At 71.9% G+C, this 115,343-nt stretch carries 41 protein-coding genes and 2 pseudogenes (1 of these 43 running past the window's edge); 34 read left to right on the top strand and 9 right to left on the bottom strand.

Features of this window, described 5'->3' with window-relative positions; all coding sequences use genetic code 11:
• The 20 genes from ACIOJD_RS24070 to htpG all read left to right on the top strand — a co-directional run.
• Nucleotides 1-975, top strand: partial view of an AbfB domain-containing protein gene (locus ACIOJD_RS24070; protein ID WP_401917251.1) — the 3' portion only. The gene continues 429 nt to the left of window position 1, outside the view; the window shows 975 of its 1,404 coding nt (coding positions 430-1,404); its start codon lies beyond the left edge, outside the window; the stop codon is at nucleotides 973-975.
• Between the two features lie 884 nt (nucleotides 976-1,859).
• The gene (locus tag ACIOJD_RS24065) at nucleotides 1,860-3,326 is read left to right on the top strand and encodes a 3-phosphoshikimate 1-carboxyvinyltransferase (protein WP_401917248.1); all 1,467 of its coding nucleotides are present in this window, start codon (nucleotides 1,860-1,862) and stop codon (nucleotides 3,324-3,326) included.
• Nucleotides 3,323-4,684 (top strand): aminotransferase class III-fold pyridoxal phosphate-dependent enzyme, encoded by a 1,362-nt coding sequence (locus ACIOJD_RS24060; protein WP_401917245.1) that lies wholly within the window; start codon nucleotides 3,323-3,325, stop codon nucleotides 4,682-4,684. The genes ACIOJD_RS24065 and ACIOJD_RS24060 overlap by 4 nt, the downstream gene beginning before the upstream one ends.
• Nucleotides 4,681-5,898, top strand: coding sequence for a Coenzyme F420 hydrogenase/dehydrogenase, beta subunit C-terminal domain (locus ACIOJD_RS24055; protein WP_401917242.1), 1,218 nt, complete (start codon nucleotides 4,681-4,683; stop codon nucleotides 5,896-5,898). The genes ACIOJD_RS24060 and ACIOJD_RS24055 overlap by 4 nt, the downstream gene beginning before the upstream one ends.
• Nucleotides 5,895-7,013: a zinc-binding alcohol dehydrogenase gene (locus ACIOJD_RS24050; RefSeq protein ID WP_401917239.1), complete on the top strand. Its 1,119-nt coding sequence runs from the start codon at nucleotides 5,895-5,897 to the stop codon at nucleotides 7,011-7,013. The genes ACIOJD_RS24055 and ACIOJD_RS24050 overlap by 4 nt, the downstream gene beginning before the upstream one ends.
• Nucleotides 7,010-8,992: a non-ribosomal peptide synthetase gene (locus tag ACIOJD_RS24045; protein WP_401917236.1), complete on the top strand. Its 1,983-nt coding sequence runs from the start codon at nucleotides 7,010-7,012 to the stop codon at nucleotides 8,990-8,992. Before ACIOJD_RS24050 ends, ACIOJD_RS24045 begins: the two co-directional genes overlap by 4 nt.
• Nucleotides 8,985-13,898, top strand: a complete 4,914-nt coding sequence (locus tag ACIOJD_RS24040; RefSeq protein WP_401917233.1) for an SDR family oxidoreductase — start codon at nucleotides 8,985-8,987, stop codon at nucleotides 13,896-13,898. The genes ACIOJD_RS24045 and ACIOJD_RS24040 overlap by 8 nt, the downstream gene beginning before the upstream one ends.
• A gap of 2 nt (nucleotides 13,899-13,900) precedes the next feature.
• Nucleotides 13,901-14,932 (top strand): MupA/Atu3671 family FMN-dependent luciferase-like monooxygenase, encoded by a 1,032-nt coding sequence (locus tag ACIOJD_RS24035; protein WP_401917231.1) that lies wholly within the window; start codon nucleotides 13,901-13,903, stop codon nucleotides 14,930-14,932.
• Entirely contained in the window at nucleotides 14,929-16,350 is a 1,422-nt protein-coding gene (locus tag ACIOJD_RS24030; protein WP_401917229.1) for a condensation domain-containing protein, read from the top strand. Before ACIOJD_RS24035 ends, ACIOJD_RS24030 begins: the two co-directional genes overlap by 4 nt.
• Entirely contained in the window at nucleotides 16,347-17,324 is a 978-nt protein-coding gene (locus ACIOJD_RS24025; protein WP_401917226.1) for an acyl carrier protein, read from the top strand. The genes ACIOJD_RS24030 and ACIOJD_RS24025 overlap by 4 nt, the downstream gene beginning before the upstream one ends.
• The gene (locus ACIOJD_RS24020; protein ID WP_401918027.1) at nucleotides 17,321-17,893 is read left to right on the top strand and encodes a flavin reductase family protein; all 573 of its coding nucleotides are present in this window, start codon (nucleotides 17,321-17,323) and stop codon (nucleotides 17,891-17,893) included. Before ACIOJD_RS24025 ends, ACIOJD_RS24020 begins: the two co-directional genes overlap by 4 nt.
• Nucleotides 17,890-18,807: an acyl carrier protein gene (locus ACIOJD_RS24015; protein WP_401917223.1), complete on the top strand. Its 918-nt coding sequence runs from the start codon at nucleotides 17,890-17,892 to the stop codon at nucleotides 18,805-18,807. Before ACIOJD_RS24020 ends, ACIOJD_RS24015 begins: the two co-directional genes overlap by 4 nt.
• A gap of 6 nt (nucleotides 18,808-18,813) precedes the next feature.
• On the top strand, nucleotides 18,814-19,125 hold the full coding sequence (locus ACIOJD_RS24010) for a phosphopantetheine-binding protein (RefSeq protein WP_401917220.1): 312 nt from the start codon (nucleotides 18,814-18,816) through the stop codon (nucleotides 19,123-19,125).
• Nucleotides 19,122-20,501, top strand: coding sequence for an MFS transporter (locus tag ACIOJD_RS24005; RefSeq protein WP_401917218.1), 1,380 nt, complete (start codon nucleotides 19,122-19,124; stop codon nucleotides 20,499-20,501). The genes ACIOJD_RS24010 and ACIOJD_RS24005 overlap by 4 nt, the downstream gene beginning before the upstream one ends.
• Nucleotides 20,498-23,614: an amino acid adenylation domain-containing protein gene (locus ACIOJD_RS24000; RefSeq protein WP_401917215.1), complete on the top strand. Its 3,117-nt coding sequence runs from the start codon at nucleotides 20,498-20,500 to the stop codon at nucleotides 23,612-23,614. Before ACIOJD_RS24005 ends, ACIOJD_RS24000 begins: the two co-directional genes overlap by 4 nt.
• Nucleotides 23,611-23,931 (top strand): hypothetical protein, encoded by a 321-nt coding sequence (locus ACIOJD_RS23995; protein WP_401917212.1) that lies wholly within the window; start codon nucleotides 23,611-23,613, stop codon nucleotides 23,929-23,931. Before ACIOJD_RS24000 ends, ACIOJD_RS23995 begins: the two co-directional genes overlap by 4 nt.
• 59 nt (nucleotides 23,932-23,990) lie before the next feature.
• Nucleotides 23,991-25,208 (top strand): lactate 2-monooxygenase, encoded by a 1,218-nt coding sequence (locus ACIOJD_RS23990; protein ID WP_401917209.1) that lies wholly within the window; start codon nucleotides 23,991-23,993, stop codon nucleotides 25,206-25,208.
• Nucleotides 25,205-27,175 carry a CocE/NonD family hydrolase gene (locus ACIOJD_RS23985; RefSeq protein ID WP_401917207.1) on the top strand — a complete coding sequence of 657 codons (1,971 nt, stop codon included), beginning with the start codon at nucleotides 25,205-25,207 and terminating at the stop codon, nucleotides 27,173-27,175. Before ACIOJD_RS23990 ends, ACIOJD_RS23985 begins: the two co-directional genes overlap by 4 nt.
• A gap of 82 nt (nucleotides 27,176-27,257) precedes the next feature.
• Entirely contained in the window at nucleotides 27,258-28,220 is a 963-nt protein-coding gene (locus ACIOJD_RS23980; protein ID WP_401917204.1) for a GNAT family N-acetyltransferase, read from the top strand.
• 167 nt (nucleotides 28,221-28,387) lie between these two features.
• Nucleotides 28,388-30,313, top strand: a complete 1,926-nt coding sequence (htpG, locus tag ACIOJD_RS23975) for a molecular chaperone HtpG (protein WP_401917202.1) — start codon at nucleotides 28,388-28,390, stop codon at nucleotides 30,311-30,313.
• A gap of 123 nt (nucleotides 30,314-30,436) precedes the next feature.
• Here htpG and ACIOJD_RS23970 read toward each other — a convergent pair whose 3' ends face one another.
• Both ACIOJD_RS23970 and ACIOJD_RS23965 read right to left on the bottom strand, forming a co-directional pair.
• Nucleotides 30,437-31,195 carry a dienelactone hydrolase family protein gene (locus tag ACIOJD_RS23970; protein ID WP_401917200.1) on the bottom strand — a complete coding sequence of 253 codons (759 nt, stop codon included), beginning with the start codon at nucleotides 31,193-31,195 and terminating at the stop codon, nucleotides 30,437-30,439.
• Nucleotides 31,196-31,303: 108 nt separating this feature from the next.
• Entirely contained in the window at nucleotides 31,304-32,068 is a 765-nt protein-coding gene (locus tag ACIOJD_RS23965) for an NADPH-dependent F420 reductase (RefSeq protein WP_401917197.1), read from the bottom strand.
• A 158-nt stretch (nucleotides 32,069-32,226) separates the two neighbouring features.
• Here ACIOJD_RS23965 and ACIOJD_RS23960 point away from each other — a divergent pair, with 158 nt between their 5' ends.
• Nucleotides 32,227-32,850, top strand: coding sequence for a TetR/AcrR family transcriptional regulator (locus ACIOJD_RS23960; RefSeq protein WP_401917194.1), 624 nt, complete (start codon nucleotides 32,227-32,229; stop codon nucleotides 32,848-32,850).
• A gap of 123 nt (nucleotides 32,851-32,973) precedes the next feature.
• Here ACIOJD_RS23960 and ACIOJD_RS23955 read toward each other — a convergent pair whose 3' ends face one another.
• Both ACIOJD_RS23955 and ACIOJD_RS23950 read right to left on the bottom strand, forming a co-directional pair.
• Nucleotides 32,974-33,645, bottom strand: coding sequence for a restriction endonuclease (locus ACIOJD_RS23955; protein WP_401917191.1), 672 nt, complete (start codon nucleotides 33,643-33,645; stop codon nucleotides 32,974-32,976).
• A gap of 50 nt (nucleotides 33,646-33,695) precedes the next feature.
• Nucleotides 33,696-33,830 (bottom strand): hypothetical protein, encoded by a 135-nt coding sequence (locus ACIOJD_RS23950; RefSeq protein WP_401917188.1) that lies wholly within the window; start codon nucleotides 33,828-33,830, stop codon nucleotides 33,696-33,698.
• Nucleotides 33,831-34,094: 264 nt separating this feature from the next.
• Here ACIOJD_RS23950 and ACIOJD_RS23945 point away from each other — a divergent pair, with 264 nt between their 5' ends.
• Complete coding sequence (locus ACIOJD_RS23945) at nucleotides 34,095-35,660, top strand: discoidin domain-containing protein (RefSeq protein ID WP_401917185.1); 1,566 nt, start codon at nucleotides 34,095-34,097, stop codon at nucleotides 35,658-35,660.
• Between the two features lie 153 nt (nucleotides 35,661-35,813).
• Here the strand turns inward: ACIOJD_RS23945 and ACIOJD_RS23940 are convergent, their stop codons facing one another.
• From ACIOJD_RS23940 to ACIOJD_RS23930, 3 genes are all read right to left on the bottom strand, one after another.
• Nucleotides 35,814-36,971, bottom strand: coding sequence for a diaminopropionate ammonia-lyase (locus ACIOJD_RS23940; RefSeq protein WP_401917182.1), 1,158 nt, complete (start codon nucleotides 36,969-36,971; stop codon nucleotides 35,814-35,816).
• A gap of 59 nt (nucleotides 36,972-37,030) precedes the next feature.
• Nucleotides 37,031-38,011, bottom strand: coding sequence for a D-cysteine desulfhydrase family protein (locus tag ACIOJD_RS23935; protein ID WP_401917180.1), 981 nt, complete (start codon nucleotides 38,009-38,011; stop codon nucleotides 37,031-37,033).
• Between the two features lie 162 nt (nucleotides 38,012-38,173).
• On the bottom strand, nucleotides 38,174-38,539 hold the full coding sequence (locus tag ACIOJD_RS23930) for a YybH family protein (RefSeq protein WP_401917177.1): 366 nt from the start codon (nucleotides 38,537-38,539) through the stop codon (nucleotides 38,174-38,176).
• 105 nt (nucleotides 38,540-38,644) lie between these two features.
• Between ACIOJD_RS23930 and ACIOJD_RS23925 the strand changes: the two genes are divergently transcribed.
• Entirely contained in the window at nucleotides 38,645-39,256 is a 612-nt protein-coding gene (locus ACIOJD_RS23925) for a TetR/AcrR family transcriptional regulator (RefSeq protein ID WP_401917175.1), read from the top strand.
• 45 nt (nucleotides 39,257-39,301) lie between these two features.
• On the opposite strand, the gene ACIOJD_RS23920 is transcribed toward ACIOJD_RS23925, so the two are convergent.
• Both ACIOJD_RS23920 and ACIOJD_RS23915 read right to left on the bottom strand, forming a co-directional pair.
• Nucleotides 39,302-40,330 (bottom strand): methyltransferase, encoded by a 1,029-nt coding sequence (locus ACIOJD_RS23920; RefSeq protein WP_401917173.1) that lies wholly within the window; start codon nucleotides 40,328-40,330, stop codon nucleotides 39,302-39,304.
• 144 nt (nucleotides 40,331-40,474) lie between these two features.
• Nucleotides 40,475-40,891, bottom strand: a complete 417-nt coding sequence (locus ACIOJD_RS23915) for an organic hydroperoxide resistance protein (protein WP_401917170.1) — start codon at nucleotides 40,889-40,891, stop codon at nucleotides 40,475-40,477.
• A 326-nt stretch (nucleotides 40,892-41,217) separates the two neighbouring features.
• Here ACIOJD_RS23915 and ACIOJD_RS23910 point away from each other — a divergent pair, with 326 nt between their 5' ends.
• The 11 genes and pseudogenes from ACIOJD_RS23910 to ACIOJD_RS23860 form a co-directional block, all read left to right on the top strand.
• Nucleotides 41,218-42,174, top strand: a complete 957-nt coding sequence (locus ACIOJD_RS23910; RefSeq protein WP_401917168.1) for a GlxA family transcriptional regulator — start codon at nucleotides 41,218-41,220, stop codon at nucleotides 42,172-42,174.
• Between the two features lie 1,335 nt (nucleotides 42,175-43,509).
• Complete coding sequence (locus ACIOJD_RS23905) at nucleotides 43,510-62,031, top strand: type I polyketide synthase (protein WP_401917165.1); 18,522 nt, start codon at nucleotides 43,510-43,512, stop codon at nucleotides 62,029-62,031.
• A gap of 54 nt (nucleotides 62,032-62,085) precedes the next feature.
• Entirely contained in the window at nucleotides 62,086-69,876 is a 7,791-nt protein-coding gene (locus tag ACIOJD_RS23900) for a type I polyketide synthase (RefSeq protein WP_401918025.1), read from the top strand.
• 121 nt (nucleotides 69,877-69,997) lie between these two features.
• Nucleotides 69,998-81,637: pseudogene (locus ACIOJD_RS23895) on the top strand (SDR family NAD(P)-dependent oxidoreductase); the annotation flags it as partial.
• 109 nt (nucleotides 81,638-81,746) lie between these two features.
• Nucleotides 81,747-87,833 (top strand): type I polyketide synthase, encoded by a 6,087-nt coding sequence (locus ACIOJD_RS23890; RefSeq protein WP_401917162.1) that lies wholly within the window; start codon nucleotides 81,747-81,749, stop codon nucleotides 87,831-87,833.
• A 708-nt stretch (nucleotides 87,834-88,541) separates the two neighbouring features.
• Entirely contained in the window at nucleotides 88,542-95,318 is a 6,777-nt protein-coding gene (locus ACIOJD_RS23885) for an SDR family NAD(P)-dependent oxidoreductase (RefSeq protein ID WP_401917159.1), read from the top strand.
• A gap of 205 nt (nucleotides 95,319-95,523) precedes the next feature.
• Nucleotides 95,524-103,860 (top strand): annotated as a pseudogene (locus tag ACIOJD_RS23880) (HAD-IIIC family phosphatase); the annotation flags it as partial.
• Nucleotides 103,857-106,406, top strand: a complete 2,550-nt coding sequence (locus tag ACIOJD_RS23875; protein WP_401917156.1) for a thioester reductase domain-containing protein — start codon at nucleotides 103,857-103,859, stop codon at nucleotides 106,404-106,406. The pseudogene ACIOJD_RS23880 and the gene ACIOJD_RS23875, both read left to right, overlap by 4 nt.
• Nucleotides 106,403-107,518 (top strand): alpha/beta hydrolase, encoded by a 1,116-nt coding sequence (locus tag ACIOJD_RS23870; protein ID WP_401917153.1) that lies wholly within the window; start codon nucleotides 106,403-106,405, stop codon nucleotides 107,516-107,518. Before ACIOJD_RS23875 ends, ACIOJD_RS23870 begins: the two co-directional genes overlap by 4 nt.
• 648 nt (nucleotides 107,519-108,166) lie before the next feature.
• Entirely contained in the window at nucleotides 108,167-109,459 is a 1,293-nt protein-coding gene (locus tag ACIOJD_RS23865) for a sulfotransferase family protein (RefSeq protein ID WP_401917150.1), read from the top strand.
• Nucleotides 109,460-109,555: 96 nt separating this feature from the next.
• A partial coding sequence (locus ACIOJD_RS23860; RefSeq protein ID WP_401917147.1) for a type I polyketide synthase occupies nucleotides 109,556-115,343 on the top strand: 5,788 nt, incomplete at its 3' end.

Raw genomic sequence — 115,343 nt, 5'->3', positions numbered from 1 at the left:
TCGTACGCCGCCACACACGCCTGGGCGCCCGAGGCGTTCTGGGACGCGGGCCGCGGCCAGTACGCCATCATCTACTCGGCCCACAACGGCACTCGCGATGTGATCATGGTCAATTACACGACCGACTTCCTCACGGTCGGCGAACCGCAGACGTACTTCGACCCGGGCTTCGGGATCATCGACGCCGACGTGGTGACCGGCGTCGGCGGCATGAACTACCTCTACTACAAGCGCGGAAACGAACTGTACGGAGCCAGATCCGCCTCCCTGGCCCCGGGCGCCTTCGACTCCGGCACCTACACCGGGCCCATCGCCCACGGCGGCACCGAGGCTCCCATCCTGGTCAAGTCGCTCACCTCGGAGACCTGGTACCTCTGGGGTGACACCTACACCCCCAACGGCGTCTTCTACGCCTGGCGGACGAACGACCTCGCAGGCGGCAACTGGACCCCGGTGGACCAGCGTTCCTACACCCAGCCGCTGAACTCCAAGCACGCCGGGATCACTGCGATCACCACCACGGAGCTCAATGCCCTCAAGGCCCGCTGGGGCGTGCCGACATGGAGCCGGCTGAAGTCCTACAACTACCCCGGCCGCTTCGTCCGGCACAGTGACTACGTGGCCCGCATCGACAGCGTCCCCTTCGACCCGTACCCGGACATGCAGTGGAAGATCGTCACCGGTCTGGCCGGCAGCGGTGTCTCCTTCGAGTCGGTGAACTACCCCGGCCAGTACCTGCGGCACAGTGATTTCGCGGTGGGTCTGGCGCAGAACACCGGCACCGCACAGTTCGCCGCCGACGCCACCTTCGTCCCGGAGGCCGGGCTGGCCGATTCGGCGGCGGTCTCCTACCGCTCGTACAACTACCCGACCCGCTGTCTGCGGCACAGCGACTATTTGCTGCGGATCGACCCGGTCTCCACCGGCTCCTCCACCACGGACAAAGAGGATGCGACCTTCCTGCTGACCAGCTGACCAGCTGACCTGCTGAGCACGCCGCCCCGCGGGATCCGGCCGGGCCCTGTCCGGCCGGACTTCGCCGGGCCCGGAACGCCGCAGCGACTTAAGCCGCCATCGCGGCGGGCGCCACCTCGCCCCGTTGCCGAAACGCCCACAGGAAACCAAGTATTTTTCCGGCGCACCAGGGTCCGGTACGGGGCTCGGTACGGAAATTCCCACGCATGTCACGAATTGCCGAGCAACTGGGGCGCGCGAAAGGCTCTTTCCCCATTCTTTACCATCGACGCTTCGGTGAATGGCGGATGGACGGCGGCCGGGCGGTGTCATGAATCAGGACCGAACACCGACCCGGCCCCCGGGCGATGGCGTCACGGAGAAGGCCGAGTCCGCGCGAACACGGGGGAAACTCGCGGTAACCCCCGTTGTTCGGGAGCGCGTCGCCGGATCCCTGCCAGCGGCTACGGCCTGGCCTCGGCGCACGACCCGCGCATGGTCGGAGCGCCTTGGAATCTTTTGCGATCTGGGGTGATTGTGGTTACTTGCCCAGGGGAACGGGTGGTTCTTTCGGTGACTGCCAGGTGCTACCGACTGTCGTGAGGCGTCCACCGTCCGTTGACATCCGCTCCACGGGAGTGGTTGAGTCGAGCGCGCCGGGGGAGGCCCCCTCGGATTCGCCGAACTACTGGGGAAGGACGCGTTGTTACCCGTTTTCATCTTGGTCGCACGCGTCAGGAAAACCTCTGACCGGGGATTTCCTCCTCCTTCTTTCCCGGTGGCGGTTTCGGTGTGTTGTTCACGCCCGCCTTTACGCAAGACGTAGCGGGGAACGATGCGGCCGGCCCAATGCCGGGACCGCGTTCGCTCACAGATCTCGGGGGATCCAGGGATGGGAGCACGGTGTGCTTGAGGCCCGGAAGGACGTTCAAGAAGTCGGCCACGGAACCGGCGACGAGGCCGTCCGGGAATTCGACAGGCCGGCCACGAAGGCACCACATCTCGTGGTGGACGGTGGCCGGGAGTTACGCGACCACGGGCCACTGACCGTCGCCGTACCCGGCGACAAGTCGGTGAGTCATCGGGCACTGCTGGCCGCCCTGCTGCCCGGCGCCCCCGCCGTCCTCACGGTGCGCAACGCCAACGTGGGCGGCGCGGTACGGGCGTTACTCCCCGCCATGCGCGCCCTGGGGTTACGGGTGGACGTCGAGTGCGACACACTCACCGTGCGGCGCGGTGCCCGGCCGGTGCCGCAGCCGGTCCGTGAACATCCTGACATCGACACCTGGCCCCACAACGCGCCGTATCTCGAGACCGGCGGCTCCAGCGCCGCGGCGCGGCTGCTGATCGGGGTGCTGGCCGGGACCGGAACCCGGGCCGTGGTGGACGGGGACGAGGTGCTGCGACACCGGCCGATGGAGTGGATCGTCGACCCACTGGCCGAACTCGGGGCCGAAATAGACTACTTGGGCGACCCGGGACGCTTACCGGTACTGGTGAGGAAACCGGTGTGCAGACCCGGAGCGGTGCGGCTGTCGGTGGGCAGCGCACAGGCACGGTCCGCGGTGCTGCTCGCCGTGGCCGCGGCGGGGCTGCCGGCGACCGTGGCCCATCCCGTCCGCTCGCGCGACCACACCGAACGGATGCTCGCCGCGTTCGGTGCGGGGCTGAGCCACACCGAACACCGGATCGTCTGGAACGGCGGGCCGTACCGGGTCCCGCCCCTCATCGACGTCCCCGCCGACCCCTCACTCGCCGCCTATCCCGTCGCGGCCCATCTGATGTGGGGCGACGGCGGGGCGTTACGGGTGCCGGGTGTCTGCCTCAACCCGACCCGGCTGGGATTCTTCGAGGTGCTGCGTCGGGCCGGCGCGGATGTCGGTTACGAGGACGAGCGGTCCACCAGCGGCGGCGAGCCGATCGGGACGGTGGTGGCCAGGGGCGGGCTGGACGGCCTGGATCCGGTACGGGTCGACGACCCCGCCGTCCTGCACTCGCTGATCGACGAGGTACCGCTGCTCGCTGTGGTCGCCGCTCTCCTGCCGGGCACGTCGTGGATCGGCTGCGCCGAGGAGCTGCGCTTCAAGGAGACGGACCGGTTGACGACGACGGCGCGCATGGTCGGCGCCTTCGGCGCCCGGGTGGAGGTCGCGGCGGACGGGCTGACGGTGTCCGGAGGCGCGGCGCTGCGCGCCGGGACCGTACCGGGCTTCGAGGACCACCGCATCGCCATGGCCGCCGCGACACTCGGGACGCGTCTTCCCGGACGCACGACGGTGCTCGGCGGAGCCTGCCACCGCACGTCGTTCCCCGACTTCGCCGACGTACAACGCGCCATCGGCGCCCGGATCGCGGAGGACAGCCGGCGATGACCGAAGCGATGACCGAGGGAGTGAGCGGCGCGGTGGGCGATGTACGAAGCGATGCGCGGAGCAAGGAGAGCGGACGACGCGGCGCGGTGGAGGCACGGTCCACCGGCAGCACCCTCGGGCCGGAGTTCAGCACCGGCAGTGGCCCCTGGCTGTACACCGAGGACGGCACCGCCTGGTTCGACGGTACGGCCGGCAGCGGGGCGGCGACCCTGGGCCATCAGCACCCGGACGTCACGGCCGCGGCGGTGGCCCAGTTGAACCGCCTCACCCACACCGGCTGCAAGCTGGGTTCGGATGCCCGCAGGCGCATGATCGAGCGGATCGGCGCACTGTCCCCGTACGCGGAGCCGGCGGTGCTGCCCACCGCGACCGGTGCCGAGGCGGTGGAGTCCGCGCTGAAGATCGCGCGGGCCGCCACCGGCCACCAGGCCGTGCTGGCCTTCCGCCACGGCTACCACGGCAAGACCGCGGGGGCGCTCGCGCTGACCTGGCGGGCGGAGTTCAAGACCTACGGCGGACCGCGACCGGACCATGTCGTCACCGCGGAACTGCCCGACCCCCGGGCCGAGGACGTGGCCGGTGCGGCCGAACACTTCGCGGCCGGGCTGTTCGCCGCGCTGGACGCCGCCGATCTGCGCGGCGGCACCGCCGCCGTGGTCGTCGAACCGGTCCAGGTGACCGAGGGCGTGCTGGCCGTACCGCCGGTGATCCTGGACGAGATCGCCCGGCAGGCGCATTCCAGGGGCGCGCTGCTGGTGCTGGACGAGATCTACACGGGACTGGGCAGGGCCGGGCGGCTGTTCACCGCCGAGCTGATGACCGAGAGGCCGGACCTGACACTGCTCGGCAAGACGCTGGGCAACGGCTTCCCGGTCGCCGCGGTGGTGGGGGAGCGCGCGGTGCTCGACGCGCTGCCGCCGAGCGTGCAGACCTCGACGTTCTCCGGCCACCCCGTCGCCTGCGCGGCGGCCGCGGCCGTCGCGGAGATCGTCGTGCGGCAGGACCTGGCGGGCCGCGCACGGGCGCTGGGCGAGCGGTTGCGTACCGATCTGCTGGTGCTGGCCGCCCGCCACCCGTGGATGCGCTCCGTCCGTACGGCCGGGGCGCTGGGCGCCTTCGACTGCGTACGCGAGGGGAGCTTCGACCCGGCACTGGCGAAGGCGGTGACCGGTGGCGCGCTACGGGGGCGGCTGCTGCTGTTCGGTGGCGGCCCGGAGGGCGCCACCGTCAAGATCGTGCCGCCCGCGCTGCTGGCGGAGAGCGACTACCGCTGGATGATGGAGGCGATCACGGCGGCGGTGGCAGGGGCCGAGTCCGCGCCGGCGGGAGACGCGGCGCACGGGGGTGGCCGAATATGACCTTCCTCCAGCTGGAGAAGGACGTACTGGCACCAGGGCTGTGCGCCGTGTGCGGAGCCTGCCAACTGGCCTGCCCGGCCGGGGTGATCGGATTCGACGGGCTTCAGCCCGTGCTCACCGCCGAGTCCTGGACCGCCTCCGACTGCGGGGAGTGCACCGACTGCCTCGACGTGTGCCCGGGATCCGACCCGGGCACCCCGGCCGCCGAGGAACGGCTGTTCGGCCGCACCCGGACCCCGCAGGAACGCTGGACCGGGGTCTTCTCCGAGGTGGTCGCCGGGCACGCGCTGGACCCCGCGGTCTACGAGGCGTCCGCGAGCGGCGGCAGCCTCACCGCCCTGCTCCAGGTCGCCCTGCGGGAGTTGGGGGTGACGGCGGTGCTCTCGATGGGGCGGGACGAGGAGGAGCCCTGGCGGGCCGCCCCCGTACTGGTGCGCCACCCCGACGAACTCGCGGAAACCGCCCAGTCCACCTACCAACTCGCCCCCTATCTGGGGGAACTGCGGCAGCTCATGCTCGACGAGCCGGACGCCCTGGTCGCCATGACCGGCGTGGCCTGCCACATCCAGGCCATGCGCAAGCTCCAGGCGATGGACACCGAGGCGGGCCGCTGGGCGCGCGACCATGTGGTGCTCCTGATCGAACCCGCCTGCTCGTCCAGTACGCGCCCCGAGGGCACCGCCGCCGTGATCCGCGAACGGGCACGGGTCCCGCTGGACTCCGTGGTGCGGCTGCGTTACCGCGAGGGCGACTATCCCGGCGAGATCGCCATCCGCACGGACGACGGCGCGGATCACCGGGTGGAGTTCTGGCGCGCGGTGCGGGACTTCGCGGGAAACAAGACACACCGCTGTCTGTCCTGCGGTGACTGGATGTCCGGGCTGGCCGACGTCAGTGTCAGCGACGGCGATCCGAACATCTTCGCCGCCAGTGTGTCCGGCTCCGAACAGACCAAGTGCGGCAGGGTGTTCATCCGTACCCGGGCCGGCGCGGAGGCGGTCGCCGCGGGGGTGGACCGAAAACTGCTCAGCCATACGCCGGTGGACCTGACCGGCCTCAACCTCGGCCTCGAGCGCAAACGCAACCGGCGGGCGTCCTACGAGCGGTCCGGCGGTCCGGTGCCGCTGGGACCGATACCGGGCTATCGGGAAGAGCTGGAGATCATACCGGACGAGCGGTGGATCGCGGCTCCGGAAGAGGAGGGCGGCAAATGACGGCGGTGCACAGTGCTCCGGCGGCGCGCACGGAATCGCGGCCGGCCGGGGAAGGGTCCGAAAAGGGCTTACCGGTACGGCAGTTGGTCGCGAACGGCGCCGCCGAGCCGATCGTGGAGGAAGTACGGCGTGAGCCGCCGGGACGCGGCGAGGTGCGGCTGCGTGCCGCGTGGAGCCTGGTCAGCCCCGGCACCGAACTGCACTATCTGGACCGCAGCGCGCGGACCGGGGAACGTTTTCCCCTCGGCTACTGCTCGGCCGGAGTGGTGGACGCGGTCGGCCCGCACGTTCCCGGATACGCGCCCGGCGACCGGGTGATCGCCATGGGCTGGGGCGAGGCCGTGCACAGCGACGCGGTGACCGTCCCCTTCCGGCTCTGCCGCCGTGTCCCCGATGCCCTGGACCTGGCGGACGCGGTGGTGGCGGGCCTGGCGGCGACGGCCGTGCACGCGGTGGACCGGGCGACGCTGGAGCCCACCGACGAGGTGGCCGTCATCGGCGCGGGCATGGTCGGGCAGCTGGTCGCGCAGACCGCCGCTGCCCACGGTGTGCCGGTCACACTGGTGGACGTGCGCCCCGAACGGCTGCGTACGGCGGCGGCACTCGGGCTGGCCACGGCCGACGGCGCGAACTTCCTGGAGGAGACCTTCGAGGAGGAGCGGCCGGTGGGCGCACGCGGCGGACGGTGCGTGTTCCTGTGCGGTACGGGGGACGCGGGCGACACCATCGCAGCGGCGGCCCGCTGGGCGGGCCGGGCACCGGGCAGGCCACGACTGGTCGGCGTGGGCCGGTTCGCCGCGCACATCGACTTCAGTGTGGATCTGGGCAACCTCGACATCCGGTACGCGGCCCGCTGCGGCGCCGGATACCGGGACGCCTCGTACGCGCGCGGACTACGCGACGTCACGGCGCCGGACGGTGAGAGCACGGTCACCGAGAACCTCCAGCGAGCCCTCGACCTGATCGACTCCGGTGCCGTCCGGCCTTCCGCGATGGGGCTGCCGCGCTTTCCGCTGGAGCGGGCGGCGCAGGCGTACGCGCAGCTGCGGGAGCGGCCCGCGCACCCCGCCGTCCTCTTCGCCTACGGCCAGCCCGAGGGGAGCCCCACCTCGTGACGGACCCTGACACGACGGCGGTCGGTTTCCGGTCGGTGGTGCCTACGGTGTCCGAAGTACCCACGGGACACCGGCCGTTCCCCACCGCGCACAGCGCGGGGACACTGGTGCGCCGCTTCCTGGAGCAGGCCGCCGCCCACCCCGGACGCGAGGCCGTGGTCACTCCCGAGGTCCGTTGGACCTACCGGGAGACCGCGCGGCGCTCGGCCGGGGTCGCCGCCGCGCTGACAGCGGCGGGCCTGCGGCCCGGCGACCGGATCGGCCTGCTCTTCTCGCACGGCGCCGAGATGATCGCCGCGCTCCTCGGGGTGCTGCGGGCAGGCATGTCCTACGTACCGCTGGACGCCGCCTACCCGGAAACCCGGCTCGGTCACATGGCCGACGACGCGGGCATACGGGCGCTGGTCGCCCTCGCGGCCCACGCGCCGGCCGCCCGGCGGATCGCCGGCGCGCGGCAGGTGCTGGCGTACGAGGACCTGGTACGCACGGCCGACGCGGTCGGCGTGGGCGGGGACGGCGCGCCGCTCCTACCGGTGGATCCCGGCAGCGAGGCGTACGTTCTCTACACCTCCGGCAGCACCGGGCGGCCCAAACCCGTCACACAGATCCACCGCAATGTGCTCCACCACACCCGGGCCTGGACCGACGGGCTGGGCATCGGCCCGCTGGACCGGGTCACCCTCCAGTCCGCGTACAGCTGGGACTCCGCGGTCCAGGACACCTTCGCCGCGCTGCTCAACGGGGCCGCGCTCTATCCGGTCGACCTGAAGTCCCTGGGGATCAGCGGTCTGCTGGACTGGATGGCCGCCGAACGCGTCACGGTCTACCACTCCACGCTCCCCGTCTTCCGGGCACTGGTACGGGCCATGGAGTCGCGCGGCACCGAACTGCCCGCGATGCGCATGCTGGCGCTCGGCGGGGACACCCTGCACCTCGCCGACCTCGACGCCGCCCGGCGGGCTTTCGGGGCACACTGCCGCGTCGCCGGCGCGTACGGCTCCACCGAATGCTCCTGCGCCCTGCTGCGGGTCGCCGACCGGGACTACCAACCGCCCACCGGCGTCTTCCCGTTGGGGTTCGCGGTCGCGGAGACGGCTGTCCGGCTGGAGGACGCCGAGGGCCGCCCGGTGCCGGGGCCGGGCGAGGGCGAGATCGTCGTCGAGAGCCCCTATCTCGCACCGGGCGCGGTCCCGGACGGCCGCACCCACCGCACCGGCGACCTCGCCCGGCGGCTGGACGACGGCACGCTGCTGCTGATCGGGCGGCGCGACTTCCAGGTGAAGATCTCCGGGATCCGGGTGGAGACCGGGGAGGTGGAGAGCGCGCTGAAGGACCTGCCCCAGGTGCGCGAGGCGGTCGTGATGCCGTTCGACGACAGGCTGGGAGAGCGGCAGTTGGCCGCGTATCTGGTGGCGGCCGACGGGGGCCCACCGGAACCGCCCGCGCTACGGGCGGCGTTACGGGCCGTGCTGCCCGACCACGCCGTACCCACCGCTTTCGTGCTGCTGGACGCATTGCCGCTGACGCCCAATCACAAGATCGACCGGGCCGCGCTGCCCGACCCGTCGGCGGTAGCGGAACCGGCGCGGGCCACCGCACAGCACGGCGACGCGGGGAGCGTCGGCGCGGGGCCACTGGAGCGGGCGGTGGCCGAGGCGTGGCGCGAGGTGCTGGACGTCGGCGCCGTCGGCCTGGACGACAACTTCTTCGACCTGGGCGGCACTTCGCTGCGGGTGGCCGCCGTACACGAGAGGCTCACCCGTACCCTCGCGCCCGCGCTGCGGATGACCGACCTGTACCGCGCGCCGACCGTCCGGGGCCTGGCGCGGCTGATCGGGAGCGGCCGGCCGGACTCCGCGGCGGGTGGCGCCCGGGGAGCACGCCGCCGCAGTGCCCACGGCGCCCGCCGCGCCGCGGCCCGTACCCGCACCGCTCCCTCGTTCCCGGACAACCGCACCTCAGGAGGCACTTGTGACTGACCGTCCCTACGGCGAGACGGACGCCACGGCGGCCCCCGTCGACGCCGCCCCCGACGGCCGGATCGCGGTCGTCGGCCTGGACTGCCGGCTGCCGGGCGCCCGCGACCAGGCCGAGTTCTGGCACAACCTGCTGGCGGGCACCGAACATGTCACCGATGTGGACGAGGAGCGGCTGCGTGCCGCGGGCGTGCCACCGGAGTCGCTCGCCAACCCCCGCTACGTCCGGCGCGCCTCGGTGGTCGAGGACGCCGATCTCTTCGACGCGTCGTTCTTCTATCTCAGCGCTCGCGAGGCCGAGCGGATGGACCCGCAGCTGCGCCTCTTCCTCCAGTCCTCCTGGTCGGCCCTGGAGCACAGCGGCCATGACTCCGAGCAGTACCCCGGCCGGATCGGTGTTTTCGCGGGCGCGCTGAGCAGCACCTATCTGCTGCACAACGTGCTGACCGGGGAGCGCGGTTTCAACGGCTCGCTGCCCCGGATGCGCGAGGACCTGTCCGCGCTGATGGGCAACGACCCCAACTACCTGACCACCAGGGCCTCTTACCACCTCAACCTCACCGGGCCGAGCCTCTCGGTGCAGACCGCCTGCTCCACCTCGCTGGTCGCCGTGCACCTCGCGATGCAGAGCCTGCTGGCGCAGGAGTGCGACGCGGCACTGGCCGGCGGGGTGGCGCTGCGCTTCCCGCAGGAGGCCGGCTACGTCCACGAGAGCGACGGGATCACCTCCGCGTCCGGAACCGTACGGCCCTTCGACGCGGAAGCCGACGGCACGGTCTTCGGCAACGGTGTCGGCGTCGTCGTGCTCAAGCGACTGGAGGACGCCGTCGCCGAGGGTGACACCGTCTGGGCGGTACTGCGCGGCTCGGCGATCGGCAACGACGGCGCCGACCGCGTCGGTTACACCGCGCCGGGCGTCGCGGGCCAGGCCGACGTACTGGCCGAGGCACTCGCCGTGGCCGATGTGGACCCCGCGAGCGTCAGCTATCTGGAGGCGCACGGCACCGGCACCAGGATGGGCGACCCCATCGAGCTGGCCGCGGCGGCGCAGTCCTACCAGGTGGCGGGCGCGCCGCCGCTGACCATCGGGTCGGTCAAGGCGAACCTCGGCCATCTGAGCACGGCGGCCGGTGTCACCGGGCTGATCAAGTGTGTCCTGATGCTGCGTCACCGCACCCTGGTGCCCACCCCGCACTTCACCGGGTGGAACCCGCAGTGCGCCGTCGAGGGCACCCGCTTCCGTGTCGGTACGCGGACCGAGCCCTGGCAGTCCCCGGACGGCGGCCCACTGCGCTGTGCGATCACCTCCACGGGCATGGGCGGCACCACCGCGCACATCATCCTGGAGGAGGCCCCGGCCGCCGGTCCCGAGGCCCGGGAAAGCGCGCCCGCCTCACCGGTGGTGCTGCTGCCGGTCTCCGCCAAGTCCCCGGCCGCGCTGGAGACCGCGCGCCGGCAACTGGCCGACCACCTGGAGAAGTCCGGGCCGCAGTCGCGGTCCGAGCTGCAGGCCGCGCCCGGTGGCGCCGCCCTCGGCGACACCGCCCTGGACGACACCGCGTACACCCTCGCCACCGGCCGCCGTACCTTCAACTACCGTGCCGTGATCACCGCCCCCGACCGGGCCACGGCCGTACGCGCCCTGCGCACCGCCGACCCGCGCTTCACCCACCAGGACTCCGGGCAGCCCGCCGACCGCCCGATGGTCCTGCTCTTCCCGGGCCAGGGCGCACAGCACCCCGGCATGGGGGAGAGCTGGTACGCCCAACTCCCCGTATTCCGCGCGGTGCTGGACGAATGCGCCGACCTGCTGCGGCCGCACCTCGGCCTGGACCTGCGAGATGTCCTGCACCCCCGGTCGCGCGGATACACGGGCGAGAGCCACGACCTGAACCGCACCCGGCTGACCCAGCCCGCGCTGTTCGCGGTCGAGTACGCGCTGGCCCGGCAATGGATGGCCTGGGGCATCCGCCCCGCCGCGCTGATCGGGCACAGCGTCGGCGAGTACGTCGCAGCCACCCTGGCGGGAGTCTTTCAACTTCCCGACGCGCTACGGGTGATCGCGGAGCGCGGCCGGCTCGTCGACGCGTTGCCGGGCGGCGTGATGGCCGCGGTGATGCTCTCGCCCGAGGAGCTGACCCCGTACCTCGAAGGCGGCGAGGTCGCGCTCGCCGCCGTGAACGAGCCCGCCGTGTGCACCGTCGCCGGCACCAAGGAAAACGTCCGCGAGCTGACCACCCGGCTGAGCGCCGACGGCGTGGCGCACCGCAAGGTCGTCACCTCCCACGCCTTCCACTCGGCGACCATGGACCCCGCCGTCGGCCCGCTCACCGAGGTGCTGCGCGGCGTCGAACTGCGCCGCCCCCGGATCCCGTTCCTCTCCAACCGCACCGGTACGTGGATACGCGACGAAGAGGCGACCGACCCGGCCTACTGGGGCGGGCATCTGCGCGAGACCGTACGGTTCGCCGACAGCCTCGCCACGGTGCTCGCCGACGGCGACCACGTCTTCCTCGAAGTGGGGCCCGGCCAGACACTGGCCACCTTCACCCGCAGGCACCCCGATCGTGAGACCGGTGTACCCGTCCTCACCTCGGCGGCCCGCGGACGGGACGCCGGCGCCGACCTGACCGCGGTGACCGCGGCGCTCGGCCGGCTGTGGGCGGCCGGGCTGAGCGTGGACTGGCAGGGCTTCCACCGGGACCGGGGGCGGGCGCGAGTGCCTCTTCCCACCTACCCCTTCGAGGGGACCCGCTACTGGGTCGAGCCCGGCAGCGGACCGCTCACCGGCGCGGGCGGCGGCACGGCCGTACAGAAGCTGCCCGTGGACGAGTGGTTCTCCGCCCCGGTGTGGCGCCAGGCCGTCGGCACACTCGACGCGACCGCCGAGCCCGTCGCCGATCCCGTACTGCTGTTCGCGGACGCGCGGGGAACCGCCGCGCGGCTGGCCGGGCACGCCTTCGCGGGCGAGGTGCTCACCGTGACCGTGGGCACCGCCTACGGACGCGACGGCGACACCTGGACGCTACGGCCGGACTCCGAGGAGGACCACACCCGGCTCATCGGGGACCTGCTCGCCGAGGACCGGCTGCCGGACCGCGTGGTGCACGCCTGGTCCACCGAACCGCTGCCCGACGGGCGCGGAAAGGAACGCTTCGAACTGGCCCAGCGAAACGGCCTCTACAGCCTGATCGCACTGGTCAAGGCGGTCAGCGAGCACGGTGTCACCCGACCGCTGTACCTCGACATCGTCAGCGCGGGCGCCTACGCCATCAGCCCGGCCGAGCCCGAGCCGGCCGCCGAACTGGTCTCCCTCGCCGTCGCCGCCCGGGTCATCGGCCAGGAACACGGCAACATCGGCTCCCGGCACTTCGACCTCCCCGCGACCCCGGACGACCGGTCGCTGCGCACCCAGGCCACCGAACTGGCCGGGGTGCGCCGCCCCGAGATCGCCACCACGCTGCGCGGCGCCACCCGCTGGATCTCCGACATGGAACCCGTACGCGCCGACTGGACCGCCAAGGCCGCCTCCCGCCTGCGCGACGGGGGCGTCTACCTGATCACCGGCGGACTGGGCGAGATCGGCTCCACCGTCGCCCGCTGGCTGCGCCGCGAGTGCCCCGGCGCCCGGCTGGCGCTGCTCACCCGCGATCCGCTGCCGCCGCGTGAGAGCTGGGACGCGTGGCTGGCCGAGCACGAGGAGGACGACGGGACGTCGCTGCGTATCAACCGGCTGCGGGCCCTGGCGGCCGACGGCGCCGAGCCGTTCCTCGTGCACGCCGATGTGGCCGACGAGGACGCGCTGCGAGCGGCGGTGGAGCGGGTCACCGCGCATTTCGGCGCGCTGGACGGTGTGGTGCACGCGGCCGGACTGCCCAGCGAGCAGTGGGACCGGGCGATCACCGCGGCCAGTGTCGAGCAGTGCCAGTGGCACTTCGCGCCCAAGGCACACGGCCAGATCGCGCTGGAGCGGGTCCTCGCCGACAACCCGGTGGACTTCTGCCTGCTGCTTTCCTCGCTGGCCGGAGTGCTCGGCGGACTGCGCCTCCTCGGATACGGCGCCGCCAACCACTTCATGGACGCCGCCGCCGAACGCGCCAACCGCGGCCTGGACCGTACGGTGTGGATCAGCGCGGCCTGGGATGTCTGGCAGCACCACCAGGACGAGAAGCGGGCGATCTCCGCGATCGGCCGGAGCATGGACGACAAGGCGATCCAGCCCGAGGAGGGCCTGGAGGCCATCCGCCGGCTGCTGACGCTGCGGGACGTCTCTCATGTGGCGGTCTCCACCTGGGACATCGGGCACCGGCTCGACCAGTGGGTGCGCGACGAGCGGATCGCGCGGCCGACGACGGGCGTCACGGCGGCCGGGGACACCGGTGACGGTACGGGGGACGACGGGGCGGGTGAGCTGACCGACCAGATCCTGCGGCTGGTGCGCGGGGCGCTGGGCAGCGACGAAATCCCCCTGGACGGTGACATCTTCGAGTTCGGTGGCGACTCGCTGCTGATCGTGCGGCTGCTGTCGAGTCTCCGCGAGCAGTTCTCGGCCGAGGTGCCGCTCGCCGACGTACTCGGGGCGCCGACGCCACGGGCGCTGGCCGGTTTCGTACAGGAGCGGATCGACTCCCGTACGCGGGCCGGGGCGGCGGCGGTCGGCGCCGCGACCGGAACCGGGGCGCTTGCGGACGCGGAGTCCGGCGGCGACGACGACATCGAGTCCCTGGCCGCCGAGTTGTCCGGGCTCGGACCGCAAGAGATCGAACGGCTGCTGGCCGAGGCCCAACAGGCGACGGACCGACGCGGAAGTGACCGGGGCACAACGGACCGGCAGACGACGGACCGGCAAGGAACCGTCAAGCGGGCAACAGCCCAACAGGCAACAGACCGGCAGGAACAGGAGCGCTGACCGTGGACTTCAGCCTGATCTTCTTCTCCGGCGACGAGAAGAACAAGTACCGGTTCGTGCTCGACGCGGCCCGCTACGCGGACGAGAACGGCTTCACCGCGATCTGGACCCCGGAACGGCACTTCCACCGTTTCGGCGGTCTCTACCCCAACCCCTCGGTGCTGGGCGCCGGTCTGGCGATGGCGACCCAGCGCCTGCAGATCCGGGCGGGCAGTGTCATCCTGCCGCTGCACAGCCCGATCCGGGTGGCCGAGGAATGGGCGGTGGTCGACAACCTCTCGCGCGGCCGCGCCGGTATCGCGCTCGCCACCGGCTTCAGCCCGCTGGACTTCGCCATCAAACCGGACGGCTGGCAGGACCGCAGACAGCGCACCTTCGAGGCGGTCACCACCATCCGCGAGCTGTGGGAGGGCGCTCCGGTCTACGTCCAGGACGGCCTGGGCAACCACGTCGAGGTGGAGCTGCACCCGCAGCCCGTACAGCCCGAACTCCCCATCTGGCTCACCTGCACCAAGAGCCCGGAGACCTTCGAGACGGCCGGGCGGCTCGGCTGCAATGTGCTGACCGCGCTCATCGACATGACCAACGAGGAACTGGGGGAGAAGCTCGCCCTCTACTACAAGACCCTCGAGGAGTACGGGCACGACCCCGAGAACACCACGGTCACGCTGATGCTGCACACCTTCATCGGCACGGACCTTCAGGAGGTACGGGAGACCGTCCAGGCCCCCTTCAGCGACTATCTGCGGTCCTTCTTCACCGTCATCGACTCGCAGAAGAAGAACCTCGCGCCGGGCGCCGGAGTACGGGACATCTCGGCCGGCGACCAGGACGAGCTGATCAAGTTCGCCTTCGACAAGTACTTCGAGAAAGGGGCACTGCTCGGTACCCCGGACTCCTGCGTGAAGGTCGTCGACCGGTTCAAGGGCATGGGGGTCGACGAGATCGCCTGCCTGATCGACTTCGGCGTCGACGAAGACCTCGTCGTACAGAGTCTCAGCCACCTCAACGAACTCCGGAGGCGCTACGCGTGACCGCCGACCTCGTGGCCCGTCTCGCCGCGCTCACCCCCGAGCAGCGGGCCCTGATACGTGAACGCATTCCGCGAGTGCCGGGTGGACAAGGCCGACTGACGCCTGGTCAGCTACGGCTGTGGGAGACACGCCGGTGGGTGGCCGACCGCCCGGTGGACGTGGTCTGCCAGGTGGTCCGCCTCACCGGCGCTCCCGTCGACCTCGACCTGCTCGCCGAACGGGTACTCGGCTTCGTACAGGCGCATGAGGCGTTGCGGACGACCTTCGAGAGCGACGGAGACAGGACCGGGGACGGGACCGGGGCTGTGGCCGGTGTCCGCCCGGTGGTGCACGCGCAGCTGCCGCCCCGGGTGGTGCGCACCCGCTGCGCGGGGGCCGACGAGGCACACGCCCTCGCCCGCGAACTGGCCGCCGAACCGTTCGATCTGGCGAACGGCCCGCTCCTGCGGGTCGGGCTCGCGGAGGGAACGGCGGCCGGCGGAGCGCCGGAGGGTGGCGCGGCCGGCGAGGCGTGGCTGCTGGTCGTGGTGCACAACCTCGTCTTCGACGCCTGGTCGTTCGAGTTGCTGCTGGACGAGCTGGCCCGGCCCGCGGACACCGGGCCGGTCGCCGCGCCCGCCTTCGGCGGCTTCGCGCACGAACAGCGGCGTTGGCTGGAGAGCGATGCGGGCCGGGCGGCGGCCGCGTACTGGACGTCCGAGGTCGCCGAGGCCCCGCCGCCCCTGCCCACCGACCGGCCGCGCGGTTCCGGTACCGGCCGCAGGGGCGCCCGGGTGGAGTTCACACTCTCCCGCGCGGTCGCCGACGGGATCGCCGCCGCCGCGCAGCGCGAGGCGGCCACCGCGTACACCGGCTGGCTGGCCGTCGCCTGGGCCGCGCTCGCCGAGTACGGAGGCCGCGACGACGTGCTGCTCGGCACGTTCACGGCGGGCCGGGACCGGCCCGGCACCACCGATGTCGTCGGCTATCTCCTCAACGTGCTGCCGGTGCGGCTGCGCGACGCGGGCGACGGTTCGCACGCCGCGCGTACCCGGGCGGCCCGCACGGTGACCAGGGCCGGGCTCGCCCACGCCTCCTACCCCGGCGAGCTGATCGCCGGGCGGCGCCGGGTGCCGGGCACCCATCCGCTGCTGGACGCCGTCTTCGTATTCGACAACCTGGGGGAGGGCGGCCGGGAGATCCAGGGCGCCCGCGCGCACACCGACGACCTGGACAAGGGCACCGCGCGCTACGACCTGACGCTGGCCGTCTATCCGGGTCCGGACGGTGCCCAGGGCTGGCTGGAGTACGACACGGACCTGTACGACGAGGCCACCGTACGGCGGATCGCCGAGCGGTTCACCGCGCTCGCCGGGAAGGCCGCGGAAGCCGGAACGACAGCGGAAGCCGGGAAGGCCGTGGAAGGGGGACAGGGATGATCACCGCGCGGCTCTGCGCCCCGGCCTACGAGCTGGGCGAGTACACCGACTCCGTGGCCGAGCTGCCGGAACTCCTGGCCGACCCCGCGATCGCCGCCGAACTGACCTCCCCGGCGGCCGGGTTCGACACCTACCGCTGGTCGGACGCGCCGGTCGTGGAGCTGATGACCGTCGCCGTCCAGCGCACCCTGGGCGACGCGGGAGTCACGGGTGACGAGGTCGACCTGGTGCTGCTGGCCACCGACTCGCTGCCGCGCGACCGCTCGGCGCACCGCGATGTCGCCGAACTCCTCACCGAGGCGGGGCTGACCCGGGCCACGGCGAGCACCCTCGGCCTGATGGACTGCGCCACCGCCATGGCGGCCGTGGGCACCGCGGCCTCCCTCGTCAGGGACGGCAGCGCACGCCATGTGCTGGTGGTCTCCGGCGATCTGGCCGACCACGCCACCGGCGGCGAGCGCGTCGTCGCGGGCGGCGCGGCCATCGCCAGTGACGCGGCGGCCGCCGCGCTGGTGTCGGCCACGGCGGCCGGCCTGCCGGTGCTGGGCATGGCCCACCACAGCTCGCCCGGGATCGGCAACGGGGGCGGTGCGAGGCGGGAGTTGGCCTCACGGGTCGACGCGCACCGCGAGCTGTTCGCCCGCCTCGCGGCGCACCACCCGTTCCGGCCCGAGGACGTACACGCGGTACTGCCCAGCAACTTCGCCCGCAACGTGCTGGAGATCTATCTCTCCGACGTCGGCTACGGCGGTGACAAGCTCGCGCTGGGCAATGTGGGGCGGATCGCGCACTGCCTGGGCAGCGATCCGCTGATCAACCTCGCCGACCGGCTCGCCGAGGCGAAGTCCGCCGGTACGTCCACGCAGGACGCGGCCGACGGCCACCTGGTGCTGCTCGGCGCGGGGATCTCCCATCTCGCGGCCGTACTGCTGGGCGCGAGGGCCCTGCCCGAGGTGCCGGAGGGAGCCTTCTGAGCGCCGGGGCCGCAGCCGGAACCGCGGCCGGGGCCGCTGCCGAGGCCACTGCCGGTCCGGTCACCGCCGACGCGCTCCGCGCCGTCGCCCGCTGCCTGCCCACCGGCGTCACCGTCGTCACCGGCGGACAGGGCGAGGACGTGCACGGCATGACCGTGAACTCCTTCGGCACGCTGTCGCTCGCGCCGCCCCTGGTGTCCTTCTCCTTGGGCGCGGGCGCCCGTATCAGAGCACTGATCGAGCGGTACGGCGGCTTCGTGGTCAACGTACTGGCGGCCGAACAGGCTTCGCTGGCAAGGAAGTTCGCCGACCCCGACCGTCCGGTGGGCCTCGACGGGTTCGCCGGGGTGGAGACCGGCCGGACGTCTCCGTACGGAGGGCTGCGCCTGCCCGGTTCGCTGGCCCACTTCACCTGTGATTCCGCCCGGTTCCTCGCCGTGGGTGACCATGTGATCGTGGTCGGCTCGGTGCGGGAGTGCGCGACGATGCGGCAGGCGCCGCCCCTGGTCTTCGAGGGCGGCGCGTTCCGTACGACCGTGGAGCCGGCGCCGACGGAGAGGGCGCGATGAGCACCGCCTACCTGAACGGCTGCGGCGCGGCCCTGGGAGCCCGGCGCCTGAAGGTGGCCGAACTGCCGGAGTACACACAGGAATTGCCCCGCCCCGGGGCCTCCTTCGACGAGTACCGTCTCGCCGAAGGCGACATCCTGGACCTGCTGCGCCCGGCCATGGAAGCCGCGCTGGACGCCGCCGGTACCGACCCGGCGGCGGTCGACATCGTGCTGTTCGCCACCGAGTCGCTGCCCAGGGGTGAGGCGTCCCAGGCCGCCGTCGCGGGGCTGCTCGGTGACCTGGGGATGCGCGGCGCCTACCCGATGACGCTCGGCTTCGCCGACTGCTCCACTGCCACCACCGCCCTGAACACGGCTGCCTCGTTGGTGAGTTCGGGATCGGCCGGGGTGGTGGCCGTGGTCTCGGGTGACCTGGTGAGTACGGCGCAGCCGGGCAGCCGGGTCATCCTCGGCGGCTCGGCGATCGCGAGTGACGGAGCCGCCGCGGCCGTCGTGTCGGCGCGGCGGAGCGGGTGGGAGATTCTCGGCGGCGCCCGCCGCGTGTCGTACGACCTCTTCGGCCCCGGCCCGGCCGGCCGGCAGCTCAAGGCTCAACTGGGCCTGTATCAGGACCTGTTCGGGGATCTATGGTCGGCGACCGGACTGACGCCGGGCGAGGTGGACGCGGTGCTGCCCAGCAATCTCGCGGCCGACACCCTGCGGGTCTTCCTGGGCGAGGCCGGCTTCGCGGCCTCTCAGCTGTACCAGGACAACGTGGGGCGCGTCGCGCACTGTCTGGGCAGCGATCCGCTGATCAATCTCATCGACCGTACGGAGTCCGCGACCACGCGGTCGGCGTACCCCGTTGTCGTTCTGCTGGGATCAAGTGCGGCGCATCTCGCCGCAGTTCTGCTACATGCCGTGGAGGGCTGAGCCATCATGTCGTCGGTGGACGAGAGAGTCGCCTCGATCTGGCGGGAGATCCTGGACCTGGCCCCGGGTGCCGCTGCCCTGGAACCGGGTGCGGGCCCGGGGGCCGGTGGCGCGCTCGGCGCCGAGGACGACTTCTTCGCGCTGGGCGGTACGTCCATGCAGGCCATGGCCCTGGTGCAGCGGCTGCGCGAGGAGTTCGGGGTCTCGGTGGGGCTCGGCGCGCTGCTGGACGATGCCTCGCTGGGCGCGGTGAGCGCCGCGGTCACGGCGGCCGGAGGCGGCCCGGCGGCCGGACCCGGGGGAGCCGGCCGGTCGTGAACATCCAGTCCGTGGCCGCCCTGCGCAAGCTGCCACCGCGTACGCGAGCGGTGATGGGCGCCAACCTGATCAGCGCGGTGGGCACCGGCCTGGTGCAGCCGTTCCTCGTCCTGTACCTGACCCAGGTACGCGGGCTGTCCGTGGGCACCGCCACCGCCATCATCTCGGTGATCGCGGCGGCGTCCCTGGTCGGCGGACCGCTGGCGGGGCGGCTCGCCGACGGTTTCGGCGTACGCGGTACGGCCGCCGCCGCCATGACGAGCGCCGCCGTGGGTACGGCCGGATTCGCCCTGGTCACCGAGGTGTGGGGCGCCGTCCTGGCGGGGCTGGCCTACGGGCTGGCACATGGCGCGATGCTCTCCGTATGGAACATCGTCATCGCCGAAAGGACCGACGGCGAGACTCGCTCCACGGCCTTCGGGCTGCAATTCGTCGCGCTCAACGCCGGGGTGGGACTCGGCGGCGTGCTGGGCGGGATCTTCGCGTCGACCGCGGACCCCGGCCGTTTCCAGCTGCTGTACGTCTGCGACGGGCTGTCCTTCCTGGTGGCCGGGGCGGTGCTCGTCCTGGCGATCGGCCGGCAGCGGGATCCCGTCGCGGCGGGCAAGGGCAGCGCGCGCGCTTCCGCCACCGGTCATCGTGGCTACGGGGTGGTCCTGCGCGACCCGGGCCTGCTCAAGGTCCTCGCCCTCACCGTCGCTCTCATGGTGGTCGGGTACGGGCAGTTGGAGTCCAGCATCCCGGGGCTGGTCGCGGTACGGGGCATGGACGCCCGGATCATGGCATGGGCGTTCGTGGCCAACACCTGCTGCATCGTGCTGATCCAGTTCGCCGCGATCACCCGGATCTCCCGGGCCCGGCCCGCCGCGCTCCTCGCCGTCACGGCGGCCACCTGGGCCGGGTGCTGGCTGTTGCTCCTGCTGGCGACGGTGAGTGAGCGTACGGCGCTCGAAGCCGGCCTGGTGATCGGCGCGTTGGCGGTCTTCGCCGTCGGCGAGGCGCTGCTCGCCGTGGCGCTGCCCACGCTGGTCAACAATCTGGCGCACGACGCGGTACGCGGACGGTACAACGGCGCCTACTCCGCGGCCATGTCCGCCGGCCTGGTCATGGGCCCGCTGCTGGGCGGCCGACTGCTCGCCGACGGCCACGCCTGGCCGCTGGCGGTGGTTCTGGGCCTGGGCGCTCTGGCCTGCGTCCCCGGCGCGCTGCTGCTGGGCCGTCAGCTGCCGGAAGCGCGAAGGGTGGTGCGGGTGTCGGGGAACGGGTACGACCCTGGGCACGAAAAAGCAGCCGATGCCGGGAACGAAGAAGCATCGGGAGAATCGCCAGAGGCACACGACCAGCCGGGGCGGCTGGAGTCCGGAGGGGTGCGATGACGGATGGGTACGACCCGGAAGACGGCCGGGGTGTCATTCACGAGATCTTCCGGCGCCGGGCGACGGAGCGCCCGGACGCCCTCGCGCTGATCCACCGGGACACCGTCGTGGACTACCGGACGCTGGACCGCGCCTCGGACGCCTTCGCCGCCGAGCTGGCCCGGTCCGGCGTGCGCTCCGGTGACCTCGTGCCGGTGCTGATGCCGCGGTCACCGCGGTTCGTGGCGACCGTGCTCGCGGTGCTCAAACTGGGCGCCGCCTACGCGGCGATGGACCCGCGCTGGCCCCGCCCCAGGGTGGCCGAGCTGGCGGAGCTGACCGACGCGCCCCTGATCGCCGCCGCCCCGGAGCACGCGGCGGGCTGGTCACGACCGGTGTGGGTGCCCGAGGGCGATCTCATACGGGCGGCGGCGGCGCCCGCCACGGTCCTCGACGCCCCGCGCGTCCGGGAGGCGGACACCTGCTGTGTCTTCTTCACCTCGGGCAGCACCGGCCGCCCCAAGGGGGTGCTGTCCCCGCACGCCGGTACGGTACGGCTGTTCACCCCGGCCCGCTTCGTCGACATCGGCACCGGCACGGTCATGCCGCAGGCCGCCCCGCTGCCGTGGGACGCCGCGTCGCTGGAACTGTGGTCGGTGCTGCTGGGCGGCGGCACCAGCGTGCTGATCGACGAGCCCTACCTGACCGCGGACGGCCTGCGCACCCTGGTCCGCGAAGCGGGGGTGAACACCCTCTGGCTCACCGCCTCGGTCTTCAACCTGCTCGTGGAGGAGGACCTGGGCTGTTTCGACGGCGTACGGCAGCTGATGGCCGGAGGCGAACGGCTGTCCCCCGCGCACGTCCGCCGATTCGTCCGCGCGCACCCCGGAACCGCCCTGGTGAACGGCTACGGCCCCGTCGAGAGCACGGTCTTCACCACAACACACCGGATCACCTCCGACGACCTCACGGCCGGCGGGGAGATCCCCCTGGGCCGCCCCGTGCCCCGTACCGAAGTATTCGTCCTGGACGGGGAGTCGCGGCCGTGTCCGCCAGGTGTGACCGGCGAGATCTGTGTCGCGGGCGCCGGCCTGGCCAACGGCTATCTGGCGCATCCGGAGCAGACCGCGAAGAGCTTCACGGAGATCGATATCGGGGGCCCGCGCCGGATCTACCGCACCGGCGACCTCGGTCACCTCTCCGCCGACGGGGTGCTGCACTACGCGGGCCGCGACGACCGCCAGGTCAAGGTGCGCGGACACCGTATCGAGCCGGGCGAGGTGGAGGCCCGGGTGGCCGAGCTGCCGGGGATTCGCGGGTGCGCCGTCATCCCCCTGATGGAGGACGGCGGTTGTGTCGGGCTGGCCGCCGCGTACACCGTCGTGGACGGGGAGACGGTGAGCGAGCGGACCGTGCGCGATGCGCTGGCGAAGCGGCTGCCGGACTACCTGGTGCCCAGAGTGCTCGCCGCCGTCGACGCGTTCCCGCTGACGGACAACGGCAAGCTGGACACCGGTGCGCTGCTGGACCTGGTGAAGCGGCGGACCGGCGCACGGCACCGGACCGGTCACACCACAGAGCCCGGCACCGGGCCCGGCGCCGGCTCGGTGCTGAGCGAGGTGGCGCGCGCCTTCGCCGAGACCCTGCGCACGGATCGCACGGTTCCGTACGACACCTCCTTCTTCGAACTCGGTGGCGACTCGCTGGACGGCGCCCGCCTGTGCGTACGGATCGGCGCGCGCACCGGAGTCCCCGTCCCGGCCTCCGTGTTCGTCGCGGGCCCGACCGTGCGGAAGCTGGCGCACTGGATCGAGAGCCGGACGGCGGCGGACAGGGCCCGCGCCGCCGAGGCCGCGCCGCTGTCCGGCGAGCCGCTGCCGCTGCTGCCCACCCAGAGCGGATTCCTGTACGCACAACAGCTCGACCCCGCCGACACCTCGGCCCACTGCGAGCTGGTCTGGCGCGTGACCGGAGACTTCGTCCCGGATGCCTTCCGGGCCGCGACGCAGGATGTGCACCGCCGCCACCAGTCGCTGCACGTCCGTTACGTCTTCGACCGGCGCCCCGTCGCGCAGCTGGACGGGCGGCCCGGTCCCGTGGACGTACGGGAACTGGACCCGGCGGCCGGCCGGGACGAAGCCCTGACGGCGCTGCGTCAGGCGCTCGGACAGCCGCTGGACATCGGGTCGGGCGCCAACTGGCGTTGTGTCATCGCGCCGTTGGCATCGGGCGGCGAATGGCTGCTGGGCATCGTCGCCCACCACATCGCCTTCGACGGCAACTCGGTACGGCCGCTGGCCGAGGACCTCACCGCCGCCTACGCCGCCCGCCTCCGGGGACGGCCCACGGACGCCGGTCCCCCCGCGCCGCTGGCGGCAGTCCTCGCGGCCTGTCGCGCGCAGGTGGACGACGCCGGACTGGAGAAACACCGCGCGTTCTGGGCCGAGGAACTGACCGGCGTACCGCCGCTCACCGTGCCGGGCCCGGACGGCGGCGCGGCGTCCCCGCACGCCTTCCGGATCTCCGCCGCGGACTGGAGCGCGCTGGAGACACGCGCCCACCGCTGGGGCAGCACCCGCTTCGCGGTGACGCTGGCGGCCTACGCCGAAGCGCTCGCCGTGGTGACCGGGGACCGGGATCTGGCGATCGGCGCGCCGATCGCCAAGCGGTACCACCCGGACACCGCCGACGCCGTCGGCTGCCTCATCGACGTCGTCTGTTTCCGTACGCGCCCGGCCGGCGACGGCACGACGGATTCCCTGCCCGCGCTCCTGGACGGCGTGCACGCGGCGCTGGCCGCCCAGGACGTACCGTTCGAGGACGTCGTACGGCTCGCGGCCGACCCCGCGCGCGACCGTTCCCGACATCCGCTCTTCCAGACGCTGTTCGCGCTACAGAGCGGCCCCCCGCAACACGCCCTGGCGCTCGAAGGCTGCACGGCCGACTTCGTACGACCCTGGACAGCGCACGCCCTGCACGAACTGGAGGCGGAGATATGGCCGCGGACCGACGGCGGCGCGGAGGTCGTTCTCGGGCACCGGCCGCAGAGCACCTCCTCCTCGTTCGTGGCGGAGGTCGCCTCGGTCTATCGCCGGCTGCTGCGGGACCTGGCCGCCGGGACGGAGCTGACATGAGCGAACGCCCGGCGCAGGCACGGCGGGAAGCCGCCCACCAGGACGTGGAACAACACCGCGAACGTCTGCGGGAGCTGGACAGCGACATCATCCGGCTGATCGGGCTGCGCCTGCGCGAGGACCGGCGCCTACAGCGCGCACGGCGCGCGGCCGGTCGCGCGAGCACGGACCTGGCGCGGGAGAACGCCGTACTGCGCGGCTACCTGGACGCCCTGGGGCCGTCCGGCGCCCAGCTGGCCCTGCTCCTGATCGGTATGGCCCGCAGCCCGGATCCGGCCTCCGGCGGCCAGGACGAGCGTCCGTCGCCCGAACTCTGACATCCCGCCCCGATACCGGAACCCCCGTGTCGCGGCTCCGAGAAGACGAAGGAGAACGCATGGCAGCGCCCCGACGCAGCTTCGCGGACTACCAGTTCGAGATCTACATGAGAGGGCTTCAGGACGAGGTCCCGCCGTTCACCACGGACCTGTCGGCCCTGGAGGACGCGGCCCGCGACCGCATCGGCCCGCAGCCGTACTGGTACGTCGCGGGCGCGGCCGGCACCGGCGCCACCGCCCGCGCCAACCGCGCCGCGTTCGACGCGCACCGGATCGTCCCGCGCATGCTGCGCGACGCCACCGCCCGTGACCTGCGCACCACCGTGCTCGGCAGCGAACTGGCCGCCCCGGTGCTGCTCGCCCCCATCGGCGTGCAGTCCGTCGTCCACCCGGACGGCGAACTGGCCACCGCCCGCGCGGCCGAGGCCACCGGCGTACCGATGGTGCTGAGCACCGCGTCCTCGCACACGATCGAGGAAGTGGCCGAGGCCAACGGCGACGGGCAGCGCTGGTTCCAGCTGTACTGGCCGCACGACGACGAGGTGACCGCCAGCATCCTCGAACGGGCCCGCGCGGCCGGATACACGACCCTTGTCGTCACCCTGGACACCTGGCAGCTGGCCTGGCGACCGCACGACCTGGACCAGGCGTATCTGCCGTTCATCCGCGGCGACGGCGTCGCCATCCCGCTCTCCGACCCGGTCTTCCGCTCCCGGCTGGACCGTCCCGCCGAGGAGGATCCGCGGGCCGCCGCCATGCGGTGGCTGCCGATCTTCAGCGGAAAGGCGCACACCTGGGACGAACTGGGCTTCCTGCGGGAACACTGGGACGGCCCGATCGTGCTCAAGGGCATCGTGCACCCGCAGGACGCGCGCCGGGCCGTGGAAGCCGGCGTGGACGGCGTCGTGGTCTCCAACCACGGAGGGCGCCAGGTGGACGGAGCGGTCGCCGCCCTCGACGCGCTCGTCGACGTCGTCGCCGAGGTCGGCGACGAGACCGAGGTGCTCTTCGACTCCGGCATCCGCGGCGGCTCCGACGTGTTCAAGGCGCTGGCCCTGGGCGCCCGTGCCGTACTGCTCGGCCGCCCCTACGTCTACGGTCTGGCCCTCGGCGGCGCAGCCGGGGTGCGGCACGTCGTCCGGGGCCTGCTCGCCGACCTCGACCTGACGATGGGCCTGGTCGGCTGTACGGAAGTGGCGCAGATCGGCCCGGACACACTGCACCGGCCGCACACGCCGGTACGCGCGGCGGCACCGGGCGGGGAGGCCGGACGGTGAACCGCGATCGAGGGCGTACCGGCCGGCCGGCCGCGGCGATCACCGGCGCGCTCGCGCTGGCGCTGACCTCGGTGGTCCTCACCGGGTCCGGGGTACTGGCCGACACCGCGCCGACCGCGACCGCCCGGGGCGGCCCGGCACCGGCGGCCACCGCCGCGTGGCCCCCCGCCACCGGCCGGGGCCCCTGCGAGGTCGGTGAGACCACCGATGTCGGCGCGAAGATGCGGGACGGCACCGTACTGCGCGCGGACGTCTACCGGCCGCGCACCGAGGACAAGGTCCCGGTCATACTGATGCGGACCCAGTACGGCAAGGCGGACGCCGAGGTGCAGCCGTCGAGTTACCAGTCCCCGGAGTGGTTCGCCTCGCACTGCTATCTCGTCGTGGTGCAGGACGTACGCGGTCAGTACGCCTCCGACGGCGACTTCTACGAATTCGCGAACGAGGGCGAGGACGGCTACGACAGCGTGGAATGGGCGGCCCGGCTGCCCGGTTCCAATGGCAAGGTGGGCATGTACGGGTCCTCCTACGTCGGCGCCACCCAGTGGCTGGCCGCCCAGGAACGTCCGCCGCACCTGAAGACGATCGTGCCCGCCCTCACCTCCGACGACTACTACGACGGCTGGACCTACGAGGGCGGCGCGTTCCGGCTGAACTTCGTCGTGCCATGGGCGATGCGCAAGATCGTTCCGTCGGCCGCCGCCAACCGCGCCGACTGGAAGACGTACCACCAGGTCAACCGGGACTACCTGGACGTACAGAAATGGCTGGGCACGGCCCCGTACAACAGGTTCCGCCCGTTCCACCCCGGGGATCCGAAGGTCGCCCCGTACTTCTTCGACTGGATCAACCACCGTACGAACGACGACTACTGGCGACGGTGGGCTCCGAAGGAGCACTACGAGAAGGTCGACATCCCCGTGCTCAACTACGCGGGCTGGTACGACGCCTTCCTCGACGGCTCGGTCAAGAACTACGAGGGGATGGTGCGCAGGGCCGGTTCGCCCGGGGCGCGCGAGAACCAGCGGCTGGTCATCGGGCCCTGGGACCACACCGGCTGGGGGCGCCCGACCAGCGCCGCCGCTCCGATGCTCCAGCGGATCGGCCCGGCGGCCAACAGCCCGATCAACGAGATGATGCTCGCCTGGTGGGACCACCATCTCAAGGGCGAGGACAACGGAGTCCGGCGCGACGGCGTGGACTATTTCGTGATGGGCGCGAACAAGTGGCGCACCGCGCCCTCCTGGCCGCTGCCGGGGACCCGCTGGACCGACTACTACCTGGGCTCCACCGGCCACGCCGCGGGCAACACCCAGGACGGCACGCTCTCGACCACACCGCCCGCCAGGGGCACCGGCGCCCCGGCCGACCGCTACACCTACGACCCGCGCAACCCGGTGCCCAGCGTCGGCGGCCACTCCTGCTGTACGGCGGCGATCAGTACCCAGGGCCCGTACGACCAGCAGCAGATCGAACAGCGCCCGGACGTGGCCGTCTACACCGGTGCGCCGATGACCGAGGACACCGAGGTCACCGGACCGATCACGGTGAAGCTGTACGCCGCTTCCTCGGCGCCGGACACCGACTGGACCGCCAAGCTCGTCGACGTACACCCCGACGGTACGGCGGTGAACCTCAACAGCGGCATCGTGCGCGCCAGTTACCGCGAATCGTCGACCGATCCGAAGCCGATCGTGCCGGGCAAGGTGTACGCGTACACGATCAAGGTGTGGCCGACCAGCAACCTGTTCAAGAAGGGGCACCGGATCCGGCTGGACATCTCTTCCAGCGACTACCCGCAGTACGACCCGAACCCCAACACCGGCGGCTGGCTGGGGGAGTCAACGGCCCGGCGCGTGGCGCACCAGACCGTGCTGCACGACGCGGCACACCCGTCCAGGGTCACACTGCCGGTGATCCCGGACGGCGGCCTGTCCCAGGGCAGCGACACGCCCCCGCAGAAGTAAGGTCGGCGGCATCTGGTGCGGGAGGGGCGCCGCGCCACGGAGGACCGTGACCGTGATACCCGAACCGACGGAAAGGCAAGGCATGCACGACGTACGCCGGGCTCGTACGGCCGACTACCCCACGCTCGTGGAGTGTGTCCAGAAGTGGTGGGGGGACTCCCGCACTCCGGAAGGCGCACGAGAGCTGTCGCTGCTGCTGCCGCGGCTGTTCCTCCAGCACTTCGCCTCGACCAGTCTGGTGGTGGAGGACGAGACCGGTATCCGGGCGTTCCTGGTCGGTTTCCACTCCGCCGACAACGCGACGGAGGCGTACATCCACTTCGTCGGAGTGGACCCGCTGCTGCGCGAGCGGGGCATCGCCCGCGGGCTCTACACCACCTTCTTCGAGCACGCCGCCGCGGCGGGCCGCACCGAGGTGCACGCCATCACCTCGCCGGGGAACACCGGCTCCGTGGCTTTCCACCGCGCCATGGGCTTCGAGCTGGACGCCGGCGACCGGGAGACCGACGGCCTTCCCACGCACAGCGACTACGACGGCCCCGGCCAGGACCGGGTGGTATTCCGCAGGAAGCTCGGCGCACCGGTCATGGACACACTGGAGCCCTTCACCACGCGCCCGGCGGCGCCGGAGGACTTCGACGCCATCATCGCGGTGGTCGACGACTGGTGGGGGCGCCCCGCCTCCCGCGACCTGACCCGCCTCTTCGTCAGCCACTTCTTCGAGACCAGCCTGATCGCCGAGCGCGACGGCGAGCTGGCCGGCTTCGTCATCGGCTTCCTCTCGCCGTCCAAGCCGGAGGAGGCGTACATCCACTTCACCGGTATCGCCCCCGCCTGGCGCCGCTCCGGCCTCGGGCGCTTCCTCTACGAGCGGTTCTTCGAGCGGGCGCGCGCCGACGGTAGGACCGTCGTCAAGGCCATCACCTCACCCCAGAACTCCCGTTCCATCGCCTTCCACAACGCCATGGGCTTCACCGACTCCGCCCCGATCGCGGACTACGACGGCCCGTCGCTGGACCGGGTCACGTTCACCCGTCCCCTCTGAGACATGCGACGGCTCCCGGAACCCAGCGCGTCCGGGAGCCGTTGCATGTCAGGGGACGGGTCCGGGAACGGCCGCATCCGCGAACAGTGGTCTTTCGACCGGACTCGTTGACCTAAGGTTTTCCAGGAAGTTTTGTCACCAGGTAACCCGAGTAGGAATCCACGAATATGCCGACTGAGACATTCGAGTTCCAGGTAGAAGCGCGCCAGCTCCTCCAGATGATGATCCACTCGATCTATTCGAACAAGGACGTCTTTCTGCGTGAGCTCATCTCCAACTCTTCCGACGCGCTGGACAAGCTTCGCCTCGAAGTCCTCCGCGACGACACGCTCGGCGTGGACGTGTCCGACCTCCACATCGGCATCGAGACCGGAGAGGACCCGCGCACGCTCACGGTCCGCGACAACGGCATCGGAATGTCGTACGACGAGGTGGTCCAGCTCATCGGAACGATCGCGAACTCCGGTACCGCGAAGTTCCTGAAGGAGCTGAAGGAGTCCAAGGACGTCGACAACGAGGGACTCATCGGGCAGTTCGGGGTCGGCTTCTACGCCGGTTTCATGGTGGCCGAGGAGGTCACACTGCTGACCCGGCGGGCTGGCGAGAGCAAGGGCACCCGCTGGACGTCCACCGGCGAGGGCACCTACACCCTCGAGGCGGTCGAGGACGCGCCGCAGGGCACGGCCGTCACCCTGCGGCTCAAGCCGGCCGACGCCGAGGACCAGCTGTTCGACTACACCTCCCCCTGGAAGATCAGGGAGATCGTCAAGCGGTACTCGGACTTCATCACCTGGCCGATCCGGATGGCCGCAGCCGACCCCCAGAGCGGCGAAGGCGCCGAGGACGGCGAGGACGGCGCCCGGCCGGAACCCGAGACGATCAACTCCATGAAGGCCCTGTGGGCGCGGTCGCGCGACGAGGTGACCGACGAGGAGTACCACGAGCTCTACAAGCACATCAGCCATGACTGGGCCGACCCGCTCGAGACCGTCCGGATGCAGGCGGAGGGCACCTTCGAGTACCAGGCCCTGCTCTTCATCCCCTCGCGCGCGCCCCAGGACCTGTTCACCCAGGGACACAAGCGGGGGATACAGCTCTATGTGAAGCGCGTCTTCATCATGGACGACTGCGAGGCCCTCCTGCCGGAGTACCTCCGCTTCGTGAAGGGCGTCGTCGACGCCCAGGACCTGTCGCTCAATGTGTCCCGCGAGATCCTCCAGCAGGACCGACAGATCCAGCTGATGCACCGCCGGCTGGTCAAGAAGGTCCTGTCCACCGTCAAGGAGATGATGTCCGCCCACGCGGACCGCTACGCGACGTTCTGGAAGGAGTTCGGCAAGGTCGTCAAGGAGGGACTGCTCAGCGACTTCGAGAACCGCGACGCGATTCTCGGCGTCTCGTCGTTCGCCTCCACCCACGACAAGGACGAGCTGACCACTCTCCAGCAGTACGTGGAGCGGATGAAGGAGGGGCAGCAGCACATCTTCTACATGACGGGCGAGTCCCGGGCGGCCATGGAGAACTCGCCCCACATGGAGGCCTTCCGGGCCCGGGGCGTCGAGGTGCTGCTCCTGACCGACCCCGTCGACGAGGTCTGGGTCGAGGCCGTCCCCGAGTTCGACGGCAGGCAACTGCGCTCCATCGCCAAGGGCGAAGCCGACCTCGACACCGAGGAGGAGAAGAAGGAGGTCGAGGGCGAGCGTGAGAAGCGGCAGCAGGAGTACGCGGGCCTGCTGACCTGGATGACGGAGCAGCTCAGCGAGGACGTGAAGGAGGTACGGCTCTCCTCCCGCCTCACCGTCTCCCCGGCCTGCGTCGTTTCGGACAGCGACGACGTCACCCCGGCCCTGCGGAGCATGTACCGGGCCATGGGCCAGGAGATGCCGCAGACCAAGCGCATCCTTGAACTCAACCCCGATCACCCGCTGGTCGACGGTCTGCGGAAGGCCCAGGCCGAGCGTGACTCCGACCCGGGCCTCGCCGAGACGGCCGAACTGGTCTACGGAATGGCGCTGCTTGCCGAGGGCGGCGAACTGAGCGACCCGTCGCGCTTCACCAAACTGGTGGCGGAGCGCCTGGAGCGCACCCTGTAGGACATCCCGGCGCCCGGAGGGCGACCAGGGGAGCAACGAGGGGCGTCCGACGCGCAGGTGTGCACGTCGGACGCCCCTCGCGTACGTCCGGCGGAGCCCCGTACGTCCGGCGGAACCGCCGAATCAGAGGGCGCGGCCCAGGAGTTCCAGCAGGGCCGTCCAGTGGCGTTCCGTCGCTTCGGCGTCGTGCATGGCCGTGTCGGCCTGGGTGAAGCCGTGGTGGGCGCCGGTGTAGACCTCGGTGCGGTGGCGCACGCCCGCCGCGGTGAGCGCCTTGTCGAGGCGGTCGACCTGCTCCGGGGGCAGGGTGGAGTCCTGGTCGGCGTGGCCGAAGTAGAGCTCGGCGGTGATGCGGTCGGCGAGCAGGTGGGGGCTGTCCGGCGCCTCGGTCGCGAGATACGCGCCGTGGAAGCCCGCCGCCGCGGCCACCTGGTCCGGGTGGGTGCCGGCGGTACGCAGGGCCAGCCCGGCGCCCATGCAGTAACCGGTGATGCCCACCGGGCCGCCGGTGGTCAGCGGGGAGGCGGCCAGCCAGTCGAGGTAGGCGCCGGCGTCCCGCATGGCTGCCTCGGGGGTGAGCGTCGCCATGGCCGGGCGGATGCTCTCGAAGATCTCCGGGCGCTCGGCGGGGTTGATGAAATCGGGAAGCGGCACCAGGGGCGCCCGCCCGCTGCGGTAGACGACGTTGGGGACCAGGACCGTGTAGCCGGCCGAGGCGAGCCGGTCCGCCATCTTCTTCAGGTGGGGGCGCAGTCCGAAGGCGTCCATGTAGAAGAGGACGGCGGGGTGCGGGGCGTTGTCGTCGGGGTGGGTCAGGTACGCGTCGGCGGTTCCGTCCTGAGTGGGGATGTCTACGGACGATCCGTGTACAGCGGCGGTCATGGGTGTCTCTTTTCGTTACGGGGGGTGGATCTCGTGACGGGGGTGGATCGTGACGGCGTGCGGACACAGCGGGCGGCTGCGGGTACAGCGGGTGGGCGCGGTCCGGGCTCAGTTCCCGGAGATGGCCGCGCGGGAGCCACCCGCGGGGCCTCTGGTGGCCGTGTCGGTCAGTTCCTTGACACGGTCGGCGGGAACCGGGACGCCCAGGGCCTCGAAGAACCAGTGCCGCGCCGCCTCCTGGTTCATCTCCCCGGGCCGCTCGCCCATGTACGGATGGACGTAGACCGGGGTACCGGGCTCGCTGCGCCAACTGTCGGCAAGCGTACCGATGTCCACCGCGTCGTAGCCGAGGACGTCCAGCAGCCGGGCCACCTCCGCCTTGGCGGCCGGGTCGTCGGCGGCGATGGGAAGGGCGCTGCGGTCCGGGGCGCCTGCGGGCCGGGCGCTGGTGAACAGGCGGCGGAAGTCGATGTTGTTGAACGCCTTGACCACACGGGAGCCGGTGAGCCGCCGCTGCACCAGGCCGCTGGTGGTCAGCTCTCCCGCGTCCAGTTCGGCGATGCGGCCGTCGCGCTCGGGGTAGTAGTTCATGGTGTCTATGACGGTCCGGCCCGCCAGGGCGACGGCGGGGAGCCGGTCGTGGGCATGCAGCGGGACGGTCGCCACCACCAGGTCGCCGGCCCGCGCGGCTTCGGCGGGTGTGGCCGCTCGCGCACGCTCGCCGAGTTCGCCGACGAGACCGGCGAGGCTCTCGGGGCCACGGGAGTTGCTCAGGACGACGTCCAGGCCGGCGGCGACGGCGAGGCGGGCCAGAGTGCCGCCGATCATGCCGCTGCCGATGACTCCGAGGGTCTGCGTCCGATGCTCGGTCACGGTGCCAGGTCTCCGTTTCAGCGGGAGGGGCGTTCGGGTCTCCTCCGGGTGCCCCTCGAAGCCGACTGCGATATCTCAGGTCATATATGAAACTCGGTGTCACGTTAGTAACTGAGATGCACTCCTGCAAGTCGGTGCCAAAGAGATAGGGTCGCGGCGTGAGCGGAACAGCGCGTACGAACACGAGAGACATCGCCCGAGCCGCCGTGCGGGCCGAACTGGCCCAGGTGGCCTTCGACTTGTTCCGCCGCGAGGGCTTCCACGGGGTCACCCTCGACGACCTCGCCGCGGCCGCCGGGGTGTCCCGCAGCACCTTCCTGCGGTACTTCGGCACCAAGGAGGACGCCGTTCTCGGTGCCTTCGACGCCCACGGCGGGCAGGCCGCCGACGCCCTCCGCGCCCGCCCCGCGGCCGAGGACGACTGGACGGCGCTGCGGCGTGCTCTGGACACCGTCATCGAGCGCTACCACGAGGACCCGGCCGGCGCCCTCGCGACAACCCGTCTCGTCCGGGACACACCCGCCCTGTGCGCCCGGCAGTTGGAGAAACAGCACGGCTGGCGCCCCGCGCTGGGCCGGGCCCTCGCCGAACGGGACGGCTCGTCGAGGTCCGCGACGATCGGCCAGACGGTACGCGCCGCCGCCGCCCTGGACTGTCTGAATGTCGCCATCGACCACTGGACCGCGAGCGACGGCCGACTGGACCTCGCCGACCTCTTGGACGAAGCCTTCGCCGCGCTCGCGCCCGCGCGAGCGGTGACCTCGCCCGGCGAGCCGGGCTGACGGCGTCCTTGAGATCGCGACGACTCCCCGGCATCGGCCGGGGAGGCGTCGGCGTGCGGGGACGCGCTTCCTGCGCGGGATCCCGCTCCTCGAGAACACCGTGCTCCGGCAACGGCGTACCGGTCAGGACAGCGCGGACGGCTTCCGCGGCGGTGGCAGGCGGTTGAGGATCTCCCACAGCGGCCGGGAGCCGGCGGCCCACTCGCCCAGCAGATGCCGGTCGACCAGGTGCAGGCGCTGGGACTTCGCGTACGGGGGGCACTGCTTGCTGAAGCGGCCGTTCGTCACCAGGACGACGACGTCGCCGCCGTGCAACTGCCGGCCGGTGCCGTTCAGGACGTGAAGGTCAGGGGTACCGACCGCGGACCCGGACCAGCCGGCCCGCCTGTGCTTGCACTGGATGACCCACCGCCTGCCCAGCGGGTCGGTGGCCTTCACGTCCGCGCCGTTGTCACCGCGGCCGCCGACCTGGACCGCGTCCGTACAACCGTCCCGCCGCATCAGATCACGTACCGCGTACTCGAACTCCCGGTGGTGCAAAGCGTCCAGATGGGAGAGCTGGTAGCGCAGCCCCTGTTCCCTCACCCGCTCCCACCCCGCGCGCTGGCGCCGCCAGTGCCCCCAGGCGGCCACGGCCCCGGCCGCCAGTACGGCGAGAAGCACCAGCACCCACGGGTGCGCCGCCAGCCACTGGAACACCGCCACCACGACCGACAGCCCCACCACCGCGACGACCAGCAGACCGATGCCCTCCGCCTGCGCCGCCTGCCTTCGAGGTGTCCGGCGTCCCGTCACCCTTCTCCGCGGCGCCGCAGGACGGCGCCGGGCGGGCGGCCTGCGCCGGGTCACCGCCGCCCCCCGGTGCCGACGGCGATGCGCCCGACATCGGCCGCCGAGCCGGTCGAGACCAGGGCGTGTGGCGAAAGTCCCGCCCGGCCCAGCAGCATCCCCCCATGCTCCGTACGGACGTTGATCCCCATAGCTCTCCCCTCGGACGCAACGGCACTCCCCGAACCGATGACCATCCAAGCATCTGCACTGGCAATGAGCGACAGATCGAACGCTCTGCGTCACAGGAGGGGTTGGCGAGACCGAGGGGTTCTTCAGCAGGGCGCGAGTTCGGACAACGGAGCCGGATCGGCAGTGATTCCTGGCGATGTCAGTGGGGGCCGGTAGCTTCTTGGCATCCCGCGGACACGAGTTGTCCCGGATCGCCATCGCAGTACGACTACTGAGGGACGCTCATGGAACCGGTCTTCGCGGATTTCTCCACCACTCCGGCCCGGCTGTCGAACGCCGTTGTCGGGTACCACCGGTGCGGGATCGCACCCTCGCATCTCGCGCTGGGCTCCGACGGATACATCAAGCTGGACTTCACGACGGACGGACACGAGGAAGTCGCCGGGGCCGTCCTCACCGTGACGACCCTCGGCGCCGGCGTTCCCATGGACGTCCTCCTCAACGGCAAGGCCGTGGCGGACGGGCTCACGTTCCCCGGGACCGGCGGGCACGACGTTGCCCAGGACAGCGTCCTGTCCCTCCCGGGAGAGCTGCTGATGCCGGGCGACAACCTCCTGGAGATACGCAGCCCCGCCGGCGAGGCGGAGTTGCTCCGGCTGACCACCATCACCCTGGACCCCGCCCACGACAGCGGCCGCGCCCGGCGCGCCATGGCCGCCAGGGCGAGCGCCCGTTCGGTCTTCGCGTTCGGTACCGAGCGGCGCCCTGCCCACTCCACCGTGTGGCAGCCCGCTCCGCGGCTGCTCTTCCACATCGACCGGGGCGACCGGGCGGTTCCCGCACAGCTCTCGTGGCGCGGGACGGACGGCGCGGAAGCGGCGATAGCCTTCCGCGCGGACATGTCCGGCTTCCGTGGTCACTACCGCGCGGCCGACGGCGCGCTCGGCGAGTTCCGTGGCACGCTCGCGGACCGTTGGGCCTACCCCGACGGCACCGCGGACGCCCCACTGCACCGGTTCTCCACCGAGGAGGGGCAGGACGGTGACTGGCGTCCCTCCGGTGAACTGCGACTCCTGCTCGACGACGGCCGGGCGACGCCCGTGGAGCGGGTGTCCTGGAGCGACCGGCGCGGGAACGCGGCCTCGGTCACCCTGTCCGCCGCCGTCACCACGGCCGACGGCCCTGCCGCGACCGGCGAACTGCGCGACATCACCGACACGGTCACCGATGTCGAGGCGAGCGACGAGTTCGAGGCGGCGGGGGAGGTCGCGCGCAACCTGCTGCGCAAGTCCCGGAGCAAGTGGCTGGTACACGACGACACCGCCGACCTGGACTTCACCCTCCGGAGCCCGGCCGCGGTCGCGTCGTACAGGCTGACCTCCGCCAACGACGCCCCGGGCCGCGATCCGCGGGAGTGGCACCTCCAGGGCTCGCACGACGGCAACACGTGGACGACGCTCGACACCCGTACCGGCGAACGCTTCACCCACCGCTTCGAGACGAGGGACTTCCCCTTCACCAACACCACCTCCTACCGCCGTTACCGGCTGCGCATCACCGACAACGCCGGCGGACACGAGATCCAGCTCAGCCAGGTCGAGTTCCTCGCCGGTGCCGACACGGCTCCCGCACTCGCCGCGTCCGACTTCATCGGCTACTACGGGCCGGTCGCAGGGGCACCCACCGGGTACCGGGGCACGACCGTTTCCGGACCGGAGTCCGACGCCGAGGGGGAAAAGGAAGGGCCGCGGGAGAAGCTGCTCGCCGGGGACCTGACGGACACCGCCCAGGGCCTGGACAGCGCCGCCCGCCTCATCGGAAAGCTGGCGGAGTACCTCCGGACCCCCTGACCCGTACGTGATCAGTGGAGATGAAGGGTGCCTGACGGGAGTTCTCCCGGCCAGGCACCCCTTCTCAGGAACCGGGAACGAACCGCCGAAGAAGACGTACCGGGCCGAGGCCCCCGGGAGCCGTACGGGCAGTGGCCCGGGTTCCGGAGCCGGTCACGACCGCTCCTCCTGGGTGTGGGGGTTGGCCGCGATGCCCTCCGTGCTGAGCAGGACGACGGTCGAGGCGCCGTCGACGGCCAGGGCGGTACGGCGCTCGGCGGCGCCCTCGCCGGTCAAGGCGGCGCGGGCGCCCGCCAGTGAGGCCGCACCGCAGGGGCCCGAGGAGACACCGACGGCGGCGAGGTCGCGTGCGGCATCGGCGCTGTCGGCGTCCGTGACCGCGACAGCGGCGTCCAAGCCGTCGCGCAGCGAAGGCCACGCCAAGCTGGAGACGGTGCCGCAGTTCAGGCCGGCCATGGTGGTGGCGCCGGTCGGCACACTGACCGGCGCCCGGTGGCCGAGGCTGGCCAGGACGCAGGCCGCGGAATCGGGCTCGACCGACAAGAGGGCGGCCGGAGCGGGCCCGGCAGGCCGGCTGCGATAGTGGGCGACCGCGGCCTGCGCGAGCGAGCCCACGCCCACCGGGACCGCCACCAGGCCGGGCGACCCGGCGCCCACGGCGCCCAGCTGCGCGTCGATCTCGGCGAACAGGGTGGAGTAGCCCTCCACGATCCAGCCGGGAATCCGCTCGTAGCCGGGCCAGGCGGTGTCCTGTACGAGCACGGCGTCCTGCCCGTCCGCCGCCTCGTCGGCCGCCCGGCGTACGGCTTCGTCGTAGGAGCCGGGAACCGGTGTAACGTCCGCGCCTTCGTTCGCGATGGCGGCCACAGCCGTCGGGTGCACGCCCTGCGGTACGAAGACATGGGCACGCTGTCCGAACAGGCGCGCCATACGGGCCACGGCCCGGCCGTGATTGCCGTCGGTGGCGGTGACCAGCCGCACCGGGCTGCCGTTGTTCGTCCGCTGCGACAGGACCCGGTGGATCGCCCAGGACGCGCCCAGCGCCTTGAACGCGGGCAGGCCCAGGCGCGAGGACTCGTCCTTGACGAACAGCCGCCCGACACCGAGTTCCCCGGCCAGAGTGGGGAGTTCGGTCAGCGCGGTGGGCGCGTATCCGGGCTGACCGGCATGGAAGTCCCCCACCTCGGCCGGGGGCGGCGCACAGGTCCAGGACCTGGCATCGGATCGTACGAACCACGGCAGGTGGCGCGGGGCGGAGCTGGCGGAGCCGGAAGGATTATTGGACACGTGACCAGCCTGCGACCCAGCCATGTGTTCGGTCCAGTGAATCTTTCCGACCCCGTCGTCGGGAGGACCTCACGAGCGACCGCTCAAGCGGGCTTGTAGGAGCGCAGTGCCGTGACGGACCGCTGCACGGTCTCCGTATGTCCGAACAGCCCCGGAAGCCCGCCTGTGTGGAGAAACACTGTGCGCCGGCCCGGCCGGATGTCGCCATCCCGGACAGCGGCGATGAGTCCGGCCATGGCCCGCCCGCTGTAGACGGGGTCCAGAACGATGCCTTCGGTGACCGCGGCTTTCTTCATGGCTTCCAGGACGGGTTCATGGAGGAGCCCGTATCCCGCGCCGACCTGGTCGGTACGGATGCGCAGGGAACCGGGGGCGATGTCGCTGTGGGTGAGTGCGCCGGCGAGATGGGCCACGGTGGCGGCTGGATCGTCCACTGCCCCGCAGTGGACGCCGAGGACACGCTCCACTCCGAGTGCGGCTGTCAGGCCGGCCATGGTTCCCCCGGAACCAACTGCCAGGACAACGTGTTCCACGTCGGGCAACTGGGCGAGAAGCTCCTGGCCACCCTCGACGTAACCCTGTGCTCCGAGGGGACTCGATCCCCCGAAGGGGATCGAGTAGGGCCGTGCTCCGTCGCGGCTCAGCTGCCGGCAGACATCTTCGGCCACGGAGGCCATGTCGCTGGGACGGCTGTCCCCGGCCCAGAAGACGCCGGCTCCGAAGAGGCTGTCGAGGACGAGATTGCCGGACGCGTGCGCCGCGCTGTCGGGTGTTCCGGGAAAGACGAGTATGACGTCAAGTCCCAGGCGGGCGCCCGCGGCCGCGGTGAGACGGGCGTGGTTGCTCTGCCCGGCACCGGTGGTGACCAGCGTGTCCGCACCCGCGGCCACCGCGGCGCCAACGGTCCATTCCAGTTTGCGGACCTTGTTGCCGCCTCCTCCGAGGCCTATCAGATCGTCCCGCTTGATCCAGAGGTCGTCCTCGCGCAGACCCAGGGCCGCCGCGAGGCGTGGCATCGGCTCCATCGGCGTGGGCCATGTCGACAGGGCGATCTTGTCACTCATGAAGTCTCCGTCCGCAGTGGTGAAGAGGCCGTGGGCGGATACGGATCGCACGGACGTATCCATGATCACCCACCGGCATCACCGCTCCGGAGCCGTTACCGCTCGTGCGGGGGCGGCGCCAAGGGGCGGTGGGCTCGGGGGCGGTGGGCTCGGCCGGGTCGATCAGTGTTCGGCCATGACGCGGGACACGTGGTACTGGCGGATACGCCATGCGTCCACCTCGCGCCGGAGCGTCAGTGACAGGTGCACCGCCGCCTCCCAGCCCTTCGGGTCGCGGAAGGTGACATCGGCGAATCCGCCTGCCACCTGCTCGCCGATGGTGTACGTGCTCAGGACGGTGACTTCGGCGGTGCGATCGTCCGGCACCGCCTCGTAGTACGCGCGCACCGCGTCGCGACCGGCGACGACCTGGGGGCCGAAGCCCTGGAAAAGGGCGTCGGACGTGAACAGGTCGGCCATCGCGTCCACTTGGTGACCGTCGAAAGCGTCCTTCCAGCGATCAAGGATCTCGCGCATCGGGTCGGTCATGACGCCTTCTTTCGTGATGAGTCACCGTGGGGATGAGGGTTCTTCTGCCGTCAATATAGTCGACCGGTCTAGTAAAAAGTAGTCGACCGGTCGTAGACTTGCAAGATGGGACGAACGAGCGATTCAAGAGAGAGGATTCTCGGCGCCGCGCAGACACTCATCGAGCTGCACGGCTACTCCGCCTTGGGCGTGGCCGAGATCTGCAAGGCGGCAGGCGTACCGAAGGGCAGCTTCTACTACTTCTTCAGCTCCAAGGAAGAGCTCGCTCTCGCTGTTCTCGATGAGCACTGGTCCAGCCAACGCGACAGCTGGAACCGGATATTGCGCAGCGATGACCCGCCCCTTCAGCGGCTTCGGGAGCTGTTCGAAGCCACTGAAGCGGGCCAGCGTGCCGGGCAGCAGAGTTGCGGCACCATCTCGGGCTGCCTGTTCGGGAACCTGACCCTGGAGATGAGCAACCAGACCGACGTCATCCGCGAACGCCTGCAAGAGATCTTCGATGCACAGGTCGACATGGTCGACGATGTGGTCAGCGAGGCCCGCGAGCGCGGAGAGGTCGGCGTCGCCGACACCCACGAGGCCGCGCGATCCGTTGTCGCCCAGCTTGAGGGCCAAGTGCTCTTCGCCAAGCTGTACAACAACACGCGGAATCTCGGTGGCCTGTGGAGAGACTGTCTGGCTCTTCTCGGCGCCACGGCTTCCGGCCGAACCGCCTGATTCGCGACCGGGCCGGCGCCGCGCCCCCGTGGTGGGTTCGTGGGGTCAGGTTATGGGCTGGGCCTCGATGACCGCGAATGCTCCGGCAGAACTCACATGGACGCGGCGCAGGCCGGCCGCGGCGAACAGGGAGTCGAACTCGGCCATCTGCCGTTCCCTGCCACCTGTCATGCCGAGCATATTCATGTCCATCAAAGGAGCGAGCCCAGGCTTGCCGGTCTCCTCGACGAGGAGATCGACGATGGCGATACGGCCCCCATCCACCAGTGATGCCCGGCAGTTCTCGAGGATGCGGACACAGTCGGCGTCGTCCCAGTCGTGCAGGATGTACTTGAGCACGTAGAGATCCGCTGCCGGAACGGACTCGAAGAAGTCACCGCCGACGGTGGTGAAACGCCCGTCAAGTCCCTCGGCCTTCGCGGCTTCCGCGGCGGCGGGAACTATATGGGGCAGGTCGAAAACCCCGCCGTCGAGTTCCGGGTTGGCCCTCATCATGGCCCGGATGACGTCACCGCTCGCTCCGCCGATGTCCAGGGCGAGGGCGGTGCCCTTTGTGTCCAGCACGGCGGCTATGCCGAGGGCCGCGGCATAGGACAGATTGCTCATGGACTCGGTGAAGAAGGAGGCTTCGTCGGGGTGCTTGGAGAAGTAGTCGAAGATGTTCGCTTCCCCGTGGGCCGCGGCGACTTGGTGCTGACCCGTTCGAACGGCCTCGGGGAACCTGCCCCACGGGAGCCAGTGACCCGGTGCGGACTGGGAGATGGCGAAGTGCCGCAGCGAGTTGGGGGCATCCGTGCGCAGTGTGCCGAGCAGGGACGTGCCGGTGAAGTGACGCCCGTCCTCGGAGGTCATCAGGCCCAGGGAAGCGCACGTGCGCAGCAGACGCCGGGTCGCGTCGGGATCCGTGGACTCCAATGCGGCGATCGCCTCGGCGGTGTCGGTCCCAGCCGCGAGATGATCCGCGAAGTTGTACAACGCGGCAGCCCGAACCGTCTGAGTAACCCAGAAACCCGTCACCATGCCCATCATCCGCTCATATTCCTGAGCTTCCGCCGGCACTTGTGCGCTGGTCAATTCAAACTCCTCTTCAGAACGACGACATGATGTCGCCGTCGAATCGCGTGATCGCCTGGCTCAAAGATGAAAGTCACGGAGACCCCACTCGGGGCTGCCGGTGAATTTCCGGCAGCCCCGAGTGGGGTGCGGATGTGCGGGTTGTTATTCCACGACGAGTTCGACCGGGATGTTTCCGCGTGTGGCCTTGGAGTACGGGCAGCCCGCGTGCGCCTGCTCGACCAGCTTGTGGCCGGTCTCGTTCCGCAACTGTTCGGGAAGCTTAACCCGCAGCACCGCGGCGAGCGCGAAGCCGCCGTCCGTCGCATCCTTGCCGATGCCGATCTCCGCGGTCACCGAGATCTCACCGGTGGGGATCCTGGCTTCTCGGCCCACCACGCCGAGGGTGCTGGTGAAGCAGGCCGCGTAGCCGGCCGCGAAGAGCTGCTCGGGGTTGGTGCCCTGGCCGTCGCCACCGAGCGCCGGCGGGAACGCCAGGCGCACATCGAGGTGTCCGTCGGCGCTGACGGCACGGCCGTCCCGGCCGTTGGCGGTAACGACCGCGGTGTAGACAGCGTCCATAATTCCCATCACTTTCCTTGCCTGTTCCACTGCTGTTCTCATGTGCCGCGCTTCAGCGGCAGTGCGAAACTTCCCGGCGCACCGGGCCAGGAGATGCTTGGACACCCGGGTGGGCCGGGCGTCCGCGCCGGTCAGGAGACCTCGATCCCCAGCAGGTCGACCGAGGTGATCACAGGCGCCGTGCTGAGCTTCGTCAGCGCGGCCTCTCCCGGCGCCCGACCGCTCCTCGCGTAAGGGCCGCCGGGCTCCCGGCGCACAACGAACCTACGGTGACGGTTTGTGAGCGCATCAGTGGCAGAAACGACACGAGTGATAGCGTTCCCGCCATGCATGTAGTGGTCGTCGTCTTCGACGGCGTGTTCGACTCAGGGCTCGCGGCAATCCTCGACGTACTCAGCAACGCCAACGCGCTGGGCGGACAGCTCCACGAATCGCCCACCTGGAACGTGACGTTGGTCGGCTCGACCGCTCAGGTGCGGACCGGTGCAGGGCTCCTCGTGGCGCCCAAGCCGCTCGACCGCGCACAGACCGCGGACCTCCTGGTCGTTCCGGGACTCGCGGAAAGCGAGCCTTCGGTACTGCTCGACCGGGTCGGCGGCGACGGGTCCCGTCCCGTCCGCGACCTCATCGCGCGAACCCGTGAGCGCGGCACGGACATCGCGTCGGCGTGCACGGGCTCCTTCCTGCTGGCCGAGGCGGGAATCCTGGACGGACTGCGCGCCACGACGACCTGGTGGCTCTCGCCGGCATTCCGGAACAGGTACCCCGGGGTCCAGGTGGATCACAGTCAGATGGTCATCACCTGCGACGGCATCACCACCGCCGGCGCCGCTTTCGGCCACGTCGACCTCGCGCTGGCGATCGTCCGGGCGAGCAGCCCCGCGCTCGCCGACCTGGTCGCCCGCTACCTCGTGGTCGACGAACGCCCGTCGCAGTCCGCGTACACCATCCCCGGTGCCCTGGCTCAGAGCGATCCGGCCGTCGCGGCCTTCGAACTCTGGATCCGCGAGCGTCTGGACGAACCCATCAGCATCCCCGACGCGGCCAGAGCCATCGGCGTCAGCGAACGGACCCTGCAGCGCTCCGTGCGGCGCGCCGTCGGAACGTCCCCCATCCGGTTCGTCCAGGACCTGAGAGTCGAACGCGCCTGCCACCTGCTGCGCACCACCGAACTGTCCCTGGAAACCATCTCCCGGAAAGTCGGCTACGAACACCCCAACACCCTGCGGGTGCTCCTTCGTGAACGTACCGGAAAGACAACATCGGCCCTGCGCGGCGGGTGATGCGGCCGGTGTTCGCCAGGAGCACCTGTATCAGGGCCTCGACCCCCGCGCGAGCGGCGACGTGAGATCCCGACGGTCCTGGCCGCCCTCGAATCGCTCAACTGCAACACGCTGCCGTGGCGGCTCGGCCGGCTCACCCGGACCAACTCTTCCCGCTGAGCGGTCGAGCGGCCCCGGCCTCGGCGGGGACCGCATCCGTCCCGATCACCGTTCGGTACGAGCGCAAAGGCGGACACTTCCTCGCCTTCTTCGCCCTCACGGCCGCGCTGATCCGCTACAAGAAACCTGCCAAACGCACCACATGAGACATCGTCATATCAGTCCATCAGGCGCCGACTTCGCACTGTGACTCTCGCAACACCGCATCGGGTTGCGATCGCAATGAGGGGTTGGATAATTAGTTACGAGCAAACTCTGCTGGTACAGAAGGAAATTGAGATCAGAGATCGATGGCCCCAGCAAGCTGGGGCCGCCCGAAGCACTGGATTGCAACCGATCACTCCGCTGTAATCCCGACATGTCTGGTTGAGCTAACTGATGCGCCTTGTCCACTTTTCGATGACTGTTGACTCCAACCGCTCAAGGTTACGGAGAAGTTTCAGTGCCCGCACTGGCCGGTGTCTGCGGTGAGGGCTCGAATCCCGGTGCAATCCCTTTGCGGGCGAGCTGTGTTCGCCTCCTTCCTTCTCACGCACGCGGCATCCCGCGTATCACCTGAAGCGCGCCAAGGCGTGGGTGCGCGATGTCAACACCACATAAACGGCCGAGGAGTTCGTCCTCGGATGTGTGTACCGACCGCGTCATGCCCTGAGTTCCGCCGACGCGTGTCGGCGACCCATCGCCGCCCTGGTCAACGGCGGCGGTACGGTTAGCACTTGACCCGAGATGATGAGCCACCGGCGAGTTCGAAGCCCATTCCGGGCAAGCTGCCGCAGTCCGCTCAGGGGTCGTTGAGCAGCCGTCAGGTGTCCCCGGCCGACCTCGCTCGCCGTGGCCACGACCAAGGAAGAACCATCTCAAGACGCGCGTAACGCCCCAGTGTTCAGGCGGCTTCGCATTCAGCGTTCCAAGCCGCTGCCCCACCGTTTTCCGCCCAGGCAAGGACTGGGTCGATAGCGGGACTTCCGGCTGCCGTAAAGCGGCTTCCCATACGTTTTGTCCTACGGTTTTCACTAGTGAAAACCGTGCGGCTCCATGCATAACCTGTCGAAAGCCCAATGACCTTCATGCCGGCCATGTGCGGCGCCCCGAGCTGTCTGCGCACACCCGATACGGCTGAGACCGTCATTCGATCGAATCAATATCGCCAGGACCTCGGAAAGGTTGGCAACGCTCATGTCAGTCGGTAGTGACCGCAGTGGGTCCTCGCGCTCGACGGAACCAGTGGCGATCGTCGGAATTTCCTGCCGACTCCCCGGAGCACGTGACCACAGGCAGTTCTTCCGGTTGCTCAGGTCCGGAATGGAGAGCATCTCCGAGGTCCCCGAGAGCAGGCGGGCAACGTTGTCCGTCTCCTCGGCCGAGCCGCGCGCCGGATTCGTCGACTCGGTCGACTCGTTCGACGCGGGCTTCTTCGGCATCTCGCAGCGCGAGGCGGCCGCGATGGACCCGCAGCAGCGACTCATGCTGGAGCTGGGCTGGGAAGTGTTCGAGGACGCCGGCTGGCCCGACGGCCGGTTCCGGCGCTCCGACACCGGGGTCTTCGTCGGCTCCATCGGCACCGAGTACGCGACCGTCGTACACGACCAGGGTCCCGCGGCGCTCACCCCGCACAGCCTGACCGGGCTGCTGCGCGGCGGCATCGCGAACCGTGTCTCCTACGCCCTCGGTCTACGCGGGCCGAGCCTGGTGGTCGACTCCGGGCAGTCGTCCTCCCTGGTCGCCCTGCACCTCGCGGCGGAGAGCATGCGACGGGGCGAGTGCTCGGCCGCGGTCGCCGGTGGAGTCAACCTCATCCTCACCCCCGAGGGCACGCTCGCCGTCGACAAGGCGGGTGCGCTGTCACCGGACGGGCACTGCTACACCTTCGACGCGCGCGCCAACGGCTACGTACGCGGCGAGGGCGGCGGCGCCGTGCTGCTGCGTTTCCTGTCCGACGCACTGGCCGACGGCGACCACGTCTACGCCGTGCTCGCCGGCGGCGCGGTGAACAACGACGGCGGAGGCCCGGGGTTCACCGTCCCGGACGAGCGGGCGCAGGCCGAGGTGCTGCGCCTCGCCCACCGGAACGCCGCGGTCGATCCGTCCGACGTGGACTACGTCGAGTTGCACGGCACCGGAACCGCGCAGGGCGACCCCGTCGAGGCCGCCGCACTGGGCGCTGTGTTCGGCGCGTCGCGCCAGGACGGCGTACCGCTGCGGGTCGGGTCGGCGAAGACCAACATCGGCCACCTCGAAGGTGCGGCCGGTATCGCCGGGCTGATCAAGACCGTGCTGTGCCTGCACCACGGGGAGTTCGTGCCGAGCCTCAACTTCGAGGCGCCCAACCCGCGTATCGACCTCGACGAACTCAAGCTCAGTGTGCAACGCGAGGCCGAGGCATGGGTCTCCGAGCGGGCCAGGGTGGCCGGGGTCAGCTCCTTCGGTATCGGCGGCACCAACTGCCACCTGGTGCTCACCGAACACGCCGCCGCCGACGCGCCGGAGCGTCCCGCGGCACCGGAACGTCCCGTATCCAGCGAGGAACCCGAGCTGGTCACCGAGACCGCGCCGCTCTCCTGGGTGCTCTCCGGCCACACCCCCGACGCGCTCGCGGGCCAGGCGAAGGCGCTGTCCGCCCTGCTGGCCGGTCAACCCGACGCGACACCGGCCGACGTGGCGTTCTCCCTGGCCACGACCCGTACCCACGCGCAGTACCGCGGCGCGGTGGTCGGCGCGGACCGGGCGGAGCTGATGCGGGGGCTGGACGCCCTGGCGGACGGCACCCCCACGAAGGCCGTGACGAACGGACGATCGCTGGCCGCTCCCGGAACGGTGTTCGTCTTCCCCGGCCAGGGCTCGCAGTGGGCGGGCATGGCCGCGGAACTGATGGACTCCTCCGCCGTCTTCGCCCGCTCCGTCGCGGAGTGCGAGGCGGCGCTGAGCCCGTACGTCGAATGGTCCCTGTCCTCGGTGCTGCGCGGCGAGGAGGGCGCGCCGACCCTGGACCTGGGTGACGGCGTCGTACAGCCCGCCCTGTTCGCGGTGATGGTGTCGCTGGCCTCGCTGTGGCGGGCCTGCGGGGTGGAGCCCTGCGCCGTGGTCGGACACAGCCAGGGCGAGATCGCGGCGGCAGTCGTGGCGGGCGCGCTGTCGCTGGAGGACGGCGCGCGCATCGTGGCGCTGCGCGCGCGTGCCCTCACCCAACTCGCCGGGCACACCGGCCTGGTCACCCTCGCGCTGTCCGTCGACGAGACCGAGGAACTGCTCCAGGAGTGGTCCGGTGCGCTGACGGTCGCCGCGGTCAACGGACCCGCCGCCACCGTCGTGGCCGGGCCGCGCGCCGAGCTGACCGAGCTGACCGCACGCTGCGAACAGCGGAGCGTACGCGCCCAACGGGTGCCGATCGACTACGCGTCCCACTCGCCCGCGGTGGAACCCCTGCGCGAGGAACTGGCGGAGATCCTGGCCGGGGTCACCGCGGTCGCGACCGACGTGACCATCGTGTCGTCGGTCACCGGCCAACCGGTCGACGGCACCGAGTTGGGCTCCGAGTACTGGTATCGCAACCTGCGCAGCCCCGTCCGCTTCGACACCGCCGTGCACGCACTGCTCGACCAGGGACACCAGGTGTTCCTGGAGATCAGCCCGCACCCGGTGCTGACCGTCGGGGTGAGTGAGATGGCGCGGCGGCACGAGACGGCCGCCGAGGCGCTGCCGACGCTGCGCAGGAACGACGGCGGCTGGCGCCGGTATCTCGGCGCGCTCGCCCGCGCGCACTGCCTGGGCGTCGACGTCGACTGGACCGCTGTACTCGCCGCTCACCGTCCGGTGCGCGTCGACCTCCCGTACTACGCCTTCCAGCGCCGCGAATTGGGAGCCGCCGGTGACGGCGCCGCGACACGCCGTCGCGCGCCGGCCGCCCGGTCCGAGCGGGCGCTCGGGCCGGTGGGCGACGACGAACCGGGCCCGTCCGTGCCCTCCACCCGCTTCGAGCGGGCCTCGGCGGCGGGCGGAGCCCGGCGGCGTACGCTGCTGAACCTCGTCCGGGACGAGGCGGCCGCTGTGATCGGGCACGACGACGCCGTCGAACTGCTGCCCACGACAAGCTTCCGTGACGTGGGGTTCGACTCCGCGCTGGCCGTGGAACTGCGCGACCAGCTCGTGGCGGTGACCGGTCTCGACCTGCCCACCACGCTCATGTACGACCACCCGACGCCGAACGCGGTCGTCGATCTGCTCGTCGCTCTGCTGGACACCGACTCGGCCGAGGCCGCGCCGGTGCACGTGGCGCGGGCCTCGGACGACGACCCGATCGCGATCGTGTCGATGACCTGCCGGCTGCCCGGAGGTGTGCGCTCGCCCGAGGACTTCTGGTCGCTGCTGACCGCGGAGGGCGACGCCATCGGCGGCTTCCCCACGGACCGGGGCTGGCAGTTGGACCGGTTGGCGGACGCCGTACCCCGCGCGGGCGGATTCCTGCACGACGCGGCCGACTTCGACGCCGCCCTGTTCGGCATCTCGCCTCGCGAGGCCACGGCGATGGACCCGCAGCAGCGCGTGCTGCTGGAGACGGTGTGGGAGGCTTTCGAGCGCGCCGCCGTCGATCCGGCCCGGCTGCCGGACCGCAGGGTCGGTGTGTACGTGGGCGCCATGTCCCAGGACTACGGGCCGCGCCAGCACGAAGGCGCCGAGGCGGTGCGCGGCCACGTACTCACCGGTGTCACCGCCAGCGTGCTCTCCGGCCGCATCGCGTACGCGTTCGGCTTCGAGGGCCCGGCGATCACGGTCGACACCGCGTGCTCGTCCTCGCTGGTGGCCCTGCACCAGGCGGCCGGCGCGCTGCGCGCGGGGGAGTGCGAGCTGGCGGTCGCCGCCGGCGTCACCGTGATGGCCCGGCCGGGAATCTTCGTGGAGTTCGCCGCCCAGGACGGGTTGTCACCCGACGGCAGGTGCCGGGCATTCGCCGAGGGCGCGAACGGGACGGGATGGTCCGAGGGAGCGGGTGTGCTGCTCCTGGAGCGGCTCTCCGACGCCCGCCGCAACGGACACGAGGTACTCGCGGTACTGCGCGGCAGCGCGGTCAACTCCGACGGCCGGTCCAATGGCCTGACCGCGCCGAACGGCCCCTCACAACAGCGGGTGATCCGTGACGCGCTGGCCTCGGGCGGGCTGCGCTCCGACGAGGTCGACGCCGTCGAGGCACACGGAACCGGGACCTCGCTGGGCGATCCCATCGAGGCGCAGGCGCTGTTGGCGGCCTACGGCCGCGACCGCTCCGAGCCGCTGTGGCTGGGCTCCGTCAAGTCGAACATCGGGCACACCCAGGCCGCGGCCGGGATGGCCGGTGTCATCAAGATGGTGCTGTCCATGCGCCACGGCATGCTGCCCAGGACCCTGCACGTGGACGAGCCGACCCCGCACGTGGACTGGTCCTCGGGGCAGCTGCGGCTGCTGACCGAGGCACGGCCGTGGCTCGAACTCGACCGTCCCCGCCGGGCGGGTGTGTCGTCGTTCGGCATCAGCGGCGCCAACGCGCACGTCATCATCGAGGAGCCCACGGACGAGAGCTCCGTCCTCTCCCCGGCAGGAGCCCACGAGGCTCCGGTCCAGGCCACCGACGCAGACACGGACGCAGGCACGGACGCGCCCGCCGTGCCGCTGACGCTGTCCGCCGCCGCCCCCGAGGCGCTGGCCGACCACGCACGCCGGCTCGCCCACCTGCTGGGCGACGGCGGCCCACGCCCCCTGGACATCGCTTACTCGCTGGCCACCACCCGTACCGCACTGCCGTACCGGGCCGCCGTGCTCGCCGCGGACGCCGAAACGGCCCGCGACGGACTGCTCCGGCTGGCCGAGGGAGCGTCCGCGCTGCCCGTCGACAAGGCGGGGTCGCACACCGTGGCCTTCCTCTTCTCCGGCCAGGGCTCGCAACGCCACCGGATGGGCAGCGAGTTGTACCAGGCGTACCCGGTGTTCGCCGCATGGTTCGACTCGGTGTGCGCCGAGTTCGACGGCCTGCTGGAACGTCCGCTGCGCGAGGTGATCGACGAGGACCCGCGACTGCTGAACGAGACCCAGTACACCCAGCCCGCCCTGTTCGCGGTCGAGGTCGCGCTGTTCCGGCTGCTGGAGTCCTGGGGGATACGGCCCGACCTGCTCGTCGGCCACTCGATCGGCGAACTGGCCGCCGCGCACGTCGCGGGCGTGTGGTCGTTGGCCGACGCGTGCACCGTGGTCGCGGCCCGGGGCCGGCTCATGCAGAACCTGCCCGGCGGCACCATGGTCGCGGTGGAGGCATCCGAGTCCGAGGTCCTGGACCGGCTTCGCGAGAAGTCGGCGACCGGCGCCGAGGTGGACATCGCGGCGGTGAACGGCCCGTCCGCGGTGGTGCTCTCCGGCGGGACGGACGCCGTGCGCGAGATCGCGGCCGAGTTCGCCGCGCGGGGCGCCCGTACCCGCGAGCTGCCGGTGAGCCACGCGTTCCACTCGCCTCTGATGGACCCGATGCTCGCGGAGTTCGCCGAGGTGCTGCGCGGGGTCGACTTCGCCGAACCGAGTCTGCCGGTCGTCTCCAACGTCCTGGGAGAGCTGGCGGGCGACGAGTTGTGCACCCCCGAGTACTGGGTGTCCCACGTGCGGAAGGCTGTGCGCTTCGGCGACGGTGTCGCCGCGCTGCGCACCGCGGGCGCGACGGTCCTTGTCGAGGTGGGACCGGACGCGGTGCTCTCCGGGATGGCCATGCAGGTGCTCGCCGACGCCCCCGGGACACTGGTCCTGCCCACGCTGCGACGAGACGGCTCCGAGCAGCGTTCGGCGGCCACGCTGGCCGCCCGGCTGCACGGCCGTGGTGTCGAGGTGGACTGGGACGCGTACTTCCGCGGGACCAACGCGCGTCTCGTCCAACTGCCCACCTACCCCTTCCGCAGGCAGCGGTTCTGGGCGGAGCCCGACACGGGCGACCGGCGGGTGTCCGCCGCCCCGGACACCGACTTCTGGGACGCGGTCGGCCGCTCCGATGTGGCGGAGTTGAGCCGTACGCTCGGGGTGGACGGCGACGAGCCGTTCCACACCGTGGTCGAGGCGCTGGGTTCCTGGCGGGCCGAGCGGCATCGTCGGGCGACCGCGACGCGGTGGCTGCACCAGGTCGAGTGGCACCCGGTCACCCCGGCCCGCGCAGGGGCGCGTGGCAGCGCGCTGCTGGTACTGCCCGCCGACGATCGGGCGAGCGGACTGAAGGCGCTGGTCGAGGACGCGCTGGCCGCCGAGGACGTGACGGCGCGTGCGATCACGACCGACGGTCTCCCGCTCGCCGGACGGCTGCGAGAGCTGTTCGACGAGGCACCGGTGGACATCGTGGTGTCCCTGCTGGACTCGGTCGAGGCGACCGTCGCGCTGGTCCAGGAGCTGGCCGAGCTGGAGCGGCCCACCCGGCTGTGGTGCCTGACCACGGGCGCCGTCACCGTCGCCGGGGAGAGTCTGGATAGCCCCGAGCAGGCACAGCTGTGGGGCCTCGGCCGGGTGGTGGCGCTGGAACACCCCGGCCTGTGGGGCGGCATGGTCGACCTGCCCGCGGCGCCCGGCGCCCGGACCGCCCGTCTGCTGGCTCAGGCTCTGGGCGGCGGGGACGAGGACCAACTCGCCGTCCGCGAATCCGGGATGTACGCACGGCGGCTGGTTCCGCTGCCCGCTCGCCCGGGTCCCGAGCAGACGTGGAACCCGACCGGCACGGTGCTGATCACCGGCGGGACGGGAGCGCTGGGCGCACACGCCGCCCGGTGGGTGGCCGGGCTCGGGGCGGAGCACATCCTGCTGCTCAGCCGCTCAGGCCGGTCGGAGGCGACGGCGGAGTTGGAGACCGAGCTGGCCGGACTCGGCGCGCGGGTCGGCGTCGAGGCGTGTGACGTGACCGACCGGGACGCACTGAGCCGGGTGCTCGCGGGCATCCCGGAGGAGTTCCCGCTGACCACCGTGCTGCACACGGCGGGCGTGGTGGACGACGGCCTGCTCGTCGACCTCACACCGGAGCGGATACGTGCCGTCGCCGAACCGAAGGTCGTGGGCACGCGCAACCTGCACGAGCTGACCCGGGACCTGGACCTGAGCGCGTTCGTGCTGTTCTCCTCGTTCACCGGGGTCATGGGCAACGCCGGACAGGCGAACTACGCGGCGGCCAACGCCTACCTGGACGCCCTCGCCCGGCAACGCGCCGCCGACGGCCTGCCGGCCGTGTCCGTGGCGTGGGGGCCGTGGGCCGGCGGCGGGATGGCCGCGGGGGACGCGGTCGGCCGGCGCATGCGCGGGCTCGGCCTGACCGACCTGGAGCCGGAGCCGGCCCTGGCCGCGCTGCGCGGACTGATCGGACGGGGCGACGTGCCGGCCGTCATGGCCGTGGACGTCGACTGGTCCCGCATGCTGTCCACGATCGCCGCCGTGCGCCCCGACCGGCTGTTCACCGAACTGGGCGACATCCGCGGGCAGGGCACACCGGACGGGCCCATCACGCCGCGCGCGGGGCTCGGCGCCGAACTGCACGCGCTCGCCACGGACGAGCGGCTGACCAGGCTCACGGCCCTCATCCGCGACCAGGCGGCATCGGTGCTCGGCCACAACGCCGTCACCGCCGTGGACACCGGCCGCGCACTGCGCGAGCAGGGCTTCGACTCGTTGGCCGCCGTCGACTTCCGCAACCGCCTCGCCGCGCTGCTGGACCTCGAGCTGCCTCGTACGCTGGTGTTCGACCACCCCACTCCGGACGCGATCGCCCGCCACATCCTGGCCGCGCACTTCGACGAGCCGGGCGCCGAGGCGCTCCGCCCCGTCACCGTACGGTCCGTCGCGGACGATCCGATCGCGGTGGTGTCGATGTCCTGCCGGTTCCCGGCGGGCGTCGACACCCCTGAGGACCTGTGGCGGCTGCTGCACGAGGGCGGCGAGACACTGACCGAGTTCCCCGCCGACCGCGGCTGGGAACTGGACGGCCTGTTCGACCCGGACCCCTCGCACGCGGGCACCACGCACGTGCGGGTGGGCGGATTCCTCGACCACGCCGCCGAGTTCGACGCCGCCTTCTTCGGCATCTCACCGCGCGAAGCGCTCGCCATGGACCCGCAGCAGCGCATTCTCCTGGAGCTGGCCTGGGAAGCGCTGGAGCGGGCCGGGATCGACCCGGCCACCCAGCGCGGCAGCGACACCGGTGTGTTCGTGGGCACCAACGGTCAGGACTACGTGGCCCTGCTGCGCAGGGCGGCCGAGGACACCGAGGGTCACATCACCACCGGCACCGCCTCCAGCGTGCTGTCCGGCCGCCTGGCCTACACGCTCGGACTCCAGGGGCCCGCCGCGTCGGTGGACACCGCCTGCTCGTCGTCGCTGGTCGCGCTGCACCTTGCGGTCAAGTCACTGCGGGGGGGGGAGTGCTCCCTCGCGCTGGCCGGTGGCGCGACCGTCATGACCACGCCGAACCTGTTCGTCGAGATGTCCCGCCAAGGCGCGCTGTCACCGGACGGACGGTGCAAGGCGTTCGGCGCGGGCGCGGACGGCACGGGCTGGAGCGAGGGCGCCGGACTGGTGCTGCTGGAGCGGCTGTCGGACGCGCGACGCAACGGACACGAGGTCCTCGCGGTGATCGCGGGCTCCGCCATGAACCAGGACGGTGCCTCCAACGGCCTGTCCGCGCCCAGTGGCCCCGCACAGCAACGGGTCATCCGCACCGCGCTCGCGCAGGCCGGACTGGAACCGGCCGACGTGGACGCCGTGGAGGCACACGGCACCGGCACCTCGCTCGGAGACCCGATCGAGGCGCAGGCACTGCTGGCCACCTACGGTCAGGACCGGGAACAGCCGCTGCTGCTGGGCTCGGTGAAGTCCAACATCGGCCACACCCAGGCGGCCGCCGGTGTCGCCGGCGTGATCAAGACCGTACTGGCGCTGCGGGCGGGCGAGTTGCCCCGGACCCTGCACGCCGACGAGCGCACCCCCCACGTGAACTGGTCGGCGGGTGCGGTCGAACTGCTCACCGACGAGACCGCGTGGCCCGAGGTGACGCGGCCCCGGCGCGCCGCGGTGTCGGCCTTCGGGATCAGCGGCACCAACGCGCACGTCATCCTGGAGCAGGCCCCGGCCGACGACTCCGCGGAGACCGACGTGCCGGCGGACCCGGGCGGTGACGCCGGGGCCCCGGACGCACCGCAGGGCGCGGTGCCCGTCGTACTGTCCGGCAGGTCGGCGGCCGCGGTGCGGGACAACGCCGCGCGCCTCGCCGGGCTGCTCGGTAACGACCCGTCGCTGCGTCCGGCCGAGGTGGCGCTCGCCGCGCGCACCACGCGCGGCCTGTTCGACCACCGGGCCGCCGTCGTCGCCCGGGACCACCAGGAACTGCTCGCCGGGCTGGACGCGCTCGCCACGGGTACGGACGAGGCGAACGTGGTCACCGGTGTCGCGGACGCGACGGGCGGCGTCGTGTTCGTCTTCCCCGGGCAGGGCGCGCAGTGGCCCTCAATGGGACGGCAACTGGCCGGAAGCTCACCGGTGTTCGCCGCGAAACTGCTGGAGTGCGAGCAGGCGCTGGCTCCCTTCGTGGACTGGTCGCTCACCGACGCGCTGGACGACACGGCGCTGCTGAGCCGGGTGGACGTGGTGCAGCCGGTGCTGTGGGCGGTGATGGTGTCGCTGGCCGCCGTGTGGGCGGAGCACGGAGTGCGCCCGGTGGCGGTCGTCGGGCACTCGCAGGGCGAGATCGCGGCGGCCTGCGTGGCCGGGGCGCTCTCGCTGGAGGACGGCGCGCGGGCGGTGGCGCTGAGGTCGCGCGCACTGGGCGCCGTGGCGGGCACCGGCGGCATGATCTCGGTGTCCCTGCCGGTCGAGGAGGTCGAACCACTGCTGAGCGGGGTCGACGACGTGTCGGTCGCCGCGGTCAACGGCCCGCGTTCGGTGGTGATCGCGGGGCCGACCCGGCCGCTGGAGCTGGTGCTGTCGAGCCTGCTGGAGCGGGACGTCCGGTGCCGCCGCATCGAAGTGGACTACGCGTCCCACTCGGGCGAGATGGAGCCGCTGCGCGACGAACTGCTGCGCCTGCTCGCCCCGTTGACGCCCCGGGACCCGGAGATCCCGTTCTACTCCACGGTGGACGACGCCTGGGTCGCTCCTGGTGAACTGCTCGATGCCCGCTACTGGTTCCGCAACCTGCGCCAGACCGTGCGCTTCGAGCCCGCCGTACACGGCCTGCTCACCGAGGGGTTCCGTACCTTCGCCGAGATCAGCCCGCATCCGTTGCTCACCGTACCGATCCAGGAGGCCGCCGAGTCGGTGGACGTCGCGGCCGTGGTGACCGGGACGCTGCGGCGGCAGCAGGACGAAGAGGTCCAGCTGGCGACCGCGCTGGCGCGGCTCCACGTGCACGGGGTGCCCGTGGACTGGTCGTCGGCGCGGCCCGGGGACGGCATCGCACGACGGGTGGAGTTGCCCACGTACGCCTTCCAGCGACAGCGGTTCTGGCCGTCCCCGGTGGCGAGCGCCTCCGACGTGGCGGCGATCGGGCTGCGCACGGCGGGTCACCCGCTGCTCGGCGCGAGCATGGAACTGCCGCAGAGCGGCGGGCACGTGTTCACCGGCCGGCTGTCCCTGCGCGCGCACCCGTGGCTGGACGGCCACCGCGTGCACGGTGTCGCGGTGTTCCCCGGTACGGGGTTCGTGGAGCTGGCGTCCAGGGCGGGCGAGGACGTGGGCTGCCCCCGGGTCGGCGAGCTGGCGCTGCACGCGCCGCTGGTCCTGCCCGAGGAAGGCGGGGTACGGATCCAGGTCGTGCTCGGTGAGCCGGACGGCGCCGGTGCGCGGACCGTCGAGATGTACGCGTGCGGCGACGACGAGGAGGAGTGGAAGCAGCACGCCGGCGGTGTGCTCACCCCGGCCGTCGAGGCGGAGACCGGCTGGGCCGGCGATGCCTGGCCGCCGGCCGGCGCCGAGCCGGTGGTGGCCGACGACTACTACCAGGAGCGTGCGGCAGCCGGTTTCGGCTACGACGGGCCGTTCCGGGGGCTGCGGTCGGTGTGGCGGCGCGGCGACGAGGTGTTCGCCGAGGCCGTGCTGGCCGAGGACACGGGCGACGACGCGGAGCGCTTCGTGATCCACCCGGCGCTGCTCGACTCGGCGTTGCACGCCGGCGGCTACAGCGCTCTCGCCGAACCGGAGCAGGGCTGGCTGCCGTTCGCGTTCAGCGGGGTCACCGTGCACGCGGTCGGAGCGCGTACGGTCCGGGTGCGGATCACCACCCTCGGCCCGGAGTCGGTGGCCGCCGAACTGGCGGACCCGGCGGGCCGGCCGGTGCTCTCCCTGGCCTCGATGGCGGTACGCCCGGTCTCGCCGGACGCGTTGCCGGTACCCGGACGCCGGGGCGACGACATGCTCCTGGGGCTGTCCTGGCCCGCCGCGAAGACCGCCGACGGGCCGACGCCGGGGACCGAGGTGGCCCGGATCGCGGCAGGGACCGGCGAGGTCGGCACCGAGGTGCGCGCGGCCGTGGCCGAGGCGCTGGAACTGCTGCAGCGGTGGCTGGCCCGTACGGACGCCGACGACAAGCGCCTGGTCGTCGTCACCCGCGGCGCGGTGAGCACCACCGACGGGGAGCCGGTGCGCGATCTGGGCGGCGCCGCTGTCTGGGGGCTGCTGCGCTCGGCGCAGACCGAACACCCGGACCGGTTCGTGCTCGTGGACCTCGACCCGGACGCCGAGGAGACAGAAGGACCGCTCGCGGACGCGGTGGCCACGGGAGAGGCACAGGTGGCGGTACGCGGTGGTAAGCCGCTCACCCCCCGCTACGCCCGGCTGTCCACCGACGACCTCCTTCCCGTACCGGACGGAGAGCCGGTCTGGCGGCTGGAGATCACGGAGAAGGGCTCGCTCGACAAGCTGGCGCTGCGGCCCGCCGCCGAGGTGGCCGGGGCGCTGGGTCCGGACGAGGTACGGGTGTCGACGCGCGCGGTGGGTCTGAACTTCCGGGACGTGGTCAACGCCCTCGGCATGATCCCCGGACAGAACAACCTGCTGGGCACCGAGGCGGCGGGAGTCGTCACCGAGGTAGGCGCCGGTGTGACCCGGGTGCGCCCGGGGGACCGGGTGCTCGGCATGTTCCACACCAGCGGCGCGGGCCCGGTCATGGTCACCGACGAGAGGCTGCTCACGCGGATACCGGCCGGCTGGTCGTTCGCCCGTGCGGGCTCGGTGGCCGCCACCTACCTGACCGCCTACTACGGCCTGGTCGAGGTGGCCGGGCTGCGGGCCGGGGAGTCCGTGGTGGTGCACGCGGGGGCGGGCGGTGTCGGCATGGCAGCGGTCCAGCTGGCCCGTCACCTGGGCGCGGAGGTGTTCGCCACCGCGAGCCCGGCCAAGTGGGACCGGCTGCGCGAGCTGGGCGTCGCGGACGACCACATCGCCTCGTCCCGGACTCTCGATTTCGAGCGGTCCTTCGGCGCGGTGAGCGGCGACCGCGGTGTCGACGTGGTGCTGAACTCGCTGGCCGGTGAGTACGTCGACGCGTCGCTGCGGCTGCTGGGCGACGGCGGGCGCTTCGTGGAGATGGGCAAGACCGACATCCGCGACGCCCACGAGGTCGGGGTGCGGCACCCCGGCGTCGCCTACACCGCCTTCGACCTGATGGCGGTGGGCCCGGAGGGGACCGCGCGCATGCTGGACGCGCTCGCGAGGCTGTTCGAGGACGGCGCGGTGGCTCCGCTGCCGGTGACGACCTGGGACATACGGCGGGCGCCCGAGGCGTTCCGCTTCGTCAGCCAGGCCAGGCATGTGGGCAAGGTCGTACTGACCGTGCCGAAGCCCCTCGATCCCGAGGGCACCGTGCTGATCACCGGTGGTACCGGCGGCCTGGGCGCGCTGTTCGCCCGCCATCTGGTGACCGAACACGGTGCGCGGAATCTGCTGCTGACCAGCCGCAGGGGCGCGCAGACGCCCGGGGCCGGGGAGTTGGTGGCGGAACTGACGGCGCTCGGGGCCCAGGCCCAGGCGGTGGCCTGCGACGTCACCGACCGGGACGCGCTGGCCGGAGTGCTGGCCGCCGTCTCGGCGGAGCACCCGCTGACCGGGGTCGTGCACACGGCGGGCGTGCTTCTGGACGCCACGGTCGGATCGCTGAGCGCGGAGAGCGCCGAGCCGGTACTGGCGCCGAAGCTGGACGGGGCCTGGAACCTGCACGAGCTGACCGAGGACGCGGACCTGTCGATGTTCGTGATGTTCTCCTCGGCGGCGGGCATCCTGGGCAGCCCGGGACAGGCCGCGTACGCGGCGAGCAACACGTTCATGGACGGTCTGGCGGGCCACCGCCGGTCGTTGGGGCTGCCCGCGACCGCGATGTCCTGGGGCACGTGGTCCCGGGAAGTCGGTATGACCGGCTCGCTGACCGAGGAGGACATGCGGCGCATGGCGCGCATCGGCCTCGCCGAAATGCCCGCCGAGGTCGGTGTCGAACTCTTCGACGCCGCGCTCACCGTGGACCGGGCGGTGGTCTCGCCCATCCGCCTCGACCAGCGGGCGCTTCGCGCGAACGGGCACCCCTCGCCCGTCGTCAAGGACCTTGCCCCCCGCGCGCGGCCGGTACGGCGCACCGCGGCGGCAGCGGACCTCGGCGGGCAGGAGGGGCTCGCCGCCACGCTGGCGGCGCTGCCGCCCGCGGAGCGGACCCGTGAGATACGGGAGCTGGTATCCCGGCTGGTCGTGGCGGTGATCGGCCATAGCGACGCCGAGAGCGTCCGGGTCGGCGTGGCCTTCAAGGACCAGGGCTTCGACTCGCTGACCGCGCTGGAGCTGCGCAACCGGGTCTCCGCCGCGACCGGGCTCCGGCTGCCGGCGACCGTGGTCTTCGACTACAGCACGCCGAACGCGCTGGCCGACCACATCCTCGGGCAGCTGCTCGGTGACGACGCGGCGGCCGCGACCACCGCGGTCACCGTGGACTCCCGGGCCGAGGACCCCGACGACGACCCCATGGTGATCGTCGGAATGGCCTGCCGACTGCCCGGCCAGGTCGGTTCCCCCGACGAGTTCTGGCAGTTGCTGGAATCCGGGACGGACGCCGTCGCGGGCCTGCCCACGGACCGGGGCTGGGACCTCGCCGGGCTCGCCGCGGCCGGCTGCGCGACCACCTCGGGCGGATTCCTCTACGAGGCCCCCGGGTTCGACGCCGACTTCTTCGGCATCTCCCCGCGCGAGGCGCTGGCCATGGATCCCCAGCAGCGGCTCGTGCTGGAGACCTCGTGGCAAGCCCTGGAGCACGCCGGGATCGTGCCGGCTTCGCTGCACGGCAGCCGTACCGGCGTGTTCATGGGCGCCAGTCACGGCAGCTACCTGGACGGTGGCGGCGAGGGGCTGGAGGGCTACCTGCTGACCGGCAACACCTCCAGCGTGCTCTCCGGCCGTATCGCCTACACCCTCGGCCTGGAGGGGCCGGCCGTCACCGTGGACACCGCGTGCTCGTCCTCGCTGGTGGCGCTGCACCTGGCCGGCCAGTCGCTGCGCTCGGGCGAGTGCGAACTGGCGGTGGTGGGCGGCGTGGCCGTGATGTCCACGCCCGGCCTGTTCCTGGAGTTCACCCGGCAGGGCGGACTGTCCGCGGACGGGCGGTGCAAGGCGTTCTCCGCCGCCGCCGACGGCACCGGCTGGGCCGAGGGCTGCTCGACGGTGATCGTCGAGCGGCTGTCGGCCGCGCGCCGCAACGGCCATCCGGTGCTGGCCACGATCCGGGGCTCGGCGGTCAACCAGGACGGCGCGTCCAACGGCCTGGCCGCGCCCAGCGGTCTCGCGCAGCAGCGGGTCATCAACCAGGCGCTGTCCTCGGCCGGTCTGGCCGGCGCCGACGTCGACGTGCTGGAAGGGCATGGGACGGGCACCACGCTGGGTGACCCGATCGAGGCGGACGCGGTGATCTCGACGTACGGACAGAACCGGACCCGGCCGCTGCTGTTCGGATCGGTGAAGTCCAACATCGGCCACACCCAGGCCGCGGCCGGTGTCACCGGCGTGATCAAGATGGTGCTGGCCATGCGGCACGGCACGGTGCCCCGGACGCTGCACGCCGAGGAGCGCTCGCCGCACATCGACTGGTCCGCCGGTCTGGTCGAGCTGGCGAGCGAAGAGCACGAGTGGCCGGACACCGGGCAGCCGCGCCGCGCCGCCGTGTCGTCCTTCGGCATCAGCGGGACGAACGCGCACGTGATCATCGAACAGCTGGAACCCGTCGCCGAGCCTGCCGCCCGGGAGGCGAAGGGCCCGGAGTTCACCGTGCCGGTCGTACTGTCCGCGAGGACGCCCACCGCGCTGCGCGACCAGGCCGGCAGGCTCGCCGCGTACGTGGCCGAGCGGCCCGCACTGCCCGTCGCCGACGTGGCGTTCTCCATGGCCACCGGCCGCTCACGGTTCAGGACCGGCGCCGTGGTGACGGCCGGCGACCGGGACGCTCTGCTGGCCGGGCTCCGCTCGGTCGCCGCCGGTGACACGCTCGCCGAGCCGGTGTCCTCCGGGCCTGTGGCGTTCGTGTTCTCCGGGCAGGGCTCGCAGCGTGCGGGCATGGGCCGGGAGTTGTACGAGCGGTTCCCGGCGTTCGCCGAGGCGCTGGACGAGGTGGCCGAGGCGCTGGACACCGCCGGTCTGGCGGGCCCGCTGCGCGAGGTGATCTTCGAGGACCCGGAGCGGCTGGACCGCACGGAGTTCACCCAGCCCGCGCTGTTCGCACTCGAGGTCGCCCTGTTCCGGCTGCTCCGCTCGTGGGGGGTGCGTCCGGACCACGTCGCCGGGCACTCCATCGGCGAGATCACCGCGGCGCACGTCAGCGGCGTGCTGTCGCTGGCGGACGCGTGCACGCTCATCGTGGCGCGCGGCGCGCTCATGCAGGCGCTGCCCGAGGGCGGCGTGATGGTCTCCGTCCGAGCCTCCGAGGAGTTCGTCGCGAGCCTGGTGGAGGGCGAACCCGAGGTGTCGATCGCGGCGGTCAACGGGCCCAGGTCCGTGGTCGTCGCGGGAGCGGACCAGGCGGTCACCCGGATCGTCGAGGCCTGTGCGGACCGGCAGGTCACCACCCGGCGGCTGCGGGTGAGCCACGCGTTCCACTCGCAGCTGATGGAGCCGATGCTGGCGGAGTTCCGGGCGCGGCTGGAGCAACTGGAGTGGCGGGCACCGGAGATACCCCTGGTGTCGACGGTGACCGGTCTCCCGGCCACCGAGGAGTTCGGCTCGCCCGACTACTGGGCCGAGCACGCGAGGGCGGGAGTGCGCTTCGCGGACGCGGTCACCTGGCTGCGGGAGTACGGGGTGTCCACGTTCGTCGAACTCGGCCCCGACGCGATCCTCACCGCGATGGTCGGCGAGATCGCCGACGGCGCCCCCGACGTCGCGGCGGTGCCCGCCCTGCGCCGGACGCAGGACGAGCAGTCGGCGATCCTCGCGGCGGTGGCGCGGGCCTGGCTCGCGGGCGCCGAGGCGGACTGGCCGGTGGTGCTCGCGGACACCGGGGCGCACCGGGTGGAGCTGCCCACGTACCCCTTCGAGCACCAGCGGTTCTGGCCGGAGCCGACGAGCGGACGCGCGGACGCGTCGGACACCGAGTTCTGGACGGCGCTGGAGAACGACGAGGTGCTGACGATGCTGGCCGGCGTCGACGCCGAGACCCCGGCGAGCCGACTGCTGCCCGAACTGGCCGCGTGGCACCGCCGGCGGCAGCAGGACGGCACGGTCCGGGCGTGGAACTACGACATCGGCTGGGTGCCCGCCACCCGGCGCGGCACGCAGCGGCTCGACGGCCGCTGGCTGGTGCTGACGCACGCCGGATCCACGACCGGGCCGGCGGCCGAACTGGCGGCCGAACTGGCCAAGCGCGGTGACGACACGCGCATCGTGCCCCTGGACCCCCACGGGCTCGACCGCGCCACGCTGGGCGAGCAACTGGCCCCGTACGCCCACGACGGCGAGCCCGTTTCCGGGGTGCTGTCGCTGCTCGCACTCCATGACGAGCCGTCCCGGCGCGAGGGACCCGAGGCCGTGCTGGCCGCGACCACGACGACGCAGGTGCTCGCCGACCTGCTGCCGGACGCACCGCTGTGGTACCTCACCCGGGACGCCGTGGCCGTCGGCGAATCGGAAGGCGAACGGACCAGTCCTTCGCAGGCGGCTCTGTGGGGCCTGGGCCGGGTGGCCGCGCTGGAGCTGCCCCAGCAGTGGGGCGGGCTGGTCGACCTGCCCGCCCGGCTGGAACCGGACACCGTCACCGACCTGATCGGTGTGGTCACGGCTGGCGGCGAGGACCAGGTCGCGCTGCGCTCCGACGGGATACGGGCACGCCGCCTGCGCAGGGTGGCGTCGCTGCCGGACAACGGGCGGCGGGTGCCCGAGCAGGGCACGGTGCTCGTCACCGGGGGTACGGGCGCGCTCGGGCGGCACACCGCGCGATGGCTGGCCGGTGCCGGGGTACCGCACCTGCTGCTGGCCAGCCGCCGTGGCCCGGACGCCGACGGGGTGGCGGAGTTCCGTGCCGAGCTGCTCGAACTGGGCGCCGAGACCACCGTCGTGGCCTGTGACGTCGCCGACCGCGACGCTGTCTCCGGCATGCTGGCGGACCTTCCCGAAGACCGCCCGCTGACGGGAGTGGTGCACACGGCGGGCGTACTGGAGGACGGCGTCCTGGACGGGCTCACCGCCGAGCGGCTGACCGCGGTGTGGCGTCCCAAGGCGGACGCGGCACTGGTGCTGCACGAAGCCACCCGGGACGCCGACCTGTCGATGTTCGTGGTGTTCTCCTCGCTGGCCGGGATGGTCGGCGCGGCCGGCCAGGCCGGATACGCGGCGGCGAACGCCTTCCTGGAGGGGCTCGTCACCTGGCGGCGCGCCCAGGGACTGCCCGGGACGGCGGTTGCCTGGGGTGCCTGGGCAGGCGGTGGCATGGCCGCCGACGGCGCCGCGGCCGCCCGCACCGCGCACACCGGGGTGCTGGCCATGCCGGCGGAGCTGGCCACCGCCGCGCTGGAGACCGCGCTGCGCGCCGACGCCGCGACGGTGATGGTGGCCGACGTCGACTGGGACCGGTTCGCCGCGACCCAGACGGCGACCCGGCCGAGCCCCCTGCTCGCCGAACTCACCCGGGCCGCCGAGGGCGTCCAGGGCGGCCCCGCGCAGCCCGAGACCGACGGCGGTACACGGCTGGCGGAGCGGATGGACGGGCTGAGCGACCCGGCGCGACGTGAGTTGCTGACCGGGCTGGTGCGTACGCACGTCGCAGCGGTGCTGCGGCACGCCGACGACAGTGGCATCGCGACGGACCAGCAGTTCAAGGAGCTGGGCTTCGACTCGCTCACCGCGGTGGAGCTGCGGAACCGGCTGAACGTCGCCACCGGCCTGCGGATCAGCGCGACCGCGGTGTACGACTACCCGACGCCCGGCGATCTGGCCGGTCACCTGCTGGCTCAGCTGGCCCCCGTGGAGCTGAGCCCGGCCGAGCGGATCCTGCTCCAGCTCGACCAGCTCGAACCCGAGGTCGAGTCGCTCGCGCAGGGTGACGACGCGAGCGGTGAGATCGGGCAGCGGATGCGCCGCATCCTGACGCTGCTGAAGGCGGGCGCGCCGGCATCGTCGGGACCGGTCGACACCGACGTCGACGACACGGACATCGACGAGGTCTTCGCCTTCATCCAGAACGAGTACGGCGGTTCCGACACCGATCCCCGGTGATCACATCCGATTCCCACCGACCGATTTCCTTCCCACCAGGGGTTGTTGATGAGTGTGAGCACTGACGAGAAGCTCGTGGGTTACCTCAAGAAGGTCACCACGGATCTCCAGGAGACCCGACGCCGGCTGCGCGAGCTGGAATCGGCCGCGGCCGAACCCATCGCGATCGTGGCCATGTCCTGCCGCTTCGCCGGCGGCATCGACTCGCCCGAGGGACTGTGGGACGTGGTCGACGGCGGCCGGGACATGATCGGCGACTTTCCCACCGACCGGGGCTGGGACACCAGCGACTTCGACCCCGGCATCTGCCAGCGGGGCGGGTTCCTGTCCGACGCTGCGGCCTTCGACGCCGACTTCTTCGGGGTGTCGCCCAAAGAGGCGCTCGCCATGGACCCGCAGCAGCGGCTCCTGCTGGAGACCACGTGGGAGGTGCTGGAGCGGGCCGGGGTACAGGCCTCGTCGCTGCGCGGCTCGGCCACCGGGGTCTATGTGGGCATCACCGCCCAGCAGTACTGGCCCAAGGACGACACCGAACAGCAGCAGACCATGGGCCATCTGCTGACCGGCACCACGGACAGCGTGGCCTCCGGGCGGCTGGCGTTCATCCTCGGCACGGAGGGGCCGGCGCTGTCCATCGACACCGCCTGCTCGTCCTCGTTGGTCGCGCTCCACCTGGCGGTACGGGCGCTGCGCGCCGGGGAATGCACACAGGCGCTGGTCGGTGGGGTCAGCGTGATGGGCGGACCCGCGCTCTACGCCGAGCTGTACGAGCAGGGCGGACTGTCCGCGGACGCACGGTGCAAGGCGTTCTCGGGGGACGCGGACGGCACCGGCTGGGGCGAGGGCGCGGCGATGCTGCTGCTGCGCCCCCTGAGCGAGGCGCGACGGCTGGGCGAGCCCGTGCTGGCCGTGGTCCGGGGCAGCGCGGTCAACTCCGACGGCGCGTCCAACGGGCTGACCGCGCCCAACGGCCCCTCCCAGCAGCGGGTGATCCGCCAGGCGCTGCGGGACGCCGACCTGAGCGCCCCTCAGGTCGACGTGGTCGAGGCGCACGGCACCGGCACCCGGCTCGGTGACCCCGTCGAGGCACAGGCGTTGCTGGCCACCTACGGCCAGGGCAGGCCGGACGACCAGCCGCTGTGGCTGGGCTCGGTGAAGTCCAACATCGGGCACACCCAGGCGGCGGCCGGGCTGGCCGGCGTGATCAAGATGGTCATGGCGATGCGGCACGGCACGCTGCCCCGGACGCTGCACGTGGACGTACCCACACCGGAGGTCGACTGGTCGTCGGGCGAGGTGCGGCTGGCGACCGAAGCCGGCTCCTGGCCTCGTACCGGACGGCCGCGCCGCGCGGCGGTCTCCGGCTTCGGCATCAGCGGTACCAACGCCCATGTGGTGCTCGAACAGGCCCCCGAGCCGGCCGCGGGTGAGGCGGCGGAGGACGAGCCCTCGGCCTCCGGCGATCAGACTCGGGCCGCCTCCGTGGACGTGGAGGTGCCCGCCACGCTGCTGGTCACGGCGCGGGACGCGAAGGCGCTGCGGGAGTCGGCCGCCCGGTTGCGGGAGTTCGTCGAAGCGCACCCCGAGACGACCGGCGCGCAGTTGGCCGCGGCTCTGGCCACCACCCGTGACCGACACCCGCACCGGGCGGTCGTGGTCGGCGCCGGCCGGGAGCAGTTGCTCGGCGGCCTGGAGCTGCTGGCCCAGGGGCGCACCGGGTCCGGGGTCGCCCACTCCCGCGCCCGCCGCCACGGCGGTACCACGTTCCTCTTCAGCGGCCAGGGTGCCCAGCGCGCCCGGATGGGGCGGCAGCTGTACCAGGCGTTCCCCGCGTTCGCCGCCGCGTTCGACGAGATCACCGAGGCGTTCGCACCGCATCTGTCCGAGCCGCTGTCCGAGGCGATGACCTCCGACGAACTCGTCTCCCGCGCCTCCATCGCCCAGCCCGCGCTGTTCGCCGTCGAGGTGGCCACCGTGGAGCTGCTCAAGGACTGGGGCCTGACCCCCGACTACCTGCTGGGGCACTCCCTCGGCGAGCTGGCCGCCGCGCATGTGGCGGGGGTGCTCGACCTCGCGGACTCCGCCGCTCTGGTCGCCGCCCGGGGCCGGCTCATGCAGGGCACCACCGGCGGAATGGCATCGATCGCGCTGTCCGAGGAGGAACTGCGCGAGATCCTCACCGAGACCGGGCAGCACGTCGACATCGCCGCCGTCAACTCGCCGCGCTCCATGGCGGTCTCGGGCACGGACGACGCGATCGAGAGCGTCGTCGCGGCCTGCGAGGCGCGCGGGAGGCGGGCCCGGCGGCTGTCGCTCGGCCTGGCGGGCCACTCCGCCTCCATGGACCCGATATTGGAGCCCTTCGGCGAGGTCGCACGCACCCTCACCTATCACGCGCCGAAGATCCCGCTGATCAGCGATATGACCGGCGAACTGGTCAGCCCCGACGAGATCACCGACCCGGACTACTGGGTACGGCACATGCGCCGCCCGGTGCGCTTCCGCGACGGCATCGAGCGGCTCGTCGGACTCGGCGTCACCGCGTTCCTGGAGGTCGGCCCCGGTGGCCTGGCCCTGCCCACCCGCGAGTGCGTACAGGACTCCACGGAGACGCTGACCGTCGCCTCCACCATGCAGCGCGACCACGACGAACCCGAGACGCTGCTCCTCGCCCTCGGTGAGCTGTTCACGGCGGGCGCGCCGGTGCCGTGGGAGACCATGCTGGCTCCGGACGGGGCGGTGCGCCTGGACCTGCCCACCTACCCGTTCCAGCGGGAGCGTTACTGGCTGACCGGAACGGACGCCGCAGGAAGCGCGGCACCCCGCAGGACCGGGACGGCCGCGCCGCGCACCGAGCCCGCGCCCGAGGCGGCGCCGGTGGCGGTGTCCGCTCCGCCGTCCGAGTCCGACCCCGCCGAGCTGCGGCGACGGCTGCTTGCCGACGTACGCCTCGCCGCGGCCGATGTCCTCGGCTTCCGGGACCCCTTGGACATCGAGCCCGACCGTGCGTTCACCGAGATCGGCATGGGCTCCATGTCGGCGGTGCGGCTGGCCGACCGGATCAGCAACGACATCGGCAGCCGCCAGCCCGCCACCCTGGTGTTCGACCACCCCACCCCGGCCCGCGTCGTCGACCACCTGGTCGCCGAACTGCTCGGCCGCGACGATGTGTTCGACACGGACACCGCGGTCCGCGCCGATACGGACGATCCGATCGCGATCGTCGGCATGGCCTGCCGGTTCCCCGGCGGTGAGGGCCCGGACGAGCTGTGGCGGCTGGTGCGCGACGGTGCGAGCGGCGTCGGCCCGTTCCCCACCGACCGCGGCTGGCAGCTCGACGACCTCGACCTCTCCATCTGCAAGGAGGGCGGATTCCTCGCCGACGCCGCGGGGTTCGACGCCGACTTCTTCGGAATCAGCGGGCGGGAGGCACTGGCCATGGACCCCCAGCAGCGCGTGCTGCTGGAGGTGGCCTGGGAGGCCGTCGAGAACGCCGGAATCGACGCCGGAACGCTGCGGGGCCGCAGGACCGGAGTGTTCGCCGGAGTGGGCGGCTCGGACTACGAGCACGCGATGTCCGGGACGGCCGCCTCCGGCGGCCACCTGCTGACCGGTACCGCCGCCAGCGTGGTCTCCGGCCGGATCGCCTACCTGCTCGGCCTGGAGGGCCCCACCCTGACCGTCGACACCGCGTGCTCGGCGTCGCTGGTCGCGCTGCACCTCGCGGTGCGCGCCCTGCGGGCCGGCGAGTGCGAACTGGCCCTCGCGGGCGGTGTCGCGATCATGTCGACCGAGCGCGGATTCCGGCAGTTCGCCGAGCTGGGCGGACTGGCCGGCGACGGGCGGTGCAAGGCGTTCTCCGACGACGCCGACGGCACCGGCTGGAGCGAGGGCGCCAGCATGCTGCTGGTCGAACGGCTCTCCGACGCCCGCCGCCGGGGACACCGGGTGCTCGCGCTGGTGAGCGGCACCGCGATCAACTCGGACGGCGCGTCCAACGGGCTGTCCGCGCCGAGCGGACCGGCCCAGCAACGGGTGATCCGCGCGGCCCTCGCCGACGCCGGTACGCAGGCGTCCGACGTGGACGCCGTCGAGGCCCACGGCACCGGCACGGTCCTGGGCGACCCCATCGAGGCCCAGGCCCTGATGGCCGTCTACGGCCGGGACCGGGATCCCGAACACCCGCTGTGGATGGGATCGGTCAAGTCGAACATCGGCCACGCCCAGGCGGCGGGCGGAGTCCTCGGCGTGATCAAGATGGTGCAGGCCATGCGGCACGACGTGCTTCCCCGTACCCTCCACGTCGAGCGTCCCAGCACCAAGCTGGACTGGTCGCGCGGCAATGTCGGACTGCTCGCCGAGGAACGGCCGTGGCCGGTGCCGGAACGCCCGCGCCGCGCGGGCGTGTCCTCGTTCGGAGTGTCCGGTACGAACGCCCACATCATCCTGGAGCAGGCGCCCGAGGACCCGGCGCCGGCGCCGCTGCCCCCGTCCGGCGGCGTACTGCCGTGGGTGCTCACCGCCCGAGGCGACCGCGCGCTGCGCAAGCACGCGGAGCGGCTGGCCGACAGCACCACCGAGCCGGCCGGCGAGGACCGGCCCGGCATCGGTGAGATCGCCTCCGCGCTGGCCGGCACCCGTGCCACGTTCGACCACCGTGCGGTGGTGCTCGGTACCGACCGCGACTCGCTGGCCGCCGGCCTGCGTCTGGTCGCGGCGGGCGAGAGCGCCGACGGCGTGGTCACCGGGACGGCCCGGTCGTTCGACCGCGCGCCGGTATGGATCTTCCCCGGACAGGGCAGCCAGTGGCCCGGCATGGCGAACGAACTGCTCGACAGTTCTCCCGCGTTCGCCGCCCGGTGGGACGAGTGCGACCAGGCGATGCGACCGCACCTGGGCTGGTCGATCACCGACGCGGCCCGTTCCGGCTTCGGCGACCGGGACCCGGAGGCCGCCGACGTGGTGCAGCCGATGCTGTTCGCCACCATGGTGTCGCTGGCCCGGCAGTGGGAGTCGTGGGGGGTACGGCCCTCGGCGGTGATCGGACACTCGCAGGGCGAGATCGCGGCGGCCTGCGTCGCGGGCGCCCTGTCCATCGAGGACGCCGCCGCAGCGACCGTGCTGCGCGCCCGAGCCCTGCGCGAGCTGTCCGGAAAGGGCGGGATGCTCTCGGTCGCCGCGACCCCCGACGACGTGACGCGCTGGATCGAGCGCTGGGGCGACGCGGTGTCGGTCGCGGTGTTCAACGGCCCGGCCTCCACCGCCGTCTCAGGTGAACTGCCCGCGCTGCGGGAGCTTCAGGCCGAGGCGGAGAGCAAGGGCGTGCGCTCCCGCTGGATCGGCATCGACTACGCCTCGCACTCCGCGCAGGTCGAGCCGCTGCGCTCGCGCCTGCTCGACGTTCTGTCCCAGGTCACCCCCCGCACCGGCGACATCCCCTTCTTCTCCACCGTCACCGCCGACTGGCTGGACACCGAGGCACTGGACGCGGAGTACTGGTACGGCAATCTGCGCCGGCCGGTGCGGCTGACCGAGGCGGTCACCGCGCTCGCCCGGCAGGGCCACCAGGTGTTCACCGAGATCAGCCCGCACCCGGTGCTGACCCTGCCGGTCACCCAGACCGTGGAAGAGGCCGGAGTGACGGCCCTGGTCACCGGCAGCCTGCGCCGGGGGGACGGCACGGAGCGCCGGCTGATGACCGCGCTGGCCGAGCTGTTCGTCAACGGAGCCCCGGTCGACCTCGCGAAGGTCCTGCCGGTCGCCCCGCTGGGTCACGTCGAGCTGCCCACGTACCCGTTCCAGCACCGGCGTTTCTGGCCCGACGGGCCGCGCAGCGCGGGTATGGGCGCGAGCGCGCCCCGCGAAACGGCCTACGAGACCGAATGGGCGCCGCTGGACCCGTCCGGGGAAACCGTCACCGGCCGGTGGCTGGCTCTGGTTCCCGCCGACGGCACGGACACGACGGCCGGTGCCGCGAGCGCGGCGGACCCGGTGCTGGCCGCGCTGCGGGAGGACGGCGCAGAGATCGTCACGATCCCGGTTCGTCCCGACGAGTTGAGCGCCGACACCGGGGCCGATGCCGACGCGCTGGCCGACCGGATCCGTACGGCGGCCGCCGGAACCACCCCGTCCGGAGTGCTCAGCCTTGCCGCGCTCGACCAGACCCCGCACCCGCACCGCCCGGAGGTGTCCACCGGGCTGGCCGCCACCCTCGTCGCGGTGCGGGCGCTCGCGGCGGTCGGGCTCGGTGTACCGCTGTGGTGCCTCACCCAGGGCGCCACGGGGGAGACGACGAACCCCGCACAGGCCGCCGTGTGGGGCCTGGGCCGGACAGCCGCGCTGGAGTACCCGGACGGCTGGGGCGGCCTGATCGACCTGCCGGCCACGCTCGACGAGAAGTCCGGCCGGCTGCTGCGCGCCGTGCTGGGCGGAGCGGACGGCGAGGACCAGATCCGCGTGCGGGACGGGCAGGCGCTGGGCCGCAGGCTCGTGCCCGCCGGGCTCCCCGCACGGCCCGGTGACGGATGGCGCCCGGCTGGCACCGTCCTGGTCACCGGCGGGACAGGGGCCTTGGGCGGCCACATCGCCCGCTGGCTGGCCGGACACGGCGCCGCGCACGTGGTGCTGGTCAGCAGGCGGGGCCCAGACGCACCCGGCACGGACGAACTCCTCGCCGACCTGCGGGCCGAGGGGGTCGACGCCAGCGCGCTGGCCTGTGACCTCACCGACCCCGCCGCGGTGACCGGACTCGTCGGCACGCTGCGCGACACGGGCGAACGAGTCAGTGCCGTCGTGCACGCCGCCGGTGTGGGCGGAGCCGCTCCGCTCTCCGCCACCGGCGTCGACGACCTGGCGACGATGCTGGCCGCCAAGGTCCAGGGGGCGCTCCTCCTGGAGTCGGCCCTCGACCCCGCCACGCTCGACGCCGTCGTCTACTTCTCCTCGGTCAGCGCCGTCTGGGGCATCCGCGACCACGGCGCCTACGCGGCGGCCAACGCGGTGCTCGACGCGCACGCACGGAACCTGCGTACACGGGGAGTCCAGGCGCTGTCCGTCGCCTGGGGACCGTGGGGCGGTGCCGGGATGGGCGACGACGCCGCGTTCCGGGAGGGCCTGGCCCGTACCGGCGTACGTCTGATCGACCCGGCCGAGGCGATCCGCACGCTCGACACGCTGCTGGCCGCCGACCGCACCGAGGTCGCGGTCGCCGACATCGACTGGCAGCGGTTCCTCTCCGTGTACACCTCGGTCCGGCCGAGCACGCTGTTCGGAGCGCTGTCCACGCCGGGGCCCGACGCCGTCGAACCTCTCGACGGTGAGCGTGACGGCACCGGCTTCGCCGAGACCCTGCGCGGCCTCGGCGTCGCCGAGCAGAACGAGCGGCTGCTGAGGCTGGTGCAGCGGATCTGCGCCCGCGTACTCGACCACCCGGACCCTGCGGACATCTCCGCGGGCCGCGCGTTCCGCGACCTCGGGTTCGACTCGCTCACCGCCGTCGAGTTCCGCAACGAACTCAACCGGGCCATGGACCTGCGACTGCCCGCGACCGTCGTGTTCGACCACCCGAACCCCAACGAGCTGATCGCCCAGCTGCGGCACCGGCTCGAACTGGACGGGCCGGACGTCCACCACACCTACGAGACCGAAGAAGAAGCACGGGTCCGGCACGCTCTGGCGACGCTTCCGCTGGAGCGGTTGCGCCGCGCGGGCGTGCTCGACCTCCTGAACACCACGACCGACTCCGATCGGGACACCGACGCCGGCGGGGAGCAGGACTCCGGGGCCATCGACGCGATGGACACCGCGGACCTGCTGTCACTGGCCCGGCAGAGCATCGCCGACTGACCACCGTTATCCCGAGAGGACACCCCCCATGGACAACTCCGCCGAAGTCGTAGCGGCACTGCGCGGGACGCTCAAGGAGGTCGAGCGCCTGCGGAAGCAGAACCGGACGCTTCAGGACGCGGCCTCCGAGCCGATCGCCGTCGTCGGCATGGCGTGCCGGTACCCCGGCTCGGTCCGTTCCCCCGAGGACCTGTGGCACGTGGTCGCGCAGGACATCGACGCGGTCGGTGACTTCCCCGACGGCCGGGACTGGGACGTGGATTCGCTGTACGACGCGGATCCGGAGGCCCCCGGCAAGAGCTACACCCGCCATGGCGGGTTCCTGGACGACGCCGGGGAGTTCGACGCGGGTTTCTTCGGCATCTCACCGCGCGAGGCGGAGGCGATGGACCCGCAGCAGCGTCTGCTGCTCGAAACCTCCTGGGAGGCGATCGAGAGGGCCGGGGTCGACCCCGTCTCGCTGCGCGGCAGCCGCACCGGAGTGTTCGTCGGGACGAATTACTACTACTACGGCGCGAAGGCCCGGAAATCGCTGGAGGACATCTCCGGGTACGAGGTGACCGGCACCTCGACGAGCGTCACGTCGGGCCGCATCTCCTACACGCTCGGACTACAGGGGCCGGCGCTGACCGTGGACACGGCGTGCTCCTCGTCGCTGGTGGCGATTCACCTGGCTGCGCAGGCACTGCGCCGCGGCGAGTGCTCGCTGGCGCTGGCCGGCGGCGTCACCGTGATGGCCGAGCCGGACACCTTCGTCGTCTTCTCGCGCCAGCACGCGCTGGCCGAGGACGGCCGCTGCAAGCCCTACGCCGAGGCCGCGGACGGCACCGGCTGGGGTGAGGGCGCGGGTGTGCTGATGCTGGAGCGGCTGTCCGACGCGCGGGCGCAGGGGCATCCGGTACTGGCGGTGCTGCGCGGCAGCGCGGTGAACCAGGACGGTGCGTCCAACGGTCTGACGGCGCCCAACGGTCCGTCGCAGGAGCGCGTGATCGTCCAGGCGCTGGCGGACGCCGGTCTCTCGACGGCGGACGTGGACGTGGTGGAGGGGCACGGCACGGGGACGCGCCTGGGGGATCCGATCGAGGCGCAGGCGTTGCTGGCCACGTACGGGCGGGGCCGCGCGGCGGGCGGGGCGCCGCTGTTGCTGGGGTCGGTGAAGTCGAACATCGGTCATACGCAGTCGGCTGCCGGTGTGGCCGGTGTGATCAAGATGGTGATGGCGATGCGTGCGGGGGTGGTTCCCCGGACGCTGCACGTGGACCGTGTGTCGTCGCATGTGGACTGGTCCTCGGGCGGCGTCGAGGTGGTGACCGAGAAGGTCGACTGGCCGGAGGTGGACCGGCCCCGGCGGTCCGGCGTGTCCTCCTTCGGTGTCAGCGGCACCAACGCGCACCTGGTGCTGGAGCAGGCTCCGGAGCCTGCACCAGCGGCGGCCCTCGAACCGGCCGACGGGGCCGACCCCGGTACGTCGCCGCACACCCCGGTCATGAGTGACCTGGGGGTCGTGCCCGTACGCGTGTCCAGCCGTACGGGCGAAGGACTGCGGGAGCAGGCCGGCACGCTGGCCGAGTTCGTCCGGTCCCGTCCCGGGACCCGCCTGATCGACCTCGGACTGTCCTCGGTGCGTACCCGCTCGGCGTTCGAGCGCCGCGCCGTCGTCGTCGCGGCCGACCTGGACGAACTGCTGGACGGACTGGACGCGCTCGCGGCGGGCCGCGAGCACCCGGCGGTGATCTCCGGCTCGGTGTCCGGCACGGTCGAGGACGGTTCCGGCGTGGTGTGGGTGTTCTCCGGCCAGGGATCGCAGTGGTCCGGCATGGCGGTGGCACTTCTGGAGTCGTCGCCGGTCTTCGCCGAGGCGCTCGGGGAGTGCGAGCAGGTGCTGTCCGAGCTGACCGGCTGGTCGCTGACCTCGGTGCTGCGCGGTGAGCCCGGCGCGCCGGGGCTGGAGCGGGTGGACGTGGTGCAGCCCACCCTGTTCGCGGTGATGGTGTCGCTGGCGCGGGTGTGGCGGGAGCTGGGCGTGTCGCCCGCAGCTGTCGTGGGTCACTCCCAGGGAGAGATCGCGGCCGCGGTCGCCGTGGGCGCCATGACGCTGCGCGACGGCATGCGGCTGGTGGTCGAGCGCTCCGGCGCCATCGGGACGAGCCTCTCCGGCCACGGCACGATGGCGTCGATGGCCGCGTCGGCCGAGGATGTCCGGGCCGAGCTGCGGGACGGCGTGGAGATCGCCGCCTACAACGGGCCCCGCTCGGTGGTGATCTCCGGTGAGGTGGACGGCGTCACCGAGATGGTCGCCGCGTTCGAGGCACGCGGCACCCGGGCCCGGGTCATCCCTGTCGACTACGCCTCGCACACGGCGCAGGTCGACGCCCTCACCGAGGTGATCCGCGCGGTGGCGGGCCGGGTCGGGGCGGTGTCCCGCCCGGAGACCTTCCTGTCCACGGTGACCGGAGCCCCGGTGGACACCGCGACGCTGGCCGGCGACTACTGGGTGGACAACCTGCGCCGCCCGGTGCTGTTCGACCAGGCGGTGCGCGCACTGCTCGAGCGGGGCCACGGGACGTTCCTGGAAGTGAGCCCGCACCCGGTGCTCTCCGGCTCGGTCGAGGACACCGTCGACGACGACGCGGTGCTGGTCAGCGGAACGCTACGGCGCGACCGCGACGACGTGACCTCGCTGCTCACGGCGATCGGCACGCTGCATGTGCGCGGCGTGGAGGTGGACTGGGCCCGGCTGTACGACGGGGCCGGTGCCCAGGTCGTCGAGCTGCCGACCTACGCCTTCGAACGCCGCAGTTACTGGCTGCGCGGCGGCTCGGCGAGCGTGGACGGGCAGGCGCTGGGTCTGCGCACCAGCGGCCATGGTCTGCTCGGCGCGGTCGTCGACCAGCCCGACGGCGGGGCGGTGCTGACGGGGCGTCTGTCACTGCGTACGCATACGTGGCTCAGCGACCACCGGGTCCGGGGCGGGGCCGTGATGCCCGGAACCGCCCTGCTGGAGATGGCGCTGCTGGCCGGCGACGAGACCGGCTGCGGGTTCGTCGAGGAACTGACCTTCCACGCCCCGGTCGTGCTGCCCGAACGCGGCGAGCTGGACGTGCAGGTGGTCGTGGATCCGCCGGCCGGCCGGGCGCGGGGGATCAGCCTGCACTCCCGGCCGGTCGGGGAGGCCGGCGCGAGCTGGCAGCTCCACGCGAGCGGGACGCTGTCCGACAGTGCCCCGGCGGCGCAGGGGCCGTCGCTCGAACAGTGGCCGCCGCACGGCGCGCGGGCGTTGGACATGAGCGGCGCCTACGACCGGTGGGCGGCGCAGGGCCTCGAGTACGGCCCGGTGTTCCAGGGGCTGAGGGCGGCGTGGGAGTCCGGCGACGAGATCTTCGCCGAGGTCGAGCTGCCCGAGGGCGCCCTCGGCGACGGGCGGTTCGCCCTCCACCCGGCCGCGCTGGACGCGGCGCTGCACGCGGCGCTGCTCACCGTGGACGACGACACCGTCAGGCTGCCGTTCTCCTGGCAGGACGTGTCCCTCTACGCGACCGGGGCGACCACCCTGCGGGTGCGGCTGACCCGCACCGGTGAGGCCACCGGCGTACTGGTGGCGGACGCGGAGGGCACCGCGGTCCTGACGGCCGGAGCGGTCGTGTCCCGTCCCCTCCCCGAGGCCGGCGTGGCCGGCGCGGGCGCGGGCGGGCTCAACCGGGTGGACTGGGTGCCCGCGGCGGAGCGCCCCTCGGTGCCCGCGACGGCCGGTGCCTGGCCCGCCACCGGCCAGGACGTTCCGGACGTGCTGGTGCTGGACTGCCCGGACGGCGATCCCGGGGACGTGGTGGAGTCCGTACTGGCCACCGTGCGGGACTACCTGGGCGACGATCACCACGCCAACTCCCGCCTCGCTGTCGTGACGCGCGGCGCGGCGTCCGGCGAGAACCTCGCGGCCGCCGCCGTCTGGGGCCTGGTGCGGTCGGCGCAGACCGAGAACCCCGGCCGGATCCTGCTCGTCGACTCCGCCGAGCCGGTGCCCGAGCCGTCCTGGGGTGCGCTGCTGGGCCTGGAGGAGTCGCAGCTGTTGCTGCGTGAGGGCGAGACGCTGGTGCCCCGGGTGGTGGCCGCCGAACAGCGGATGACCCCCCTGTCGCAGCCGTGGCGGCTGGAGCCCGGCGCGGAGGGCACGGTCGACGCTCTTTCCCTGATGCCGGCCCCCGACACCGCCCGGAGCCTCGGCGAACACGAGGTCCGGGTCGCGGTGCGCGCGGCCGGCGTGAACTTCCGGGACGTGCTCATCACCCTGGGCATGTACCCGGACAAGGCACTGCTCGGCGGTGAGGGCGCCGGTGTGGTCACCGAGACCGGCCCCGGCGTGACCGGCCTGTCGGTGGGCGACCGGGTACTGGGTCTGATCGACGGTGCCTACGGGCCGGTGGCGGTGGCCGACCACCGCATGCTCGCCCGCATCCCTGACGGCTGGTCGTTCACCGACGCCGCCGCGATGCCGACGGTGTTCCTGACGGCCTACCACGGCCTCGTGGACCTCGCCGGGCTGCGAGCCGGCGAGCGGGTCCTGGTGCACGCGGCGACCGGCGGGGTCGGTACGGCAGCGGTGCAGCTGGCCCGCCACCTGGGCGCCGAGGTCTTCGCCACCGCGAGTCCCGGCAAGTGGCACGTACTGCGTGAGATGGGGCTGGACGACGCGCACATCGCCTCCTCGCGGACACTGGAGTTCGAGCAGAGCTTCGGCGACGGGCCCGGCATGGACGTCGTACTGAACGCTCTGGCCGGTGAGTTCACCGATGCGTCCATCCGGTTGCTCGCCCCGGGCGGCCGGTTCATCGAGATGGGCAAGACCGACATCCGTACCGAGGACTCCCTCCCCGAGGGAGTCATGTACCGGGCGTTCGACATCGGCCGGGTGGACCCCGACCGGCTGCGCGGCCTGCTGACGGAACTGCTCGCGCTCTTCGACCAGGGCGCACTGGCCCTGCCACCCATCACCACCTGGGACTGCCGCGCCGCCCGGGACGCCTTCCGGCACATCTCACAGGCCCGGCACATCGGCAAGAACGTGCTGACGATCCCGGTGGTGCCGGGGTCGGAGGGCACGGTGGTGGTGACGGGTGCGACGGGGACGCTGGGTTCGGCGTTGGTGCGTCATCTGGTGGTGGAGCACGGGGTTCGGCGGTTGTTGTTGCTGAGTCGTCGGGGTCCGGCTGCCGAAGGGGTTGGTGGGCTGGTCGAGGAGTTGCGCGGGTTGGGCGCCGAAGTGGAGGTGCGGGCGTGTGATGTGGCGGATCGGGAGTCGCTGCGGTCCGTGCTCGACGGTGTGGAGATCGGTGGTGTGGTGCATGCGGCGGGTGTGCTGCATGACGGGGTGGTGGAGTCGCTGGGGGCGGATCAGCTGCGTGAGGTGCTGGCGCCCAAGGTCGCGGGAGCGTGGAACCTGCACGAGCTGACCCGCGATCAGGACCTGTCCATGTTCGTGCTGTTCTCCGCCGTGGCCGCGACCGTCGGCGGCGCCGGTCAGGGGGCGTACGCGGCGGGCAACGCGTTCCTGGACGCTCTGGCGCTGACTCGGGTATGTGCCGGGCTGCCGGGGTTGTCGCTGGGCTGGGGCCTGTGGGAACAGGCCAGTGGCATGACGGGCGGAATGTCGGATGTGGACCGGGCCCGGGTGTCACGTGCCGGTGTCCGGGCACTGTCGACCGAGGACGGACTGCGGCTGTTCGATCGCGCCCTCGCCGGATTCGACGGCGCGGTGCTGGCGGCGTCCTGGCACAGCGATCCCGCCATCGATGTCCCGCCCGTGCTGCGCACCCTGCTCGGTGCTCCCGCACGGCGGCGCGCGGCCGCCCGGCAGACCGGTGACCGGCAGGGGCTCGCCGACCGGCTCGCTGCCCTGCCGCAGGAGCAGCAGCTCACGCGGCTGGCCGAACTGGTCCGTGAGCAGGCCGCACTCGTACTGGGCCACGGCTCCGCCGACGACATCCCCGCCGACCAGGCGTTCAAGGAACTCGGCTTCGACTCGCTCACCGCGATCGAGCTGCGCAACCGGCTGACCCCGGAGATCGGGCGCCGGCTGTCCGCCACGCTCGTGTTCGACCACCCCACGGCGACCGCGTTGGCCGCGCACTTGCGCGACCTTCTGCTGGGTGCGGCCCCGAAGCGGGTATCGGCGCCGGCCACCCGGGCCGCGGTCTCCGACGACGACATCGCGATCGTCTCCATGGCCTGCCGGTTCCCGGGCGGCATCGCCTCGCCCGACGACTTGTGGCGGCTGGTCGATTCCGGTGGTGACGCGATCGCCGACTTCCCCGACGACCGGGGCTGGGACATCGACGGCCTCTACGACCCCGAGGGAGAACGACCGCGCTCCAGCCGTACCCGGACCGGTGGATTCCTCTACGACGCCGCCGACTTCGACCCGGGATTCTTCGGTATCTCCCCGCGCGAGGCGGTGGCGATGGACCCGCAGCAGCGTCTGCTGCTGGAAACCTCCTGGGAGACCATCGAGCGGGCCGGAATCCGGCGTGACGTCCTGCGCAACAGCCAGACCGGTGTCTACGTGGGCATGTCGTACAACGACTACGACAGCCGGCTGGACGAGCTCGACGACATGGAGGGCCACCGGGCGACCGGTAACACGGCCAGCGTCGCGTCCGGCCGACTGGCCTACGTACTCGGCCTCGAGGGACCGGCGCTGACCGTCGACACGGCGTGCTCGTCGTCGCTGGTGGCGATTCACCTGGCGGCGCAGGCGCTGCGCCGTAACGAATGCGAGCGGGCGCTGGCGGGCGGCGTGACCGTGATGTCCTCACCCGCCATGTTCGTCGAGTTCTCCCGGCAGGGCGCCCTGTCCCCGGACGGCCGGAGCAAGGCGTACTCGGAGGCCGCGAACGGATTCGGATCCGCCGAGGGCGTCGGTGTGCTGTTGCTGGAGCGGCTGTCCGACGCGCGGGCGCAGGGGCATCCGGTGCTGGCGGTGCTGCGTGGCAGCGCGGTGAACCAGGACGGTGCGTCCAACGGTCTGACGGCGCCCAACGGTCCGTCGCAGGAGCGCGTGATCGTCCGGGCGCTGGAGGACGCCGGTCTGTCCGCATCCGACGTGGACGTGGTGGAAGGACACGGCACCGGGACGCCGTTGGGCGATCCGATCGAGGCGCAGGCGCTGCTGGCGACATACGGGCAGGATCGTCCGGCGAGTGGCGCGCCGCTGTTGCTGGGGTCGGTGAAGTCGAACATCGGTCATACGCAGTCGGCCGCCGGTGTGGCCGGTGTGATCAAGATGGTGATGGCGATGCGTGCGGGTGCGGTTCCCCGGACGCTGCACGCGGATCGCGTGTCGTCGCACGTGGACTGGTCCTCGGGCGGTGTCGAAGTGGTGACCGAGAACGTCGCCTGGCCGGAGGTGGACCGCCCCCGTCGGGCCGGAGTGTCGTCCTTCGGTATCAGTGGCACCAACGCGCACGTCATCGTGGAACACGTGCCCGAGCCGGAGCCGGTGGACGCCGAGGAGGACGGAGCGGCGCTGCCGTTCGTGGTCTCGGCCCGGTCGGCGGGCGCGCTGCGTGAGCAGGCCGCCCGGCTGGGCGAGCACATACGGTCCCGCCCGGCACTGCCGCTTGCCGATCTGGCCGCCTCACTGGCCGTCAACCGGTCGCGATTCGAGTACCGCGCCGCGGTCGTCGCCTCGGACCGGGACGAGCTGCTGGCCGGCCTGGAGGACGTCCGCGCCCAGTCGACGGCACCCGCCTCGGCCGCCGCGCACGTGGCGATGGTGTTCTCCGGCCAGGGCAGCCAGCGAGCCGGCATGGGGCAGGAACTCTACGAGCGCTACCCGGTGTTCGCCGAGGCCTTCGACGTCGCGCGGGCCGCGGTGCAGGAGGCGACCGCGGCGCTCGGGCTGCCGGAGGTGGATGTCGCCGCGGCGATCACCGCCGGGGAACTGAACCCCACGGGCGCGGCGCAGCCCGCGATCTTCGCCGTCGAAGTGGCGCTGTACCGGCTGCTGGAGTCGTGGGGGGTGCACCCGGACGTGGTCGCCGGCCACTCGGTCGGCGAACTCGCCGCCGTCCACGTGGCCGGCGTGTTCGGCCTCAAGGACGCGGCGACGCTGGTGGCGGCCCGAGCCGGGCTGATGCAAGCACTGCCGGAAGGCGGGGCGATGCTCGCGGTCCAGGCGTCCGAGGACGCCGTCGCCGCCGAGCTGACCGACCGGGTGGGGCTGGCCGCGGTGAACGGGCCGTCCTCCGTGGTGGTCTCCGGCGACGCGGACGACGTGGCGGCCCTCGGCGCCCGGTGGCGCGAGCAGGGGCTGCGCACCTCGATGCTGCGGGTCAGCCACGCCTTCCACTCCGCGCACATGGACCCGATGCTGGGGCGGTTCGCCGAACTGGTGGCCGATGTGGTCACCGGCGCGGCCGAGCCCTCCGTACCGGTGGTGTCCACCGTCACCGGCGAGCGGGCGGGCGCCGATCTGTTCGGCACCACCGCGTACTGGGTGGACCAGGTGCGGAGCACCGTCCGGTTCGCCGACGCGGTGGCCGGCATCGACGCCGCACACCGGCGGCCGGGCACGGTCTTCCTGGAGGTCGGCCCGGACGCGGCGCTGACGCCGATGGTGACGAACTGCGTCGGCGGGCAGCCGGACGCGCCCACCGCGGTGTCGACCCTGCGCCGGGACCGTTCGGAGGTGGCTTGCCTGCTGTCCGGCGTCGGACAGGCGCACACCCGCGGCGTGCCGGTCGACTGGGCGGGGGTGCTCTCCGAGGCAGGCGGGCGCGTGGTCGATCTGCCCACGTACCCCTTCCAGCGCGAGCGGTACTGGCCGAGGCCGTCCGCCGGGCGGGTGGACGCCGCCTCCGCCGGGCTGGCCACCACCGGGCACCCGCTGCTCGGCGCGACCGCGAGCCTGGCCGGCGGTGACGAGTACCTGTTCACCGGGCGGCTGTCACTGGCGACGCATCCCTGGCTGTCCGGACACGTGCTGCACGGGCGGGTGGTGTTCCCGGGCACGGCGATGCTCGAACTCGCACTGCACGGCGGGCGCGCCCTGGACCACCCGGTGCTCGCGGAGCTGACCCTGGCCCGGCCGCTGGTCTTCGACGACCGGCAGGCCGTGCAGGTCCAGCTGCGGGTCGGGGCGGAGAGCGAGGAAGGCACCCGGTCGTTCGCCGTGTACTCGCGTCCTCAGGACGCCCCGGTCGGCGAGCCGTGGACCGAGCACTCCTCGGGTCTGCTCGCCCGGGGACCGCAGGCGGTCGACTCCGAGCGGCTCGCTCCGCTGTCCGGCAGCTGGCCCCCGGCCGGGGCGCGAGCGCTGCGGACCGAGGGCGTCTACGAGGCGATGGACGACTCCGCCGTCTACTACGGTCCCGAGTTCCGGGGCATGCGGGAGGTGTGGGAACGCGACGGCGAACTGTTCGCCGAGATCGCGCTGCCCACGTCGTCCCATGCCGAGGCGGCCACCTTCGGACTGCACCCGGCGCTGCTGGACGCGGTGTTCCATCCCGTACTGGTGGCTCCCGAGCTGATTCACGGCCACAGCGGTGAGGACAACGGGCCCGGCCAGGTCCGGATGCTGTTCTCCTGGTCCCGGATGTCGATCCACACCCTCGGCGCGCACTCGCTGCGGGTGCGGCTCACCCCGATCGGGCCCGACCAGATGCGGCTGACCATCACCGACCACACCGGACTCCTGGTGGCGGCGGCCGACTCGGCCGCCATGCGCCCGGTGGCCCAGAAGCAGCTCGCCGGGGCCGGCACGGTGACACGGGACGGGCTGTTCCACACCGAGTGGACACCACTGCGGCCGCAGACGAGGGAGCGCTCGGCCGGCTCGTACGCGGTCCTGGGCGAGGACGCGCACGCTCTCGCGTCCGCACTGGCAGAGCTGGGGCTGGACACGCGGAGCCACGCCGACCTGGCCGCGCTCCTCGCGGAGTCCGGCTCGGCGGCCGATTCCGCACCCGCGACAGGGGCCGGCGCCGTATCCGCGACAGGGCCCGACATCGTGCTCGCGCCGATCGACGTGCCCGAGCACCTCGACCCGGCCCGGAGCGCGCACCTCGTACTGGCCCGGGGCCTGGCGCTGCTTCAGGACTGGCTGAAGGAGGAACGGCTCGCCTCGACACGGCTGGTCGTGGTCACCCGGGGCGCGGTCGCGACGGACGACGGTGCGTCGGACCCGGCGCTCGCCGCGTTGTGGGGCCTGGTCGGCTCGGCCCAGTCCGAGCACCCCGGCCGGTTCGTCCTGCTCGACCTGGACGCCCCGGACGCCTCGGCCACCCTGGTGCCCGAAGCGGTCGCGGCCCTGGAGCTGGACGAGCCGCAGTTGGCGGTGCGTACGAGCACCGTGCGGGTGCCCCGGTTGCGGCAGGCCACGCCGTCGGCCGAGGAGGACACCACGCTCGACCCGGCCGGCACCGTGCTGATCACCGGTGGCACCGGGGCGCTGGCCCAGCACGTCGCCGAACATCTGGTGAAGGACCGGGGCATCGCACATCTGCTGCTGCTCAGCCGCAGGGGCCCCGAGGCGCCCGACGCCGAGGAACTGGTCACCAGGCTGACCGGGTACGGCGCCTCGGTGGAGGTGGCGGCGTGTGACGTGACGGACCGGGACGCCCTGGCCAAGACGCTCGCCGCCGTGCCCGCCGCGCACCCGCTCATCGGTGTCGTACACACCGCCGGAGTGGTGGACGACGGCGTGGTGGCCTCCCTCGACGCCGGCCGGCTGGACACGGTCCTGCGGCCCAAGGCCGACGCGGCCTGGCACCTGCACGAGCTGACGCGCGACATGGACCTGGCGTTCTTCGCGCTGTTCTCCTCGGCCGCCTCGGTGCTCGGCGCGCCCGGCCAGGGCAACTACGCCGCGGCCAACGCCTTCCTCGACTCGCTCGCGCTGCTGCGCCGTGCCGAGGGCAGGACCGCCACGTCGATGGCGTGGGGTCTGTGGGCCGACGGCGGGATGGGCGGCCGGATCAGCGAGCGGGAGCTGGAGCGCATCACCCGCGCCGGAGTGTCCGCGATGGCCGCGGGCGACGCCTTGGAACTGTTCGACGCCGCGCTGCGGACCGACACCGCCTCGCTGGTCACCGCGGTGCTCGACCTCAACCGCATACGGACCTCGGGGGCCCCGGTGCCCGCCGTACTGCGGACGCTGGTTCCCCCGACGGCGCGCGTGAGCACGCCGTCGGCCCCGGAGAGCGGTGATCCGCTGATGGGCCGGCTCGCCGGACTGTCGCCGCAGGACCAGCGGCGCGAGTTGCTGGCACTGGTACGCAGCCAGACCGCGACGGTGCTCGGACACCCGTCGTCGGAGTCCGTCCTTCCCGACGCCGGATTCCTGGAATCGGGGCTCGACTCGCTCACGGCTGTGGATCTGCGGAACAGGCTGGCGACGATGACGTCGATGCAGCTGTCGCCGACGCTGGCGTTCGACTACCCGTCGCCCGTCGCGCTCGCGGAGTTCCTCTGGTCGCAACTGGACCCGGAGGAGACGGGACCGGGGATCAGCACGGCCGCCCTGCACGGCGAGTTGGACCGGCTGGAGACCGTGCTCCGGTCCGTCGAGCTGGCGGGTGGCGAGTACGACACCGTGATGGCCCGGCTGAGCACGCTGATGGCGCTGCCGAGCGCCCCGTCCGACGCGACCGCCGGAGAGTTCGGCGGTGGATACGGGAGCGACCTCGACGACGATGTCGCCGGCCTCGAAGAGGCGTCGGCCGACGAGGTGGTCGCCTTCATCCAAAGGGAGTTCGGTTCGGACTAGCACCCCTCCCGGCACGGTCTGCCCGTCGGGCAGACCGTGCCGTGTGTCCGCGCAGCACCCTCACCGCATCAATCCATGCCGAACCGACCTCTTCCTGGTGGTACCAGATATGACCGAAACAGCCGCGTCCGGCAAAGGCAACGGCCTGCTGGAGAACCTCAAATTCGTCACCACCGAGTTGCACCGCACCCGCCGTCGTCTCCGCGACGTCGAGGCGCAACGCCGGGAACCCATCGCCGTGGTGGGCATGGCCTGCCGCTTCCCCGGCGGGGTGAGTTCACCGGAGGACCTGTGGCGGTTGGTCGACGACCGCGTCGACGCGATCACACCGTTCCCGCAGGACCGGGGCTGGGACATCGACGGCATCTACGACCCCGACCCGGAGCACCTCGGTCATACCTACGTCAAGGAAGGCGGGTTCATCACCGACGCCGCCGACTTCGACGCGGATTTCTTCGGCATCTCCCCGCGCGAGGCGGTGTCGATGGACCCGCAGCAGAGGCTGTTGCTGCAGACCTCATGGGAAGCCATGGAACGCGCCGGGGTCGACCCGTTGTCGCTGCGCGGCAGCCGCACCGGGGTGTTCGTGGGCGCGGCGTCCGCGGGATACGCCAACCCGGGCGGCCGGGACATCCCGGCCGAGCTGGCCGGCTACATGCTCACCGGCAACACGCTCAGTGTCATGTCCGGCCGGGTCTCCTACACCTTCGGCCTGGAGGGGCCGTCGGTCACGGTCGACACCGCCTGCTCCTCGTCGCTGGTGGCGCTGCACCAGGCATGCCAGGCGCTGCGCGAGCAGGAGTGCTCGCTCGCGCTCGCGGCCGGCGCGTCGGTGACGGCCACCCCGTTCATGTACGTCGAGTTCTCCCGCCAGCGCGGAGCCTCCCCGGACGGCCGGTGCCGGGCGTTCGGCGAGGGTGCCAACGGCACCGGGTGGTCCGAGGGCGTGGGTGTGGTGATGCTGGAGCGGCTGTCCGACGCCCGGCGCAACGGCCACCAGGTGCTCGCCCTCGTCCGCGGGTCCGCGATCAACCAGGACGGCGCGAGCAGCAGGCTGACCGCGCCCAACGGGCCGTCCCAGCAGCGTGTCATCAAGCAGGCGCTGAAAGCTTCGGGACTGTCCGCCTCCGACGTGGACGTGGTGGAGGCGCACGGCACCGGAACCCGGCTCGGTGACCCGATCGAGGCGCAGGCACTGCTCGCGACCTACGGCCAGGACCGTCCGGCGGACCGGCCGCTGTGGCTGGGCTCGCTGAAGTCCAACATCGGGCACACCCAGACGGCCGCCGGGATCGCGGGCGTCATCAAGATGGTGACGGCGATGAACGCCGGAGCCATGCCCGCCACCCTCCACGCCGAGCAGCCGACCTCCCGGGTCGACTGGTCGCCGGGCGGGGTGAAACTCCTGACGGAGAAGCGGGAGTGGCCGGACGCCGAGCGGCCCCGGCGCGCCGCCGTGTCCGCGTTCGGGATCAGCGGCACGAACGCGCACGTGGTGCTGGAGCAGGCCCCGGCATCCGACGCGCCGTCACCGACGCCCGGCACAGGGGCGTTCGGCCGGCTGCCCGTCGCGCCCGTGGTGGTCTCCGGACGTTCCGCGGAGGCGCTGCGCGCACAGGCGGCCCGACTGGCCCGGTTCGTCACGGAACGGCCCGAGCTGCGCCCGGTCGACGTGGGGCTGTCGGCGGTGACCTCCCGTGCCCTGTTCGACCACCGCGCCGTGGTGCTCGCCCCGGACCGCGAGACGCTGATCGAGGCGCTGACCGCGCTCGCCGGGGACACGCCGCATCCCGGCGTCGTCACGGGCGTGCTGACACGGACGGTCGCCGACTCCGGCGTGACCTGGGTGTTCCCGGGACAGGGCTCGCAGTGGGCCGGGATGGCGCTGCGGCTGCTGGAGAGCTCCCCGGTGTTCGCCGAGGCGATGGCGGAGTGCGACACGGCGCTGTCCGAGCTGGTCGACTGGTCGCTGCCGGCGGTGCTACGAGGAGAGAGCGGCGCGCCGGGGCTGGAGCGGGTGGACGTCGTGCAACCGGTACTTTTCGCGGTGATGGTGTCCCTGGCCCGGCTGTGGCGCGAGGTGGGCGTCGGCGCCCGTGCGGTGATCGGGCACTCGCAGGGGGAGATCGCCGCCGCGGTCGCGGTCGGCGCGCTCTCGCTGCGCGACGGGCTGCGCCTGGTGACGGGCCGGTCCGCCGTACTGGCACGGTCGCTGTCCGGCCACGGCACGATGGCGTCGATCGCACTTCCGGCCGCCGAGGTGGAGCGCCTGTTGCCCGAGGGGGTGGAGGTGGCCGTGGTGAACAGCCCCTCCTCGGTGGTGGTGTCCGGCACGGTCGAGGGCGTCGAGGCGCTGGTCGCCACCTGCGAGGCCCGGGAAATCCGTGCCCGGCGGATCGCGGTGGACTACGCCTCCCACTCCGCGCAGGTGGACGGGATCGCCGCCGAGCTGCGGCCCGTCGTGGCCGGGGTGAACGCGGTGTCCCGGCCCGAGCTGTTCTGCTCGTCGGTGACCGGAGAGGTGGTCGACACGGCGTCGCTGTCCGGTGACTACTGGCTGGCCAACCTGCGCAGGCCGGTGCTGTTCGACAGCGCGGTGAAGACTCTGCGTGCCCAGGGCTTCTCGGTGTTCGTCGAGGTCAGCCCGCACCCGACACTGTCCGGCGCGGTCGAGGACACGGTGGACGACACCTCGGTCGAGGTGACGGGCTCGCTGAAGCGGGACCGCGACGACACGACGTGCTTCGTGGAATCGCTGGCGAGGCTGTTCGTGCGGGGCGTCGAGGTCGACTGGACCCGGGTGTACGGCGGACTGGGCGCATCGCCCGCCCCGCTCCCCACCTACGCGTTCCAGGCCGAGCGGTACTGGTACGAGGCCCCCGCCGTCGCCGACGTGCGCGGGGTCGGCCAGCGTCCGACGGTGACGCCGCTGCTCGGAGCGCAGATCGACAGCCCGGACGGGCGGCTGGTGCTGACCGGGTGCCTGTCGTTGCGGAACACGGCGTGGCTGGGCGACCACCGCGTCGACGGTGCCGCGCTGCTGCCGGGGACCGCGGTGGTGGAGATGGTGCTGTCCGCGGGTGACGAGGTCGGCCTCGGACGGATCGACGAACTGGTCCTGAGCGAACCGCTGATCATTCCCGAGTCCGGGGATGTGCGCGTCCAACTCGTGGTGGAGAGCGAGGACGAGCAGGGCAACCGGGCGTTCGCGCTGCATTCGGGCGACGACCGGTCCTGGCGCGGTCACGCCACCGGCACCCTCACCGCCGGCACCTCGGCCGGTGCCGTCGAGTTCACTCAGTGGCCGCCGACCGGTGCGGAGCCGGTCGAGACCACCGACTGGTACGAGCGGCTCGCGGGTGTCGGGCTGGACTACGGTCCGTCGTTCCAGGGTCTTGAGGCCGTGTGGCGGCGCGGTGACGACGTGTTCGTGGAGGTCGGCCGTCCGGCAGAGCAGCGGCCCGACGACGGTTTCACCCTGCACCCGGCACTGTTCGACGCGGTGCTGCACGGCATGGCGGTGTCCGGCGAAGGGGATTCCGCGGCGCTGCCGTTCAGCTGGCGGGGAGTGGAACTGCACAGCAGCGGGGCGGCCCGGCTGCGCGCCCGCATCTCACCGGTCGGCCCGAACGCCGTCTCGCTGGCGGTGGCCGACGGCACCGGTGCCCCGGTGGCCGAGGTCGAGACCCTGGCGGTGCGGCCTCTGACCAAGGGCCGGCCCGACCGGGTGGACGAATCACTGTTCGCGCTGGACTGGGTCCCGGCCGCCGTCACCGCTGACGCCACCGGACTCACTCTGGACGTCTGGCCGGTCGAGGCCGGTCGGCCCGACGTGGTGGTGGCGCGGTGTCCGGAGCGTACGGACACCGACCCGGTCGCAGCCGTGCAATGGTGCCTGGAGGTGCTCCAGTCGTGGCTGTCGGACAGGCGCTGGGCCGATTCCCGGCTGGTCGTGTCGACGCGGGGCGCGGCTTCCGGGCAGAACCTGGCGGCCGCCGCCGTGTCCGGGCTGGTCCGCTCGGCCCAGACGGAGAACCCGGGCCGCATCGTACTCATCGACTCGGAGGCAGACCCGGACCCGGACTCCGGCCCCGTCGGAGAGCTGCCGACGCAGAAGGTGGCGTCGCTGGCGCACGGTGACGAGCCTCAACTGCTGGTGCGGGGGACCCAGGTGCTCGTGCCGCGGATCGTTCCGGCCACCCTGGCCGCCGATACCACGATCCCGGTGGTGCCGGGGTCGGAGGGCACGGTGGTGGTGACGGGTGCGACGGGGACGCTGGGTTCGGCGTTGGTGCGTCATCTGGTGGTGGAGCACGGGGTTCGGCGGTTGTTGTTGCTGAGTCGTCGGGGTCCGGCTGCCGAAGGGGTTGGTGGGCTGGTCGAGGAGTTGCGCGGGTTGGGCGCCGAAGTGGAGGTGCGGGCGTGTGATGTGGCGGATCGGGAGTCGCTGCGGTCCGTGCTCGACGGTGTGGAGATCGGTGGTGTGGTGCATGCGGCGGGTGTGCTGCATGACGGGGTGGTGGAGTCGCTGGGGGCGGATCAGCTGCGTGAGGTGCTGGCGCCCAAGGTCGCGGGAGCGTGGAACCTGCACGAGCTGACCCGCGATCAGGACCTGTCCATGTTCGTGCTGTTCTCCTCCGTGGCGGGCACGCTCGGGCCCGCCGGTCAGGGGGCGTACGCGGCGGGCAACGCGTTCCTGGACGCTCTGGCGCTGACTCGGGTACGTGCCGGGCTGCCGGGGTTGTCACTGGGCTGGGGCCTGTGGGAAGAAGCCAGTGGCATGACGGGCGGAATGTCGGATGTGGACCGGGCCCGGGTGTCACGTGCCGGTGTCCGGGCACTGTCGACCGAAGAAGGACTGCGACTGTTCGACCGTACGCTCGCGGGCGGTGACGGGGTGCTGCTCCCGGTGCCGCTGCGCGCCGATGCCCTCGGCGACGACGTGCCCGCGATTCTGCGGGCACTGGCCCCCCGGCGCACGCGCAGGCGCCGAGCGGTCGAGGGCGCCGCACGGCAGGATCTCGCCGCGCGCCTGGCGACCATGGCCCCCGACGAGCGGGAGCAACAACTGCTGGGCATGATCCGGGAACAGATCGCGACGCTGCTCGGGCACACCTCGGCCGAACAGGTCGGCCCGGACCGTAAGTTCAAGGAACTGGGCTTCGACTCGCTCAGCGGCGTCGAACTCCGCAACCGCATCGCGGTCCTGACCGGTAAACGGCTGCCCGCCACCATCGTGTTCGACTACGACGGCCCCCGGGCCCTGGCCCAGCACCTCAGCGGGCTGACCTTCACCCCGGGCGACACCGGCCCGGCCGAGACCCGCCCACAGGGCGACGACTTCATCCTGTCGTTGCAGCGCAAGGCGATCGCCAACGGCGGCTACCAGCATTTCCTCGACGTGCTCATGGCGGCAGCGCGGATCGAGCCGACCTTCGAACGGGCCGATGACGAGCTGGTGAAGCAGATCGCTCACCGGATCGGCGACGGCCCGGCCGGGCCGGGGCTCATGTGCTACCTGTCGCTCGTCGCGCCGTCGGACATCGACCAGTACACGCCGTTCGCCCGCCGCATGGCCGGAGAGCGCGAGACCTGGGCAAGCGCCTCGCCGGGATTCGGGGCGGCCGAGCCGCTGCCCGCCGACCTCGACGCTCTGCTCGACCTGCACCGGGCCACGCTGCGGGCGACGTTCGACGACCGGCCCCCGGTACTGGTCGGGCACTCGTCCGGCGGTTGGATCGCGTACGCGCTCGCACAACGCCTGGAAGAACTCGGCGAGCCACTGGCCGGTGTGGTGCTCATCGACACCTACCTGCCCCCGCCGCACATGGACCAGCAGGTACAGGAGCGCATGCTGCGGGAGAACACCCAGCGGACCATGCTGCTCTCGGACGCCCCCGGCGCGGCATCGCGCCAGTTCGTGGCGATGGGCGCTTACGCACGTCTGTTCAGCACGTGGAGCCCCACCCCTCTCTCCGCAACCCCGGTGCTGTGCCTCACCGCCGCCGAGTGGCTCGACGAAGAGGTCGAGGACCCGTGGTGGCGGGCGTCGTTGGGCATCCCGCTGGAGCGGATCGAGGTCCAGGGCAACCACTTCACGGTGATGACCGAGCACGCCGAATCCACGGCGGAGGCCGTGGACCGATGGCTGTCGAAGGGGGACCTGTCCACGCGCGGGGACAGTACGGAGCGGTGAGGTTCGGTCGGGTCGGGACGACAGCGAGACAAAGCGGGGCGAGGAATTAGGTCCGGCCGGACAGGGCCTGGTTCGCATTCTTGCCCGAACCGCGCCTGCGAAGGGCGCCTGGCCGGGGATACTCCCCGGCCAGGCGCCCTTTCTCGTCTCCGGCGGCCAGATGGTCGCCCCGCGCTCAGTCGCCCGGTGGAACTTCCGACCGGTCACCCCCTCAGCTGCCCGCTGCCCGCTGACCGCGGCTCGAACTTCGTGTCCATCCCACGCGGTCCGCGTCCAACGCGTGGTCTCATACCGCGCGAGGCAACAGGTTTGGCCCTCGCACCACGGGGCCGGGCCACCTGCGCGCACATACTGGCCCGAGACCGGAACGTGACACGGACAGGAGCTCGCGATGTCCGCGACGACGACCGCAGCGAAGCGTGAATCCGCCACGCACTGCCTTGGGACTCGCCATAGAGGCAGACATCAGTAGTCGGTGACAGCCGGATCGCCCGGCACGCGGGGGGCGAAGCAGCTGGACCTCGGCCTGACGGGCGCGGGCCGGATGGATCTCCATCACCGGGCGTGGAAGGACCAGTAGGCAGCTGGCAGCTGACCAGCGTCTTTGTCGCAGCGCCACGCCCCGCGGCCCGGCCTTTCCGGAGCACGCGGCCGGCGGCCTCTTGGTTCTCGCCACGGAAGAGTATGTGCGACTGAGCGAGGTGAACGATGACCAGCAGCCCCACCCCCAACCCCACCCCGGCAACCGTGCCGTGGGTGCTGTCCTCGGACAGCGCGGTGTCCCTGCGGACACGTGCGGGCAGGCTGCGGGAGAGCCTCGCGGCGCACCCCGAGTGGAGCCTCACCGAGGTGGCACTCACCCTGGCGCACGAGGCGTCGGCCCACGAAGCCGCCGCCTCTCACCGCGCTGCCCTCCTCGCCGCCGACCGGCCCGCCTTCCTCGCCTGCCTCACCGATCTCGCCGAAGGCCGGGACTGCGCGGGCGTGACAGCGGGCACCCCGGTCGGCGACGGGGCGGGAACGATGGACGGCCCGGTGTTCGTCTTCCCCGGCCAGGGTGCCCAGTGGCCCGGTATGGCGAGCGCCCTGTACGTTGACGCGCCCTCGTTCCGGGCCCGGATGGACGAGTGTGTCCAGGCCCTCGAACCGCACGTGGAAGGCCGGCCGCTCGGCGACACACTGCTCGGTGTCCCCGACCGTGCCCTGCTCGACCGCCCGGAGGTGGCTCAGCCCGCGCTGTGGGCGGTGATGCTCTCGCTGGCCTCGCTGTGGCAGTCGTACGGCATCGAACCGGCGGCCGTGCTGGGCCACAGCATGGGCGAAGTGGTCGCCGCCGTGCTGGCCGACGCACTGACCCTGGACGACGGCGCTCGCGTGATCGCCCGCTGGAGCCAGGCACAGACCGAACTCCTGGGCCAGGGCGAGATGCTCTCGGTGCTGGCACCGGCCGAGGCCATCCTTCCCCGCCTCGCCGGCGATCGGTATGCCGGCCGACTCGATGTGGCCGGGCTCAACGGTCCCGCCTCGGTCACGATCTCCGGGGACACCGACGCCGTCCACGCCCTGCACCGGGAACTCCTCGACGACGGCCTTCAGGCCCGGCTGATCGCCGTGGGCCTGGCCGCGCACTCCGCCCACATCGACCGGATCACGCCGCGCGTGCGCACCGACCTCGCCGCGCTGCGCCCCCGCCCGGCCAGGCTGCCTTTCTACTCGACACTCGAAGGCCGACTGCTGGCCCCGGACGAGCCCCTGGACGTCGATTACTGGTGCCGCAACCTGCGCGGCACGGTCCTGTTCGAGCAGGCCACCCGTGCGGTGCTCACGGCCGGCGCCGGGGTCCTCCTCGAGGTCAGCCCGCATCCGGTGCTCACCACCGCCATGCAGTCCACCATCGAGGCCGTCGGCAAACCCGCCGTCAGCCGGGGCTCCGTGCGCCGCGGCGACGCCGGCCCCGAGCGGGTGCTGCACACCTTGGGCGAACTCTATGTCGACGGCGTCGCCCCGGACTGGACGGCCCTGTACGGCCGTAGCCCCGGCCCTGTCCTGCCACTGCCCGCACCCGAGCCCACGACCGGGTCCGAGCCCGTGCGCGGCCCCGATACCGGCCCCACCCTCATCGAACGGCTGGCCACCCTCACCGCCGCCGAACAGCTCGCCCGGCTGGAAGAGCTGGTTCGCCGGCAGACGGCCCTCGCCCTCGGCCTCCCCACCACCGACGGACCGGGCCCCGACCAGGCCTTCCGCGACTACGGAGTCGACTCGGCGAGCGCGCTGGCCCTGCGCAACCGGCTCTGCGCGGCTCTCGGCACCGCCCTCCCGGTCACCCTGGTCTTCGACCACCCCTCTCCGGACGCGCTCGCCGCCCATCTGCGCACCGTTCTGCTGGACCTGCCGGCTCCCGACCCCGGCCCGGCCCCCGCTGCGCACGGCACCATCTCCGTCGAGGACCCTGTCGTCATAGTCGGCATCGGCTGCCGACTGCCCGGCGGGATCACCGGCCCCGACGCCCTGTGGCAGCGGCTCACTGCGGGCACCGACGCGGTCGCCGCTTTTCCCACCGACCGGGGCTGGGATCTCGCCGGTGAGCACCGGCCCGGCGCCGGAGGCCGAGTCCACCAGGGCGAGGCGGGCTTCCTGCACGACGCCCCGCTCTTCGACGCCGGCTTCTTCGGCGTGAACCCCCGTGAGGCGCTGGCGATGGATCCGCAGCAGCGCCTCCTCCTGGAAACCTCCTGGGAGGCCTTCGAGGACGCCGGCATCGACCCACTGTCCCGGCGCGGGAGCCTCACCGGCGTCTTCATCGGAGCCATGGCGATGGACTACGGGCCGCACCTGGACGGCAGCCCGGAAACCGGCGGCTACGTCTTCACCGGCAATACCGGCAGCGTGCTCTCCGGACGTCTCTCCTACCTCCACGGCTTCGAGGGCCCCGCCGTCACCGTCGACACGGCCTGCTCCTCCTCCCTCGTCGCTCTCCACCTGGCGGTCCGCGCCCTGCGCTCCGGAGACTGCGAACTCGCCGTGGCCGGTGGTGTCACCGTCATGTCGGGGCTCGGCATGTTCGAGGAGTTCTCCCGGCAGGGCGCGCTCTCACCCGACGGCCGGTGCAAGGCGTTCTCGGCACGGGCCGACGGCTTCGGCCTCGCCGAGGGCGTCGGACTGGTCCTGCTGGAGCGCCTCTCGGCCGCCCGCGCCGCCGGACACCGTGTCCTCGCCGTGGTCCGTGGCTCGGCCATCAACCAGGACGGCGCCTCCAACGGGCTCACTGCTCCCAACGGCCCCGCCCAGCAACGCGTCATCCGGGCCGCGCTCGCCGACGCCCGGCTCGTACCCGCCGACGTGGACGCCGTCGAGGCCCACGGGACCGGAACCCGTCTCGGCGACCCCATAGAGGGCCAGGCGCTCAGCGCCGCCTACGCCGGATCGAGGCCGCAGGACCGGCCGCTCTGGCTGGGCTCGGTCAAGTCCAACCTCGGGCACACCCAGGCCGCCGCAGGAGTCACCGGCATCGTCAAGATGGTGCTGGCCCTGAGCCACGAACTCATTCCGCGCACTCTGCACGCCGACGAGCCCACGCCCTATATCGACTGGCAGAGCGGCCCGCTCCGGCCCGCCACCAGCCCCGTGCCGTGGCCCCGCGCCGCCGACCGGCCGCGCAGGGCGGGCATCTCCTCGTTCGGCGTCAGCGGCACCAACGCGCATGTGATCCTCGAAGAACCACCGGCCGACACCAGCCGCATCCAGGTCGGTCCGACCGGTCCCGGCTCCCGCGGGCCCTTCCCCTACGTACTGTCGGCCCGCGCCCCGCAGGCCCTGCGTGCCCAGGCCCAGCGCCTGTTGGCCCACCTCGACACGGAACCCGACCCGGCCGCCCTCGCGTACTCCCTCGCCACGACGCGTGCCGCGCTGTCCCACCGTGCGGCCGTGGTCGCCGCCGACATCCCGTCGCTGCGCGACGGCCTGCGCGCCCTCGCCGACGGCGAACCCCACCCCGCGGTGGTGCACGCCCCTGCGCTCCTCGCCGGTGCACGGCCGGCGGCCGGGGACGAGGCATCGTCGGGCGCGGGACGGGCCGTGGCTAGGGCGGGGCGCAAGGTGGTGTTCCTCTTCCCGGGACAGGGCGCTCAGTGGGTGGGGATGGCGCGGGAACTGTCGGTGTCGTCGGAAGTGTTCGCCGACTCGATGTCCGCGTGCGCGGAGGCTCTGGAGCCGTTCGTCGACTGGTCGTTGGCGGACGTCCTGGAGGATGCCTCGGCTCTGGAGCGGGTGGATGTGGTGCAGCCGGCGCTGTGGGCGGTGATGGTGTCGCTCGCGGAGGTGTGGCGGTCGTTCGGGGTGCGCCCGGACGCGGTGGTGGGTCACTCCCAGGGGGAGATCGCGGCGGCGTGTGCGGCGGGTGCGCTGTCTCTGTCCGACGGCGCGAGGGTAGTGGCCCTGCGCAGCCGGACCATCGCCACAGCACTGGCCGGGAAAGGCGGCATGGTCGCGCTGAGCCTGCCGGCCGAGGACGCCGTCGAACTGATCACCTCCTGGGACGGGCGTTTGTCGGTGGCCGCCGTCAACGGCCCTGCCGCCGTGGTCGTCTCCGGTGACGCCACCGCGGTCGAAGAGCTTCTCGGACACTGCGCCACGGCGGGGGTGCGGGCCCGCCGGATCCCGGTCGACTATGCCTCGCACTCGGCGCAGGTCGAGGGGGCTCGTGACCGGATCCTGGCCGATCTCTCCTCCGTCACGCCCCGGCCCGCCTCCGTTCCGGTCTACTCCTCGGTCACCGGGGAGCCGGCGGACACCAGCGGCTGGGACGGTGCCTACTGGTACCGGAATCTGCGCGAGACGGTGCGGTTCGAGAAGGCGGTGGGTGCCGCGCTCGCCGACGGCCACACCGTACTGCTGGAAGTCGGTCCGCATCCGATCCTGACCCCGGCGGTGCAGGACATCCTGGACGGTGCCGGTCAGCGCGACGGTCTGGCGCTGGGCACGCTCCGCCGCAGCGAGGGCGGTCCTGACCGGGTCCTCGTCTCCCTGAGCCAGCTGCACATCCACGGGGTGAATGTCGACTGGAGTGCGGTCTTCGGCGACCCGCCGCCCCACCACGTCCCGCTCCCCACCTACCCCTTCCAACACCAGCGCTACTGGCCACAGCCCACCGAACGTCCCGGTGATCTGAGGGCCGCGGGGCTCGCTCCGGCGGAGCATCCGCTGCTGGGAGCGGGTGTGGTGCTGGCCGAGGGACAGGGCGCCGTGCTGACGGGGCGGATCTCGTCGGCGACGCACCCGTGGCTGGCGGACCATGCCGTTCTCGGGGTGGTGCTCCTGCCCGGCACCGCCCTCGTGGAGATGGCCCTGCGCGCGGGTGACGAGGTGGGCTGCCCGCACATACGAGAGCTGATTCTCGAAGCGCCGCTCGTCGTGCCGGAAGACGACGCCGTACAGCTTCAAGTGACCGTCGGCGCCGAGACAGCCGACGGCACACGGCCGGTCACCGTCCACTCCAGCCCCCAACGGCCGGACGGCACAGTGCGGTGGAGCCGCCACGCCACCGGGGTACTCGCGGGCGAGGGCGCCGACGCCTGCGCCGAGGCGGGTAACAGGAGCGGGGTCCGGGACGCGACGTGGCCGCCTGAGGGCGCGACGCAGGTCCTGGATCTGTATCCCACCCTCGCCGGCCTGGGCCTGGACTACGGTCCGAAGTTCCGCGGTGTGACCGGCGCCTGGCGTCGCGGCCGTGAACTCTTCGCCGAGGTCAGCCTGCCGGGTGGCGGGGGGACCGGCACAGGGGGATTCGGCATCCACCCGGCGCTGCTCGACGCCGCACTGCACGCGGCCCTGTTGATGCCGGACGCCGCGAGCGCGGATGAGGTACCCGAAGCCGTACGGGACATCGCGTACTGGGCGCTCGACGCGCTCACGCGGTGGCTCGACGAAGAGGCGATGCCCGCTTCCCGACTGGTTCTCCTCACCCGCAACGCCGTCCGGACCGGCTCAGGCACAGAGGCCCTGGACATCACACAGGCTCCCGTCTGGGGTCTGGTACGCAGCGCCCAGACGGAGAACCCCGAACGGATCACGCTGGTCGACCACGACCGCGAGGCCCTGGCCCGATGCTTCGACGTCGGGCAGCGGCAGACCCTGCTCGACGCGCTGGCCGACGGATCGCCTCAACTTGCCATCCGGCAGGGGCGTCTCCTCCTGCCTCGGCTGGCGCACTCGCGGGCCGGTGGCGGTACGGATGGCTCCCCGCTGACGACCCTGGGCACGGGGACCGTGCTGATCACCGGCGGAACCGGTGGCCTCGGCCGGGCGCTGGCCCGGCACCTCGCCGCCGCCGGCGCGCGGCATCTGCTGCTGCTCTCCCGCAACGGCCCGGACTCGGAGGGAACACACACCCTGCGGCAGGAACTCGTCGCGACCGGTACCGGGCTCACCGTCCTGGCCTGCGACGTCGCCGATCGCGAACAACTCAGCGCCGCACTCGGCTCCGTTCCCGCCGAACATCCCCTGACCGCGGTCGTCCACGCCGCCGGAGTGCTCGACGACGCGGTGATCGGATCGCTGACCCCGGAACACTTCGAGGCCGTGCTGCGGCCGAAGGTCGACGCGGTATGGCATCTGCACGAACTGACCGCGGGAAAGGGCCTGTCGGCGTTCGTCACCTTCTCCTCCGTGTCCGGAACGCTCGGTGGACCGGGCCAGGGAAACTATGCCGCCGCGAACGTCTTCCTCGACGCGCTGATGCAGTTCCGGCGCGGCACGGGGCTGCCCGGTCAGTCCCTGGCCTGGGGCCTGTGGGCCGAACAGAGCGGAATGACCGGAGGACTGGCCGACACCGATGTCAGGCGGCTGAACCGCAGCGGGATCATCCCGCTCGGAACGGAAGAGGGCATGCGTCTTTTCGACACCGCCCTCGGCCATGACGAAGCGCTGCTGGTCGCCTGCGCCCTGGACCTGCCCGCCCTACGGGCGACCGGGCCGGACCGCGTGCCCCTCCTGCTGTCCGGCCTCCTGCCGCGGCCCCGTCGGGCCACCGCCCCGTCGAGCGGCCCCACCACCGCGAACCTGGGTGCGCTCCGTACCCTTGGCGCGGCCGAGCGGCGCAACCGGATGCTGGAGATGGTGCGGGCCGAGGTCGCCGGAGTCCTCGGGCACACCGGTGCCCGGGACATCGGCCCCGATCGGGCGTTCACCGAGCTGGGTCTGGACTCGCTGACCGCCGTCGAACTGCGCAACCGACTGTCGGCGGCGACCGGCACCCGACTGCCGAGCACACTCGTCTTCGATCATCCCACCCCCACCGGCCTCACCGCATTCCTCCTCGGCGTCCTCTTCCCCACCGTTCCCGAGCCGGCGGAGGAGCGCCCCCGCTCCGAGCCGGACACGCTCGACGCGTCCACGGCCCCCAGCGTCGTCGACCGGCTCGCGGACGCCACCGTCTCCGAGGTTCTCGACTTCATCACCAACGAACTCGGCGTCTCCGGCGTCTAGGACGAGTCGTCCCGAACACCGACGGTGCGTCTGGGGACGCGGCCAAGGCTTTCACAGCGGAACAATCCGGCCGGATAAAGGCAATAGCTGCTCAAAAGGATTTCTTATGCCGACAGAGGCAGAACTTCTCGTATACCTGAAGAACATGGCCGCCGACCTGCACGAGGCGCGCAATCAGCTCAAAGCCGCCGGCCAGCAGCGCTTCGAGCCGTTGGCGATCGTAGGCATGAGCTGTCGGCTCCCGGGCGGTGTGTCCACCCCCGACGGGCTGTGGGATCTGGTGGCCGGGGGTACGGACGCGATCGACGACTTCCCGCACGACCGTGGCTGGGACATCGACGGGATCTACGACCCGCATGTGGCGCGCGAAGGCAAGACGTACACCCGCCGGGGCGGATTCCTGCACGACGCCGGTGAGTTCGACCCGGTGTTCTTCGGGATCTCGCCGCGTGAGGCGCTGGAGATGGATCCGCAACAGCGGCTGGTGCTGGAGACCACCTGGGAGGCCCTCGAACACGCCGGCATCGACCCGCACTCTCTGAAAGGCTCTCGGACCGGAGTCTTCGCCGGGTCGATGTACCACGACTACGGGCCCGGGAACACCGTGGGCAGCGTCGTCTCGGGACGGGCGGCGTACTCGTTCGGCTTCGAGGGGCCCGCGCTGACGGTGGATACGGCGTGTTCGTCCTCGCTGGTGGCGTTGCATCTGGCGGGCCGGGCACTACAGGCCGGGGAGTGCGATCTCGCGCTGGCGGGCGGGGTCAGCGTGCTCGCGACGCCCCGCATGTTCGTGGAGTTCTCGGGTCAGCGTGGGCTTTCGGCGGACGGGCGCTGCAAGGCGTTCGGGGCCGGGGCGGACGGCACCGGCTGGGCCGAGGGCGTGGGCATGCTGGTGGTCGAGCGGCTGTCGGACGCGCGCCGCCATGGTCATCAGGTGTGGGCGGTGATCCGGGGCAGTGCGGTCAACCAGGACGGCGCCTCCAACGGCCTGACCGCCCCCAACGGCCCCGCGCAGCAGCGGTTGATCCGTCAGGCCCTGTCAGCGGCGGGGCTGTCGGGTGCCGAGGTGGACGCGGTGGAAGCGCACGGGACCGGTACGACGCTGGGCGACCCGATCGAGGCGCAGGCGATCCTGGCGACGTACGGACAGGATCGCCCCGAGGAACAGCCGCTGTGGCTGGGGTCGTTGAAGTCGAATGTCGGGCATACGCAGGCCGCCGCCGGTGTGTGCGGGGTCATCAAGATGGTGCAGGCGATGCGCCACGGTGTGCTGCCGAGGTCCCTGCACGTGGACGAGCCGTCCCCGCACGTGGACTGGACACAGGGAAACGTGTCCTTGTTGAACGAGCCGGTGTCCTGGCCGGTCACCGGGCGTCCGCGCAGGGCGGGGGTGTCGGCGTTCGGTGTGTCCGGGACCAACGCACACGTCATCCTCGAAGAGGCACCGTCCCCCGACGAGGCGCCGAGGACCCGGGACAGCCGGACAACGGGACGGGTGCCGTGGGTGCTCTCGGCCAGGACGGCGACCGCCCTGCGCGGACAGGCGGCCCGGCTGCTGCGACGGGTCCGCGAGAACCCCGCCCCGGACCCGCTGGACATCGGATTCTCCCTGGCCACCGGGCGGGCCGCACTGGAACACCGCGCCGTCGTCCTCGGCGACGACCGCGATCGCCTCGTCACCGCGCTGACCGCGCTCGCCGAGGACACGGTCACACCCGACGTCGTCACCGGCACTGCCACCGGGGCGCCCCAGGTGGCCTTCGTCTTCCCCGGCCAAGGCGCACAGTGGGCGGGCATGGGCCTTGAACTGCTGGACTCCTCACCCGTGTTCGCCGCCCGGATGGCCGAATGCGACCAGGCACTGGGCGCCCACACGCGGTGGTCCCTGCTCGATGTCGTACGAGGCGTCGAGGGCGCGCCTGAGCTGGACCGGGTGGACGTGGTGCAGCCGGTGTCGTTCGCGGTGATGGTGTCGCTGGCCGCGATGTGGCGCTCGCTCGGGGTGGAACCCGCCGCGGTCGTGGGACACAGCCAGGGAGAGATCGCGGCCGCCTGCGTGGCCGGCACGCTGCCACTTGACGACGCGGCCCGCGTCGTGGCCCTGCGCAGCCTGGCGATCACTCGGCTGTCCGGCCAGGGCGGCATGCTGTCGGTACGGCTGCCCGCCGAGCAGGTACAGGCCCGCAGCGCGGCCTGGGGCGAACGCCTGTCGCTCGCCGCGGTCAACGGGCCCGGCTCCACCGTCGTCTCCGGCGACTCCGAAGCCATCGACGAACTGCTCGCCGCCTGCCGGGAAGACGGTGTACGAGCCCATCGGGTCAGCGTCGACTACGCCTCGCACTGCGCCCATGTCGAACGCGTCCAGGCCGAACTGAGCCAGGCCCTCGGCACCCTGTGGCCCCGGCCCGCCGACATCCCGTTCTACTCCACGGTGACCGGCGAACTGCTGGACACCACCGTGCTCGACGCCGGGTACTGGTACCAGAACCTCCGGCAGACCGTCGAGTTCGAGCAGGCCGTCGTGGCGCTGCTCAAGCGGGGCATCGAAGTGTTCGTCGAGGTCAGCCCCCATCCGGTGCTGGCCGTGGGCGTGCAGGAGAGCATCGACGCACAGGCCGCGCGGGCCAGGACCGTCGGCACCCTGCGCCGCGACCAGGGCGGTCTGGACGAGGTCGCCGCCGCCGCGTCCGAGCTGTTCGTCGCGGGCGTGCCGGTGGCATGGCCCGCGCTGCTGCCCGGCGGCCGCCGCACCGACCTGCCCACTTACGCGTTCGAACGGCAGCGGTACTGGCTGCCCGCCCGGAACACGGCTCCGGACGCCGGCGCGCTGGGCCAGACACCGGTTGAGCACCCGCTGCTGGGGGCGGCGCTGCCGCTGGCCGAGGGCCGGGGCGTGGTACTGACCGGACGCCTCTCGCTCGCCTCCCATCCCTGGCTCGCCGACCATGCGGTCCGAGGCCTCGTCCTGCTGCCGGGCACCGCCTTCGTGGAACTGGCCCTCCGCGCGGCCGACACCGTGGAGTGCTCCCACGTACGAGAGCTGGTCCTGGAGGCGCCCCTGGCCCTGCCCGAGCAGGAGGCGGTACTGATCCAGGTGACCGTCGGCCCCGGAACACCGGACGGCGCCCGCACGGTCACCATCCACTCCAGCCCCCAGCGCCCCGACGGCGCGGTGGAGTGGACCCGCCACGCCACCGGCACCCTCACCGGCGAACCTCCCACGGCGGATGCCGCGAACGCCGTACACCACGTGGAGGGCGTCCACGACGAGGTCTGGCCTCCGCACGACGCGGTCGAGCTGCCGGTGGCCGACCTGTATCCCTCGCTGGCCCGACTCGGCCTCGAATACGGGCCGGCGTTCCGTGGAGTGACCGGCGCCTGGCGCCGGGGCGAGGACATCTTCGCCGCGGTCACCCTGCCGGGACTCCTGTGGGAGGACGCACAGCGTTTCGGCGCCCACCCCGCCCTGCTGGACGCCTCGCTGCACGCCGCCGGCCTGGGCGGGCTCTTCGGCGCCGAGGACGCGGAGCGGACCCGGCTGCCGTTCTCCTGGAGCGGTGTCACTCTCCACAGCCGGGGCGCAAGCTCCCTCCGCGTCGGGATCACCCCGGCCGGCCCCGACACGCTCGCCGTCCGGCTGGCGGACACGAACGGCGCACCGGTCGCCTCCATCGACGCCCTCCTCATACGCCCCATCACCCAGGAACAACTCGCCTTCGCACGGAGGACCGACGCCGACCGCGCGGCGCTGCTGCGCGTCGACTGGAGCCCGCACACCCCGACCGGGCCCCGCCCCGGCGCAGCCGAGCTGGCCTTCGTCGCCACCGGACCCCAGCAGTCCCCTCCCGGCGTGCGCGCCCACACGTCCGTCACCGACCTGATCGACGCCGTCCGCGCCGGCGCTCCCGTCCCACGCGCCGTACTCCTCGCCGTCCCCTCCCCGAACGGTACGGACATGCCGTCCCGGACACGCGAGACGGTGCACAGTACGCTCCGGGCACTGAAGCAGTGGCTGTCCGAGGAGGCGACGACGGCCTCCCGGCTGGTCGTGCTGACTCGGAACGCCGTCAGGACCGGGCCCGGCGGGGGAGAGCTGACGGTGTCGCAGGCCGCGGTCTGGGGACTCGTACGAAGCGCGCAGACGGAGAACCCGGGACGGGTCACCGTCATCGACCTGGACGCTTCCACCGCCCTCGGCGACGGCGTACCCGGTCACGGCGATGCCACCGGCCCGCGCTCGGCCTTCGCCTCGGACGCCGGCCCGGACGGGGTCCCCGCACCGCTGCTGGACGCGCTGGCCGCGGGCCTGCCGCAGATGGCGATCCGGCAGGGGCGGCTCCTCGTCCCCCGGCTGCGCCGCCAGGACAAGGAGACCGTGTCCGGAGGGCGCACGGCTTCGGTGGTGTCCCGGCTGGGCGGCGGCACGGTACTGATCACCGGCGGAACCGGTGGTCTGGGAGCCGCCCTGGCCCGGCACCTGGCCGGGGCGGGCGTGTCCCGCATGCTGCTGCTGTCCCGGAGGGGCCCGCAGGCTCCCGGTGCGGCAACGCTGCACGAGGAACTGACCGCCGCAGGAACCCAGGTCACCATCCGGGCCTGCGACGTCGGCGACCGCGAACAGCTCCGCACCGCGCTCGACTCCGTCCCCGCCGGACATCCCCTGACCGCGGTCGTCCACGCCGCCGGAACGCTCGACGACGCGGTGATCGGCTCCCTCACCCCGGCGCACGTCGACACGGTCCTTCGGCCCAAGGCGGACGCCGCATGGCACCTGCACGAACTCACCGCCGGCCAGGACCTCTCCGCGTTCGTGGCGTTCTCCTCGCTCGCCGGCCTCATCGGAGGATCGGGCCAAGGCAACTACGCCGCCGCCAATGTGTTCGTCGACGCCCTGATGCAACACCGCCGCGACGCCGGGCTGCCCGGTCTCTCCCTGGCCTGGGGACTGTGGGCCGAGCGGACCGGGCTCACCGGACAACTCGACGACGCCGACATCCAGCGGCTCAGCCAAGGCGGCATGACGGCACTCACGACGCAGGACGGCATGTCTCTGTTCGACGCCGCCCTCACCGGTACCGGACAGCGACCGGACCCCGGGGAGGACGCGGTGGTGGCCGCTCTGGCACTCGACATGCCGACCCTCCGCGCCACCAGGACCGAATTGCTCCCCCCACTGTTCACCAGCCTCCTCCCGCCCCGCAGGAGCCCTGTCGACCAGCGCCCCGCGCAAGACCGCCCCGAACCCCGCTCGGCCTCCGGCTCCCGGCCGCACGTCACGGAGCGGATACGACAGCAGGTCGCCGGACTGCTCGGCTTCGACGCCGACCGGATGGACATCACCGCCCCGCTCACCAGCCTCGGCCTGGACTCGGTGACGGCCATGCGCACCCGGGGCCTGGTGGAGGCGGACTCCGGCCGGGCCCTGCCCATCGCCCTCCTGCTCGGTGGGGCGAGCGTCACGGACATCGTGGACCAGGTGTTCGACGGTCGGACCGGAACACCGGACGACCGGCCCCCCGCACTCACGTCCGGATCCAAGACGCCCGCTCGCCCGGACCGTATCGGACCGCTCACCCCGGACGCGGACGGCACCGTCCGGTGCCCGGCGACCCGCGACGTCATGCGGCTCCTGCGCGCTGAGCAGCAGGGCACCCCGGGCGTCACCCACAACATCGGCTTCGCCGTCAGACTCGCCACGGCAGCCACGAGGAACCGGCTCACCGAGGTGCTCGGCGCCGTCGCCGCCCGGCACGCGGCCCTGCGCACGGCGATCGTCGCGGACCCCGAGCACGGCTTCCAGCTGACGGTCGGGCCGAGCCCGTCCGGCACACTGCTGCGCTGGTCGGCCGTCGACGCGGGCACGGACGCGGACGCACGGCTGCGCGAGCTGCTGGAGCCGCCGTTCGACCTCGCGGTGGCGCCACTGTGGCGGTTCGAACTGCTGGAATACGCCTCAGGGGAGCAGGTGCTCCTCTACGGGGCGCACCACGCGGTCTCCGACCTGCCGTCACTCGTCCTCGTGGCGGCCGAGATCGGCGCCGGACTCGCCGGCGGGCAGCTGTCCGCCACGCCCTCGCTGGACGACATCGACCGGCTGCTCCTGGCACAGGCGGTACAGCAGGACGTCGGCCCGGACGCGGCGGCGGCGCGTCCGCCCGAGTGGTTCTCCGGGGCCCGCAGGCTGGACCTGACCCTCGCGAAGCCCCGGCCCCCGGTGCGCACCTACCGGGCAGCGACCGAGTTCGTGGAATTCCCCGAAGGGCTGCACGAGCGGGTCGCCGCCGAGGCGGAACGGCTCGGGATCACACCGGCCGCCGTCTGGCTGGGCGTACTGACCGTGTTCCTCGCCCGGCTGAGGGAGCGCAGCCGGTTCGTGCTGGCCGTGCCCGTGGACACCCGGATGCACGCGGAGGCGCTCGACGCGGTCGGGTTCTTCGGCGTTCCGCTGCCGTTCCCCGCCGAGGCGGCCCCGGACGAACCGGTGGCCGATGTGCTGCGCCGGACGGACAGCCGTCTCGGCACGGCGCTGGAACAGGGCAGCACGTTCTTCGACACCATGTCCACGCTGGTCGCGGAAGGGCTGTACCGCGAGAACGCACCCCTGGTCGAGGTGTACTTCAACTACCTCCGGCCACGCGCCCTGAGGCTGCCGGGACTGGAGATCCTGCCCGCGAGCAACGGCTACTCGGACCTCGATCTGATGCTCACGGTGGCACCCGACCTGGGCCATCTGCGGCTCGACTACAACCTGGACATCCTCGACGGCCCGAGTTGCGCCCGGCTGGGCCGGGACTATCTCGGCCTGCTCGCCGAAGTGACCGGTCCAACGACGCCGGACACGGTCGGCGGACTTCAGGTGGCGACAGACCCGGCCGACGCGCCGCACGCGGCCAGGAGCGCGGTCGGCGTCCCTGCGGCGGACACCGCGTCCGGTACGGCACCCGCATCGGTGGCGCTGGCCGCCACCTTCGCCCTGGGCAACCTGTCGGGGCTGCTCGGCCTCGCCCTCGACGACACCGGGCTCACCGTCACCGAAGCGCCCTATCACCAAGTGCTGGCGAGCCTGCACGACCCGTCCGGGGCCCTTTCGGCGCCGTCGACCGCAGCTGCCGTCGTCCTGCTGCGCGCCACTGACCTGGGGCGTTTCGGCGAGGTAAGTGACGAACTGCTCGCGCGGCTGGGCGAGGAATACCCGGCGGCGCTGCGATCGGTGGCCGAACGCACCGGGAAGCCTTTGATCGTCGGCTTCCTGCCCACCCGCTCGGCCGAGGACAGGTTCCGCGACTGGGAGGAGCGGGTGATGTCCCGGCTCCGGGAACACCCCGGGATCGCGGTACTGGGACCGGACAGCTTCAGGCGCGACGACTGTGCCGACAACCCGTTCGACGTCCGGACCGACGACCTGGCGCATCTGCCGTTCGGGATGGAGTTCCAGGCGGCGGTGGCGCTCGCCCTCGCCGAGCTGGTCCGGGCCGTGCGCCGTACCCCGCCCAAGGCGATCGCGGTGGACGGCGACGAGACCCTGTGGAGCGGCATCGCCGGGGAGGACGGGCCGGAGCACGTCGACCTCACCGGGGCCCGCGCCCTGCTGGCCCGCCGTCTGCTCGAATGGCGCGCCGCCGGGGTGCTGCTGGTGCTGGTCTCCAACAACGACGAGGCCACCGTACGTGCCGTGCTCGACCGGTCCGACAGTGTGCTGGGCACCGAGCACTTCAGTGTGATCTCCGCCGGATGGGGACCAAAATCCGCGCGTGTCAAGGCGGTCGCGGAGGGGCTGGGACTGGGCCTGGACACATTCCTGTTCCTCGACGACAACCCGGCCGAGATCGCGGGCATGCGGTCCGCGCTCCCCGAGGTGCTCTGCGTCACCTGCCCGCCTGCGGCGGATCTGACGGACTTCGTGACCCGGCTGTGGCCCGTCGCCCCGCGCCCGGTGACGCGGGAGGACGCCGCTCGGGCGGACTTCTACGGCCAGGAGAAGGTGCGCGAGGAGGAACGCTCCCGGACCGGCTTCGCCGACTTCCTCGAACAGCTGAACCTGGAGCTGGACTTCGAGCCCCTCTGCGGAGCCACGCTGGAGCGGTCCGTCCAACTGACCAGGCGCACCAACCAGTTCAATCTCCGTCCCTCGGTGGTGGACGGGACCGCGCTCACGCGCTGGCAGCAGGGCGGCGAGGTATGGACCGTACGGGCACGGGACCGCTTCGGTGACTACGGGCAGATCGCCGTCCTAGCCGTCCGCCCTGGCGGCGAGGCGCTCGAGATCCTGGGCTGGATGATGAGCTGCCGGGTCCTCGGCCGCGGCGCCGAGGAACGGATTCTCGGCTGGCTGGCCGACCGCGCCGAGGCCCTGGGCTGCCCGGCCGTGCGCCTGATCGCCGAACACACACCGCGCAACGTCCCGGCGCGGCGCCTGGTCGCCGCTCTGGACGGCGGCGCGGATCCGGAGGCACCCCGGCTGGATGCGGTGGTCCGCCTGGACCGGCTCCGGAATTTCCGCTCGTGGGACGCCACTTCGAACGCCATGGAGACAACCCCGTGAATTCAAGCCCCGGCACAGGCGGCCATGTCCCGGCCCGCAACCACGACATCGACCGGCAGTACGAGGGCGAGCTGCTCGACGGCGCCGCCCGCGGGGCGGCCGCGGTCGCCGGACTCCTGGCCCGCTTCCAACCGTCTTCCCCGGCACCGGGGAAGCCCGACAGCGACACGAACGGCTCGTCGGACAGCGCGGCGGTGTGGAGTCTCGAACAGCTCGCCATGGCCATCGTCTCCAAGGCCACCGGCTTGCTGGGCGGCAAGGAGATCGACGCCGAGACGGACCTCTTCGACGCCGGCGCCACCTCGGTGGACGCCGTCCAACTCGTCGCCCTGCTCGACCGTGATCTTGACGTCCGGCTCAGCCTGGACGACGTCTTCGCCGACGCCAGGCCCCGCCGCCTCGCCCAGCGTTGGCTCGGCGGCGTGGCGAAACGCTCGCTGCCCGACTCCTCCGTGCTGCCCGACTCCTCCGTGCTGCCCGCCCCCTCCGTGCTGCCCGCCCCCTCCGTGCTGCCCGACCCCTCCGAGCTGCCCGCGGCCTCCGGTGCCCCCGGACCCCCCGCTGTCTCCGCGCCGTCCCCCGCCGCCACCACGACGGCACCGCCGGACACCGGACTCGCGAGCGCCGGCCCCGACGCGCCGGACGAGAACCTGTCAGCGCCCGGCGACACGGCCGAGGAACTGGCCCTCATCACGGCCGACCTGGCACGCGCCGACCTTCTCCCCTGGTGCAGCAGCGACCCCGAACCGGTCCCGCCCCGCCGCGTCCTGCTGACCGGTGCCACCGGCTTCCTCGGCGGCCACATGCTGCTCGACCTGCTGCGGCACAGCGACGCACACGTCGTCTGTCTGGTGCGCGGGGACAACGAGCAGGACGCGGAACGACGCCTCGCCGAGGGCCTCGCCAGTTTCTCGCTCCCGTGGTCGCCCGAGATCCGACGGCGGGTCACGGTTCTGCCCGGCGACATACGCCGGCCCCGGCTCGGGCTGCGGGACGAACAGTGGAACCTGCTCACACGCGAACTCGACTCCGTCGTCAACGTGGCGGCGGCCGTGGACTTCATGCGCGGCTACCCGTCGCTTCGCCGGACCAATGTTCTCGGTGCGCTCACCCTCGCCGAACTCGCGATGACCGGACGCTCCAAGCCGATGCACCACATCTCGTCGGTCGCCGTGTTCAACGAGATCGGCATCGCGTCCATGGGCGAGGACGATCCCGTGGCACATGTGGACCAGTTGGTCGCGGGGTACGACAAGGCGAAGTGGGCGGCCGAGGCGGCGCTCAGGAGGGCCCGCGAGCGTGGTCTGAAGGTGACGTTCCTGCGCCCCGGCGGCATCGTGGGCCACACCCGCACCGGCGCCTACAACCCGCACGACATCAGCTCGGGCCTGGTCTCGGTCATGTCCCGCTATCGCACCATGCCCGCCGCGCGCTACCTGAACGTCGCCCCGGTGGACTGGGTGAGCCGTATCGCGGCCGCCGTGATCTGCGAGCCCAGCGGCTGGGGTCAGAACTACCACCTCGCCGGGCGGCCGAACACCCTCACCGAGATGGTCCGCGACATGGAACTCGGCGGTCTGAACGTCCAAGTGCTGGAGTGGAACGAGTGGCGCGAGGACTTCCTGGCCCGCAGCGAAGCCGAGCCTGTCGCCGAACTGGATTTCCTGGTCCGGGTGATGCGCAACCCCGCCGCCCAGAAGCTCTGCGAGGCCACCCTCACGGGCCCGGCGGCGACGAGCGAGCGCACCGAGGCGTTCATCGCCCGGCACAAGCTGCCACCGGCCACCCGCTACGACGCGAAGGCCCAGCTGAAGAACTACGAACGGATGGCCCGCGACGGCCGGGTGATCCTGCCCAGCCGCGACGACCCGCCGTACCTGTGGTTCCCGGAAACCATGCGCGGCAGGCTGGGTCCGCTGGACGGCTCACCGGACACCCGCTGCGTTTTCGCGCTGACCCTGTCGATCGCCAGCATGTACCAGCTTGTGGAACACCGCACGATCCACGTACGCGGCACGGTCTCCTGCCCCCGTCTGCACGAGGATTCGCTGATCGTGGACGACGGCGAGATCCTCGTACGCCCCGACGAAGGAGTACCCCACCGGCACGGTATGGACCATCCCCTGCTGCGCTATCGCCTCGCCCTGCGCGACCGCGACGGCAACGGCTGGTGGCTGGAGGGCTGGAAGACAGCCCGCGCACGCCGCGACTACTGGAAGCAGGCTCGCACCCTCTCCGTCCGGGTCGGCCGCGAGGGCGAACCCGCGAGCCTGGCCGGAATGATGCGGGTGCCCGGCAAGAGCTATATGCGTGAGCAAATCGACGGCATCCGGGTCAACCCCGATCTGTCGATGCAGGAACAGCGAATTGCCAAGCTCACCTGGCTGACCTGGTTCGGCACACAGATGGGCCAGGGGCTGCTGGAGCCCACCCTGCGCGTCGGCGCCGAGTTGCTCGATCTGCGCCGGGACGCCATCGACCGCGACAAGGACAGGTTCCAGGCCAAACTCAAGAAGCTGGAAAAGGACAGGAAGCGACTTCAATGACACTGCGACCGCTCTACGCCCCGCTGGACCGCTTCACCATCGAGGAGATCCCGTTCCAGGCATCCGACGGTACGGAACTCGGCCTGTGCAGGGTGGTCGCCGACCCCGTCGACGACGACGGCACCGACCGTCCCGCGGTCCTGCTCCTGCACGGCCTGACCGCCTCGGCCGACCTGTTCGTGCTCCCCGAGACCCGCAACCTCGTGGACGTACTGCTCGACGCGGGCTACGAACCATGGCTGCTGGACTGGCGGGGCAGCTGCCGCCTGCCGCACAACGAGGCCCGCGTCCGGTACACCTTCGACGATGTCGCGCTCTACGACATCCCGGAGTCGGTGGCGTACATCCGTGGCCGCATCGATGGGCGCCCACTGTTCGTGGTCGCCCACTGCCTCGGAGCACTGCCCCTGGCGCTGAGCATGACCGGAGGGCTTGTGCCGGACCTGGCCGGCGTGGTGGCCCAAGGGGTGTTCATGACACCGAAGGTCTCCGCGAGCACGCGGCTGCGGCTCCACCTCGGCGGCGAGCTGATCCGCTCCCGCTGGGCCCATCTCCCGATCGACTTCACCAAGGTGGGGCTCCGCTCCCGCTACACCCCGGTGTTCGCGCTGGCGTCCCTCTCCGCCGACGACTGCGACGACCCCACCTGCCAGATCCTGCACAATTCCGCCTGGGGCACGGGCGCATCCCTCTACATGCACGAGAACCTGCACAAGACCACCCACGACCGGCTGGCCGAATTGTTCGGCACGCTGCCCACCTGGGTACTGCCGCACCTCCGGCGTATGGAACTGGCCCATACGGTGATGCGCTGGAACCCGGCCGACCGCCGCTACGGCCAACTACCCGAGAACGCCCTGGACAACGCCGACCGTATCGACTGCCCGGTCCTGCTCCTCGCCGGCAGCGACAACAAGATCTGGCTCGACTCCAACGAACTCTGCTACGACATCCTCTCCAGCCGCCATCCGGACCTCGACGTCCGCTACGTCGAGGTCCCCGGCTACGGCCACATGGACCCGATCATCGGCCGCGGCGCCGCCCTGGACGTGTTCGGCCACATCATCAACTTCCTCAACGAAAGGTCTGTCACGCCGACCCGGCAGCCGTGAGTCCTGACGTGGAGGCCGCGGTGCGCAGGACGGCGTTCGGGGCGCGTCAAGGATTAACCGGTACGTCATGTATCCGGACCTGGTCGGCGGCCAGTTCCGCATCGCGCGCCGGTTCAGATCCCGGTCGGCCTTGACGAACGCCGGCGCGTCCAGCACCGATCGCTGCGCGGACGTCGCCTCCAACTCGGCGTTCCGACCGGACAGGCCCTGATCCCCCGGCTGCCCGCTGACCGTGGCTGGATCCTCGTGTCCATCCCACGCGGTCCGCGTCCAACGCGTGGGTTCATACCGCGCGAGGCAACAGGTTTGGCGCTCGCACCACAGGGCGGCGCCACATGCGCGTAATACTGACCCGAGACCGGAACGTGATACGGACAGGAGCCCGTGATGTCCGCGACGACGATTGCATCGAAGCGTGAATCCGCCCACGCGGCACCGCTGTCCCACGGTAGGAGGGCGGCTCGCGAGCAAGACGGTTTCTAGAACCGGCCGGATATTGAGTCAGCCCACCTCGGCGTGCGGTCCGCGCACGCCGCGTTTCAACGCGCCCGGCGCTGCCCGGTTTCCGCGGGGCGATCCGGCCTTCGTTCTTCTCATCGAGCTTCCCCCGCTCTCCGTAGATGACGGCCCGAAAGGCAGTTGAGGTCCATGCGTTCGGATGCGACAAAGAGCAGTTCTTCGCCGAGGACGGCCCCACCCATTGGCGGATACCGGCTGCCGTGGCTGATCCGTTCGGTCAACCGGTTGCTCGATCCGGCCGGAAACCGGTTGTGGCCCGTCGAGGCAGCCGAACTCGCCGACCGGGCCCGCGCAAAAACCGGACTGACGGATTTCGGTGATATCGCTCCTTTCGAGGAGCCGCTGGAGATTCTGTGCCGTTCGGCCAACCAGGAGGTCGACCTCAGCGCTTTCGGCCGCCTGATGGTCCGACGGCTGCTCACCCAGCCGATGGTCCACCGGCTGCGGCTGACCGAACTCGCGGCCAAGCGCCCCGAATTGTTCGAAAAGCCGGTCTCCGCACCACTGTTCGTGGTGGGCATGCCCCGGAGCGGCACCACGTTTCTGCATCGGACGATGGCACGCGACCACGCCTGGTACCACATGCCCTTCTGGGAATCGCTGGAGCCGATCCCGGCCGGCGGCACCTCGCGCGGCAGTGGGCCCGACCCGCGCGTACGGACGGGCGAGCGGTTCGTGCGTGCCATGTCCTGGACGTTCCCCGGATTCGTGGACAGCCATGAGATAGCCAACGACGAGCCCGAAGAGGAAATGCCGCTGCTGGACGCGGCGCACGTGTCGCTCCAGTTCGGTTTCGGCTATTTCCCGGAATACGCACGGTGGTACACCGAGGCCGACCACTCCGGCGGGTACCGGCTGCTCCGGCAGTACCTCCAGGCCATGCAGGCCGACCGGCCGGACGGTGGCCGCTGGCTGCTCAAAACGCCCACACACCTGGAAATGCTGCGCCCCCTGGTGACGGTGTTCGACGACGCGACGGTGGTGCAGACCCATCGCGACCCGATCTCCTCCCTGGTCTCTCTCGCCGCACTGAGCACGTTCTCGACCGGAATGCTGTTGCGGAACCCCGATCTGCACCACATCGGCGGACTGTGCGCCGACTACATCGAGCGAGCCCTTCGTTCGATGGTGGACTACCGCGACAGTGCCGAGGGAATCGCGAACAAGGACCGGTTCGTCGACGTCTCCTTCGGCGAACTGGTCGGCGATCCGATCGGCACGGTGACCCGAATATCCTCGGCGGTGGGCCACGAACCGGACGACATCGCCATGGAAGAAATGCGCGCCTTCACTGCGAAAAAGGACGGACATCGCAGCAGGCAGCGCTTCACCATGGAGGACTTCGGGCTCGACAAGAACGAATTGCGTGAGCGGTTCAAGTTCTACTACGAGCGATTCGACGTGCCGATGGATCGCGCCTAGGCGCTCCTCCGAGCGATTCTCCGATGGCAGGGCCGGCCGGTGCCGCCGGCCGCCGCCATGTCCCCTTGTCACGAGTGGCTACCCGAGAGAACTCTGATGACTGATTCCTCTTTGGACCGGGGCCCGATCGCCGTTGTCGGTGTGTCGTGCCGATTGCCGCATGCCGCCGATCCGGCGGCCTTCTGGACCCTGTTGCGCGACGGCGTGGACGCGATCTCGACGACTCCCGCCACTCGTTGGGACGCTGCCGACGGCCCCGGTCCCGACGCCGATGGCACGGCGTTCGGGGGCTACCTGGAGGGCATCGACCAGTTCGACGCGTCGTTCTTCGGGATCTCGCCACGTGAGGCCGCCGCGATCGACCCGCAGCAGCGGCTGATGCTCGAGCTGAGCTGGGAGGCCCTGGAAGACGCCGGGATCGTCCCGGATCAGGTACGGGGCGCCGGCGTCGGTATGTTCGCCGGCGCCAACAAGGACGACTACGCGGCTCTCCTGCACCGCCGCGGGCTGGATGCGATCACCGCACACAGCAACACCGGTGTGCAGCGCGGAATGATCGCCAACCGCGTGTCGTACACGCTCGGACTGAGCGGCCCGAGCATCACCGTGGACACCGCGCAGTCGTCCTCACTGGTCGCCGTGCATCTCGCTTGCGAAAGCCTGCGCCGTGGGGAGTGTTCCAGCGCGATCGTCGGTGGCGTGATCCTCAATCTCAGCCCGCACGCCGCGGTCGAGCTGTCGAGGTTCGGCGGGTTGTCGCCGGATGGCCGATGTTTCACCTTCGACGCCAGGGCCAACGGGTTCGTCCGCGGTGAGGGCGGCGCCGTGGTGGTGCTCAAGCCACTGCGGCAGGCGCTGGCCGATGGTGACCAGGTGTACTGCGTGATTCGCGGGAGCGCGGTCAACAACGACGGCGTGAGCGACGGGCTGACCGTTCCCAGCGGTGCCGCGCAGGAAGAGGTCATCCGGCGCGCGTACGAGCAAGCCGGTGTGAACCCGGCCGAGGTGCAGTACGTCGAACTGCACGGGACCGGCACCCGGGTCGGCGACCCGATCGAGGCGGCCGCGCTGGGTGCCGCCGTGGCTGGGCCACGGCGTGCCCATGGCCCCCTGCGAGTCGGATCGGTCAAGACGAACATCGGCCACCTGGAGTCGGCGGCCGGAATCGCCGGCCTGCTGAAGGTGGTACTGGCGATCAGGCATCGCCGGATCCCGCCGAGCCTGAACTTCAGCGAGCCGAATCCGCGGATCTCGCTGACGGATCTGAACCTGCGCGTGCAGACGGAGACCGGTGCGTGGCCCGATGATGAGCGGCCACTGCTGGCAGGCGTGAGTTCGTTCGGCATGGGCGGTACCAACTGCCACGTCGTGGTGAGCGAAACGACCGGCCTCGACAGTGCCGAGGCACCGGTGGAGCCGGAGGACGTCCCCGCCGGTGGTGCCGTGCCGTGGCTGTTGTCGGCGAAGTCGGCGGAGGCGTTGCGGGAGCAGGCTGTCCGGCTGGGGCAGTGGGCCGCCGCCCGGCCGGAAAACGATCTGATGGCCGCGGGTCGTGCATTGGTGACGACGCGGTCGATGTTCGACCACCGCGCGGTCGTGGTCGCTGACGACGTGGCCGGGTTTGTCGCCGGGCTGCAGGACCTTGAGACTTCCGCGGCGGTGGTGCATGGTGTCGCGGTGCCGGCTGGGCTGGGTCCGGTGTTTGTGTTCCCCGGTCAGGGTGCGCAGTGGGTCGGTATGGGGCTGGAGTTGTGGGACACCGAGCCGGTGTTCGGGGAGTCGATGGAGCGGTGTGCGGCGGCGTTGGAGCCGTTCGTGGACTGGTCGCTTCGTGATGCTCTTGGTGATGCTGAGTTGCTGGCGCGGGTTGATGTGGTGCAGCCGGTGTCGTGGGCGGTGATGGTCTCCCTGGCCGAGCTGTGGCGCTCTGCTGGTGTGGTCCCGTCCGTTGTGGTGGGTCACTCGCAGGGCGAGATCGCTGCGGCTACCGCGTTTGGTGGGCTGTCGTTGGAGGACGGCGCGCAAGTGGTGGCCTTGCGTAGTCAGGCGATTGTGGCTCTGGCGGGTTCCGGCGGGATGGTGTCGGTTCGCGCCACGCTGGCTCAGGTCGAGGAGTGGATCGCTCCGTGGGCTGACTTGTCGGTGGCCGCGGTGAATGGTCCGGCACAGGTGGTGGTTTCGGGTGCCGCGGTGGCGTGTGACGAGTTCGTGGCCCGGCATGCCGGTGATGGTGTGCGGCGGATCGCGGTGGACTACGCGTCGCATTCGGCGCAGGTGGAAGCCATCGAGCAGCAGCTGGCAGCTGACCTGGCCGGGCTGGAACCGACCAGCAGCCAGGTGCCGTTCCATTCCACACTGGAAGCCGCACTGGTCGACACCGCGGGGCTCGACGGTGGGTACTGGTATCGGAATCTGCGTGAGCAGGTGCGTTTCGCCGAGGTGATCGAGGCGCTGGTGGCGGCCGGGCATCGCACCTTCGTCGAGGTGAGTGCGCATCCGGTCCTGGCGATGGCGGTCGAACAGGCCGGTGAGGGACTGACGGTCACCGGCACGTTGCGTCGTGATGACGGCGGCCGGGGCCGGTGGCTGCGGTCACTGGCCGGCGTACACGTCGCGGGTGTGCCGGTGGACTGGAGTACGCAGCTCGGCACCCAGACCGGTCCCCACACGATCGGCCTGCCGACGTATGCCTTCCAGCGGAAGCGGTACTGGCTGCCGGATGCGCCGGCCGTGGCTCCGGGCCGTGACACGTCTCCGGGCACCGAACTCGACGCGCTGCGGTACGAGGTGTGCTGGGCGCCGATCGGTCCCGTGCTGGACCGGGCACTGACCGGCCGATGGGTCGTGGCGGTACCGGCCCACCATCCGCAGGAGGACGCGGTCGGCCAGGTTGTCGCCGCGCTCTCGGAAGACCGGGACGAGTCCGTGCTCATTCGGGTGGACCCGGCCAGTCCGGAAACCGCCTTCGGGGACATGGAGCCGGTCGCCGGTGTGGTGTCGTTCCTGCCGCCTGACGTTTCCGCCGGCATGGTGTCCGGCGTTCCGGTGTGGTGCGTGGCAACCGGCGTGGCCGGTGGATCCCGGGAATCGTCGGGAACGGAGTCGGGAACGGAGTACTGGGACCGGCCTTCGGCCCCGGGCGGTGTCGGCGGCCGTCTCGAACTCCCTTCGGAGTGGGACGCGACGACCTCGCGCAGGCTGCGCGCCGTCCTGGCCGGTGAGTACGGTGAGGACCGCTTGGCCCTGCGCTCCGCCGGGGTGTTCGCCTGGCGGGTACGGTCCGCGCCGGTTCCGAGTGCGGCGCCGCAGCGCAACTGGCATCCCTCCGGCACCGTACTGCTGGCCGGTGGAGGCACCGGCCGCTCGGCCGAAGCGCTGGTCCGCTGGTTGGAGGGAAGCGGCGCGCGCGTCGTACGGGGCAGTGACCTGCCCGCCGAGCCGGACCTCTCGGCAGTCCTGTACCTGCCGGAACCTGAGGGCACGCCCGACGCCGACGCTCTCCGGCGGCTGCATGCGCAGAGTGCCGACCGCGAGTTGTCCGCGTTCGTGGTGGTGTCGCGTGCGAGTGCTCAACTGGGCCTGGATCCGGACTCGAACGGCCACGTCGAGGCGCTGATCCGGCTGCGCCGGGCGAACTCCCTGCCGGGCAACGTCGTGGCATGGCACGACGAGGACATGCCGTCGGTCGAGGGGATGCGCCCCACTGATTCCGCCCGCCAGATCGAGGCGCTGGTCAGCGCCGTCGAACACGACGACCCGAGCGTCGTGTTCGCCGATCTGAGCAGTGACCTGCGAGACACCATGGTGGACGGCCCACGCCGCGATGAGCGTCGGCGCGGTCGTACCGGAGCCGTTGCCGCGCCTGGCACTGCCGCCAGCGAGTCGTACCTGCTCGACCTGGTCCGCACGCACGCGGCCGCGGTGCTCGGTCACGGCGGAGCACCGGACGTCGACGCCCATCGGAGCTTCCGGGAGCAGGGCTCGGATTCCTATATGGCTGTGGAGCTGCGCAACCGGCTCATCGCGGCTGTTTCTCTGGATCTGCCGACCACCTTGCTGTTCGACTATCCGACCCCCGCGCGGCTGGCCGCGTATCTGCACCGCCGTTTGTCAGGAGTGTCCGAGTCGGATCGGGCACCGGCCGGTGCGGTCTTGGCGGCGGATGAGCCGATCGCGATCGTGGGCATGGGGTGTCGTTTCCCGGGCGGCGTGGATTCGCCGGAGGCTTTGTGGGAGTTGCTGGCCGCCGGCGGGGAAGGCGTGTCGGAGTTCCCGGTTGACCGTGGCTGGGATGTGGAGGGCCTCTACGACCCGGACCGGCTGCGCCCGGGTACCTCTTACGCCCGGCACGGCACGTTCCTGGCCGAGGCGGGAATGTTCGATCCGGAGTTCTTCGGGATCGGCCCGCGTGAGGCGACGGCGATGGATCCGCAGCAGCGGCTGGTGCTGGAAACAGCCTGGGAGGCGTTGGAGCGGGCCGGGATCGTGCCGGAGTCACTGCGTGGTTCGGACACCGGTGTCTATGTGGGTGTCGGCGGATCCGACTACGGTTCGGTGCTGGCGTCCGGTTCGGACGAGGTCGACGGACATGTGCTGACCGGCAATGCGGTGAGTGTGGCCTCGGGCCGGGTCGCCTACACGCTGGGCCTCGAAGGCCCGGCGGTGACGGTGGACACCGCGTGTTCCTCTTCACTCGTGGCGGCGCACCTGGCCGCGCAGGCGTTGCGTGCCGGCGAGTGTTCGATGGCGCTGGCCGGTGGTGTCACGGTGATGTCCACTCCGGACATGTTCGTGGAGTTTTCCCGCCAGGGCGGTCTGGCCGCCGATGGCCGGTGTAAGCCGTTCGCTGACGCGGCTGACGGTACCGGCTGGGGTGAAGGCGCCGGTGTGCTGGTGCTGGAACGGCTGTCCGATGCGCGCAAGCGTGGGCATCAGGTGCTGGCGGTGTTGCGTGGCAGTGCGGTGAATCAGGACGGTGCGTCGAATGGTCTGACCGCGCCGAACGGCCCCTCCCAGCAGCGGGTGATTCGTGCGGCGCTGGCGAGTGCGCGGTTGTCTTCGGCCGAGGTCGATGTGGTGGAGGCGCATGGCACCGGTACGCGGCTGGGTGACCCGATCGAGGCGCAGGCGCTGCTGGCGACGTACGGTCAGGACCGGCCGGAGGAACGGCCGTTGTGGCTGGGCTCGGTGAAGTCCAACATCGGTCATACCCAGGCCGCCGCCGGGGTGGCCGGGGTGATCAAGATGGTGCTCGCCATGCACCACGATGTGTTGCCGCGCACCTTGAACGTGGACGCGCCGTCGTCTCATGTGGACTGGTCGTCCGACACCGTGCAGTTGCTGACGGAGCCGGTGCAGTGGCAGGCCAATGGCCATCCCCGCCGGGCGGGTGTCTCGTCGTTCGGTATCTCCGGCACGAACGCCCATGTGATCATCGAGGAACCCGAACCGGTATCGGTAACCGAATCGGATGAGACCCCCGCAATTGGCGTGGTGCCGTGGCTGCTTTCGGCCAGGTCGCCGCAAGCCTTGCGGGATCAGGCGTCCCGGCTGGCCAGGTGGAGCGCCGAGCACCCGGAAACCGATCCGGTGGCGGTGGGGCGCGCGTTGACCACGACGCGCTCGGTGTTCGAGCACCGGGCAGCGGTGCTGGGCCAGGACCAGCACGCGCTGCTGGAGAGCTTGCGGGCATTTGCCGAGGACCGTCCGAGCGCAGGCGTGGTGACCGGGCAGGCAGGAGCTTCCCGGCTGGCGGTGGTGTTTTCCGGTCAGGGTAGTCAACGTCCGGATATGGGTTCGCAGTTGTCGGCTGCGTTCCCGGTGTTCGCCGAAGCCTTTGATGAGGTGTGTGCGGAGCTGGATCGGCATTTGCCGCGTCCGATCC

The organism is Streptomyces sp. NPDC088116 (assembly GCF_044741745.1).
Taxonomy (GTDB): Bacteria; Actinomycetota; Actinomycetes; order Streptomycetales; family Streptomycetaceae; genus Streptomyces.
This window is presented reverse-complemented; position numbering and strand designations above follow the sequence as displayed.

What these genes read in the sequence shown, in the direction of transcription:
- ACIOJD_RS23925 (WP_401917175.1), top strand. Translation starts at nt 38,645, where the DNA reads ATGGGACGAACGAGCGATTCAAGAGAGAGGATTCTCGGCGCCGCGCAG.
- ACIOJD_RS23980 (WP_401917204.1), top strand. Translation starts at nt 27,258, where the DNA reads ATGCACGACGTACGCCGGGCTCGTACGGCCGACTACCCCACGCTCGTG.
- ACIOJD_RS23915 (WP_401917170.1), bottom strand. Translation starts at nt 40,891, where the DNA reads ATGGACGCTGTCTACACCGCGGTCGTTACCGCCAACGGCCGGGACGGC.
- ACIOJD_RS24055 (WP_401917242.1), top strand. Translation starts at nt 4,681, where the DNA reads ATGACCTTCCTCCAGCTGGAGAAGGACGTACTGGCACCAGGGCTGTGC.
- ACIOJD_RS23870 (WP_401917153.1), top strand. Translation starts at nt 106,403, where the DNA reads ATGACACTGCGACCGCTCTACGCCCCGCTGGACCGCTTCACCATCGAG.
- ACIOJD_RS24015 (WP_401917223.1), top strand. Translation starts at nt 17,890, where the DNA reads ATGAGCACCGCCTACCTGAACGGCTGCGGCGCGGCCCTGGGAGCCCGG.
- htpG (WP_401917202.1), top strand. Translation starts at nt 28,388, where the DNA reads ATGCCGACTGAGACATTCGAGTTCCAGGTAGAAGCGCGCCAGCTCCTC.
- ACIOJD_RS23865 (WP_401917150.1), top strand. Translation starts at nt 108,167, where the DNA reads ATGCGTTCGGATGCGACAAAGAGCAGTTCTTCGCCGAGGACGGCCCCA.
- ACIOJD_RS24050 (WP_401917239.1), top strand. Translation starts at nt 5,895, where the DNA reads ATGACGGCGGTGCACAGTGCTCCGGCGGCGCGCACGGAATCGCGGCCG.
- ACIOJD_RS24010 (WP_401917220.1), top strand. Translation starts at nt 18,814, where the DNA reads ATGTCGTCGGTGGACGAGAGAGTCGCCTCGATCTGGCGGGAGATCCTG.
- ACIOJD_RS23890 (WP_401917162.1), top strand. Translation starts at nt 81,747, where the DNA reads ATGACCGAAACAGCCGCGTCCGGCAAAGGCAACGGCCTGCTGGAGAAC.
- ACIOJD_RS23935 (WP_401917180.1), bottom strand. Translation starts at nt 38,011, where the DNA reads ATGAGTGACAAGATCGCCCTGTCGACATGGCCCACGCCGATGGAGCCG.
- ACIOJD_RS23970 (WP_401917200.1), bottom strand. Translation starts at nt 31,195, where the DNA reads ATGACCGCCGCTGTACACGGATCGTCCGTAGACATCCCCACTCAGGAC.
- ACIOJD_RS24000 (WP_401917215.1), top strand. Translation starts at nt 20,498, where the DNA reads ATGACGGATGGGTACGACCCGGAAGACGGCCGGGGTGTCATTCACGAG.
- ACIOJD_RS23995 (WP_401917212.1), top strand. Translation starts at nt 23,611, where the DNA reads ATGAGCGAACGCCCGGCGCAGGCACGGCGGGAAGCCGCCCACCAGGAC.
- ACIOJD_RS23910 (WP_401917168.1), top strand. Translation starts at nt 41,218, where the DNA reads ATGCATGTAGTGGTCGTCGTCTTCGACGGCGTGTTCGACTCAGGGCTC.
- ACIOJD_RS23940 (WP_401917182.1), bottom strand. Translation starts at nt 36,971, where the DNA reads ATGGCTGGGTCGCAGGCTGGTCACGTGTCCAATAATCCTTCCGGCTCC.
- ACIOJD_RS23905 (WP_401917165.1), top strand. Translation starts at nt 43,510, where the DNA reads ATGTCAGTCGGTAGTGACCGCAGTGGGTCCTCGCGCTCGACGGAACCA.
- ACIOJD_RS24060 (WP_401917245.1), top strand. Translation starts at nt 3,323, where the DNA reads ATGACCGAAGCGATGACCGAGGGAGTGAGCGGCGCGGTGGGCGATGTA.
- ACIOJD_RS23885 (WP_401917159.1), top strand. Translation starts at nt 88,542, where the DNA reads ATGACCAGCAGCCCCACCCCCAACCCCACCCCGGCAACCGTGCCGTGG.
- ACIOJD_RS23930 (WP_401917177.1), bottom strand. Translation starts at nt 38,539, where the DNA reads ATGACCGACCCGATGCGCGAGATCCTTGATCGCTGGAAGGACGCTTTC.
- ACIOJD_RS24025 (WP_401917226.1), top strand. Translation starts at nt 16,347, where the DNA reads ATGATCACCGCGCGGCTCTGCGCCCCGGCCTACGAGCTGGGCGAGTAC.
- ACIOJD_RS23990 (WP_401917209.1), top strand. Translation starts at nt 23,991, where the DNA reads ATGGCAGCGCCCCGACGCAGCTTCGCGGACTACCAGTTCGAGATCTAC.
- ACIOJD_RS23950 (WP_401917188.1), bottom strand. Translation starts at nt 33,830, where the DNA reads ATGGGGATCAACGTCCGTACGGAGCATGGGGGGATGCTGCTGGGCCGG.
- ACIOJD_RS23945 (WP_401917185.1), top strand. Translation starts at nt 34,095, where the DNA reads ATGGAACCGGTCTTCGCGGATTTCTCCACCACTCCGGCCCGGCTGTCG.